The organism is Nocardioides sp. (assembly GCF_041393715.1).
In the GTDB taxonomy this organism is placed as follows: domain Bacteria; phylum Actinomycetota; class Actinomycetes; order Propionibacteriales; family Nocardioidaceae; genus Nocardioides.
The window spans coordinates 1-113895 of sequence record NZ_JAWKJQ010000010.1 but is presented as its reverse complement, the minus strand read 5'-3'; the positions used below and the strand labels follow the sequence as shown (position 1 = coordinate 113895).

Annotated in this window: 100 protein-coding genes, 5 tRNA genes and 1 pseudogene (1 of these 106 only partly in view); 63 read left to right on the top strand and 43 right to left on the bottom strand. The window is 72.2% G+C overall.

Annotation, left to right across the window (positions count from 1 at the left end):
• Nucleotides 1-2040 carry the 3' portion of an aminopeptidase N gene (gene pepN, locus R2740_RS15750; RefSeq protein WP_371303640.1) on the top strand. The gene continues 438 nt to the left of window position 1, outside the view, so the window shows 2040 of its 2478 coding nt (coding positions 439-2478); its start codon lies beyond the left edge, outside the window; it ends in the stop codon at nucleotides 2038-2040.
• 7 nt (nucleotides 2041-2047) lie between these two features.
• On the opposite strand, the gene R2740_RS15745 is transcribed toward pepN, so the two are convergent.
• The 3 genes from R2740_RS15745 to R2740_RS15735 form a co-directional block, all read right to left on the bottom strand.
• On the bottom strand, nucleotides 2048-3139 hold the full coding sequence (locus tag R2740_RS15745; RefSeq protein ID WP_371303639.1) for a 2-oxoacid:ferredoxin oxidoreductase subunit beta: 1092 nt from the start codon (nucleotides 3137-3139) through the stop codon (nucleotides 2048-2050).
• Nucleotides 3136-5100 (bottom strand): 2-oxoacid:acceptor oxidoreductase subunit alpha, encoded by a 1965-nt coding sequence (locus tag R2740_RS15740; RefSeq protein ID WP_371303638.1) that lies wholly within the window; start codon nucleotides 5098-5100, stop codon nucleotides 3136-3138. Before R2740_RS15740 ends, R2740_RS15745 begins: the two co-directional genes overlap by 4 nt.
• Before the next feature lie 186 nt (nucleotides 5101-5286).
• Complete coding sequence (locus R2740_RS15735; protein WP_371303637.1) at nucleotides 5287-5652, bottom strand: DUF805 domain-containing protein; 366 nt, start codon at nucleotides 5650-5652, stop codon at nucleotides 5287-5289.
• 106 nt (nucleotides 5653-5758) lie between these two features.
• On the opposite strand from R2740_RS15735, the gene R2740_RS15730 reads away from it, so the two are divergent.
• Nucleotides 5759-6460 (top strand): 4a-hydroxytetrahydrobiopterin dehydratase, encoded by a 702-nt coding sequence (locus R2740_RS15730; RefSeq protein WP_371303636.1) that lies wholly within the window; start codon nucleotides 5759-5761, stop codon nucleotides 6458-6460.
• Between the two features lie 11 nt (nucleotides 6461-6471).
• Here the strand turns inward: R2740_RS15730 and R2740_RS15725 are convergent, their stop codons facing one another.
• Complete coding sequence (locus R2740_RS15725) at nucleotides 6472-6963, bottom strand: YajQ family cyclic di-GMP-binding protein (protein WP_371303635.1); 492 nt, start codon at nucleotides 6961-6963, stop codon at nucleotides 6472-6474.
• Between the two features lie 123 nt (nucleotides 6964-7086).
• On the opposite strand from R2740_RS15725, the gene R2740_RS15720 reads away from it, so the two are divergent.
• Nucleotides 7087-7167 (top strand) — tRNA-Tyr (locus tag R2740_RS15720).
• Between the two features lie 47 nt (nucleotides 7168-7214).
• Here R2740_RS15720 and R2740_RS15715 read toward each other — a convergent pair.
• Nucleotides 7215-9305, bottom strand: coding sequence for an alkaline phosphatase family protein (locus R2740_RS15715; protein WP_371303634.1), 2091 nt, complete (start codon nucleotides 9303-9305; stop codon nucleotides 7215-7217).
• Between the two features lie 54 nt (nucleotides 9306-9359).
• Between R2740_RS15715 and R2740_RS15710 the strand changes: the two genes are divergently transcribed.
• Together R2740_RS15710 and menB are read left to right on the top strand one after the other, a co-directional pair.
• Nucleotides 9360-11057, top strand: a complete 1698-nt coding sequence (locus R2740_RS15710; RefSeq protein WP_371303633.1) for an alpha/beta hydrolase — start codon at nucleotides 9360-9362, stop codon at nucleotides 11055-11057.
• Nucleotides 11058-11086: 29 nt separating this feature from the next.
• Nucleotides 11087-11920, top strand: a complete 834-nt coding sequence (menB, locus tag R2740_RS15705) for a 1,4-dihydroxy-2-naphthoyl-CoA synthase (protein ID WP_371303632.1) — start codon at nucleotides 11087-11089, stop codon at nucleotides 11918-11920.
• Between the two features lie 67 nt (nucleotides 11921-11987).
• Here the strand turns inward: menB and R2740_RS15700 are convergent, their stop codons facing one another.
• Entirely contained in the window at nucleotides 11988-12743 is a 756-nt protein-coding gene (locus R2740_RS15700) for a helix-turn-helix domain-containing protein (RefSeq protein ID WP_371303631.1), read from the bottom strand.
• 257 nt (nucleotides 12744-13000) lie between these two features.
• Between R2740_RS15700 and R2740_RS15695 the strand changes: the two genes are divergently transcribed.
• Entirely contained in the window at nucleotides 13001-13819 is an 819-nt protein-coding gene (locus R2740_RS15695; RefSeq protein WP_371303630.1) for an alpha/beta fold hydrolase, read from the top strand.
• A 66-nt stretch (nucleotides 13820-13885) separates the two neighbouring features.
• Nucleotides 13886-15085, top strand: coding sequence for a pyrophosphate--fructose-6-phosphate 1-phosphotransferase (locus R2740_RS15690; protein WP_371303629.1), 1200 nt, complete (start codon nucleotides 13886-13888; stop codon nucleotides 15083-15085).
• A gap of 6 nt (nucleotides 15086-15091) precedes the next feature.
• Here the strand turns inward: R2740_RS15690 and icmF are convergent, their stop codons facing one another.
• From icmF to R2740_RS15675, 3 genes are all read right to left on the bottom strand, one after another.
• Nucleotides 15092-18316 carry a fused isobutyryl-CoA mutase/GTPase IcmF gene (gene icmF / locus R2740_RS15685; RefSeq protein ID WP_371303628.1) on the bottom strand — a complete coding sequence of 1075 codons (3225 nt, stop codon included), beginning with the start codon at nucleotides 18314-18316 and terminating at the stop codon, nucleotides 15092-15094.
• A gap of 151 nt (nucleotides 18317-18467) precedes the next feature.
• Nucleotides 18468-19676, bottom strand: coding sequence for an acetate/propionate family kinase (locus R2740_RS15680; protein WP_371303627.1), 1209 nt, complete (start codon nucleotides 19674-19676; stop codon nucleotides 18468-18470).
• A complete protein-coding gene (locus tag R2740_RS15675; RefSeq protein WP_371303626.1) occupies nucleotides 19673-22072 on the bottom strand; it encodes a phosphoketolase in 2400 nt (799 codons plus the stop codon). Before R2740_RS15675 ends, R2740_RS15680 begins: the two co-directional genes overlap by 4 nt.
• A 181-nt stretch (nucleotides 22073-22253) precedes the next feature.
• On the opposite strand from R2740_RS15675, the gene ppk2 reads away from it, so the two are divergent.
• A complete protein-coding gene (gene ppk2 / locus R2740_RS15670) occupies nucleotides 22254-23150 on the top strand; it encodes a polyphosphate kinase 2 (protein WP_371303625.1) in 897 nt (298 codons plus the stop codon).
• 30 nt (nucleotides 23151-23180) lie between these two features.
• On the opposite strand, the gene R2740_RS15665 is transcribed toward ppk2, so the two are convergent.
• Genes R2740_RS15665 through R2740_RS15650 form a run of 4 tightly spaced genes read right to left on the bottom strand, consistent with a single transcriptional unit; the run spans nucleotide 23181 to nucleotide 26779 of the window.
• Nucleotides 23181-23681 carry a MarR family winged helix-turn-helix transcriptional regulator gene (locus tag R2740_RS15665; RefSeq protein ID WP_371303624.1) on the bottom strand — a complete coding sequence of 167 codons (501 nt, stop codon included), beginning with the start codon at nucleotides 23679-23681 and terminating at the stop codon, nucleotides 23181-23183.
• Between the two features lie 10 nt (nucleotides 23682-23691).
• Entirely contained in the window at nucleotides 23692-24426 is a 735-nt protein-coding gene (locus R2740_RS15660) for a helical backbone metal receptor (RefSeq protein ID WP_371303623.1), read from the bottom strand.
• 35 nt (nucleotides 24427-24461) lie between these two features.
• Complete coding sequence (locus R2740_RS15655; RefSeq protein WP_371303622.1) at nucleotides 24462-25604, bottom strand: sorbosone dehydrogenase family protein; 1143 nt, start codon at nucleotides 25602-25604, stop codon at nucleotides 24462-24464.
• Between the two features lie 53 nt (nucleotides 25605-25657).
• Entirely contained in the window at nucleotides 25658-26779 is a 1122-nt protein-coding gene (locus R2740_RS15650) for a glycosyltransferase family 4 protein (protein WP_371303621.1), read from the bottom strand.
• Between the two features lie 117 nt (nucleotides 26780-26896).
• On the opposite strand from R2740_RS15650, the gene R2740_RS15645 reads away from it, so the two are divergent.
• Complete coding sequence (locus tag R2740_RS15645) at nucleotides 26897-28240, top strand: nitrate/nitrite transporter (protein ID WP_371303620.1); 1344 nt, start codon at nucleotides 26897-26899, stop codon at nucleotides 28238-28240.
• Between the two features lie 80 nt (nucleotides 28241-28320).
• Nucleotides 28321-29322, top strand: a complete 1002-nt coding sequence (locus R2740_RS15640) for a 2Fe-2S iron-sulfur cluster-binding protein (protein ID WP_371303619.1) — start codon at nucleotides 28321-28323, stop codon at nucleotides 29320-29322.
• A gap of 174 nt (nucleotides 29323-29496) precedes the next feature.
• Here the strand turns inward: R2740_RS15640 and R2740_RS15635 are convergent, their stop codons facing one another.
• Nucleotides 29497-29721, bottom strand: coding sequence for a hypothetical protein (locus tag R2740_RS15635; RefSeq protein ID WP_371303618.1), 225 nt, complete (start codon nucleotides 29719-29721; stop codon nucleotides 29497-29499).
• A gap of 122 nt (nucleotides 29722-29843) precedes the next feature.
• Between R2740_RS15635 and R2740_RS15630 the strand changes: the two genes are divergently transcribed.
• The 10 genes from R2740_RS15630 to R2740_RS15585 all read left to right on the top strand — a co-directional run bounded on the left by R2740_RS15630 (nucleotide 29844) and on the right by R2740_RS15585 (nucleotide 36304).
• Nucleotides 29844-30278 (top strand): pirin family protein, encoded by a 435-nt coding sequence (locus R2740_RS15630; protein ID WP_371303617.1) that lies wholly within the window; start codon nucleotides 29844-29846, stop codon nucleotides 30276-30278.
• A 78-nt stretch (nucleotides 30279-30356) separates the two neighbouring features.
• Complete coding sequence (locus R2740_RS15625; protein WP_371303616.1) at nucleotides 30357-30794, top strand: pirin-like C-terminal cupin domain-containing protein; 438 nt, start codon at nucleotides 30357-30359, stop codon at nucleotides 30792-30794.
• Nucleotides 30791-31960, top strand: a complete 1170-nt coding sequence (locus R2740_RS15620) for a CaiB/BaiF CoA transferase family protein (protein ID WP_371303615.1) — start codon at nucleotides 30791-30793, stop codon at nucleotides 31958-31960. The genes R2740_RS15625 and R2740_RS15620 overlap by 4 nt, the downstream gene beginning before the upstream one ends.
• Complete coding sequence (locus R2740_RS15615) at nucleotides 31957-32538, top strand: DNA-3-methyladenine glycosylase I (RefSeq protein ID WP_371303614.1); 582 nt, start codon at nucleotides 31957-31959, stop codon at nucleotides 32536-32538. The genes R2740_RS15620 and R2740_RS15615 overlap by 4 nt, the downstream gene beginning before the upstream one ends.
• Before the next feature lie 31 nt (nucleotides 32539-32569).
• Nucleotides 32570-33970 carry an amidase gene (locus tag R2740_RS15610; RefSeq protein WP_371303613.1) on the top strand — a complete coding sequence of 467 codons (1401 nt, stop codon included), beginning with the start codon at nucleotides 32570-32572 and terminating at the stop codon, nucleotides 33968-33970.
• Nucleotides 33971-34045: 75 nt separating this feature from the next.
• Nucleotides 34046-34118: transfer RNA gene (locus R2740_RS15605), tRNA-Thr, on the top strand.
• 46 nt (nucleotides 34119-34164) lie between these two features.
• Nucleotides 34165-34238: transfer RNA gene (locus R2740_RS15600), tRNA-Met, on the top strand.
• 64 nt (nucleotides 34239-34302) lie between these two features.
• Complete coding sequence (gene rpmG / locus R2740_RS15595; RefSeq protein ID WP_324500696.1) at nucleotides 34303-34473, top strand: 50S ribosomal protein L33; 171 nt, start codon at nucleotides 34303-34305, stop codon at nucleotides 34471-34473.
• A gap of 144 nt (nucleotides 34474-34617) precedes the next feature.
• Nucleotides 34618-35604 carry a PQQ-binding-like beta-propeller repeat protein gene (locus R2740_RS15590; protein WP_371303612.1) on the top strand — a complete coding sequence of 329 codons (987 nt, stop codon included), beginning with the start codon at nucleotides 34618-34620 and terminating at the stop codon, nucleotides 35602-35604.
• A 76-nt stretch (nucleotides 35605-35680) separates the two neighbouring features.
• Nucleotides 35681-36304 carry a helix-turn-helix domain-containing protein gene (locus R2740_RS15585; RefSeq protein WP_371303611.1) on the top strand — a complete coding sequence of 208 codons (624 nt, stop codon included), beginning with the start codon at nucleotides 35681-35683 and terminating at the stop codon, nucleotides 36302-36304.
• Between the two features lie 13 nt (nucleotides 36305-36317).
• Here the strand turns inward: R2740_RS15585 and R2740_RS15580 are convergent, their stop codons facing one another.
• Complete coding sequence (locus tag R2740_RS15580) at nucleotides 36318-37115, bottom strand: DUF1028 domain-containing protein (protein WP_371303610.1); 798 nt, start codon at nucleotides 37113-37115, stop codon at nucleotides 36318-36320.
• Between the two features lie 157 nt (nucleotides 37116-37272).
• Between R2740_RS15580 and R2740_RS15575 the strand changes: the two genes are divergently transcribed.
• The 4 genes and pseudogenes from R2740_RS15575 to R2740_RS15560 all read left to right on the top strand — a co-directional run.
• Nucleotides 37273-38808: an ABC transporter substrate-binding protein gene (locus R2740_RS15575; RefSeq protein WP_371303609.1), complete on the top strand. Its 1536-nt coding sequence runs from the start codon at nucleotides 37273-37275 to the stop codon at nucleotides 38806-38808.
• Nucleotides 38809-38881: 73 nt separating this feature from the next.
• Nucleotides 38882-39838, top strand: coding sequence for an ABC transporter permease (locus R2740_RS15570; protein WP_371303608.1), 957 nt, complete (start codon nucleotides 38882-38884; stop codon nucleotides 39836-39838).
• Nucleotides 39835-40752 carry an ABC transporter permease gene (locus R2740_RS15565; protein ID WP_371303607.1) on the top strand — a complete coding sequence of 306 codons (918 nt, stop codon included), beginning with the start codon at nucleotides 39835-39837 and terminating at the stop codon, nucleotides 40750-40752. Before R2740_RS15570 ends, R2740_RS15565 begins: the two co-directional genes overlap by 4 nt.
• Nucleotides 40749-42371 (top strand): annotated as a pseudogene (locus tag R2740_RS15560) (ABC transporter ATP-binding protein); the annotation flags it as partial. The gene R2740_RS15565 and the pseudogene R2740_RS15560, both read left to right, overlap by 4 nt.
• 45 nt (nucleotides 42372-42416) lie before the next feature.
• Here R2740_RS15560 and R2740_RS15555 read toward each other — a convergent pair.
• Entirely contained in the window at nucleotides 42417-43367 is a 951-nt protein-coding gene (locus tag R2740_RS15555; RefSeq protein ID WP_371303661.1) for an aldo/keto reductase, read from the bottom strand.
• Between the two features lie 93 nt (nucleotides 43368-43460).
• On the opposite strand from R2740_RS15555, the gene R2740_RS15550 reads away from it, so the two are divergent.
• Genes R2740_RS15550 through R2740_RS15540 form a run of 3 tightly spaced genes read left to right on the top strand, consistent with a single transcriptional unit; the run spans nucleotide 43461 to nucleotide 45320 of the window.
• Entirely contained in the window at nucleotides 43461-43865 is a 405-nt protein-coding gene (locus R2740_RS15550; protein WP_371303606.1) for a MaoC family dehydratase N-terminal domain-containing protein, read from the top strand.
• Complete coding sequence (locus R2740_RS15545) at nucleotides 43862-44263, top strand: MaoC/PaaZ C-terminal domain-containing protein (RefSeq protein WP_371303605.1); 402 nt, start codon at nucleotides 43862-43864, stop codon at nucleotides 44261-44263. Before R2740_RS15550 ends, R2740_RS15545 begins: the two co-directional genes overlap by 4 nt.
• A complete protein-coding gene (locus R2740_RS15540; protein WP_371303604.1) occupies nucleotides 44256-45320 on the top strand; it encodes a UDP-N-acetylmuramate dehydrogenase in 1065 nt (354 codons plus the stop codon). The genes R2740_RS15545 and R2740_RS15540 overlap by 8 nt, the downstream gene beginning before the upstream one ends.
• A 10-nt stretch (nucleotides 45321-45330) precedes the next feature.
• Here R2740_RS15540 and R2740_RS15535 read toward each other — a convergent pair whose 3' ends face one another.
• Genes R2740_RS15535 through R2740_RS15525 form a run of 3 tightly spaced genes read right to left on the bottom strand, consistent with a single transcriptional unit; the run spans nucleotide 45331 to nucleotide 48294 of the window.
• Nucleotides 45331-45969, bottom strand: a complete 639-nt coding sequence (locus R2740_RS15535; RefSeq protein WP_371303603.1) for a DUF4190 domain-containing protein — start codon at nucleotides 45967-45969, stop codon at nucleotides 45331-45333.
• A 34-nt stretch (nucleotides 45970-46003) separates the two neighbouring features.
• Nucleotides 46004-47065 carry an adenosine deaminase gene (locus tag R2740_RS15530; protein ID WP_371303602.1) on the bottom strand — a complete coding sequence of 354 codons (1062 nt, stop codon included), beginning with the start codon at nucleotides 47063-47065 and terminating at the stop codon, nucleotides 46004-46006.
• Nucleotides 47062-48294: a pyridoxal phosphate-dependent aminotransferase gene (locus R2740_RS15525; protein ID WP_371303601.1), complete on the bottom strand. Its 1233-nt coding sequence runs from the start codon at nucleotides 48292-48294 to the stop codon at nucleotides 47062-47064. The genes R2740_RS15530 and R2740_RS15525 overlap by 4 nt, the downstream gene beginning before the upstream one ends.
• Before the next feature lie 184 nt (nucleotides 48295-48478).
• On the opposite strand from R2740_RS15525, the gene R2740_RS15520 reads away from it, so the two are divergent.
• From R2740_RS15520 to rplA, 5 genes are all read left to right on the top strand, one after another.
• A tRNA-Trp gene (locus R2740_RS15520) sits at nucleotides 48479-48551 on the top strand.
• 84 nt (nucleotides 48552-48635) lie between these two features.
• A complete protein-coding gene (secE, locus tag R2740_RS15515) occupies nucleotides 48636-48896 on the top strand; it encodes a preprotein translocase subunit SecE (protein WP_371303600.1) in 261 nt (86 codons plus the stop codon).
• Nucleotides 48897-48933: 37 nt separating this feature from the next.
• Entirely contained in the window at nucleotides 48934-49827 is an 894-nt protein-coding gene (gene nusG, locus R2740_RS15510) for a transcription termination/antitermination protein NusG (RefSeq protein WP_371303599.1), read from the top strand.
• A gap of 91 nt (nucleotides 49828-49918) precedes the next feature.
• Nucleotides 49919-50347, top strand: coding sequence for a 50S ribosomal protein L11 (rplK, locus tag R2740_RS15505; protein ID WP_371303598.1), 429 nt, complete (start codon nucleotides 49919-49921; stop codon nucleotides 50345-50347).
• 110 nt (nucleotides 50348-50457) lie between these two features.
• Nucleotides 50458-51171, top strand: coding sequence for a 50S ribosomal protein L1 (gene rplA, locus R2740_RS15500; protein ID WP_371303597.1), 714 nt, complete (start codon nucleotides 50458-50460; stop codon nucleotides 51169-51171).
• A 177-nt stretch (nucleotides 51172-51348) separates the two neighbouring features.
• On the opposite strand, the gene R2740_RS15495 is transcribed toward rplA, so the two are convergent.
• Entirely contained in the window at nucleotides 51349-52347 is a 999-nt protein-coding gene (locus R2740_RS15495; protein WP_371303596.1) for a DnaB-like helicase C-terminal domain-containing protein, read from the bottom strand.
• 357 nt (nucleotides 52348-52704) lie between these two features.
• Here R2740_RS15495 and rplJ point away from each other — a divergent pair, with 357 nt between their 5' ends.
• The 7 genes from rplJ (at nucleotide 52705) to R2740_RS15460 (ending at nucleotide 65136) form a co-directional block, all read left to right on the top strand.
• Complete coding sequence (gene rplJ, locus R2740_RS15490; protein WP_371303595.1) at nucleotides 52705-53412, top strand: 50S ribosomal protein L10; 708 nt, start codon at nucleotides 52705-52707, stop codon at nucleotides 53410-53412.
• A gap of 78 nt (nucleotides 53413-53490) precedes the next feature.
• Nucleotides 53491-53889 carry a 50S ribosomal protein L7/L12 gene (gene rplL, locus R2740_RS15485; protein ID WP_371303594.1) on the top strand — a complete coding sequence of 133 codons (399 nt, stop codon included), beginning with the start codon at nucleotides 53491-53493 and terminating at the stop codon, nucleotides 53887-53889.
• A 145-nt stretch (nucleotides 53890-54034) separates the two neighbouring features.
• A complete protein-coding gene (locus tag R2740_RS15480) occupies nucleotides 54035-55366 on the top strand; it encodes an aspartate aminotransferase family protein (RefSeq protein WP_371303593.1) in 1332 nt (443 codons plus the stop codon).
• A gap of 279 nt (nucleotides 55367-55645) precedes the next feature.
• Nucleotides 55646-59110 (top strand): DNA-directed RNA polymerase subunit beta, encoded by a 3465-nt coding sequence (gene rpoB / locus R2740_RS15475; RefSeq protein WP_371303592.1) that lies wholly within the window; start codon nucleotides 55646-55648, stop codon nucleotides 59108-59110.
• 120 nt (nucleotides 59111-59230) lie between these two features.
• On the top strand, nucleotides 59231-63118 hold the full coding sequence (locus R2740_RS15470) for a DNA-directed RNA polymerase subunit beta' (RefSeq protein WP_371303591.1): 3888 nt from the start codon (nucleotides 59231-59233) through the stop codon (nucleotides 63116-63118).
• Between the two features lie 139 nt (nucleotides 63119-63257).
• Complete coding sequence (locus R2740_RS15465) at nucleotides 63258-63773, top strand: DUF4232 domain-containing protein (RefSeq protein ID WP_371303590.1); 516 nt, start codon at nucleotides 63258-63260, stop codon at nucleotides 63771-63773.
• 118 nt (nucleotides 63774-63891) lie between these two features.
• The gene (locus tag R2740_RS15460; protein WP_371303589.1) at nucleotides 63892-65136 is read left to right on the top strand and encodes a geranylgeranyl reductase family protein; all 1245 of its coding nucleotides are present in this window, start codon (nucleotides 63892-63894) and stop codon (nucleotides 65134-65136) included.
• A 39-nt stretch (nucleotides 65137-65175) separates the two neighbouring features.
• On the opposite strand, the gene R2740_RS15455 is transcribed toward R2740_RS15460, so the two are convergent.
• Nucleotides 65176-66228, bottom strand: coding sequence for an acyltransferase family protein (locus R2740_RS15455; RefSeq protein WP_371303588.1), 1053 nt, complete (start codon nucleotides 66226-66228; stop codon nucleotides 65176-65178).
• A 74-nt stretch (nucleotides 66229-66302) separates the two neighbouring features.
• Here R2740_RS15455 and R2740_RS15450 point away from each other — a divergent pair, with 74 nt between their 5' ends.
• Nucleotides 66303-67196: an NUDIX domain-containing protein gene (locus tag R2740_RS15450; protein ID WP_371303587.1), complete on the top strand. Its 894-nt coding sequence runs from the start codon at nucleotides 66303-66305 to the stop codon at nucleotides 67194-67196.
• A 6-nt stretch (nucleotides 67197-67202) separates the two neighbouring features.
• On the opposite strand, the gene R2740_RS15445 is transcribed toward R2740_RS15450, so the two are convergent.
• Entirely contained in the window at nucleotides 67203-68627 is a 1425-nt protein-coding gene (locus R2740_RS15445) for an ArnT family glycosyltransferase (protein WP_371303586.1), read from the bottom strand.
• A gap of 84 nt (nucleotides 68628-68711) precedes the next feature.
• On the opposite strand from R2740_RS15445, the gene R2740_RS15440 reads away from it, so the two are divergent.
• The 6 genes from R2740_RS15440 to R2740_RS15415 all read left to right on the top strand — a co-directional run bounded on the left by R2740_RS15440 (nucleotide 68712) and on the right by R2740_RS15415 (nucleotide 76296).
• Complete coding sequence (locus R2740_RS15440) at nucleotides 68712-69356, top strand: HAD-IA family hydrolase (protein WP_371303585.1); 645 nt, start codon at nucleotides 68712-68714, stop codon at nucleotides 69354-69356.
• A 38-nt stretch (nucleotides 69357-69394) separates the two neighbouring features.
• Complete coding sequence (locus tag R2740_RS15435; protein ID WP_371303584.1) at nucleotides 69395-70690, top strand: hydroxyacid-oxoacid transhydrogenase; 1296 nt, start codon at nucleotides 69395-69397, stop codon at nucleotides 70688-70690.
• 36 nt (nucleotides 70691-70726) lie between these two features.
• Nucleotides 70727-73483, top strand: coding sequence for an FAD-binding and (Fe-S)-binding domain-containing protein (locus R2740_RS15430; protein WP_371303660.1), 2757 nt, complete (start codon nucleotides 70727-70729; stop codon nucleotides 73481-73483).
• Nucleotides 73484-73562: 79 nt separating this feature from the next.
• Nucleotides 73563-74771 (top strand): SAM-dependent methyltransferase, encoded by a 1209-nt coding sequence (locus R2740_RS15425; protein ID WP_371303583.1) that lies wholly within the window; start codon nucleotides 73563-73565, stop codon nucleotides 74769-74771.
• Nucleotides 74768-75799 carry a hypothetical protein gene (locus R2740_RS15420; protein WP_371303582.1) on the top strand — a complete coding sequence of 344 codons (1032 nt, stop codon included), beginning with the start codon at nucleotides 74768-74770 and terminating at the stop codon, nucleotides 75797-75799. Before R2740_RS15425 ends, R2740_RS15420 begins: the two co-directional genes overlap by 4 nt.
• Nucleotides 75796-76296: an O-acetyl-ADP-ribose deacetylase gene (locus R2740_RS15415; protein WP_371303581.1), complete on the top strand. Its 501-nt coding sequence runs from the start codon at nucleotides 75796-75798 to the stop codon at nucleotides 76294-76296. Before R2740_RS15420 ends, R2740_RS15415 begins: the two co-directional genes overlap by 4 nt.
• A gap of 106 nt (nucleotides 76297-76402) precedes the next feature.
• On the opposite strand, the gene serC is transcribed toward R2740_RS15415, so the two are convergent.
• The gene (serC, locus tag R2740_RS15410; RefSeq protein WP_371303580.1) at nucleotides 76403-77536 is read right to left on the bottom strand and encodes a phosphoserine transaminase; all 1134 of its coding nucleotides are present in this window, start codon (nucleotides 77534-77536) and stop codon (nucleotides 76403-76405) included.
• A gap of 98 nt (nucleotides 77537-77634) precedes the next feature.
• Between serC and R2740_RS15405 the strand changes: the two genes are divergently transcribed.
• Nucleotides 77635-78189, top strand: a complete 555-nt coding sequence (locus tag R2740_RS15405) for a GNAT family N-acetyltransferase (RefSeq protein WP_371303579.1) — start codon at nucleotides 77635-77637, stop codon at nucleotides 78187-78189.
• Between the two features lie 24 nt (nucleotides 78190-78213).
• On the opposite strand, the gene R2740_RS15400 is transcribed toward R2740_RS15405, so the two are convergent.
• Complete coding sequence (locus R2740_RS15400) at nucleotides 78214-79131, bottom strand: SRPBCC domain-containing protein (protein WP_371303578.1); 918 nt, start codon at nucleotides 79129-79131, stop codon at nucleotides 78214-78216.
• A complete protein-coding gene (locus R2740_RS15395; RefSeq protein ID WP_371303577.1) occupies nucleotides 79131-79472 on the bottom strand; it encodes an ArsR/SmtB family transcription factor in 342 nt (113 codons plus the stop codon). The genes R2740_RS15400 and R2740_RS15395 overlap by 1 nt, the downstream gene beginning before the upstream one ends.
• Nucleotides 79473-79528: 56 nt before the next feature.
• On the opposite strand from R2740_RS15395, the gene R2740_RS15390 reads away from it, so the two are divergent.
• Entirely contained in the window at nucleotides 79529-79822 is a 294-nt protein-coding gene (locus R2740_RS15390; RefSeq protein ID WP_371303576.1) for a ribosomal protein L7/L12, read from the top strand.
• A 37-nt stretch (nucleotides 79823-79859) separates the two neighbouring features.
• Nucleotides 79860-80228, top strand: coding sequence for a thiol-disulfide oxidoreductase DCC family protein (locus R2740_RS15385; RefSeq protein WP_371303575.1), 369 nt, complete (start codon nucleotides 79860-79862; stop codon nucleotides 80226-80228).
• A 226-nt stretch (nucleotides 80229-80454) separates the two neighbouring features.
• Here the strand turns inward: R2740_RS15385 and R2740_RS15380 are convergent, their stop codons facing one another.
• Both R2740_RS15380 and R2740_RS15375 read right to left on the bottom strand, forming a co-directional pair.
• On the bottom strand, nucleotides 80455-81006 hold the full coding sequence (locus tag R2740_RS15380) for a GNAT family N-acetyltransferase (protein WP_371303574.1): 552 nt from the start codon (nucleotides 81004-81006) through the stop codon (nucleotides 80455-80457).
• Entirely contained in the window at nucleotides 80994-82097 is a 1104-nt protein-coding gene (locus tag R2740_RS15375; RefSeq protein ID WP_371303573.1) for a citrate synthase 2, read from the bottom strand. The genes R2740_RS15380 and R2740_RS15375 overlap by 13 nt, the downstream gene beginning before the upstream one ends.
• 94 nt (nucleotides 82098-82191) lie before the next feature.
• On the opposite strand from R2740_RS15375, the gene R2740_RS15370 reads away from it, so the two are divergent.
• The 5 genes from R2740_RS15370 (at nucleotide 82192) to R2740_RS15350 (ending at nucleotide 88129) form a co-directional block, all read left to right on the top strand.
• Nucleotides 82192-82704 (top strand): hypothetical protein, encoded by a 513-nt coding sequence (locus tag R2740_RS15370; RefSeq protein ID WP_371303572.1) that lies wholly within the window; start codon nucleotides 82192-82194, stop codon nucleotides 82702-82704.
• A 16-nt stretch (nucleotides 82705-82720) separates the two neighbouring features.
• Nucleotides 82721-83419, top strand: coding sequence for a pyridoxamine 5'-phosphate oxidase (gene pdxH, locus R2740_RS15365; protein ID WP_371303571.1), 699 nt, complete (start codon nucleotides 82721-82723; stop codon nucleotides 83417-83419).
• A gap of 362 nt (nucleotides 83420-83781) precedes the next feature.
• A complete protein-coding gene (locus tag R2740_RS15360; protein WP_371303570.1) occupies nucleotides 83782-84396 on the top strand; it encodes a TetR/AcrR family transcriptional regulator in 615 nt (204 codons plus the stop codon).
• On the top strand, nucleotides 84390-86123 hold the full coding sequence (locus R2740_RS15355; RefSeq protein WP_371303569.1) for an ABC transporter ATP-binding protein: 1734 nt from the start codon (nucleotides 84390-84392) through the stop codon (nucleotides 86121-86123). Before R2740_RS15360 ends, R2740_RS15355 begins: the two co-directional genes overlap by 7 nt.
• A complete protein-coding gene (locus tag R2740_RS15350) occupies nucleotides 86120-88129 on the top strand; it encodes an ABC transporter ATP-binding protein (RefSeq protein ID WP_371303568.1) in 2010 nt (669 codons plus the stop codon). Before R2740_RS15355 ends, R2740_RS15350 begins: the two co-directional genes overlap by 4 nt.
• Nucleotides 88130-88138: 9 nt before the next feature.
• Here the strand turns inward: R2740_RS15350 and R2740_RS15345 are convergent, their stop codons facing one another.
• Both R2740_RS15345 and R2740_RS15340 read right to left on the bottom strand, forming a co-directional pair.
• Nucleotides 88139-88708, bottom strand: a complete 570-nt coding sequence (locus tag R2740_RS15345) for a TIGR03086 family metal-binding protein (RefSeq protein WP_371303567.1) — start codon at nucleotides 88706-88708, stop codon at nucleotides 88139-88141.
• 334 nt (nucleotides 88709-89042) lie between these two features.
• Complete coding sequence (locus tag R2740_RS15340; protein ID WP_371303566.1) at nucleotides 89043-90680, bottom strand: asparagine synthase-related protein; 1638 nt, start codon at nucleotides 90678-90680, stop codon at nucleotides 89043-89045.
• Between the two features lie 99 nt (nucleotides 90681-90779).
• Between R2740_RS15340 and R2740_RS15335 the strand changes: the two genes are divergently transcribed.
• Both R2740_RS15335 and R2740_RS15330 read left to right on the top strand, forming a co-directional pair.
• Nucleotides 90780-92411, top strand: coding sequence for an MDR family MFS transporter (locus R2740_RS15335; RefSeq protein ID WP_371303565.1), 1632 nt, complete (start codon nucleotides 90780-90782; stop codon nucleotides 92409-92411).
• Nucleotides 92408-92848 (top strand): MarR family winged helix-turn-helix transcriptional regulator, encoded by a 441-nt coding sequence (locus R2740_RS15330; protein ID WP_371303564.1) that lies wholly within the window; start codon nucleotides 92408-92410, stop codon nucleotides 92846-92848. The genes R2740_RS15335 and R2740_RS15330 overlap by 4 nt, the downstream gene beginning before the upstream one ends.
• A gap of 39 nt (nucleotides 92849-92887) precedes the next feature.
• Here R2740_RS15330 and R2740_RS15325 read toward each other — a convergent pair whose 3' ends face one another.
• The 3 genes from R2740_RS15325 to R2740_RS15315 are packed head-to-tail and all read right to left on the bottom strand — an operon-like array spanning nucleotide 92888 to nucleotide 96637.
• Nucleotides 92888-94501: a glycoside hydrolase family 13 protein gene (locus tag R2740_RS15325; protein ID WP_371303563.1), complete on the bottom strand. Its 1614-nt coding sequence runs from the start codon at nucleotides 94499-94501 to the stop codon at nucleotides 92888-92890.
• A 53-nt stretch (nucleotides 94502-94554) separates the two neighbouring features.
• Nucleotides 94555-95268 (bottom strand): hypothetical protein, encoded by a 714-nt coding sequence (locus R2740_RS15320; RefSeq protein ID WP_371303562.1) that lies wholly within the window; start codon nucleotides 95266-95268, stop codon nucleotides 94555-94557.
• 22 nt (nucleotides 95269-95290) lie between these two features.
• Complete coding sequence (locus R2740_RS15315; protein WP_371303561.1) at nucleotides 95291-96637, bottom strand: deoxyribodipyrimidine photo-lyase; 1347 nt, start codon at nucleotides 96635-96637, stop codon at nucleotides 95291-95293.
• A 72-nt stretch (nucleotides 96638-96709) separates the two neighbouring features.
• On the opposite strand from R2740_RS15315, the gene R2740_RS15310 reads away from it, so the two are divergent.
• Entirely contained in the window at nucleotides 96710-97396 is a 687-nt protein-coding gene (locus tag R2740_RS15310) for a metal-dependent transcriptional regulator (RefSeq protein ID WP_371303560.1), read from the top strand.
• A gap of 61 nt (nucleotides 97397-97457) precedes the next feature.
• Here R2740_RS15310 and R2740_RS15305 read toward each other — a convergent pair whose 3' ends face one another.
• From R2740_RS15305 to R2740_RS15280, 6 genes are all read right to left on the bottom strand, one after another.
• A complete protein-coding gene (locus tag R2740_RS15305; RefSeq protein WP_371303559.1) occupies nucleotides 97458-98300 on the bottom strand; it encodes an NAD-dependent protein deacetylase in 843 nt (280 codons plus the stop codon).
• Complete coding sequence (locus R2740_RS15300) at nucleotides 98297-98578, bottom strand: DUF2277 domain-containing protein (RefSeq protein WP_371303558.1); 282 nt, start codon at nucleotides 98576-98578, stop codon at nucleotides 98297-98299. The genes R2740_RS15305 and R2740_RS15300 overlap by 4 nt, the downstream gene beginning before the upstream one ends.
• A 187-nt stretch (nucleotides 98579-98765) precedes the next feature.
• Nucleotides 98766-100817, bottom strand: a complete 2052-nt coding sequence (locus tag R2740_RS15295) for a beta-propeller domain-containing protein (protein ID WP_371303557.1) — start codon at nucleotides 100815-100817, stop codon at nucleotides 98766-98768.
• Nucleotides 100818-100916: 99 nt separating this feature from the next.
• On the bottom strand, nucleotides 100917-102071 hold the full coding sequence (locus tag R2740_RS15290; protein WP_371303556.1) for an ABC transporter permease: 1155 nt from the start codon (nucleotides 102069-102071) through the stop codon (nucleotides 100917-100919).
• Complete coding sequence (locus R2740_RS15285; protein ID WP_371303555.1) at nucleotides 102068-103201, bottom strand: ABC transporter permease; 1134 nt, start codon at nucleotides 103199-103201, stop codon at nucleotides 102068-102070. The genes R2740_RS15290 and R2740_RS15285 overlap by 4 nt, the downstream gene beginning before the upstream one ends.
• 5 nt (nucleotides 103202-103206) lie before the next feature.
• Nucleotides 103207-104151, bottom strand: a complete 945-nt coding sequence (locus R2740_RS15280) for an ABC transporter ATP-binding protein (RefSeq protein WP_371303554.1) — start codon at nucleotides 104149-104151, stop codon at nucleotides 103207-103209.
• Nucleotides 104152-104232: 81 nt separating this feature from the next.
• Between R2740_RS15280 and R2740_RS15275 the strand changes: the two genes are divergently transcribed.
• Nucleotides 104233-104844: a TetR/AcrR family transcriptional regulator gene (locus R2740_RS15275; RefSeq protein WP_371303553.1), complete on the top strand. Its 612-nt coding sequence runs from the start codon at nucleotides 104233-104235 to the stop codon at nucleotides 104842-104844.
• A gap of 12 nt (nucleotides 104845-104856) precedes the next feature.
• Complete coding sequence (locus R2740_RS15270) at nucleotides 104857-106038, top strand: trans-acting enoyl reductase family protein (RefSeq protein WP_371303552.1); 1182 nt, start codon at nucleotides 104857-104859, stop codon at nucleotides 106036-106038.
• 16 nt (nucleotides 106039-106054) lie between these two features.
• Here the strand turns inward: R2740_RS15270 and R2740_RS15265 are convergent, their stop codons facing one another.
• Nucleotides 106055-107098 (bottom strand): LacI family DNA-binding transcriptional regulator, encoded by a 1044-nt coding sequence (locus R2740_RS15265; protein ID WP_371303551.1) that lies wholly within the window; start codon nucleotides 107096-107098, stop codon nucleotides 106055-106057.
• Nucleotides 107099-107324: 226 nt separating this feature from the next.
• On the opposite strand from R2740_RS15265, the gene R2740_RS15260 reads away from it, so the two are divergent.
• Nucleotides 107325-108524: a phytanoyl-CoA dioxygenase family protein gene (locus R2740_RS15260; RefSeq protein ID WP_371303550.1), complete on the top strand. Its 1200-nt coding sequence runs from the start codon at nucleotides 107325-107327 to the stop codon at nucleotides 108522-108524.
• A 39-nt stretch (nucleotides 108525-108563) separates the two neighbouring features.
• Complete coding sequence (locus R2740_RS15255) at nucleotides 108564-108950, top strand: hypothetical protein (protein WP_371303549.1); 387 nt, start codon at nucleotides 108564-108566, stop codon at nucleotides 108948-108950.
• A 9-nt stretch (nucleotides 108951-108959) separates the two neighbouring features.
• Here the strand turns inward: R2740_RS15255 and R2740_RS15250 are convergent.
• A tRNA-Arg gene (locus R2740_RS15250) sits at nucleotides 108960-109035 on the bottom strand.
• A gap of 136 nt (nucleotides 109036-109171) precedes the next feature.
• Here R2740_RS15250 and R2740_RS15245 point away from each other — a divergent pair.
• The gene (locus R2740_RS15245; protein WP_371303548.1) at nucleotides 109172-110458 is read left to right on the top strand and encodes an LCP family protein; all 1287 of its coding nucleotides are present in this window, start codon (nucleotides 109172-109174) and stop codon (nucleotides 110456-110458) included.
• Nucleotides 110459-110902: 444 nt separating this feature from the next.
• On the opposite strand, the gene R2740_RS15240 is transcribed toward R2740_RS15245, so the two are convergent.
• The 3 genes from R2740_RS15240 to R2740_RS15230 form a co-directional block, all read right to left on the bottom strand.
• Nucleotides 110903-111244: an MscL family protein gene (locus tag R2740_RS15240; RefSeq protein ID WP_371303547.1), complete on the bottom strand. Its 342-nt coding sequence runs from the start codon at nucleotides 111242-111244 to the stop codon at nucleotides 110903-110905.
• 58 nt (nucleotides 111245-111302) lie between these two features.
• Nucleotides 111303-111950: an SAF domain-containing protein gene (locus R2740_RS15235; RefSeq protein ID WP_371303546.1), complete on the bottom strand. Its 648-nt coding sequence runs from the start codon at nucleotides 111948-111950 to the stop codon at nucleotides 111303-111305.
• A 61-nt stretch (nucleotides 111951-112011) separates the two neighbouring features.
• Nucleotides 112012-112374 (bottom strand): FmdB family zinc ribbon protein, encoded by a 363-nt coding sequence (locus R2740_RS15230; protein WP_371303545.1) that lies wholly within the window; start codon nucleotides 112372-112374, stop codon nucleotides 112012-112014.
• Between the two features lie 107 nt (nucleotides 112375-112481).
• Here R2740_RS15230 and R2740_RS15225 point away from each other — a divergent pair.
• On the top strand, nucleotides 112482-113895 hold a 1414-nt coding region (locus R2740_RS15225), incomplete at its 3' end, for a penicillin acylase family protein (RefSeq protein ID WP_371303544.1).

Sequence of the window (113895 nt, the reverse complement as noted above, 5' to 3'; positions counted from 1 at the left end):
GCGCCGTCGCACTGGACGGTGCTCGCCAACGGGCGCGTCCGCGAGCGAACCGGACATGGCGACCACGACCGCTGGACGTTCTCGGCGACCCCGAGGATCCCGCCGTACCTCTTCGTGCTCTGTGGCGGGCCGTGGTACTCCCACACCTGGGAGCGCTCGGTCCGCACCGGCGACGGCGAGCGCGAGGCGACGTTCGGCTGGCACGTGCGGGGCTCGCAGGCCGCACTGCTCGACCGCGACTCCGCCGAGCTGCGTCGCCTCACCGACGACTGCTTCGACCACTACCAACGCGTCTTCACCGAGCCCTATCCGTTCGATGACTACCACCAGGTGTTCGTCGCCGGACTCACCTGGGGGGCGATGGAGATGCCTGGAGCGGTCACGTTCCACGAGCTGTTCCTGCCGCGAGGGGAGCCGACGCCCCGCGAGTCCCTGGCCCGCGCGGAGGTGATCGCGCACGAGATGGCCCACATGTGGTTCGGGGACCTGGTGACGATGCGCTGGTGGGAGGACTCGTGGCTCAACGAGTCCTTCGCCGACTACATGGGCTACGCCGTCGGCCATGCCGTGGGCCATGACGCGACGTGGGTCGACCTTGCGCTCGCTCGCAAGCCGACGGCCTACCGTGCAGACCGACGACGCTCGACCCACCCGGTGGCCCCGGACGCCGCCGACGTCGTCGACGTGGACACGGCGCTCGGGAACTTCGACATGATCACCTACGCGAAGGGCAACGCGGTGCTGCGCCAGCTGGTGACCTGGCTGGGCGAGGACACGGTCGCGGCGGGGTCCGATCGCTATCTCACTGCGCATCGGTTCGACAACGCCGACCTCGCCGACTACCTGGACGCGCTCGACGGGGTGACCGACCGGGACGTGCGCGGCTGGGCCGACGGGTGGCTGCGCACCACCGGCTTCGACGTCATCGAGGCCACGGTCGACGCCGCCGGGGTCCCCGTGCTGACCCGGCTCGGCAGCCGCCCGCACCGCCTCGGCGTCACGGCCTTCGACCATCGGCCCCGCACGGTGGCGCACCGGACGGTCGACCTCGAGTCCGACCCCGTGCGACTCACCGACTGGTCGGGGCTGCTGGTGGTGCCCAACACCGCGGAGGACACCTACGCCCTCGTCCGCCTCGACTCGGCGACGGAGGAGGCCGTCGCCTCCCATCTCTCGTCGGTCGCGGACCCGCTCGCCCGCGCGATGCTCTGGGCGCACGAGCTCGAACGGTGCGAGTCCGGCGACCTGTCGGTCCCGAGGCTGCGCGACCTCGTCGAGCGCCATCTGGGCGGCGAGCGCCATCCGATCGTGTTCGTCGGCGTCGAGGAGCACGTGGTGCGGTGGATCGCCCAGCGGTTCGCCGACCCGGACCAGCACGCCGACCTGCTGGCCGCCGTCTCGGAGGCGGCCGACCGGGTGGTCTCCGCCCCGACCCTGTCGAGGGACGCGACCCGGGTGCTCATCGGGACCAGCCCCGACCTGGGTCGGCTGCGCGGCTGGCTCACCTCGGGCCGCGCCGACACCGGCGTCGACCTCGACCCAGCCCTGCGCTGGGACCTGGTGCGTCGGCTGGTCGCCGGGGGCGACGACCCCTCCCTCGTCGACGAGGAGCTGCAGCGGGACCGGTCCACCGACGGACAGCTAGCGGGGCTGCGGGCTCGGGCGGCGTCGCCCACCGACGAGGCCAAGCGGTGGGCCTGGACGATGCTGCTGACCGCTGACCTGTCCGGTCGGGAGTTCCAGGCGCTCGGCCGTGGCCTGTTCCATCCCGGTCACCACGCCCTCGTCACCGACTACCTGTGGGGCTACCTCGAGGCCGGCCCCGGCTGGGTCGCCGGACACGGACAGGGGTTCGCGCGGACGATCGCCGACATCTTCCCGTGGCTCCCCCTGCCCGACGCCGTGGTGGCGGACTTCCGTGCGGCCCTGGCGGACACCCTGGCCGGCTCCGTGCCGACACTCCTGCGCCGACGCTGGGCCGACGCGCTCGACGACCTCGACGCCGTCCTGACGGTGCGTGGGCTGCGCCCCGGCGGCTGAGGGGGCCTCAGACCACGGTCCAGGTGTCGCTGCCGGTGATCAGCGACGCGAGCTGAGCCTCGCGGGCCTGGTCGACCAGCGCCTCCGCGGTCGTGACCTGGGCGCGCGCCTGGTCGTCGTACGTCGGCCGCTCGACCTGGCGGAAGATGCCGATCGGCGCCTGGTGGAGGTGGCCGGCGTCGGTGAGGCGGGAGATCGCGAAGGCGGTGCTCGGGTCGGGCTGGTAGGCGTCGTGGACCAACAGGGACTCCTCGCCGACCTCGGCGACCTCGGCGATCTTGACGCCGCCACCGGCGGCGTCGCGGATCAGCCCCTTGCCGCCGTCCTTGCCGAACCGGATCGGCTCGCCGTGGACCAACGGGATGATGGCGTCCTCGGTGTCGCGGCCCTTGACGGCGTCGAAGGCGCCGTCGTTGAAGATCGGGCAGTTCTGGTAGATCTCGACGAAGGACGTCCCCCGGTGCGCCGCGGCGGCGGACAGCACGCCGGTGAGGTGCTTGCGGTCGGAGTCGATGGTGCGCGCCACGAAGGAGCCCTCGGCGCCCAGCGCCAGCGAGACCGGGTTGAACGGATGGTCGATCGAGCCGACCGGCGTGGACTTGGTGACCTTGCCCGGCTCGGACGTGGGGGAGTACTGGCCCTTGGTGAGGCCGTAGATCCGGTTGTTGAACAGCAGGATCGTCATGTTGATGTTGCGGCGCAGCGCATGGATCAGGTGGTTGCCGCCGATCGAGAGCGCATCGCCGTCGCCGGTCACGACCCAGACCGAGAGGTCCTCCCGGGCGGTGGCGATGCCGGTCGCGATCGCCGGCGCCCGTCCGTGGATGGAGTGCATCCCGTAGGTGTCGAGGTAGTAGGGGAACCGCGAGGAGCAGCCGATGCCGGAGATGAAGACGATGTTCTCGCGGCGCAGTCCCAGATCGGGCAGGAAGCTCTGCACCGCCTTGAGCACGGCGTAGTCGCCGCAGCCCGGGCACCAGCGGACCTCCTGGTCGGAGGTGAAGTCCTTGCCGGTCTGGGCCGGCTGGTCCTCCGCGAGCCGGGGCACCCGCTCGATGCCGGAGTGGAGGCCGGGGAAGGGCAGGTCGGTGCTGGTCACGACAGCGCCCCCTCGGACTGGATCTGGCGGCCGTGGGCCTCGCGGGTGTGGTCCTCGGTGCCGGTCAGGTCGACCCGGACACCCTCGGACTGGGAGACCAGCTCGGCGATCGCCTCGGCGAGCTCACCGGCCTTGATGGGAAGTCCCTGCACGCGGTTGTAGCCGATCACGTCGACGAGGTAGCGGGCACGCAGCAGCATCGCCAGCTGGCCGAGGTTCATCTCCGGGACGAGCACCTTGTCGTAGCGGGCCAGCACGTCGCCCAGGTCTGCGGGGAACGGGTTGAGGTGGCGCAGGTGTGCCTGCGCCACGGCGAACCCCGCGCGCCGCACCCGTCGTACGCCGGCTCCGATGGGGCCGTAGGTCGAGCCCCAGCCGAGCACCAGCACCTTGGCCTCGCCTGCGCCGGGGGCTCCGGACGGGTCGTCGACCTCGATCGGCGGCAGGGACGCGGCGATCCGGTCGACCTTGGCCTGCCGGCTGCGCACCATGAAGTCGTGGTTGGCGGGGTCGTAGGAGATGTTGCCGTTGCCGTCGGCCTTCTCCAGGCCGCCGATGCGATGCTCGAGCCCCGGCGTGCCGGGAATCGCCCAGGGCCGCGCCAGGGTGGCCTCGTCACGGAGGTAGGGCCAGAACTCCTCCGACCCGTCCTCGTCACGCTGGTTGGTCCGGGTGGCGAACCCAGGGTCGATGGTCGGCAGCTCGTCGAGCTCGGGGATGCGCCACGGCTCCGAGCCGTTGGCGAGGTAGCCGTCGGAGAGCAGCATCACCGGGGTGCGGTAGGTCACCGCGATCCGGGCCGCCTCGAGGGCCGTCTGGAAGCAGTCTCCCGGCGAGCGGGGAGCCACGATCGGCACCGGAGCCTCGCCGTTGCGGCCGAACATCGCCTGCAGCAGGTCGGCCTGTTCGGTCTTGGTCGGCAGTCCGGTCGAGGGGCCTCCGCGCTGCACGTCGACCACCAGCAGCGGGAGCTCGGTCATCACCGCGAGACCGATGGTCTCCGACTTCAGCGCGATGCCCGGCCCGGAGGTCGTGGTCACTCCGAGGTGACCCGCGAAGCTGGCCCCGAGCGCGGCGCCGATGCCGGCGATCTCGTCCTCGGCCTGGAAGGTCGTCACCCCGAACGACTTGTGCTTGCTCAGCTCGTGGAGCACGTCGGAGGCCGGAGTGATCGGGTAGGAGCCGAGGAAGACCGGCAGCCCGGACTGCACGCCGGCGGCGACCAGACCGTAGGCCAGCGCCAGGTTGCCGGTGATGTTGCGGTAGGTGCCCGGCGGCATCGTCGCGGGCTTGATCTCGTAGGAGACGGCGAACGCCTCGGTCGTCTCGCCGAAGTTCCATCCCGCCGTGAAGGCGGTGATGTTGGCGTCGCGGATGTCGGGGACCTTCGCGAAGCGCCGGCTGAGGAAGTCGACGGTGGTCTCGACCGGACGGCCGTACATCCACGAGACCAGGCCGAGCGCGAACATGTTCTTGGCCCGGCCGGCGTCCTTGCGGGAGAGCCCGAACTCCTTCACCGCCTCCACGGTCATCCCGGTGAGGTCGACCGGATGCACGAGATAGGAATCGAGCGAGTCGTCGTCGAGGGGGTTCCCGGAGTAGCCCGCCTTGGCGAGGTTGCGGTCGGTGAAGTCGTGCGTGTCGACGATGACCGTCGCGCCCGGGGGCAGGTCGCCCAGGTTGGCGCGCAGCGCGGCCGGGTTCATGGCCACCAGCACGTCGGGCGCGTCGCCCGGCGTCAGGATGTCGTGGTCGGCGAAGTGCACCTGGAACGAGGACACCCCCGGCAGGGTGCCTTGCGGGGCGCGGATCTCGGCCGGGAAGTTGGGCAGCGTGGACAGGTCGTTGCCGAAGGCCGCCGACTGCTGGGTGAAGCGGTCACCGGTCAGCTGCATCCCGTCGCCGGAGTCACCTGCGAACCTGATGATGACGCGGTCGAGCTGCTTGACCTGCTTGGTCACCTTTCGCCTGCCTTCTCGTCGCCGGGCGGGCGGGGTTCGTCCCGGCGACGACCGCCCCAGCGACCACCCACGATAGCCCTGCGGCCGGCCGCACCCCAGCCTGCGCCGGCCTCCGGACGCTCGGCGTGGCGTGACGCCGGTCACGCATCCTGCGGCCGGACGGTCGTGCGCCCGGCCGGCGGGTGGCTACGCCGCCGCGACGGCCTTGGGCGAGGGGCCGTACTGGTTGTCGCCGGGCGTCCCGTCCATCAGGTAGAAGACCCACAGCACCAGAGCACCGAACGGGACCAGGCCGAGGAGCAGCCACCATCCGGACCGGTCGGTGTCGTGCAGCCGGCGGATGCTCACCGCGATGGTGGGCACGATGGTGCCGATGCCGATGATCGCGAGGAGGATGCCGCCGAGGGTGTGCGACATGCCGTAGACGATGCCGGCCACGATCTCGGCGAGCACGAGGGCCAGCACCCAGAACCAGTACTCCCGCCGACGGGCGCGGCCCTCGAAGCCGACGTACTGGTTCAGGACGGATGAGACTGCTTCACCGAAGGACATGTCGACTCCTGTCGTGGGACCGCCAGCAGCGTATCGAGCGGAAGGGGTGCGGTCTCGCTCCGGCGCATGGTGCCGCCGCGCGTGTCGAGTGCCTAGGGTGAGGGTCATGGACATGTTGCGCGGCGAACGGATCGGTGAGGCAGGGCTGGCCGACTGGCGCAAGCTGGCCCAGGGGCTGCACGCTCGCTATCTCACTCCCGGCTTCGGCGCGGGGGCGCGGTTCGTGGCCGCGGTGGCGGAGGCGGGTGACGAGCTCGGCCACCATCCGCGGGTGTCGATCGGGCGTGGCCACGTCGACCTCGAGCTGGTCACCGACGAGGCCGTCTTTCGCGACGACGACGGCACCGAGTACATCGTCGAGTGGGTCACCCAGCAAGACGTCGACCTCGCGCGCCGGATCACCGAGATCGCCGCCGGCCACGCCCTCGATGCCGATCCCGCGTCGGTCAGCGAGATCGAGCTCGGGCTCGACACCGCGGCGTCGGCGACCATCGCGCCCGTGTGGGCCGCCCTGCTGACGGGGAGCGCGGAGTCGCAGGGTCGCGGGACGCCCAGCGACGAGGTCCGCGATGCGACCGGCCGGGTGCCCAACCTCTGGTTCGGAGACGCCGACACGTCGGGGACCGCGCGGGAGCGGTTCCATGTGGAGGTCTATGTGCCGCCGGAGGTGGTCGAGCAGCGGGTCGCCGCGGCCGTCGCGGCGGGCGGCACCGTCGTCGACGACAGCAACAGCCCCGGCCTCACCGTGATCGCCGACCAGGAGGGCAACCGGGGAGTCGTCTGCGCCGACGTGTCCGCTGCCGGCTGATCGGCGGTCGGTCAGCGGTAGTTGGTGAACTGCACCGCGAAGTCGTAGTCCTGCTCCTTGACCAGCGCGATCACGGCTTGGAGGTCGTCGCGCTTCTTGCTCGAGACGCGCAGCTCGTCGCCCTGGATCTGTGTCTTCACGCCCTTGGGGCCCTTGTCGCGGATCAGCTTGGCGATCTTCTTGGCGTTCTCGGAGCTGATGCCCTCCTTGAGGGCGACGCCGATCTTCGACTGCTGACCCGACTGCCGGGGCTCGGAGGCGTCGAGGATCTTCAGGCTCTGACCGCGCTTGATGAGCTTCTGCTGGAAGACGTCGAGGACGGCCCGGGCCCGGTCGTCGGCGGAGGCGGAGATCTCGATGGCCTCCTCGCCCTGCCAGGCGATGGTGGCGCCGGTGCCCTTGAAGTCGAAGCGGGTGGCGACCTCACGGGCCGCCTGCCCGAGGGCGTTGTCGACCTCCTGGCGGTCGATCTTGCTGACGATGTCGAAAGACGAGTCGGCCATGGCGTGCGCCTCCTGGGTGCGGTGGTGCGGGTCTCGCGGGGGCCCGCCTCGGTTTTCGTCGTGCCAGCGGGCTCGGCTATTGTTTCCTCTTGCTCCGCCGGGCTCAAACCCGGGGGACGCGCCGGCAGGTTGCCCGAGCGGCCAATGGGAGCGGACTGTAAATCCGTCGCGAAAGCTTCGAAGGTTCGAATCCTTCACCTGCCACGCGCGCGAAGGGCGGGCCCGGCCTCGGGTCCGCCCTTCGGCGTTCCTCACGCTTCCGTCGTGGCCCGGCCCCGCCGGCGTACGTCGCGGCGCTGGCCGAGGTGCTCCAGCCAGCCGACCAGGACCTGGTGCAGCGCGTCGGCGCCGACCACCATCCCGTCGGGGGCGGGCAGCTCGGCCGGCCAGACCAGCATGGCGCGGTCCTGCCAGCCGCCCAGTCCCCCGTGACAGCTGACCAGTCCCTCGAAGGCGGCCACCTCGCCCATCTCGTCGATGATGCTGTTGACGTAGATGTCCGGGGCCTCGGGCATGGTGGCCGCGCGGAGCACGAACTCCGCCGCCTGGTCGCCGTACGCCGCCAGCGGGTCCTCGCCGGTGATGACGCCGTCCCGCACCCGGTGCTCTCCGCCGGGGCCGAGCGCCACCGGTCCGTGCTCCTCGGTGGCGACCACGACGAAGCCGATCCCCGGATGCGCCACCAGGCCGGGGACCAGGGCGGGGTAGCGGTCGCTCAGCTCCTGCAGGGTCAGCCGGTGCGACTCGCCCGCGACGTAGACCAGCCCGAGGTTGCCGGAGCCGAAGACCAGGAACGGCTCGCCCTCGCCGCCCTCGCCGGCGGTTTCCTCGGTGGCGGCCGCCTGGTCGCTCTCCGCGAAGGTGCGCTCGGCGAGCCGGGCGCTGCTGCGCGCCAGGGCCCGGCCCAGGACCGTGTCGTCGCTGCTCGACGACGCCAGCATCGAGTGCAGGGCGCCGGAGCCCTCGGTGTTCTCGCTCGCGTCGACCACGGCGGTGTCGGCGAGCCGGGCGACGAGCGTCGCCAGGTCCTCGTCGTAGCGCTCGGCGAAGATCGTGCCCTGCGACTGGCCGTGGTCGCTGAGCACCACCAGGTGGTAGCGCCGCGGCGCGACCTGCGCCACCGCCTCGAGCCGCGCCAGCACCTCGTCGATCGCGGTCAGGGCCTCGAGCGACTCCGGCCGCAGCGTCCCGGCATGGTGAGCGATCGCGTCGTAGTCGACGTAGTCGACGTAGACCGAGCGGCGCCCCTTGAGCATCGCGTCGGCGACCAGCGACGTGTTCAGGTCCCGGAGTACGCCGGCCAGCGCGGCACGCTCGCCGACGAAGCCCCAGCCTCGGTGGACGCGGGGCCGGATGTCGCGGCGGATGGCGCGTCTCGACTGGAACCGCTCGCGCGCCATCTCGCCGACCATTCGCGGGATCGCGCGGGCCAGACCGTTGGGGCTGGCGAGGAAACCGGCCAGGGTGAGCCGGGTCTCCCGTGTCTCCTGGGTCCGCTGGACCGCGCTCATCGTGGCGTAGGCCGTGGGCGCGTCGCCGGTGAACAGGTTGCTGACCGACACCCCGTCGTCGGCCAGCAGGCCGGTGCCGTCGGAGTGCCGCGCCTCGATCAGCGCGGCGTCGGCGGGCTTGTTGGCGACATAGACCTTGCCCTCGTCGCGGTCGACCCACCGGAAGGCGGGGATGCCGTCGATGGTGCCGTGCAGGATGCCCATCTGGCTGGCGGGCGTGGTGGCGGGCAGCTTGGGTCGCCACTCCGCCATCTGGTGCGAGCCGCTGCGGATCCACCGGGACAGGGTGGGTAGGGTCCCGGCCCGCACGCTCCAGTCGAGGACCGGGTAGGGCACGCCGTCCATCTGGACGAACACCACGCCGGGGACGTCCGGGTCGGCGACGGAGACCGGTCGGCGCTTCGCCCGGCGCAGCAGCTGGGCCGTGACGGCGTCCTCGGTGCCGGCCGTGGCGACCCACGAGAACGCCATGCCGACCGCGGCCACGACCCAGGAGGCGAGCACCGCGCCGAGCACGCTGCTGATCCGGGTGTCCTCGAGGTCGAGGGTGGCCAGCCAGATGATCGTGGCCTGTCCGAAGAGGCCGACCAGCGCCGCCCCCGCCCACCCGAAGAACACCGACAGCCGCACCAGCACGGGGCGCAGCAGGAAGCCCCAGACCGCCACGTTGACGGCCACCACGAAGGCCTGCACCGGACCGTCGACGCTGAAGCTCGGCACCAGCCACGACGCGACGAGCAGGCCGAGGGCAGCACCGACCAGCCCGAGGAGCGCGCGGACGACGTCGCCGGCGCGGAACACCAGCCAGCGCCGGGGGCGCGGGTCGCTCATGGCGGCAAGATACCGGGTCTCGGGGCGGCGCCGTGGGGTGCGAGAATCGCGTCCGTGCTCGAGTCCCAGGGTGTGGCCACGCGCCGACGTGTCCGCTCGTGGGCCGTCCGCCAGCTGCGTGCACCGCTGGCCCCCACCGTGGGCGCCCTGCTGTTCGCGTGGGCGTCGCTGACCCCGTCGCTGCTGCCGCTCGGCCCGGTCTTCCAGGGCCTGGTGACGGCCGTGTCGGCGGCGCTGGGCTACGGCGTCGGCGCGCTGGCCGGCTGGATGCTGCGCAGCAGTGGCGTCCGTCTCGACGCGGGGCCGGCCCGCCGGCGTACCTGGCGGGTGGTCGGGGTGGCCGGCGCGTTGGGGACGGCGGTCGCGCTGGTGCTCTCGCACCGCTGGGACGACCAGCTGCGCGACGACGTCGGGGTCGCGCGCGACGGGCTCGGTGCCGACCTGCAGATGCTGCTGCTGCTCGCCGTCCTGTTCGTGATCCTGCTGCTGGTCGCCCGCGGGCTCAAGGCCGCGGGGCGCTGGGTGGCACGGCAGATCGAGCGGGTGCTCCCGGAGCGGGTGGCGCTGGTCGCCGGTGGCCTGCTGGTGACCTGGCTGGTGTGGGCCGTGGTGACCGGTCCACTCAGCGGGGGAGTGGTCGGCACGCTCGACGCGACCTTCGCGGCCGTCAACGACGAGTACAGCACCGCCGAGCTGGCGCCGACCGGGGCGACCGTGTCCGGTGGCCCGCGGTCCGGCGAGAGCTGGGCCGAGCTGGGCCGGCAGGGCCGGGTCTTCATCGCCAACACCCCGACGGCCGAGGACATCGCCGCCTTCACCGGGGGGGCTGCCGAGCAGCCGGTGCGCGCCTACGTCGGCGCCGCGGACGGCCTCGACCTCGCCGACCTTGCCGACCAGGCGCAGCGCGCGGTCGACGAGCTGGAGCGGACCGGCGGTTTCGACCGGGCGGTCCTCAACGTCGTCACCGGCACCGGCCGCGGCTGGGTCAACGAGAACCAGGCGCAGGCGCTGGAGTACCTCTGGGCCGGCGACACGGCCACCGTCAGCATGCAGTACTCCTACCTCCCGAGCTGGATGTCCTTCCTGGTCGACGGCGACCGCGCCCAGGACGCCGGCCGGCTGCTCTTCGACGCGGTCTACGCGCACTGGAGCACCCTGCCGGCCGACCAGCGGCCCCTGCTCGTGGTCAGCGGCGAGAGCCTCGGCACCTTCGGCGGGGAGGCCGCGTTCAGCGGGGCCCAGGACCTCGCCAACCGCACCGACGGCGCGCTCTTCGTCGGGCCACCCAACGGCAACCGCCTGTGGAGCCGGTTCACGGCCGAGCGTGACGCCGGTACGCCGGAGGTGCTGCCGGTCTACGACGGCGGTCGCACGGTCCGCTTCGCCGACCAGCCCTCCGACTGGACCTCCCTCGGCGAGTGGACGGCGCCGCGGGTCGGCTACCTCCAGCACGCCAACGACCCGATCACCTGGTGGGACTGGTCGCTGGCCCTGGAGAAGCCCGACTGGCTCAGCGAGCCGCGCGGGCGTGACGTCAGCGACCACACCCGCTGGTTCCCGGTGGTGACCATGCTCCAGGTGGCGGCCGACCAGATGGTCGCCAACGCCGTCCCGGCCGGCCAGGGGCACGAGTTCGGCCAGGAGCCGGCCCGGGCGTGGGCCGCGATCCTGCCTCCCTCGGGCTGGTCGGCCGAGGACACCGAGCGGCTGGTCACCCAGATGCAGGAGCTGGCGCCGAGCCGGGTCGAGTAGGCCCGGCTCAGCCCGGCACAATGACGGGCATGACCGACACCACCATCGACTGGCGCGCCTCCGGGGACTACACCGACATCGTCTACGAGACGACGTCCGACGGCATCGCCAAGATCACGATCAACCGGCCCGAGGTGCACAACGCCTTCCGGCCGCAGACGCTGATCGAGGTGTCGGACGCGCTGATGGTCGCCCGGGAGGACGAGTCGGTCGGGGTCATCATCCTCACCGGCGCGGGTGACAAGGCGTTCTGCTCCGGCGGCGACCAGCGGGTGCGCGGCGACTCCGGCTACAAGACCGACGAGGCGGCCACCGGCCGCTTCCACGTGACCGACCTGCACGTCGCGATGCGACGCTGCCCCAAGCCGATCATCGCCATGGTCGCCGGCTGGGCGATCGGGGGCGGCCACGTGCTGCACCTGGTCTGCGACCTCACCATCGCCGCCGCCAACGCCCGCTTCGGCCAGGTCGGCCCGAAGGTCGGGTCGTTCGACGGCGGCTACGGCGCCTCGATCCTCTCCGACCTGGTGGGACCCAAGAAGGCCAAGGAGATCTGGATGCTCTGCCGGCAGTACGACGCCGAGCAGGCCCTCGAAATGGGGCTGGTCAACACCGTGGTGCCGCTGGCCGACCTGGAGGCCGAGACCGTCAGGTGGTGTCGCGAGATGCTGGCGCTCTCCCCGTGGGCGCTGCGGCTCTCGAAGCTGTCGTTCCACGCCCACGAGGACGGCTATGCCGGCATCCAGCAGCTGGCCCACGACGCCAACCTGCTGTTCTACGGACAGGCGGAGGCCCAGGAGGGTCGCGAGGCGTTCAAGGCCAAGCGCACCCCCGACTTCACCCAGTTCCCCCGGCGCGCGTGACCCTGGGGCGATAGTCCGCTACGCAAAGCACCAGTTCTCCGGGACATGTGGTGCTCTACGTAGCGGACTATCGGAGGGCGGCGATCAGCCACTCCTGTGAAGCGGCGTCCGCCGGGAGGAACGCCTCGAGGTGGAGCTCGGCCAGGGTGACGTCGGTGGCGGTCTCCAGCTGGGTGGCCAGCCCGAAGAACCGGACGCAGCCCTGGTCCTCGGTCTCCAGCTCGACCGCGAGCACCGGGTCGGTCGCCGGCGGCTGGGCGCGGACGTCGACATAGCCGGCGATCTCCTCGGCCAGCGCCCACAGTGCCGGGTCCCGGCGACGCTCGGCGCGCATCCGGACCCGCTGGTGGATGTTGGCGCCCCACACGGGCAGGTTGCGGATGCGCGGCGCCAGGCCGCCGGGGTGCAGGCTGACCCGGATCGCGTTGATCGGCGGCTCGAGCAGGGCCGGGTCGCAGTCGGCCATCAGCTGGAAGGCCGCAGTGTTGGCGTCGACGACGTCCCAGCGGTCGTCGAGGAGCAGCGCCGGCGCGGGCAGGTAGGCGTCGAGCACCCGGCGCAGGCCGTCCAGCACCGGGGCGAGGTCGTCGTCGTCGAGGCCGCGGACGCCGTACCGAGGGGCGAAGCCGCCGGCGAGCAGCAGGTCGTTGCGCTCCCGCAGTGGCACGTCGAGCTGGTCGGCCAGCCGCTCGATCATGGCCGCGGTCGGGCGTGCCTTGCCGGTCTCGACGAAGCTGAGGTGGCGGGTGCTGACCGCGGCGCGTGAGGCCAGCTCGAGCTGGCTGAGACGACGGTCCTCGCGCCACTGACGGCAGCGGGCCAACGGTGGGGACCGGTGCCGACGACATGCGTCGAGCCTAGGTCGTGAGGCGCCGTTCGCCGATGACCTCGGAGGTCATCGCCAGGTCGCCCGGGTCACCTGCACGCTGGCGCAGTCGAACGAGAGGTCGTGGGATGCAGGACATCGAGCTGTCAGGCCGGAACGGTGCGGTTCCGGGAGCTGGGGCCGCCCTCGGGGCCGGTGGTGCTGTTCGTGCACGGCTTCCTGGTCGACGGCACGCTGTGGGGGAGGTGCCCGGCATGGTGGCCGCCCGGGGGTTCCGTTGCCTGGTGCCCACCTGGCCGCTGGGTGCCCATCGCCCCGCGATGCGCGCCGGCGCCGACCTGTCGCCGCGCGGGGTCGCGAGCCTGGTGTCCGAGCTGATGCATCGGATGGATCTCGACGACGTCACGCTGGTGGGCAACGACACCGGCGGCGCCATCTGCCAGTTCGTGGTCGATGCCTCGCCTGACCGGGTCGGTCGGCTGGTGCTGACCAACTGCGACGGCTTCGAGATCTTCCCTCCCTTCCCGTTCGGGTTGCTGTTCCGCATCGCCAGGCATCCGAGGTTCGCGCGTCCGCTGCTGGCGCTGACCCGGTCTGCGCGCGTGCGCAACGGGGTGCTCGGCTTCGGCCTCCTGGTACGCCGACGGCTGAGCGCGGGCGAGAGCCTGCCCTGGGTGTCGTCGTACCTCCAGGATGCGGGTGTCCGTCGGGACGTGGCCACGTTCGCCCGGGCCGCCCGGGCCGCCGATCTCGCCGAGGTCGGGTCCAGGTTGGGCGCGTTCCGCGACCGGTCCTGCTCTGCTGGGCGCCCGAGGACCGGTTCTTCCGGATCTCGCTGGCGCACCGGCTGCAGGCCGCCTTCTCGGCAGCGCGGCTCGTCGAGATCCCGAGGTGCCCGCACCTTCGTGCCGCTGGATCAGCCCTCCCCGGCTCGCGGAGGAGATCGGCTCGTTCGCCGCGTCAACCCGATAGTCCGCTACGGGCGCACCGTACGCGCCCTGGTGCCTTGCGTAGCGGACTATCGCAGCGTCAGCCCGGATGACGGGACGCGCGTGCGCCGGTGGCGGAGGTGACGCAACAATGGTTGAGTCGTCGACCGTGGTCACCGGCCACCGCACCCGTGCTCTCAGGAGGAGCCCATGACCGTCCGGACCGTCGCCATGCTCACCGCTGGTGGCCTCGCCCCGTGCCTGTCCTCGGCCGTGGGAGGGCTGATCGAGCGCTACAGCGAGGTGGCGCCCGACGTCCGGCTGATCGCCTACCGCGGCGGGTACGCCGGCCTGCTCAGGGGCGACTCCGTCGAGATCACGCCCGACGTCCGCGAGCACGCCCACCTGCTGCACCGGTTCGGCGGCTCCCCGATCGGCAACAGCCGGGTCAAGCTCACCAACGTCGCCGACTGCGTCAAGCGCGGCCTCGTGCAGGAGGGGCAGGACCCGCTCCACGTCGCGGCGGAGCAGCTGACCGCCGACGGGGTCGACGTCCTCCACACCATCGGCGGCGACGACACCAACACCACGGCCGCCGACCTGGCTGCCTATCTCGCCGACAACGACTACGACCTGACCGTGGTCGGGCTGCCGAAGACCATCGACAACGACGTGATCCCGATCCGGCAGTCGCTGGGGGCCTGGACGGCGGCCGAGCAGGGCTCGATCTATGCCCAGAACATCATCGCCGAGCACTCCTCCAACCCGCGGATGCTCATCGTCCACGAGGTGATGGGGCGCAACTGCGGCTGGCTGACCGCCGCCACCGCGGCGGAGTACCACGCCTGGGTCGGTGCGCAGGAGTGGGTGCCCAGCATCGGCAACGACCCCCGCGCCTGGGACGTCCACGCGGTGTTCGTGCCGGAGCGGCACATCGACGTGCAGGCCGAGGCGAAGCGGCTGCGCGGGGTGATGGACGAGATCGACTGCGTCAACATCTTCCTCTCCGAGGGCGCCGGCGTGGCCGAGGTCGTCGAGGAGCTCGAGGCGGCCGGCCAGGAGGTGCCGCGCGACCCCTTCGGCCATGTCCAGCTCGACAAGGTCAACCCCGGCGCCTGGTTCGCCAAGCAGTTCGCCGAGCTGCTCGGTGCCGAGAAGACGATGGTGCAGAAGTCCGGCTACTTCTCCCGCTCGGCCGCGTCCAACGACCGTGACCTGGCGTTGATCAAGGAGTGCACCGACCTCGCCGTCGACTGCGCGCTACGTCGGGAGTCCGGCGTCATCGGGCATGACGAGGAGCGCGGCGACGAGCTGCGCGCGATCGAGTTCCCGCGGATCCGGGGCGGCAAGCCGTTCGACCCCTCCGAGCCGTGGTTCGTGGAGCTGCTGGCCGAGCTCGGTCAGGACTGAGACGGCTCACACGTTGCGCCGGTAGGCCCCGCCGACCTCGAAGAACGCCTCGGTGACCTGGCCGAGCGAGCAGACGCGGGCGGCGTCCATCAGCACGGCGAACACGTTGTCGCCGGCGACGGCGGCGGCCTTGAGCCTGGCCAGGGCGGCCTCCGCCTCCGACCGGTGGGTCTCCTGGAAGGCCCGCACCCGGGACAGCTGGGAGGCCTTCTCCTCCTCGGTGGCCCGGGCGAGCTCGACGGTGTGCGGCTCCTCGCGGCGCTCGGCCAGGAAGGTGTTGACGCCGATGATCGGCAGCGAGCCGTCGTGCTTGCGCTGCTCGTAGAGCATCGACTCGTCCTGGATCCGGCCGCGCTGGTAGCCGGTCTCCATCGCGCCGAGGACGCCTCCGCGCTCGGTGATCCGGTCGAACTCCGCGAGCACCGCCTCCTCGACCAGGTCGGTCAGCTGGTCGATGACGAAGGAGCCCTGGAGCGGGTTCTCGTTCATCGCCAGACCCCACTCGCGGTTGATGATCAGCTGGATCGCCAGCGCGCGACGCACCGACTCTGCCGACGGAGTGGTGACGGCCTCGTCGAAGGCGTTGGTGTGCAGGGAGTTGGCGTTGTCGTAGATCGCGATCAGCGCCTGCAGGGTGGTGCGGATGTCGTTGAAGTCCATCTCCTGTGCATGGAGGGATCGGCCGGAGGTCTGGATGTGGTACTTCAGCTTCTGCGAGCGCTCGGAGGCGGCGTACTTGTCGCGCATCGCGACCGCCCAGATCCGGCGGGCGACCCGGCCGATCACGGAGTACTCCGGGTCCATGCCGTTGGAGAAGAAGAACGACAGGTTGGGCGCGAAGTCGTCGATGTCCATGCCACGGGCGAGGTAGGACTCGACATAGGTGAAGCCGTTGGCGAGCGTGAACGCCAGCTGGCTGATCGGGTTCGCCCCGGCCTCGGCGATGTGATAGCCGGAGATCGAGACGGAGTAGAAGTTGCGGACGCCCTTCTCGATGAACCACTCCTGGATGTCGCCCATCATCTTGAGCGAGAAGTCGGTGGAGAACAGGCAGGTGTTCTGGCCCTGGTCCTCCTTGAGGATGTCGGCCTGCACGGTGCCGCGGACGTTCTGCAAGGCTCCCGCCGTCAGCTCGGCGCGCTCCTCGTCGGTCGGCTCGCGCCCCTCACGCTCGCGGAACGCGTCGACCTGCTGGTCGATGGTGGTGTTGAGGAAGAACGCGAGCACCGTCGGCGCGGGGCCGTTGATCGTCATCGACACGGAGGTGCTCGGGGAGACCAGGTCGAAGCCGTCGTAGAGCGCCTTCATGTCGTCGAGGGTGGCGACGGAGACGCCGGAGGTGCCGACCTTGCCGTAGATGTCGGGGCGCGGGTCGGGGTCGCGGCCGTAGAGCGTGACCGAGTCGAAGGCCGTCGAGAGCCGCTTGGCCTCGGAGTGCTCCGAGAGCAGCCGGAAGCGGCGGTTGGTGCGGAACGGGTCGCCCTCGCCGGCGAACATCCGGGCCGGGTCCTCGGTGTCGCGCTTGAAGGCGAAGACGCCGGCGGTGAACGGGAAGGAGCCGGGCAGGTTCTCGCGGCGCAGGAAGGAGACCAGCTCGCCGTGGTCGGCGTACGCCGGAAGTGCGACGCGCGGGATCGTGTTGCCCGACAGCGTCTCCCGTGTGAGCCTGGTGTGGATCTCGCGGCCCCGGACGGTCACGACCTGCTCGTCGCCGGAGTAGGACTCGACGACCGACGGCCAGCGCTCGAGCTGCTGCGCGGTGGCGGGGTCGAGGTCGGCGCGGGCCCGGTCGAGCAGCTCGGGGACCCGGCCGGCATCCTCGCCGAGCTCCGCGGCCACCGCCTCGAGCCGCTGGACGCGGCGCGCCTGCTCGGCGTGGGCCACCGTGTCGGCGTGGTAGCCGCGGACGGTCTCGGCGATCTCGGCGAGGTAGCGCACCCGCTGCGGCGGGACGACCTCGGTGATGCCCGAGGAGTGCCGGACGTCGACGTGGGGGAGCACGCCCTCGTCCAGGGTGAGGCCCTCTCCGGCCAGCAGACCGCGGAGATGCTGGTAGAGGGCGGTGACCCCGTCGTCGTTGAAGGTCGCGGCCGAGGTGCCGAAGACCGGCATCTCCTCCGGCCTCCTCCCGAAGGCCTCGCGGTTGCGGACCAGCTGGCGGCCGACGTCGCGCATCGCGTCGGCCGCACCGCGGCGCTCGAACTTGTTGATGGCCACCACGTCGGCGAAGTCGAGCATGTCGATCTTCTCCAGCTGGGAGGCGGCGCCGTACTCCGGCGTCATGACGTAGACGCTGGTGTCGACGTGGGGCACGATCGCGGCGTCGCCCTGGCCGATGCCGGGGGTCTCGACGATCACCAGGTCGTGGCCGGCGGCCTTGAGGAGCGTGACCACGTCGTCGAGCGCCTCGGGCAGCTCGTGCGCGCCGCGGGTGGCGAGGCTGCGGAAGAACACCCGGTCGCCGTCGACCGAGTTCATCCGGATCCGGTCGCCGAGCAGCGCGCCGCCGCCCTTGCGGCGGGTCGGGTCGATCGCCACCACGCCGATGCGGAGCTTGTCCTGCTGGTCGGTGCGGAACCGCCGCACCAGCTCGTCGGTGAGGGAGGACTTGCCGGAGCCGCCGGTGCCGGTGAGTCCGAGGACCGGCACCTCGCGCGCCGCGGCCGCCCGGCGTACGACGTCGAGGAAGGCGTCGTCGAGACGTCCGAGCTCGGCGCCGCTGACCGCCCGGGCCAGCGCCGCGCGGTCGCCGGTCAGCAGCGCGTCGGGGGAGGCGGGGCGCTGCTCCCACGGGTCGATGTCGCAGGCCTCGATCATCGTGTTGACCATCGCCGCGAGGCCGAGGCGCTGGCCGTCCTCGGGAGAGAAGATGGTGACGCCGCCGTCGCGCAGCCGGGCGATCTCGTCGGGCACGATCACCCCGCCACCCCCGCCGAAGACCTTGACGTGGCCGGCGCCGGCCTCGGCCAGCCGCTCGGAGAGGTAGCTGAAGTACTCGACGTGGCCGCCCTGGTAGGACGACACGGCCACCCCCTGCGCGTCCTCCTCGAGCGCGGCGTCGACGACCTCCTGGACCGAGCGGTTGTGGCCCAGGTGGATCACCTCGGCGCCCTGGCTCTGCAGGATCCGCCGCATGATGTTGATCGACGCGTCGTGCCCGTCGAAGAGGCTCGCTGCGGTGACGAAGCGGACCGGATGCGTCGGGACATGGAGGGGCTGGGTGGCGGCCATGCCGTCAATAGTAGGACGTCCTAGTAATTCTCGCGAGTCGGCGGCTGACGGTTGATGCTTGACCATGCTGAGTGGCCGAACCTGCGCCTAGCACGGCCAGTTCGTCGTGCGAAGTGCGTCTACACCTACTCAGCATGGTGAAGCATCAACGTCACCCCACCAACAGGGCGGCCGCGCGGGCCATCACCAGCTCTTCGTCGGTGGGGATCGCCCAGACCGAGGGGTTGCCCGGAGGGCTGATCCGCCCGGGTACGCCGCCCACCGCGAGCCCGTGGACGGCGTTGAGCTCGTCGTCGAGGGTCAGGCCGAGGTGGGTGAGCAGCCCCACCACGCCGGAGCGGACCCGCGCGGAGTGCTCACCCACGCCGCCGGTGAGCACCAGTGCGTCGAGGCCGCCGAGCGGCACGACCAGCGCCGCGACGGCCTTGGCGGCGCGGTAGCAGTAGACGTCCAGCGCCAGCGCGGCCGGCAGTGAGCCCTCCGCCTCCGCCTCGGTGAGCTCGCGGACGTCGTGGCTCAGCCCCGAGAGGCCGAGGAGGCCGGACTCGTGGTTGAGCACCTCCACCAGCTCCGCCACGCCGGCACCCGTGCGACCGGCGACGTAGGCCAGCGCCCCGGCGTCGATGTCGCCGCTGCGGGTGCCCATCACCAGCCCCTCCAGTGGGGTGAACCCCATCGTCGTGTCCACCGAGACTCCGTCGCGCACGGCCGCGGCGCTGCACCCGTTGCCGAGGTGGAGCGTGACCAGCCGCAACGAGGCGAGGGGGCGGCCGAGTCGCCCGGCCACCTGGTCGGCCACCGACTGGTGACTGAGCCCGTGGAAGCCATAGCGGCGCACGCCGAGGTCGGCGTACCAGGCCTCCGGCACGGCGTAGCGGAACGCCACCTCCGGCAGCTCGCGGTGGTAGGCCGTGTCGAGCGTCGCGACGTGGGGTACGTCGGGCAGCGCGGCGCGCGCGGCATCGAGGGCCCGCAGCGCCGCGGGGACGTGCAGCGGGGCCAACCCGGCCGCGTCCTCCAGGGCGTCGCGCACGGCGTCGTCGACCACCGCGTGGTCGCGGACCTGCGCGCCGCCGTGCACCAGCCGGTGCGCCACGGCCAGCAGGTCGCGCCGCTCGCCCACGGTGAGTACGCCGACCACGGCGGCCACCATCGCCGCGTGGTCGCCCGCGTCGATCGTGTCCTCGGTGGCCTCCGCGCCGCGATGGACCGCCAGCCGTGCCGGACCGGAGCCGCGCGACTCCACCAGCACCGTGACCCGCCGCGTCCCCGAGGGCAGGTCGACCAGGGCGGCCTTGAGCGTCGAGCTGCCGCAGTTGAGCGCGAGCACCGAGCCGGTCGGGCCTCCCGCGTGGGTCACCTCGGCTCGATCGGCCGGCCCAGCGTCCAGTCGCGCACCTCCGGCAGGTCCTCGAGGTGCTCGACGACGTAGGCCTCGTGCGCCGCCAGCCGCTCCTCGCACCACGCCATGAGGTCGGCCGCTCCGGGGGGCGTCCGCGACGCGTTGTTGAGGGCGTCCATCACCAGGTGGTAGCGCGAGACCCGGTTGCGCACCACCATGTCGAACGGCGTCGTCGTGGTGCCCTCCTCGACGAACCCGCGGGCCCGGAACCGGTCGGCCTCGGGGCGCCCGTGCACCAGCTGGTGCACGGCGCCGGGGTAGCCGTGGAAGGCGAAGATCACGTCGACGCTGTCGGTGAACAGCTCGTTGAAGAGCGTCTCGCTCATCCCGTGCGGGTGGTCGCGCTGGCGGGTCAGCGCCATCAGGTCGACGACGTTGACGACGCGGGTGCGCAGTGACGGCACCTTCTGTCGCAGGATCTCGGCGGCCGCCACCGTCTCCTGGGTGACGACGTCGCCGGCGCACGCCAGCACGATGTCGGGGTCGGCGGAGCCGTCGTCGGTGCCGGCCCACTCCCAGACGCCGGCGCCCTTGGCGCAGTGCCGCTCGGCCTCCTCGATGGTGAGCCACTGTGGCTGCGGCTGCTTGTCGATCACCACGAGGTTGACGTAGGACCGCGAGCGCAGGCAGTGGTCGGCCACGGAGAGCAGGCAGTTGGCGTCCGGCGGGAGATAGATCCGGCCGATCGTGCCGCGGATGTTGAGGACGTTCTGGATCAGGCCGGGACCCTGGTGGCTGAAGCCGTTGTGGTCGTTGCGCCACGCGGTCGAGGTGAGCAGCACGTTGAGGCTCGGGACCTTGGCCCGCCAGTCCAGTCGCGCGGCCTCCTGCAGCCATTTGGCGTGCTGGATGGTCATCGACGCGCTCACCATCGCGAACGCCTCGTAGGTCGCGAACCAGCCGTGCCGCCCGGTGAGCGTGTAGCCCTCCAGCCACCCATGGCAGTTGTGCTCCGACAGCACCTCCATCACCCGGCCGTCGCGCGAGATCGCGACGTCGTCGTCGGTGACCGCCTCGGCGAACGCCCGGTCGCTCACGTCGAAGACCGCGCCCAACCGGTTGGAGTTCGTCTCGTCGGGGCAGAACAGCCGGAACCGGTCCGGGTTGGCGGTGTAGAGGTCACGCATCAGCTCGCCCAGCTTGCGCGTCGACTCCGCCCGCACGGTGGCGGGGGCCGGCACGTCGACGGCGTACGAGCGGAAGTCGGGGATGTCGAGGTCGCGGGTGAGGAGGCCGCCGTTGGCGTGCGGGTTGGCCGACATCCGCGCGTCGCCCTCGGGGTTGGCCGCGAGCACCAGGTCGACGGGTCGGCCGAGCTCGTCGAAGAGCTCCTCGGGCCGGTAGGACTCCAGCCAGCGCTGCAGGATCGCGAGGTGCTCCGGGTTGTCGCGGACCCCCGACAGCGGCACCTGGTGGGAGCGCCAGGTGCCCTCGGTGACGACCCCGTCGACGGAGTGCGGACCGGTCCAGCCCTTGGGGGAGCGCAGCACGATCAGCGGCCAGTGCGGCCGGCGCCCGTCCCAGCTCCCGGAGCGCGCGGCCTGCTGGATCTCGCGGATCCGCTCGTACGCCGTGGCGAGCGTCGCGGCGAACCGCTCGTGCATCCCCGGCAGGTCGTGGCCCTCGACCTCGAGGACGTCGTAGCCGTGACCGGCCAGCAGCGAGCGGACCTCGGCGGGGGACTTGCGGCCGAGCACCGTGGGGCCGGCGATCTTCGCGCCGTTGAGGTGCAGCACCGGCAGCACCGCGCCGTCGCGCTCGGGGTTGAGGAACGAGATGCCCTTCCAGGACCCCTCCAGCGGGCCGGTCTCGGCCTCGCCGTCGCCGACCACCGCCAACGCGATCAGGTCCGGGTTGTCGAGCACGGCCCCGAAGGCGTGGGTGAGCACGTAGCCCAGCTCGCCGCCCTCGTGGATCGAGCCCGGCGTCGTGACGGAGACGTGCGACGGGATGCCGCCCGGGGCGGAGAAGCGGCGGAAGAGCAGGCGGACGCCGTCGGCGTCCGTGGTCACCTCGGGGAACCGCTCGGTGTAGGTGCCCTCGAGATAGCTGGCCGCCACCAGGGCCGGGCCGCCGTGTCCGGGGCCGGCGAGATAGATCATCTGCTGGCCCGTGTGCCGGATGAGGCGGGAGGCATGGGCGTAGATGAAGGACAGCCCGGGACTGGTGCCCCAGTGCCCCAGCAGCCGCGGCTTGATCTGCTCGGCCGTCAGCGGCTCCCGGAGCAGGGGGTTCGCCTGCAGGTAGATCTGACCCACGGTGAGGTAGTTGTTGGCCCGCCACCAGGCATCGACCTGCGCGAGCTCCGCGGTGCTGAGCGAGCCGAGCTCGCCAGGGGCGATCGTGCTGGTCATGGCTCCTCCTGAGCTGGTGTCGACGAGACGTGCTTCCACGGTAGCGAGACGACCGCGCGCCGATGGAGGCGGCCCGGTGGCCGGACCGCGAACGCTGGATGACGGCTGGGGGCCGGCGAGACCCGGTCGGCCGCGGGACCCCGGTCTCACGTCGTTCACCTGCATCCGCTAGGAACAAGACATGGCGCAGCAGATGAATCTCCGGGAGTACATCGACCACCTCCGCGTCGAGGGCTACACGGTCCACGGCAGCAAGGGGGAGGACCCGGTGCTGATCGCCCCCGACGGGAGCGCGGTGGAGACCTGGCGCGAGGACTATCCCTACGACGAGCTGATCGACCGGAAGACCTACGAGGAGGAGAAGTACCGCCTGCAGGTCGAGCTGTTGAAGTTCCAGTACTGGTCGGAGGACTCCGGCGCCAAGCACGTGCTGGTCTTCGAGGGTCGCGACGCCGCCGGCAAGGGCGGCACGATCAAGCGCTTCATGGAGCACCTCAACCCGCGCGGCGCCCGGGTGGTGGCGCTCGCCAAGCCCTCGAGCACCGAGCAGGGCCAGTGGTACTTCCAGCGCTACGTGCAGCATCTGCCGACCGCCGGTGAGATCGTGCTGTTCGACCGGTCCTGGTACAACCGCGCCGGTGTCGAGCGGGTGATGGGGTTCTGCAGCGACGACCAGTACGACACCTTCATGGCCCAGGCCCCGATGTTCGAGCGGATGCTCGTCGACTCGGGGACGACGGTGACCAAGCTGTGGTTCTCGGTGACCCGCAGTGAGCAGCGCACCCGGTTCGCGATCCGGCAGATCGACCCGGTGCGGCGCTGGAAGCTGTCGCCGATGGACCTGGAGAGCCTCGACCGGTGGGAGGACTACACCGCCGCCAAGGAGGCGATGATCGCCAACACCGACAAGAAGCGCGCCCCCTGGATGCAGGTCAAGAGCAACGACAAGAAGCGCGCCCGGATCAACGCGATGCGCGGCTTCCTGCACCAGTTCGACTACGAGGGCAAGGACACCGAGGTGGTCTACGCTCCCGACCCGCTCGTGGTGAAGCGCGCGAAGTACTCCGAGGGCGACTGACCGCGCCGGCTCGGCCCGGCCGGGCGCCGCTCACTCGACGGCGTCTCCTCCCGCCGCGCGCAGTCCGGCCAGCAGCGCCGTCAGTGAGCGGACCTCGGTCGCCTCGAGACCGGGGTCGGTGAACACCTCGGCGTTGAGCTCGTCGGTCGCGCCGGCCGCGGCCGCCCGGCCCTCGTCGGTGAGCACCGCGAGGATCACCCGCCCGTCCCGCTCGGAGCGCTGCCGCTCGACGTACCCCTGGGCGACCAGGCGGTCGACGGCGCTGGTGACGCTCGTCGGGTGCACCTGCAGCAGGGACCCGAGTCGCGTCATCGACAGCCGGCCGGCCCGCGTGAACGTCAGCAGCTGCAGCACCTCGTAGCGCGCGAAGGTCAGCCCGCGCGGGCGCAGCACGGCGTCGATCCGCTCCATGAGCAGTTGGTGCACGCGCACCACCGACGTCACCATCGCCATCCCGTCGGCGGCCGCGTCCCAACCGTGCGACCGCCACTGCCGGTGCGCCTCGGCGATCGGGTCGCGGTCGGGGCTCATGGGGGCAAGGCTACGGCGAGACGAGGTCGGCCAGCGCCCGGTGGGCCTCCACCAGCGACGGGCCGTACCACGTGAGCAGCCGGCCGCTGACCAGCCGCGTCGGCGTACGACGGAAGGCCTCGGGACCGTCGTCGGCGGTGAAGACGTAGGGCTCGTCCGGCAGCAGGACCAGGTCGAGCCCGGCGTCGTCGAGGTCGGCCAGCGCGACCGTCGGATAGCGCTCGTCGGAGTCGGCGAAGGCGTTGGCCAGCCCGAGCCGGGCCAGCAGGTCACCGGTGAAGGTGTCGCGGCCCACCACCATCCACGGGTCCCGCCACACGGGTACGCCGACGCGCGCGACGGCCGGCGGCACCGTCCCGCTCCAGAGCCGCTCGGACTCGACCAGCCACGCGGGCTCCTCGAGGCCCAGCCCCTGCGTCAGCAGCCGCCGCATCGACGCGAGCGCCTCGGGGACCGACTCGATGCGGGTGACCCAGACCGGGACGCCGGCCTCGCGCAGGCGACGCACGTCGAGCTCGCGGTTCTCCTCCTGGTTGGCGACGACGAGGTCGGGCGTCAACGCCTCGATGGCGGCCCGGTCGGGGTTCTTGGTGCCGCGCACCCGGGTGACCGCGAGGTCCGCGGGGTGGGTGCACCAGTCGGTGGCGCCGACCAGCACCGCGGGGGAGGTGGCCGCGATCGCCTCGGTCAGCGACGGCACCAGGGAGACCACCCGGCGGGCCGGGCCGTGGAGCGGGACCGGCACGCCCAGGTCGTCGTGGGGCGCCGACGACGAGCTGGTCAGGTCGGCACCACCAGGTGGTAGATCGTGCCGTCGGCGTAGCCGGCGTAGAGCTCCCCGCCCGCCTCGGAGATCGTGAACAGCGTCCCGCCGGGGTCGAGCTGGAAGCGCTGCGTCTTGTCGGTGATGTCGAACCCGGCGATCCATCCGTTGAGGTCGCCGTAGACGTAGTAGCCCTGGAGCGACGGCGAGTCCGCGCCGCGGTAGACCGCGCCGCCGATGATCGACTCGCCGGTGGGATGACGGTAGGTCAGCTGCGGCTTGACCAGCTTGCCGCCGCGGAGCCGCTCGCCGGAGTCGTAGACGCGGTTGCCCTCATAGCGCGACCAGCCGCCGTTGAGCAGCCGCTTGACGGTCACGCTCATCTTGTCGACCTCCTCGACCCGGTCCTGGCCGACGTCGCCGATCCACAGCGCCTTCGTCGGCGGGTCGAACGCCATCCGCCAGGGGTTGCGCATCCCGATCGCCCAGATCTCGGGGCGCCCCTTCTTGCCGCCGAGCGGGTTGCCGGCCGGGATCTTGTAGGGGAGCCCGTGGCTGACGTCGATCCGCAGGATCTTGCCGAGCAGGGACTGGTGGTCCTGGGCGTGACCGAACTGGTTGCCGCCGCCGCCCCCGTCGCCGGTCGAGACGAACAGCCGTCCCCGGTGGTCGAAGGCGAGGTCGCCGCCGTTGTGGTTGCTGGCCTGCCGGTGCCGGATCCGGAGGATCTTGCGGTACTTGCCCGAGACCATCTTCTTGCCCTGGATCTTGATCCGGGCCAGCTGGATGTCGCCGGTGTCCTTGCGGGTGTAGTAGACGAACGCCCAGTGGTTCTTGGCGAAGTCGGGGTGGAAGGCGATCGACAGCAGGCCGCGCTCACCGTTGCAGTCGACGCGGCTCGCCAGGCTGCCGACCCGGTGCAGCGTGCCTCCCGTCAGCACCCTGATGACGCCGCACTTCTGGGTGATGTAGAGGTCGCTGGAGCCGGGCGGGCTCGCCACGTCGGTCGGGCCGTCGAGGCCCGTCGCCACCGGGTCGGCGGTCACGGTCGGGGCCAGCGCCCGCACGGCGGGCTCCGCCGCCGGCGCGGCGGCAGCGGGTCCGACCAGCAGGGCGGCGCCGACGACGAGGCTGATCAGGAGCGAGGACGGCGAGCGCATGGGCCGACGCTACTGCGCTGGTCCCGACCCTCACCAGGGTGCGGTCCCGGCGGTCACGCGGCCGGTCGCGCCACCCGCTGGCCGGTCACGGCGGGGTAGTGCTCGTCGAGCAGCTCGTCGACGACCCGTTCCCAGGTGCGCGCGGCCACCGCGCGCCGACCGCCGAGCGCGAGGCGCCGGCGCAGCAGCGGGTCGCGCGCCACCGCGGCCACCGTGGTGGCGAACGACGTCCGCTCGTCCGGCGTGTGGAACAGCCCGGACCGCCCGTGGCTGACCAGGTCGAGCGGACCGCCGGCGGCCGGCACGACCACGGCGACGCCGCTGGCCTGGGCCTCCTGCACCGTCTGGCAGAACGTCTCGTGCTCCCCGGTGTGCACGAACACGTCGAGGGAGGCGAAGGCTGCGGCGAGCTCGGCGCCGCGGAGCATCCCGGTGAACGTGGCCCGGGGGAGCGCCGCCTCCAGCCCGTCGCGCTCGGGGCCGTCGCCGACGACGACGAGGTGTACGCCGGGCAGGTCGGCCAGCTCGACGAGCCGGCGTACCTGCTTCTCGGCGGCGAGCCGCCCGACGTAGCCCACCACCGTGCGCCCGTCGGCGCCCCACGAGCGCCGGAGCGCCTCACGGCGGCGCTCGGGCCCGAACAGGTCCAGCGACACCCCGCGCCGCCAGAGGTGCACCTCGTCCACGCCCAGCCCCTCCAGCCGTCTCTGCGAGGCCGAGGACGGGGCCAGGGTGCGCTGCATGCGTTGGTGGAGCGCGGCGACCCAGCGGTCCACAGCGGCCTCCGCCGGGGCGAGCCCGTAGTGCCGTGCGAACCCGGCGACGTCGGTCTGGTAGACCCCCACCGTCGGTACCCCGAGCTGACGAGCCGAGCGGAGCCCGACCGCCCCGAGGGCCACCGGCGACGCCAGGTGGACGACGTCGGGAGCGAACCGCTCGAGTGACCGGTGCACCGCGACGTCGGGCAGGCCCATCGGGAACGACCGGTAGCCCGGCAGCCGCAGCGACCGGGTGCGCACCACCGGGGCGCCCGCGTGGTGGTCGGGACCCGGCCCCGGAGCCACGACCAGCACGTCGTGACCGCTCGCCGTGGCTCGCTCGACCACATGCCGCACGGTGTTGCTGACCCCGTTGACCTGGGGGAGGAACGACTCGGCGACGATCGCGATGCGCACGCCGCCAGGCTGCGCGGCGCTGGTGAACGCGAGGTGACGCCCGCGGGCGGGTCGGCTGACGGCCCCGCGACCAGTCGTGGTCACGGCGCAGCGGACGGCGGCCCTAGGCTGGTGCGCGTGCCGGCCGAGCAGATCCACGACATCGGCCGGCGCCGCGCCTGGGCGATCTGGGCGGTGGCCCTCAGCGTCTACATCCTGGCCGTCTTCCACCGCAGCTCGCTCGGCGTCGCCGGGTTGCTCGCGGCCGAGCGCTTCCAGATCGCCGCCACCCAGCTCGCGTTCTTCACGGTGCTCCAGCTGCTGGTCTACGCCGGCATGCAGATCCCGGTCGGCCTCCTGCTGGACCGGTACGGCGCCAAGCGGATGCTGCTGACCGGGCTGGTGCTGATGACCGCCGGCCAGCTGGCGTTCGCGTTCGCCACCTCCTTCGCGACGGCGGTGCCGGCCCGGGCGGTCCTGGGCGCGGGCGACGCGATGGTCTTCGTCAGCGTGCTGCGGCTGGTGACCGCGTGGTTCCTGGTCCGCCAGGCCCCGATGGTGACCCAGCTGACCGGGCAGCTGGGCCAGCTGGGCGCGATCGCGGCCGCCGGTCCGCTGGCGTTGGCGCTGGACCGGCTCGGCTGGACCCGGACGTTCGCGATGGCGTCGTCGGTGGGGCTGGTGCTGATGGTGGCGGTGGTCCTGCTGGTCAAGGACTCGCCCTACCGCACCACCGAGGTCGTCAAGGTCAAGATGCGGGCCCTGGCGCGGACGCTGCGGTCGGTGTGGGGCAACCCGGGCACCCGGCTCGGCATGTGGTCACACTTCACCTCGCAGTTCTCGGTGACGGTGTTCGGGATGCTGTGGGGCTACCCGTTCCTGGTCCGCGGCGAGGGGTTGAGCCCGCGCGCCGCCGGCCTGCTGCTGATGGTGATGACCGGCTGGGTCGTCGTGTCGGGGCTGGTGATGGGCTCGTTGGTCGCCCGCTTCCCGTTCTATCGCTCGCGCATCGTCTTCGGCGTGGTCGTCGCGATCGCCACGGCGTGGACGGCGGTGCTGGCCTGGCCGGGCGCGGCGCCGGTCTGGCTGCTGGTCGTGCTCGTCTGCACGATCGCCGTGGGTGGCCCGGCCTCGATGGTGGGGTTCGACCTGGCTCGCACGTTCACCCCGGCCGAGGCCAGCGGCAGGGCCAACGGCGTCGTCAACATCGGTGGCTTCATGGCCTCACTCCTCACCATGGCGCTGGTGGGCCTGGTCCTCGACCTGCGCGAGCCGGCCGGCGTGGCGGCGTACGACCTGACCGACTTCAAGGTCGCCCTCTCGACGCAGTACCTCTTCTGGGCCATCGGTGGCACCCAGATCCTGCGCTACCGGCGGCGCGCCCTCGACCACCTCCGTCGGGTGCACCCCGGCGCCATCGAGACCATGAAGCGCGGCGAGCCGTTCGTGCACCCGGGCTTTTCGGACCGCGAGGGCGTGTAAGCCGGTCCAGGCGGCGTCGGCGGCCCGGGCCGCGCGCGAGGAGTTTCTCGTCGGCACCTCCATCTGACATCGTCTGCGCCGTGGCCGACGATGCACGAGAGGACCCTGGCGGTCACACCGTCAGGGTCGCCGACACCGACCTCGCCTTCCGGGTCGAGGCCGGTGAGCGGGTGCTGGCCGCCGCCCGGCGGGCGGGGGTCTGGCTGCCGTTCGAGTGTGGCTGGGGCAGCTGCGGCACCTGCAAGGTGGCGCTGCTCGACGGGGAGGTGGAGCTGTTGTTCCCCGAGGCGCCCACCCTCGACGAGCGCGATGCCCGCCGGGGACGGACGATCACCTGCCAGACCACGGCCACCTCGGACCTGACGATCAAGGTCCGGCGGCTCGGGCCGGCCGAGGAGCGCCCGACCGCCGACTACGACGCGGTGCTGACCGAGGTGGTGCCGCTCGGGCCCGACATCAGCGCGTTCCGGTTCACGCTGGACCGACCGGCGGACTTCCGGCCGGGCCAGTACGCCATCCTCGAGCCGGCGCCGGGGTTGCGTCGCTGCTACTCCATGGCCGGGCTGCCGGGCGGTCCCGAGGTGGAGTTCGTGGCCAAGCGCTATCCCGGGAAGCCCGGCAGCAACGCGCTGTTCGACCTCGCCGTCGGAGCCTCCTGCCCCATGGAGCTGCCCTATGGCGACATGTGGCTGCGCCCGGGCGACGACCCTGTCGTCCTGGTCGCCGGCGGCACCGGCATCTCGCCCGTGCTGTCGCTGGTCCGCCAGCTCGCCGCGGCGGGCCACGGGGGCGAGGTCGACGTGGTGTTCGGCGCCAACTCCCGTGCCGAGCTGGTGCTGTGGGATGAGCTGGTGTCCCTGGTGGAGACGCTCCCGCGGGGTCGGCTGCACGGCGTCATCGCCTCGCCGGGTGACGACTGGAGCGGGCTGGCCGGCCTGGCGCCCGATCATCTGCCGACGCTTCTCACCGGCGCAGAGCGCTGCTATCTGGCCGGGCCGCCCGGCATGGTCGACGCCACCCTCCAGGCGCTGCGCGCCTGCGAGGTCTCCCTGGCCCGCACCCACTACGACCGGTTCGGCTGACCCGGGGCGCGTTCGTCCTGGTCCGGTCCGCCGGGTGGCGCGCCCGTGCGTCATACGTCCCGGTCGCCCTGGCGACCGCTTCGGATGACGCCCCGGGAACGTCATCCGCTCCGGTCGCCCTGGCGGCCGCTTCGTATGACGTCCCCAGCGCCCACAGCCGCCACCGCGGCCGGGTCAGCGACCCCGGTGGCGCGGGTGGTTGCGGGCGACCCGCTCGTTGCCGCGCCGGTAGTTGCCGGTCACCCGGGCCATCAGCTCCTGGGGGTCGCCGCGTTCGACCTCGGCCAGGAACCGGCGGGCCGCGGCCCCGCGCAGGGTGGTGGCCCGGCGGCCGTGATGGCTGATCACCACCTCGTCGCCGACCCGGCGGTAGTCGAAGCCCTCGGGTGCTCTCCCCATGGGTCGAGCATGGCGGCCACGGCACGGGTGCCGCCACCGAGTTCCTCGGGCGTAGGTAAAGCCGCCGGGATCGATGGCCTGTTGGCCGGCGCGGGCTGGGTCCGACCCTCCATGATGGGGTCATGACCGCCGTGGAGCCGCCGGAGCTCATCACGCCGCGTGAGGTGCCCCTGGGTGGGCTGCGGGCGATGCGGGTCCGGCGTACGCTCCCCGCCCGCGGGCGGGCGCTGGTGGGAGCCTGGTGCTTCCTCGACCACTACGGGCCCGACGACGTCGGGCAGACCGGCGGGATGGAGGTCGCACCCCATCCGCACACCGGGCTGCAGACGGTGAGCTGGCTGTTCGCCGGCGAGATCGAGCACCACGACAGCGCGGGCAACCTCGCCATGGTGCGGCCCGGCGAGCTCAACCTGATGACCGCGGGTCGCGGCATCAGCCACACCGAGGTCTCGACCGAGCGGACCCGGCTGCTGCACGGCGTCCAGCTGTGGGTGGCGCTGCCGGAGCGGGCTCGGTTCGGCGGCCCGGCCTGGAGCACTACGTGCCGCCCCGGGTGAGCCGAGCCGGGGTCAAGGCCCGGGTGTTCCTCGGCTCGCTGCTCGGGCAGTCGTCGCCGGTTCAGGACGGCGACGCCGTTGCTGGGGGCCGAGCTGGTGCTCGAGCCGGGGACGTCGGTGGAGCTCGACGTCGAGGAGACCCACGAGCACGCCCTGCTCGTCGACTCCGGCTCGGCCGTGTTCGAGGGACAGGACCTCGCCGAGCACCAGCTGGGGTACGCCGCCCCCGGACGGCTGACCCTCCGGCTGGTCGCCGGGCCCGAACGCAGCCGGGCGATCCTGCTGGGCGGCGAGCCGTTCGACGAGGAGATCGTGATGTGGTGGAACTTCGTCGGCCGCAGCCACGAGGAGATCATCGAGTTCCGCGAGGCCTGGCAGGAGCAGATCACCCACGACGGCGCCGTCGTCGCCGACGGCCGGCAGGTCGCCGACGGCCGGTTCGGCAACACCGGCCACCGGCTGCCACCGATCCCTGCCCCTGAGATGCCCCACGTCCGTCTGAAGGGTCGCCGGTGACCTCGTCCTCGGTGGCCACGCCGGGCGGTGGGCCGTTGGCCGGCCTCACCGTGGTCGAGCTGGCCGGCATCGGTCCGGGCCCGTTCGCCGCCACCCTGCTCGGCGAGCTGGGGGCGCGCGTGGTCCGGGTCGAGCGCCCCGCCGGCGCGGAGGCCGGGCTGATGCCGGTCGCGGGTCTGCGCCGCAGCCGCGCCAACGTCGCCGTCGACCTCAAGCACCCGCGCGGCCGCGAGGTCGTGCTGCGCCTGGTCGACGGGGCCGACGTCCTCATCGAGGGGATGCGGCCCGGCGCGGCCGAGCGGCTCGGGATCGGTCCCGACGACTGCCTGGCCCGGAACCCGCGGCTGGTCTACGGGCGGATCACCGGGTGGGGCCAGGACGGGCCCCTCGCCCACACCGCCGGCCATGACATCAACTACGCCGCCCTGTCGGGCGCCCTGCACGCGACCGGCGAGGCCGGCAAGCCGCGTCAGGCCGTCAACCTGGTCGCCGACTTCGGCGGTGGCACGCTCTACCTCGTGATGGGGGTGCTCGCCGCCCTCCTCGAACGCGAGCGCAGCGGCCGCGGCCAGGTGGTCGACGCCGCGATGGTCGACGGCGCGGCGTCGCTGATGACGATGGTCTACAGCCTGCACGCCGCGGGCCTGTGGCAGGACCGACGTGAGGCCAACCTGCTCGACGGGGCGGCGCCGTTCTACGACACCTACGCCTGCGCCGACGGAGGGTTCGTCGCCGTCGGTGCCCTGGAGCCGCAGTTCTACGCGGCGCTGCTGGGCGGTCTCGGGCTGGACCTCCCCGAGGGTCAGTACGCCGTCGACGCGTGGCCACGACACCGGGCCGCCATCGCCGAGCGCTTCGCCTCCCGCGACCGGGACGAGTGGCTCGGTGTCTTCGACGGCACCGACGCCTGCGTCACGCCGGTGCTCTCGCTGGCCGACGCGCCCCGACACCCGCACCTGGCCGCCCGTGGCGTGTTCGCCGACGTGCCCGGCGGGGTGGAGCCGCGGGTCGCCCCGCGCTTCTCGCGCACACCCGGCCGGGAGCCGACCGCCCCGCGGGCGACCGGCGCCGACACCGCGGCCGTGCTCGGCGATCTGGGCTTCAGCGCCGACGAGGTCGCCGAGCTCCTCGATGTCGGCGCGGTGGTCCAGACTCACGAGCCATGAGTGACCTGGTCGTGGGCGACGACGGGCTGGCCCGGTGCGGCTGGGGTGCCAGCACCCCCGACTACGCCGCCTACCACGACGACGAGTGGGGTCGCCGGGTCCACGGCGAGTCGGCCTATCTCGAGCGGCTGACCCTCGAGGCCTTCCAGTCCGGGCTGTCCTGGCTGACCATCCTGCGCAAGCGGCCGGCGTTCCGGGCAGCCTTCGCCGACTTCGACGCCGACACCGTCGCCGGCTTCGACGACGCCGACATGGCGCGGCTGCTGGCCGACGCGGGCATCGTGCGCAACCGCGCCAAGATCGACGCCGCGGTCACCAACGCGCGCGCCACGGTGGCGCTCCGCGAGGCCGAGGGTCTCGAGTCGCTGGTGCTCTCCTTCGCCCCGGGCCCGCGGCCGGCGCCGCAGACCTTCGCCGACGTCCCGGCCGTCACCGCGGAGTCGACCGCGCTGTCCAAGGCGCTGAAGAAGCGCGGGTTCGCGTTCGTCGGGCCGACCACGATGTATGCCCTGATGCAGGCCATCGGTCTGGTCGACGACCACCTCGCCGGCTGCCACCGGCGCGGCGCTGCCCCCTGACACGCACCCGAGCGCTCACTAGCCTGCACCCATGACCCGCGTGCATGCCTTCACCGACGACGCCCTGGCCGACCACGACGCCGTGGGACTCGTCACCGAGCTGCACGAGGGCCGGGTGTCGATCCCCGAGGTGGTGGAGGCCGCGATCGCCCGGGCCGAGCGGGTGGACCCACAGCTCAACGGCCTCGCGCTGCGGGCCTACGACCGGGCCCGGGCCGAGGCCGCCGACCCGCGCGGTGGGTACTTCGCCGGGGTGCCGACGTTGGTCAAGGACAACGTCGACGTGGAGGGGATGCCCAGCCAGCACGGGAGCGACGCGTTCGTCTGTCCGCCCTGCAAGGCCGACGGCGAGTTCGCCCGGATGTACCTCGCCACCGGCCTGATCCCGATCGGCAAGACCCAGCTGTCGGAGTTCGGCTTCTCGGCGGTGGCCGAGCATCCGCGGCTCGGTGCGGTGCGCAACCCGTGGGACACCGACCGCACCGCCGGGGCGTCCTCCAGCGGGTCCGGAGCCTTCGTCGCCGCGGGGGTCGTCCCCTTCGCGCACGCCAACGACGGCGGCGGCTCGATCCGCATCCCGGCCGCCGTCAACGGGCTGGTGGGCCTCAAGCCGAGCCGCGGGCGGCTGGCCCTGGACAAGGCGATGGGCCAGATGCCGATCAAGATCGTCGCCGACGGCGTCGTCAGCAGGTCGGTGCGCGACACGGCGGCCCTCCTCCGCGAGGCGGAGCGCGTCTATCGCAACCACTCCCTGCCGCCCATCGGAGACATCACCCGGCCCGCCCGCCGGCGGCTGCGGGTCGCGGTCTTCCCGGAGTCGCCGTACGCCGCCTCCGACCCGGCGGTGATCGAGGAGACGATGAAGACCGCCGCGCTGCTCGAGGAGCTCGGCCATCACGTCGAGGAGCGGGAGCTGCCGCTGACCGACACGTTCAACGACGACTTCCTCCTCTACTGGGGGTTCCTGGCGTTCTACCTGCTCGGCACGGGGCGGCTGACGTTCGGCAGCAGCTGGGACCGCACCAAGGTCGACAACCTGTCGGCCGGCCTGGCGGCACACTGCCGGGCCAACCTGCGTCACTACCCGGGCGCGGTGCGCCGGCTGCGCCGACTCGGCACGATGTCGGCCGAGCTCTACCGCGAGGTCGATGTCGTGCTCTCGCCCACGCTCGCCACCGCCACCCCCCGCGTCGGCCACCTCGACCCGATGCAGGACTACGAGACGGTTCGCGACCGGCTGCTCGACTGGGTGGCCTTCACGCCCTACCAGAACGCCACCGGCGAGCCGGCCGTCTCGCTGCCGCTCGGCACCGACCCCGACGGGCTCCCGCTGGGGATGATGTTCAGCAGCGGGACGGGGCGCGAGGCGACCCTGCTGGAGCTGGCCTACGAGCTCGAACAGGCCCGCCCCTGGCGGCGGATCCAGGACTGACCCGCCACCGCGGTCGAGGGCCGAAAAGCCGATTTCTCACGCGCGCCCGCGCGTGTGTATCCTTGCGAGTCGTTTGCCCCTTTAGCTCAGTCGGCAGAGCGACTCCATGGTAAGGAGTAGGTCTACGGTTCGATTCCGTAAAGGGGCTCTGGGTCGGGACCGCGTCGAGCGCTCGAGGCGGCACCGGACCCGGCGGCGGGGTAGCTCAGGTGGTTAGAGCACACGGCTCATAATCGTGGTGTCGCGGGTTCGAGTCCCGCCCCCGCTACGACGCATGACTTTTCGGGGACCTCCCGGCCCCCCTTCCCGTACGACGACCGAAGGACACTCCCGTGGCCAGCAAGACCTCCGACGTTCGCCCCAAGATCACGCTCGCCTGCACCGAGTGCAAGGAGCGCAACTACATCACCAAGAAGAACCGGCGCAACGACCCCGACCGCATGGAGCTGTCGAAGTTCTGCCCGCGCTGCCGCAAGCACACGCCGCACCGCGAGACCCGCTGACGGTCCTCCCAGACGCACCGCGACGGCCCGCCCGGACTTCCGGGCGGGCCGTCGGCGTTCTCGCGCCGCGCGGTGCGTCGACACGTGGGGCAGCACCCGTCGCCGGCGCTGGCGGCCGGTCCGGCGACGACCTAGGCTCACGGCATGTGGCGGCGCGGCGTAGGCGCCCTGACGGTGATCCTGCTCGCGGCGAGCTGCGCCGAGAGTGACGGGCCCGAGGAGCGGACGACCCCCGGTGGGGCCGGCTCCTCCGCACCCGCCGCTGCCGCGGACGCCCTGGTGGTCGCCGTACCCTCCGGGCCCGTGGGGCTGGCGGCCACCTCCGACGCCGTGTGGGCGGTGAGCGTCCGCGACGAGTCGGTCAACCGGCTCGACCTCGAGACCGGTGAGGTCCGCGGCCGGGTGGGGGTGTCCGGCGGCCCGTTGCGCGTCGCCGAGGGCTTCGGGGCACTCTGGGTCACCAGCTTCGAGGGCCGGCGTCTGGTCAGGGTCGACCCCGTCGGCGGTGAGGTCACCGGTCGGGTGAAGGTCGGCCAGGGCGCCGAGGGGGTCGCCACGGGCTTCGGCTCGGTGTGGGTGGTGGCGCAGGACGCCGGGCAGTTGGTGCAGGTCGACCCACGACGCCTGCGCGTGCAGCAGCGAGTCGGGATCGGCTACGGCGCCCGCCTGGTCGTCGCCGGGGAGTCCCGGCTCTTCGTTGCCCAGTTCCTCGAGAACCGTGTGCTCGCCGTCGACCCCGACACCGGAGCCGTCACCCCGTCCGAGGAGCTGTGCACCGGCCCCCAGGGCATGGCGCCGGCGGCCGGCCTGCTCTGGGTGGCCTGCACCTTCTCCGACGAGGTGGTGGCGATCGACGCCGACACCCTGGACGTGGTCCATCGCGTCGACCTCGCGGGCGCTCCCGACCCGGTCCAGGCGGTCGACGGGATGGTGCTCGTCGCCGCGGAGGCGGGGCCCGCCCTGGTCGCGATCGATCCCGGCACCGCCACGGTGGTGTCGCGCACCGAGCTCGGCACCGCGCGGCCACTCGCCGACAAGGCCAACATCGACCTGGCCCTCGCCGGTGGACGCGCCTGGGTCAGCTCCTTCGGGGAGGATCGGGTCTACTCCGTCCCGCTACCGGGCGGCTGAGTCGCCGCGGTCGGGACGTCGGGGCGTCGCCGGGCCGGCCTGGTGTCCGGCGCGGACGGCTGTCTAGGGTGACGCCATGGATGCTGGAGCAGCCGACGGCGCCGCCGCCGAGGTGGAGGCGCGAGACGACCTGCAGACCGCGGTCGCCGCGATCGGCGTCCATGTGCGCCGCGAGCGCAAGCGCCGCCAGCTCAGCGTGGCCGCGCTGAGCGAGCGCGCGGGCGTGAGCTTCGGGCTGATCAGCGAGGTCGAGCGGGGTCTGGGCAACCCGTCGCTGCAGACGCTGCAGCGGCTCGGCAAGGCGCTGGACCTGCCGCTGTCCCAGCTGCTCGCCGAGCCGGGGGGCGACCCGATGGTGGTCCGCGCGGGGGAGCGGCACGTGCTGCCGAGCTATGGCGAGCACCCGGCCACCAGGCAGGTTCGCCGAGAGCTGTTGACCCCCCGCGGGCACACCAACCTCCAGCTCATCCGCAGCGTGCTCCCACCCGGCTTCACCAACGACGGGTCGCCGTTCCGGCACCTCGGCACCGAGGCGATCCTGGTGGAGGAGGGCCGGTTGATCGTCGTCCACGGCAACCGCACCGTCGAGCTCGAGGCCGGCGACGCGATGACCTACGGCTGCTCCACCTCGCACTACTGGGCCAACGGCCACGACGGGACGACCATCGTGCTCGGTGCGGTCAGCCCCTTCGAGGAGTAGGCCGCCGCGCGGGTCAGCAGCGGCGGGACCGGTCGCCGAGCGCCGCCCAGGCGTCCGAGGCGATGTCGGAGGTCCCCCAGAGTCGCAGCCCGAGGAGCCGGTGCAGCTCGGCCAAGGGGGCACCCGCGTCGTCCACGCGGAGGTCGATGTCGAGGTCCGACACCGAGTCGTTCTCCGGCCCCCCGCGCAGCGGCCCTGCGCCCCCGGCCACCATCAGCGCCGCGCTCTGCTGTCCCCGGCGCTCGCCGCCGGCGGCCTGGCCGGCGACCAGGGCGCGCAGCAGTCGGGCGGCCAGCCGGGCCACCGGAGCCGGCACGGCCCGCGCCGCGTGCGAGCCGTCGAGCTCGACGAACGAGGTCTCCCTGCCGGGCGGAAGCTCGGGGCCGGCCTCGTCGAACGAGGCGACCATGGCCTCGAGCACCTCGGGTCCGGTGAGGTAGTTGCCGGCGGTGAGGAGCCCCGGGCGGCGGCGGGTGCCGGCCCACGGCGTGCACTGCCGGCCGGTGTGGGTGGCGGTGTCGCCGTCCAGGGTCAGAACCGCGACCTGCCGGTAGTCGCGGCCGTCGTCGTCGGCCATCGCCGCCCGCAGTGCGACCTCGGGCGGCTGGCCGTCGGCGATCGCGGCGAACACCAGCGAGCGCAACGACCGGTTGGTCCAGGCCTGGCTGGCGATCGCGCCCACCCGGGAGTCGAGGGCCGGGACGCCGTGGCCGACCGCCAGTGAGCAGCTGGCGACCGCCAACCCGAGCAGCGGCCGGGTGAGGCCGGGCGTCTGCCCCGGCGCCTCCAGGGCCAGCACGGCGAAGGTCACGTCGTCGCCCTCCGGTGTCCGGCCGGCCGGGTGGGTCAGAGCCCCCGTCCGGGTCAACGTAACTTTTGTGTTTCGGGCCGTCGCGACCCTTGCGCTCAGCCACTATGCCACATAATGATGGGTCGATCAGCATAGTGATGACAGTCAGGAGACGCTGATGAACTCCAGGAAGCTGCTGATCCCGCTGGCCGCGGCAGGTGCGCTGCTGCTGGCCGCCTGCTCTGGTGGGGACAGCGTCGACATCGGCGGGTCCGGCTCCGGCTCGAGCGGTGGAGACCAGGTCCTCGTCGCGGCGATCGCCAGCGAGCCCGACCAGCTCGACCCGCACAAGACCAGCGCCTATGCCTCCTTCGAGGTGCTCGAGAACGTCTACGACACCTTGGTCGAGCCCGACGAGAACCTCGAGATGCAGCCGGCCCTCGCGGAGTCCTGGGACCTCTCCGACGACCAGCTGACCTGGACCTTCCACCTGCGTGACGGCGTGAGCTTCACCGACGGCGCGGCCCTGACGGCCGAGGACGTCGCCTACTCCTACAACCGGATCATCGACGACGAGCTGTCGCCCTCATGGCGGTTCTCCGCGGTCACGTCGGTCAAGGCCACCGATGACAAGACCGTCGTGATCAAGGTCAGCGCGCCGACGCCCAACCTGCTCACCCTGATCGGCGGCTACAAGGGCCTCGCGATCGTCGAGAAGAGCAACGTCGAGAGCGGTGACATCACCCGGGCGCCCGTCGGCACCGGGCCGTTCTCGGTCGCGGAGTGGACCTCCGGCGACCACATCACGCTGAAGGCCAACCCCGACTACTGGGGTGGCGCGCCGAAGCTCAGCGGCGTCGAGTTCCGCTTCATCTCCGAGGGCTCCACCGCCCTCACCGCGCTCAGCGGTGGTGAGATCCAGTGGACCGACTCGATCCCGGTGCAGAAGGTGGCCTCGCTCCAGAGCGACGACTCGCTCGAGCTGGCCACCGCGCCGAGCAACGACTACCAGTACCTCAGCCTCAACGAGGAGCACGCGCCCTGGGACGACCCGCGGGCCCGGCAGGCCGTCGCCTACGCCATCGACCGCGACGCCATCGTGCAGGCGGCCACGTCGGGCACCGGGGTGCTGAACCAGCTGGCGATCCCGCAGGAGTCTGCGTGGTACACGGCGTACGACACCTACTCGCTGGACCAGCAGAAGGCCCAGGACCTCTTCGACGAGGTCGGCTACACCGGCGGCACCGTGAACTACCTGGCCACCTCGGACTACCCGGAGACCGGCAAGATCGGCCAGATCCTGGCCGACAACCTCGAGCCCTACGGCATCAAGGTGAAGATCCGCACGGTCGACTTCGCCACGTGGCTCGACGAGCAGGGGGCCGGCAAGTTCGACGCCTACTCCCTGAGCTGGATCGGCAACCTCGACCCCGACGAGTTCTACTACTCGCAGCACCACACCGACGGGAGCTTCAACTTCCAGCACTACTCCAACCCGGAGGTCGACAAGCTGCTCGACGCCGCGAGGACCGAGACCGACACCGACACCCGCAAGCAGCAGTACGCCGACGCGGCCACCCAGATCGCCGACGACGCGAGCTACATCTACCTCTACAACCCGGCGGTGATCCAGGCCTGGGCCCCCTCGGTTCAGGGCTACACCGCGCGCAGCGACCGCGCGATCCGGTTCCGCGACGTGTCGCTGAGCAGCTGACACCCGACGGCTGCGCCGGCCCCGGGTCGGCGCAGCCGGGTCGGCCCTGCACCGCTGGACGAAAGGGGAGGCAATGAGCTCGGGCACCATCAAGTTCGTGCTCCGCCGGGTGGCCTACTCGGCGGTGGTCCTGCTCGGCGTGATCGTGGTGACGTTCTCGTTGATCCAGGTGGTGCCGGGCGACCCGGTGCGGATCGCCCTGGGGACGCGCTACTCGCCGGAGTCCTACGCCGCCCTGCGCGAGGCCTCCGGCCTCGACCGGTCGCTGCCCACCCAGGTCTTCGACTACCTGGGTGGCGTCCTCACCGGCGATCTCGGCGTGAGCTTCCGCACCGGCCAGACGGTGACGAGCACGCTGATGGAGCGGTTCCCGGCAACGCTGTCGCTGGCGGCGTTCGGGCTGGTGGTGGGCCTGACGATCGCGCTGGTGGCGGGGGTCTGGGCGGCCCTCCACGAGGGCACGGTGAGCGACGCGATCGTCCGGATCGGCAGCCAGTTCGGGGTGTCCGTCCCCGACTTCTGGATGGGGCTGCTGCTGATCACCGTGTTCGCGGCCAAGCTGGGCTGGTTCCCGTCGTCGGGCTACGTCCCGCTGACCGAGAACCCGGCGGAGTGGCTCAAGCACCTGGTGCTGCCCGGCCTGACCGTCGGCGTGGTGGCCGGCGCCATCATGACCCGCTACATCCGGTCGGCGGTCCTCGAGGTCGTCTCGATGGGCTATGTCAGAACCGCCCGCTCCAAGGGCATGCCCCCGCGGGTCGTGACGCTGCGCCACATCGTGCGCAACTCGCTGATCCCGATCCTCACCATCAGCGGCATCCAGTTCGCCACCATCCTCGGCGGCGTGATCGTGGTCGAGGTGGTCTTCGCCTGGCCGGGCCTGGGCAACCTGGTCTTCTCCGCCGTCCAGGCGCGTGACTACCCGCTCATCCAGGGAGCGATCCTGCTGATCGCGGTCATCTTCCTGGTGGTCAACTTCCTCGTGGACGTGCTCTACGCCGTCGTCGACCCGCGGATCCGGCTGTCGTGAGCATCCCGGAGCCCACGGTGGCGGTCGTCGACCCGGCCCCGGCCGAGGAGGCCGAGGAGCGCCTACCCGCCTGGCGGATCGTGCTCGGGAACCCCCTGACCGTGATCAGCATGGCGGTGCTGGCCGTGGTGATCGTCGTCGCGATCGCGGGCGAGCTGCTGGCGCCCTACGGCATCAACGACATCGACGTGCCCCATGCCCTGCAGCCGCCGTCGGCCGACCACTGGTTCGGCACCGACGACCTCGGCCGCGACATCTTCTCGCGCGTGCTGGTCGCGACCCGGGTGTCGATGGAGGTGGCCCTGGTGTCGGTCGGGTTCGCGTTCCTCGTGGGCGTGCTCGTCGGCGTCGTGTCCGGCTACGCCGGCGGCTGGCTCGACGTCGTCCTGATGCGGGTCGTCGACGTGATGTTCGCGTTCCCGGTGATCCTGCTCGCGCTGGCGATCATCGCGATCCTCGGGCCCAGCCTGTTCTCCACGATGCTGGCCATCGGGGTCGTCTACACCCCGATCTTCGCGCGGGTGGCGAGGGCCAGCACGCTGGCGGTGCGTGTGGAGCCGTTCGTCCAGGTCTCGCAGACGATGGGCACCGGCCCCGGGCGGATCCTCAGCCGCCACATCCTGCCCAACATCACCGGCCCGATCATCGTGCAGACCTCGCTGTCGCTGGCCTTCGCGATCCTCTCCGAGGCCTCCCTGTCCTTCCTCGGCCTCGGCGTCCAGCCGCCGCAGCCGTCCTGGGGTCGGATGCTCTTCGACGCCCAGGACTACCTCGGCCTGGCCTGGTGGATGAGCGTCTTCCCGGGCGCCGCCATCTTCGTCACCGTGCTGGCCTTCAACCTCGTGGGCGACGGGCTGCGCGACGTGCTCGACCCCAAGCAACGGTCGCTGATGGAAGCGAGGCGGCGCCGATGAACGCGTCGACACCGAGCGGCCTCTCGGGACCGGTGCTGGAGGTGCGCGACCTGAAGGTGGCGATCGGCCGCCGCGAGATCGTCCACGGCGTCTCGTTCGCCGTCGAGGCGGGTGGCACGCTGGGCATCGTGGGGGAGTCGGGCTCCGGCAAGTCCCTCACCGTGCTCGCCGCGACCGGACTCCTCGATGCTCCGGCCTCGAAGGTGTCCGGCTCGAGCCTGCTGCGCGGCGAGGGCGGCGATGCCCAGCTCGTCGGTGCCTCGGCCCGCGCGCTGCGGCGGGTCCACGGCAGCCGGGTCGGTTTCGTCTTCCAGGACCCCTCCACGTCGCTCAACCCGCTGTTGACGCTCGAGCGGCAGATCACCGAGCCCCTCGAGGAGCACCGGAGGATGACCCGGCGTGCAGCCTCGGCCCGCGCCCTCGAGCTGCTCGAGGCGGTGGGCATCCCGCAGCCCGAAACGCGGCTCCAGGCCTATCCCCATCAGCTGTCCGGAGGGCAGCGGCAGCGGGTGATGATCGCCATCGCGATCGCCAACGACCCCGCCCTGCTGATCGCGGACGAGCCGACCACCGCGCTCGACGTGACCACGCAGGCGCAGATCGTCGACCTGGTCAAGGACCTCCAGGAGCAGCGCGGCACCGCGGTCGTCTGGATCAGCCACGACCTGGGCGTGATCGGCCAGGTCGCCGACGACGTCGCCGTGCTCCGTCAGGGCCAGGTGGTCGAGCACCGGCCGATCCTCGACCTCGTCGACGACCCACGCCACGACTACACCCGCGAGCTGCTCGCGGCCCGGCCCGTGATCGGTCGCCGGCAGCCCGAGCCCGGGACTCCGGAGGCGCCGGTCCTCCTCGACGTGGCCGGGCTCGACGTGCGCTTCCCGGTCGTCACCCCCACCGGCCGCAGCCACGTGCACGCCGTGGACGACGTCTCGTTCCAGGTGCGCCGCGGGCACACCCTCGGGATCGTGGGCGAGTCGGGGTCGGGCAAGTCGACGATCGCCAACGCCCTGACCGGGCTGGTGGCCCCGCACGCCGGCACCGCCCGGCTCGGCGACACCGACGTGCTCTCGCTCAAGGGCCGCGCGGCACGCCCCGTACGCCGGCGACTGGCGATGGTCTTCCAGGACCCGTTCTCCTCGCTCGACCCGCGCACCCGCGTCGGCGAGGCGGTCGCCGAGCCGATCCGCGTCCACCGGCTCGCGGCGGACGCGACGGCCCGGGCCGCTCGCATCGACGAGCTGCTCGACCTGGTGGAGCTGCCTCGCGGGTTCGCGCAGCGCTACCCCCACGAGCTGTCCGGCGGGCAGCGGCAGCGCGTCTCCATCGCTCGCGCGCTCGCGCTCGAGCCGGAGCTGGTCATCCTCGACGAGTCGACCGCCTCGCTCGACGTGTCCATCCAGGCCAAGGTGCTCGCCCTGCTCCAGCGGTTGCAGACCGAGCTCGGGCTCACCTACCTCTTCATCGCCCACGACCTGGCCATCGTCGAGCAGATGAGCCACGAGGTGCTGGTGCTGCAGCACGGCCGGACCCAGGAGTACCGGCCGGCCGCCGAGCTGTTCGCGGCGCCGCAGAGCGACTACACCCGCACCTTGCTCGCGGCCGTGCCCCCGAGCGGCCGGCAGCGGCCTCGGGCGGTCGCTGACCTCGGACGAGCGCGCGTCTCACCAGCGGCCGTGCACGTGCTCCCGCACCCGGTCGTCGTAGATCCGTGCGAGCGCGGCGGCGGTCTCGGCGTCCAGCGGCGCGAGACCGGCGGCCCGGGCGTTGCCGCGGGCCTGCTCGGGCCGGCTGGCGCCGGGGATCACCGTGGTGACCCCGGGCTGGTCGATGATCCAGCGCAGCGCGAGCTGGGCGGTCGTCGCCCCGGTCGGCGTGAGCGCGGCGACCTCCTGCGCCGCAGCGACCCCGATGTCGTAGGGCACACCGGAGAACGTCTCGCCGACGTCGAAGGCCTCGCCGTGCCGGTTGAAGGTCCGGTGGTCGTCGGCGGCGAAGGTCGTGGTGGCGTCGTACTTCCCGCTCAGCAGGCCGCTGGCCAGCGGCACCCGGGCGATGATGCCGACGCCGGCCTCCACCGCAGCCGGCAGCACCTCCTCCACGGGCTTGCGGCGGAAGACGTTGAGGATGATCTGGATCGTGGCGACGTGCGGACGCGCGATCGCGGTCAGCGCCTCGGCGACGGTCTCCACGGAGACGCCGTAGGCCGCGACCCGGCCCTCCTCGACCAGCCGGTCGCACGCGTCGTAGGTCGCCTCGCGGTGCAGGACCTCGGTCGGCGGGCAGTGCAGCTGCACCAGGTCGAGCGTGTCGACGCCGAGGTTCTCCCGCGAGCGGTCGGTCCACGCGCGGAAGTGGTCGAGGGTGAACTGGTCCGCCACGTGCGGGTCGGCGCGGCGACCCATCTTGGTGGCGACGGTGAACCCGGAGTCCGCGCCGCCGCGGCTCGCGAGGAAGCGCCCCACCAGCTGCTCGGAGCGACCGTCGCCGTAGACGTCGGCGGTGTCGAAGAAGGTCACGCCGCTGTCGGCCGCGGCGTCGAGGATGGCCGTCGCGGTGTCCTCACTGACCTCGCCCCAGTCGGCGCCGAGCTGCCAGCAGCCCAGCCCGACCACGCTCACCTGCCGCCCGGTCCGGCCCAGTCGTCGATGCTCCACGCCAGCGACGCTAGCGTGCGGCCGGTCGCGCCCGTGCCCTAGGTTGGCGGTATGGCGATCGACGAGTCCCTGGTGGGCCGGGAGTACCCACCCACCAGGCCCTATGCCGTGTCCGTGGAGAAGGTGCGCGAGCTCGCGACCGCGACCGGGTCGTCGTACGACGACGGCGGGCCGGTCCCGGCGACCTTCCCGATCGTGCTCGCCTTCGACGCGATGAACGCCTTCCTCGAGGCCGAGCAGATCGACCTGTTCCGCATCGTGCACGGCGAGCAGCGGTTCGCCTACGAGCGGGCGGTGCGCCCGGGCGACGTGCTGTCCGCCACGCTGACCGTGGCCTCGCTGCGCCAGATCGGCGGCAACGACATCATCGGCACCCGCAGCCTGGTCACCGACGCCGAGGGCGACCTGGTCTGCACGACCACCGCCACCCTGGTGCACCGGGGGGCCGACGCATGACCGCGCTGGAGGCGGGACTCGCCCTCGACCCACAGACCTACGCCGTCCGCCGCGCCGACCTGGTGCGCTACGCCGGGGCCAGCGGCGACTTCAACCCGATCCACTGGTCCGACCGGGTCGCCACCTCGGTCGGCCTGCCCGGCGTCATCGCGCACGGCATGTTCACGATGGCCCTCGCCGCGCGCGCCGTGGCCACCTGGACCGACCAGGCCGAGGTGGTCGAGCTGGGCTGCAAGTTCACCAACCCGGTGGTGGTGCACGACGACGACGACGGGGTCGAGGTCGTCGTCGCGGGCACGGTCAAGAGCGTCGACGACGGTCTCGCCACGATCGCCCTCGAGGTCACCTGCGCCGGACAGAAGGTCCTCGGCATGCCGAAGGCCGTCGTGCGTGCCTGAGCCGACCGGCACGCAGCAGCCGGTGCTGCTCCGCGACCACACGACCCTGCGGCTCGGCGGCCCGGCCGCCACCTGGGTCGAGGCCACCACCGAGGAGGCGCTGGTGCGCGCCGTCGCCGATGCCGACGCGGCCGGCCGACCGGTGCTGGTGCTGGCCGGCGGCAGCAACGTGGTGGTCGCCGACGGGGGCTTCGACGGCGTGGTGGTCCACGTGGCCACGTCCGGTGTCACGCCCGACATCGACGACTGCGACGGCGCCGTCTGCGGCGGGGCCGTGGTGCGGGTCGCGGCCGGAGAGCCGTGGGACGCGCTGGTGCGCCGCTGCGTGGAGTCGGGCTGGATCGGCGTCGAAGCACTCTCGGGCATCCCCGGCTCCGTGGGCGCGACCCCGATCCAGAACGTCGGCGCCTATGGCCAGGAGGTCGCCCAGACGATCGCCTCGGTGCGCACCTGGGACCGCGTCGAGCGGACCCAGCGGACCTTCGCGCTGGCCGACTGCGGGTTCTCCTACCGGCACAGCCGCTTCAAGGACGAGCCGGGTCGCTACCTCGTGCTCGAGGTCACCTTCCAGCTGCGGATGGGCACCCGCTCGGCTCCGGTGCGCTACGCCGAGCTGGCCCGCGCCCTCGGCGTCGCAGTCGACGAGCGCGCGCCGATGGCCTCGGTCCGCGAGGCGGTGCTCGGCCTGCGTGCCGCCAAGGGGATGGTGCTCGACCCGGCCGACCACGACACCTGGAGCGCCGGCTCGTTCTTCACCAACCCGGTGCTCACCGCCGCGGCGGCCGCCGACCTGCCCCCCGAGGCGCCGCGGTGGGACCAGCCCGACGGCAGCGTCAAGACCAGCGCCGCCTGGCTGATCGAGCATGCCGGCTTCGCCAAGGGTCACGGCGGTGGTCCCGCCACCCTGTCGACCAAGCACACCCTGGCGCTGACCAACCGCGGTGCGGCGACCACCGCCGACCTCGTCGCCCTGGCCCGGGAGATCCGCGACGGTGTCGAGTCGGCGTACGGCGTCCGGCTGGTGCCCGAGCCGGTGCTGGTCGGCGTCGAGCTGTGAGCGTCGGTGGTCAGTAGTTGCCGGTGTCGTAGGTGCTGGTGCTGGTCACGCCGGCGACGATGATGGCCCCGATCACGAGGATGCCGATCACCAGGATCACCGTGCCGATGATGCCCATCACCATGCCGGCCGTCGCCTGGTCGCGCCCGGAGTAGGCGCCGTTGGAGTCGTCGATCGCCCGCCTGGCGCTGACGCCCAGCACCCACGCGACCGGGGAGACCAGGAAGCCGAGGCCGCAGATGAAGCCGAGGACCAGGCCCACGATCCCGGTCACCATCGCCGGCGTGGCGCGTGGGTGGGACGGCGCCTGCGGCATCGCCGGGTAGCCGTAGCCGGGATAGCCGTAGACCGGCTGCGGGGGGTAGGGCTGCTGCCCGTACGCCTGCTGGCCGTAGGGCTGCTGCCCGTAGCCCTGTTGGCCATAGGCCTGTTGCGCGTAGCCCTGGTGGCCGTAGGCCTGCTGCTGTCCAGAGGGCGGCTGTCCGTAGGCCGGCTGGCCGGGCTGTCCGTAGGCCTCGCCGTAGGGCGGCTGCGCGGGCTGCTCCTGGGCGGCTCCCGACGACGGGTCGCCGGCGGACATCGGCCGGGTGTAGTCGGGGCGGTCCTTGAGGAAGTCCTCGGGCAGGTTCGTGGGCTCGTCTGGCGTCACGGGAGCCATCGTGCCAGGCCCACGGCGGCGGCCGTCAGCGGACGTCGGCGTGCCGCGGCGCGCCGTGGTCGTCCGCGGGGGCGGCCAGCCACGCGTCGACCTCGGCCAGCCACGCGTGCCGGTCGGTCTCGGGGGCGCGGGAGGCGCGGAAGGACATCCGGGCCAGCTCGGCGAGCTCGGCGTCGGTCAGGTCGTGTGCGGCGCGCATGGTGGCGTACTGCCCGGCCAGCCGGGAGCCGAACAGCAGCGGGTCGTCGGCGCCCAGGGCCACGGTCGCCCCGGCCTCGAGCAGCTGGGGGAGCGGCACGGAGGAGAGGTCGGGATAGACGCCGAGGGACACGTTGGACACGGGACAGACCTCCAGCGCCACTCCGGACTCGACGACCCGCTCCAGGAGGGCGGGGTCCTCCACCGAGCGCACTCCGTGGCCCAGCCGGTCGGCGTGGAGCTCGTCGAGGCAGACCCGCACGTGGTCGGCCCCGCGCAGCTCCCCGCCGTGGGGCGCCAGCAGGAGATCGGCGCGCCGGGCGATCCGGAACGCCGGCCCGAAGTCCGCGGTGGCCCCGCGCCGCTCGTCGTTGGAGAGACCGAAGCCGACCACGCCGCGACCGGCGTACTGCGTGGCCAGGCGGGCCAGGGTGCGGGCGTCGAGCGGATGGCGGGTCCGGTTGGCGGCGATCACCACCGCGATCCCGAGGCCGGTGCGTTCGGAGGCGTCGCGCACGCAGTCGAGCACGAGGTCGGTGAACTCGGTGATCCCGCCGAACCGGGCGGCGTAGCCGCTGGGGTCGACCTGGATCTCCAGCCAGCGGCCGCCGTCGCGGACGTCGTCCTCGGCAGCCTCCCGCACCAGCCGGCGTACGTCGTCCTCGGTGCGCAGCACCGACCGCGCGACGTCGTAGAGCCGTTGGAACCGGAACCAGCCCTTCTCGTCGGCCGCGGACAGCGCCGGTGGCCATTCGGAGACCAGGGCGTCGGGCAGCACGATGCCGTCGCGCTCGGCCAGCTCGAGCAACGTGGCGTGCCGCATCGACCCGGTGAAGTGGAGATGCAGGTGGGCCTTGGGCAGGGTGGCCAGCGCCCGCGGCCGCGTCAAGCGAAGAGCTTCTGCAGCCGACCGATGCCCTCGACCAGATCGTCGTCGCCCAGCGCGTAGGAGAGGCGGAGGTAGCCCGGCGAGCCGAACGCCTCGCCCGGCACCACGGCCACCTCGGCCCGGTCCAGGATGTACTCCGACAGCTCGGCGGAGGTCTCGATGCGGACCGAGCCGTCGTCGGTCGGGTAGTCGCGGCCGAGCAGCCCCTTGACCGACGGGTAGGCGTAGAACGCGCCGTGCGGGGTCGGGCAGACGACCCCGTCGATCTCGTTGAGCATCTCGACGATCGTCGTACGTCGGCGGTCGAAGGCCGTCTTCATCTCGTCGACCGCGGTCAGGTCGCCCTCGACCGCCGCGAGGGCCGCGCGCTGCGCGACGTTGGAGACGTTGGAGGTGGCGTGGGACTGCAGGTTGGTCGCGGCCTTGACCAGGTCCGCGGGCCCGATCATCCAGCCGACCCGCCACCCGGTCATGGCATAGGTCTTGGCGACGCCGTTGACCACGACGCAGTGGTCGGCGAGGAACGGGCACAGGGTCGGCATCGAGCCGGTGTCGACGCCGTCGTAGACGAGGTGCTCGTAGATCTCGTCGGTGAGCACCCACAGGTCGTGGTCCTCCACCCACTGGCCGATCGCGCGGATCTCCTCGGCGGTGTAGACCGATCCGGTCGGGTTGGACGGGGAGACGAACAGCAGCACCTTGGTGCGCGGCGTGCGGGCGGCCTCGAGCTGCTCGACCGTGACCTTGTAGTCCTGGGTCTCGTCGGCGAGCACGTCGACGGGGACGCCGCCGGCCAGCGCGATCGCCTCGGGGTAGGTCGTCCAGTAGGGCGCCGGGACGATCACCTCGTCGCCCGGGTCGAGCATCGCGGCGAAGGCGGCGTAGATCGCCTGCTTGCCGCCATTGGTCACCAGCACCTGGCTCGGCTCCACGGCATAGCCGCTGTCGCGCAGCGTCTTGGCGGCGATCGCCTTCTTGAGCTCCGGCAGCCCACCGGCCGGGGTGTAGCGGTGGTTCTTCGGGTCCCGACAGGCCTCGACCGCCGCCTCGACGATGTAACCCGGGGTCGGGAAGTCCGGCTCGCCCGCGCCGAACCCGATCACCGGCCGCCCCTCGGCCTTGAGCGCCTTGGCCTTGGCATCCACCTTGAGCGTGGCGGACTCGGCGATGGCGCCGAGCCGGCGGGAGACGCGGCGGTCGCGCGGGCTGGAGGTGCTGGTGCTCGTCATGGCTCCCATCGTAGGGGCGTCTCGCGGGGGACCGCGGGGTGGCGGGTGGCCGGCGTACCGGCGGGTGCGTTTGGACGGGACGATCCCCTTGCCCGTAGACTCCTCGTTTGGTGGTTCTCCACATGCTTTGTGCTGCCCACACCCCGGGCGGCCCCGTCGAGGCGGAAGGCGTGGAGCGCCCCGGAGGGCACTAGCTCAACTGGCAGAGCATCGGTCTCCAAAACCGAAGGTTGGGGGTTCAAGTCCCTCGTGCCCTGCGAAGCCCGCCGACGGCGGGCCAGCACCACGCCCGAACGGCAGCAGCCAGCAGACTCGACAGACCGGAACAGAAGGTGGCAGACGTGTCGGAGAACCGCACGAGCAGCGGTGCGTCGCGCAACCCCGAGCGCACCAGCCCGGCGACGTTCTACCGCCAGGTCGTGGCCGAGCTGCGCAAGGTGGTCTGGCCGACGCAGGAGCAGCTGGTGACCTACTTCGTGGTCGTCATGGTGTTCGTGCTGGTGATGATGACGCTGGTCTCGGCGCTCGACCTGGGCTTCGGCAAGCTCGTGTTCGCCGTGTTCGCCGGCGACCAGGGCACCAGCGGCACCGGCACCAGCTGACGGCGGCCGGCCAGCCGGGGCAGGCGGAGAAGACCAGATGACCAACCAAGCGACGGAGCATGACGTGTCGGAGCAGTTCGAGCCCGAGACCACCGAGGTCGAGGCTCAGGCCGAGGAGACCCCGGTGACCGAGGACGCGGAGGCGACCCCCGAGGTGGCGACCCCCGAGGTGTCGGAGGTGTCGGACGTGGAGGACGACGAGGTCGAGGCCGCCGTCGAGCAGGCCGAGGAGGCTGCCGACGAGGCTGCCGACGAGACCGCCGACGAGATCGCCGACGAGGAGCCCGTCGCCGACGAGGCCGCCGCGGTCGACCCGCTCGAGGCGTTCCGTGAGGAGCTGCGCAACAAGTTCGGCGACTGGTACGTCGTGCACACCTACTCCGGCATGGAGAACCGGGTGAAGGCCAACCTCGAGAACCGCATCCACTCCCTCAACATGGAGGACTACATCCACGAGATCGTGGTCCCCTCCGAGGAGGTCGCGGAGATCCGCAACGGCCAGCGCAAGATGGTCAAGCGCACCCGCTACGCCGGCTACGTGCTGGTCCGGATGGACATGACCGACGAGTCCTGGGCCGCGGTGCGGCACACCCCCTCGGTGACCGGCTTCGTCGGGCACAGCCACCAGCCGGTGCCGCTGACCCTCGACGAGGTCGAGAACTGGCTGGCGCCCAGCGTGGTCGTCGAGGCCGAGGCCGCGGCGGCCGCCAGCGGCGGCGGCGCCAGCGGCGGTGGCGCGGCCAAGAAGCCGGTCGAGGTGGCCGACTTCTCCGTGTCCGACTCGGTCATGGTCGTCGACGGCCCGTTCGCCACGCTGCACGCGACGATCACCGAGATCAACGCCGAGTCGCAGCGGGTCAAGGCGCTGGTCGAGATCTTCGGCCGGGAGACCCCGGTCGAGCTCAGCTTCAGCCAGATCCAGAAGGTCTGAGCCCCCGCTCCCGGGCGTGCCCGGGAGCGGAACCAAGAAACACAGTGGCAGGGGAAGCCCCCCGTCATGACCACGAGATAGAGAGAAGAGAATGCCTCCCAAGAAGAAGATCGCTGCGCTGGTCAAGGTCCAGCTGCAGGCCGGGGCCGCGACCCCGGCGCCGCCGGTCGGCACCGCGCTCGGTCCGCACGGCGTCAACATCATGGACTTCTGCAAGGCCTACAACGCGCAGACCGAGTCCATGCGGGGCAACGTCATCCCCGTCGAGATCACCATCTACGAGGACCGGTCCTTCGAGTTCATCACGAAGACCCCGCCGGCCGCGGAGCTGATCAAGAAGGCCGCCGGCCTGCAGAAGGGCTCCGGCGTCCCGCACAAGGAGAAGGTCGGCAAGCTGACCAAGGACCAGGTGCGCGAGATCGCCCAGACCAAGATGCCCGACCTCAACGCCAACGACGTCGAGGCCGCCATGAAGATCGTCGAGGGCACCGCCCGTTCCATGGGCGTCACCGTCGACTGACGCTCCCCTCGTACGCCGCCGCCCCGTCGCGGCCGGCGTACCGCTGTGGCAGGGCCGCGCTGGCCCGGTGACCACAACTGGCGCAACCACACCGAAGAAAGAGACCAGACATGCAGCGCAGCAAGGCTTACCGCCAGGCCGAGTCCACGTTCGACAAGAACGAGCTCTACAGCCCGCTGGCGGCCATCAAGATCGCCAAGGGCTCCTCCAAGAAGAAGTTCGACGAGACCGTCGACGTCGTGATGCGGCTGGGCGTCGACCCCCGCAAGGCCGACCAGATGGTCCGCGGCACCGTCAACCTCCCGCACGGCACCGGCAAGACCGCCCGGGTCCTGGTGTTCGCCAACGCCGAGAAGGCCGAGGCCGCCCGTGAGGCCGGCGCCGACGTCGTCGGTGGCGACGAGCTGATCGAGAAGGTCGCCGGCGGCTGGCTCGACTTCGACGCCGTCGTGGCGACGCCCGACATGATGGGCAAGGTCGGCCGACTGGGCCGGGTGCTCGGTCCGCGCGGCCTGATGCCCAACCCGAAGACCGGCACCGTCACGCCCGACCCGGCCAAGGCCGTGGGCGACATCAAGGGCGGCAAGATCGAGTTCCGCGTCGACCGGCACGCCAACCTGCACTTCATCATCGGCAAGGCGTCCTTCGGCGAGGCGCAGCTGGCGGAGAACTACGCCGCCGCCCTCGAGGAGGTGCTGCGGCTCAAGCCCGCCAGCTCCAAGGGCCGCTACATCAAGAAGGTCACCGTCTCCACGACCATGGGCCCCGGCGTCCAGGTCGACCCCAACCGCACCCGCAACGTCGCGGGCGAGGACGACGCCTGACCTGGTGTCCTGAACCTCGCGAGGGCCCGCTCCGGATGACCGGGGCGGGCCTTGGTGCGTCGGGAGTCGACCAGGCTCCGCGCATCGCCCGCCATGGCCACGTTTGTGCGGAAATGGCAGCCCGCTGACGCGAAATGACGACGTTTGGGCACAAACGTCACCCCTCGCCGCCCGCAGCTACTCGACGTACAACCGCTCGTCGACCAGCTTCTCGGCAACCATCGAACCGTCCTGCTCGTAGCGCGACTGGTCGAAGCGCTTGCGGAACTCCAGGTCCACGCCGTCGCGGCCGTTGCGGTTCTTCTCCACCGACACGACCGCCCAGTCCTTCCAGCGCTCGGCGGCGCCGGAGTCGAAGACCAGGTGGTGGCGGGCGATGATCTGGTACTTGTGCGCGAGCACCAGCAGGACGTCGGCCTCGTAGGCCAGCGCCGTCGAGCCGCGCAGGTGCTGGGCCCGCAGCCGCTTGCCGGTCTCGAGGCCCTCTTTGTCGGCTGCCACGATGGCGAGCACGGGGACCTTCGCGTCGAGCGACAGGTCCTTGAGTCCTTCGACCACCACGGTGACCCGCTCGGCCTCGACATCCGAACCGCCGTCGAGCTTGACCTTCTGCAGGTAGTCGACGACGACCATCGGCGCCTCACCGGTCTGCCGCCACACCTGCTCGACGGCGTTGGTGATCACCGTCATCGTCGTGGTGTTGCCGCTGGAGTTGTGGACGTGCAGCCGGTCGGCGTACTCCATGATCCGGCCGAGGGCGGGGATCGCGCCGCGGACGTCGGCCATCCGCTCCGCGAGCCCGCCGAAGCCGTGGTCGACGCCCTCGAACGCCTGCCGCACCCGCACCAGGTCGGCGGACTGGGGGTCGTTCTGCTCGCCGATCTCCAGCGCGAGCACCCGCTCGAGGATCGACTGGGCGTCGTGCTCGTAGCAGAAGTAGAGGACGTGGCGGCCCGAGCGGGCGGCGTTGCGCGACATCTGCACGGCCATCGTCGTCTTGCCCAGACCCTGGGCTCCGGTCAGCAGGATCAGGTTGCCGCCGCGGAGCCCGCCGCTGAGGACCTCGTCCAACGCCGAGAACCCGGTCGGCCACATCCTGGCCGGACCGGTCTCCGCGCGAAGGCGCGCGTCGACGTCGTTGAGGACGGTCGTCAACGAGCTCAGGTCGAGATCCACGCCCAGCATTCCAGCATGACTGGACCAGCTGCCGCCGGGGAACAGCGAAACCCGTGCCGGGGGCGTTCACTCCGCGGACGCCTGGTGCGGGCCTCGATTTGGGCCGCCGCACGGGCCGGCGTACAGTGGGCGGCTGAAGCCAGAGACCGCCGGTCGTCGTCCTGCCCGCAGGATGATCGAAGGTTCCGCGAGAGCGGACGGCCCGCGCAGGTGACAGAGTGCAACACCGATGACGTGCGCGTCACGTCGCAGTTCGCGCCCTGGGCCCTGCGTCCGGGGCGTTCGTCTTTTCCGGGCTCCGGAGGTCTCGACCACCTCACTGCGGCAGCCGAGCTGCCGCGGTCCGGAAGGAGACCCATGGCGAGGCCGGAGAAGGCAACCGCCGTTGCGGAGATCGCTGAGTCGTTCAGCGCCGCGAGCGGTGCCGTGCTGACCGAGTACCGCGGTCTCACCGTGAAGCAGCTGCAGGAACTGCGGCGCTCTCTCGGCGAGAACGCCAACTACGCCGTGGTCAAGAACACGCTGACCAAGCTGGCCGCCAAGGAGGCGGGCGTCGAGGGACTCGACGAGCTGCTGGTCGGTCCGACCGCCATCGCCTTCATCAACGGCGATGTCGTCGAGGCCGCCAAGGGTCTGCGTGACTTTGCCAAGGCGAACCCGACCCTTGTGATCAAGGGCGGATTCCTCGACGGCAAGCCCCTCGACGCGAAGGAGGTCGCCAAGCTGGCCGACCTCGAGTCGCGCGAGGTGCTGCTGGGCAAGCTGGCCGGCGCGATGCTGGCCTCGCTCTCCCAGGCCGTCTATCTGCTCAACGCGCCGATCGCCCAGGCCGCCCGTCTCGCGGGTGCGCTGCAGGCCAAGGCCGAGCAGGACCCGTCGATCCTCGCAGGTGGTGCTGGTGCCGCCCAGGCTCCTGCCGAGGACGCTCCCGAGGCTGCTGCCGAGGAGGCTCCCGCGGAGGAGCCCGCCGAGGTCGTCGCCGAGGAGGCCGCCCCCGAGGCGGAGGCCGCTCCCACCGAGGAGTCCGCCGCCGACGAGGCTGCCGAGGAGCCCACCGAGGCCTGACCGGGCCGCGGACCACCACCTGAGAACACCCGGTACGACGCGCCCGCGCCGCACCACCGAACGGAAGGAAACGCCACCATGGCGAAGCTCACCACCGACGAGCTGCTCGACGCGTTCAAGGAGATGACCCTCATCGAGCTGAGCGAGTTCGTGAAGCAGTTCGAGGAGACCTTCGGCGTCACCGCCGCCGCCCCCGTCGCCGTTGCCGCCGCTGCCCCCGCCGCCGCGGGTGGCGAGGCCGGCGGTGCCGACGCCGGTGCCGACCAGGACGCCTTCGACGTGATCCTCGAGGCCGCCGGCGACAAGAAGATCAACGTCATCAAGGAGGTGCGCGCCCTGACCTCCCTCGGCCTGAAGGAGGCCAAGGACCTGGTCGAGGCCGCTCCGAAGCCCGTCCTCGAGGGCGTGGCCAAGGACGCCGCCGAGAAGGCCAAGGAGGCCCTGGAGGGCGCCGGCGCCACCGTCACCGTCAAGTGACGTTGTCGGTCTCCGTCTGAGACACCGCCTGCCGACGCAGGCACCGCCGCAGGGCGGTCACCCACCCGGGTGGCCGCCCTGTGCGCGTCTTCAACCCCCACCCTCCGCCCTACCTCACCCACACCCCGTGCGGCAGGATGGCCTCATGATCGACGAGAGCCGCGCCTTCGAGCTGGACCGCCAGCACGTCTTCCACTCCTGGTCCGCCCAGGCGCAGATCAGCCCGATGGTGATCACCCGCGCCGAGGGGTCGACGGTGTGGGACGACGCCGGCAAGGACTACCTCGACTTCACCTCCCAGCTGGTGTTCACCAACATCGGCCACCAGCACCCCACCGTGGTGGCCGCGATCCAGGAGCAGGCGGCCGCGCTGTGCACGATCGCGCCCCAGTTCGCCAACGCCGCTCGCTCCGAGGCCGCCCGGCTGATCACCGAGCTCGCCGGCGACGGACTGGACAAGGTGTTCTTCACCAACGGCGGGGCCGACGCCGTCGAGCACGCCATCCGGATGGCTCGCCTGCACACCGGCCGGACCAAGGTGCTCTCCACCTACCGCTCCTACCACGGCGGCACGCACCTCGCGGTCAACGTCACCGGCGACCCGCGCCGCTGGGCCAGCGACAACGGGTCCGCCGGCACCGTCCACTTCTTCGGCCCCTTCCTCTACCGCAGCTCGTTCCATGCCACGACCGAGGAGGAGGAGTGCGCCCGCGCGCTCGAGCATCTCGAGCAGGTGGTCGCACTCGAGGGGCCCGGCAACATCGCGGCCATCATCCTCGAGAGCATCCCCGGCACCGCCGGCATCATGCCCCCGCCGCCGGGCTACCTCGCCGGGGTCCGCGAGCTGTGCGACCGGCACGGCATCGTCTACATCGCCGACGAGGTGATGGCGGGCTTCGGCCGCAGCGGCGCCTGGTTCTCCTTCCAGCACTACGACGTGCAGCCCGACCTGGTCACCTTCGCCAAGGGGGTCAACTCCGGCTACGTCCCGCTCGGCGGAGTGGTCATCAGCGGCCCGATCGCGGCGACCTTCGACGACCGCGCCTATCCCGGCGGGCTGACCTACTCCGGCCACCCGCTCGCCTGCGCGGCCGCCGTGGCCACCATCGGAGCGATGCGTGAGGAGGGCATGGTCGAGAACGCCGCGAGGCTCGGCGAGGAGGTCTTCGGACCCCGGCTGGCCAAGATCGCCGACGCCCACCCGTCGGTCGGCGAGGTGCGCGGGCTGGGGGCGTTCTGGGCGCTCGAGCTGGTCAAGGACCCGGCCACGCGCGAGCCGCTGGCGCCGTACGGCGGCACGTCGGACGCCATGAACGCCACCGTCGCCGCCGCCAAGGCCGAGGGCCTGCTGCCGTTCGTGAACTTCAACCGGATCCACGTCGTGCCGCCGCTCAACATCGCCGACGACGAGGCCCACCGTGGTCTGGACATCCTCGACCGGGCCCTGACGGTGGCCGACTCCCACGTCGCCGGCTGAGCGCGATCCCCGGCCGGCCAGGTCACGAGGAGGTCACGGCGACCGCGACATTGTGTGGATCCGCTTGACCTGAGGTCCGCGAGGCCGCATCATTCTGGGCATCCGGCGGGAGGCCGGCCAGCGTTCCGGCGCGAGGCCCCTTGACTCCGGTGTTGAAGTGTGCCCTGCTCTGGGTTACCATGAGCGTTCGCGCCCTCTCTCAAATGCCCTTCGGCCTGCCCGGTGGCCGTCGGATGGTGAGCGGGCGATCTCCCAGAGCGACCCTTCGAAGGACACCTCTTGGCCGCGCGCACCACCTCTGGTCACCCCCGCCGCATCTCTTTCGCAAAGATCACCGAGCCCCTCGAGCTCCCGCAGCTCCTCTCCCTCCAGACCAACAGCTTCGACTGGTTGGTCGGCAACGAGGCCTGGCAGGCCTCCGTGGAGGACCGCCTGGCCGCAGGCGAGGACGTCTCGCGCAAGTCCGGTCTCCAGGAGATCTTCGAGGAGATCTCCCCGATCGAGGACTTCTCCGAGACGATGTCGCTGTCGTTCGAGAACCCGGTCTTCTACGACCCGAAGTACACCGTCGAGGAGTGCAAGGAGAAGGACTTCACCTACTCCGCCCCGCTCTACGTCTCCGCCGAGTTCACCAACAACGACACCGGTGAGATCAAGGGCCAGACGGTCTTCATGGGCGACTTCCCGCTGATGACCCCCAAGGGCACCTTCATCATCAACGGCACCGAGCGCGTCGTCGTCTCGCAGCTGGTCCGTTCCCCGGGTGTCTACTTCGAGCGCACCGCCGACAAGACCTCCGACAAGGACGTCTACACCGCCAAGATCATCCCCTCGCGCGGCGCCTGGCTGGAGTTCGAGATCGACAAGCGCGACATGGTCGGCGTCCGCCTCGACCGCAAGCGCAAGCAGAACGTCACCGTGCTGCTCAAGGCCCTCGGCTGGACCACCGAGCAGATCCGCGAGGAGTTCGGGCAGTACGAGTCGATGATGCTCACCCTGGAGAAGGACCACACCCAGGGCGAGGACGACGCGCTGCTCGACATCTACCGCAAGCTGCGCCCGGGCGAGCCGCCGACGCGGGAGGCCGCGCAGACGCTGCTCACCAACTACTACTTCAACCCCAAGCGCTACGACCTCGCCAAGGTCGGTCGCTACAAGATCAACAAGAAGCTCGGCCTGCACGAGGCGTTCGACCAGCAGACGCTGACCGTCGACGACATCGTGGCGGCGATCAGGTTCATCGTCGCGCTCCACGACGGCGCCACCGAGCTCGAGACGCCGGCCGGCACGATCGACATCTCGGCCGACGACATCGACCACTTCGGCAACCGCCGGATGCGCACGGTCGGTGAGCTGATCCAGAACCAGCTGCGCACCGGCCTGGCCCGGATGGAGCGCGTGGTCCGCGAGCGGATGACGACCCAGGACGTCGAGGCGATCACGCCGCAGTCGCTGATCAACATCCGCCCCGTCGTGGCGGCGCTGAAGGAGTTCTTCGGCACCTCCCAGCTCAGCCAGTTCATGGACCAGACCAACCCGATCGCGGGTCTGACGCACAAGCGCCGGCTCTCCGCGCTCGGCCCCGGTGGTCTGTCCCGTGACCGCGCGGGCATGGAGGTCCGCGACGTCCACCACAGCCACTACGGCCGGATGTGCCCGATCGAGACCCCTGAGGGCCCCAACATCGGTCTGATCGGCTCGCTGGCGTCCTACGGGCGGATCAACCCGTTCGGCTTCGTGGAGACCCCCTACCGCAAGGTCGAGAAGGGCAAGGTCACCCAGCAGATCGACTACCTCACCGCCGACGACGAGGACCGCTTCGTCATCGCGCAGGCCAACGCCGCCCTCGACAAGAACGGCAAGTTCGTCGAGGACCGGGTGCTGGTCCGGATGCGCAACGGTGAGGTCGACGCCATCCCCGCGAGCGAGGTCGACTACATCGACGTCTCGCCGCGCCAGATGGTGTCGGTCGCGACCGCGCTGATCCCGTTCCTCGAGCACGACGACGCCAACCGGGCGCTCATGGGCGCCAACATGCAGCGCCAGGCGGTGCCGCTGATCAAGAGCGACGCGCCGCTGGTCGGCACCGGCATCGAGTACCGCGCCGCGGTCGACGCCGGTGACGTCGTGGTCGCCGAGAAGGCCGGCGTCGTCAAGGACGTCTCCGCCGACGCGGTCGAGGTGATGAACGACGACGGCACCTACACGACGTACCGTCTGGCCAAGTTCCGCCGGTCCAACCAGGGCACCTGCATCAACCAGCGGCCGCTGGTCACCGAGGGCGACAAGCTCGCGCTGGGGTCCCCGATCGCCGACGGTCCGTGCACCGACGACGCCGAGATGGCGCTGGGCGCCAACCTCCTCGTCGCCTTCATGCCGTGGCAGGGTCACAACTACGAGGACGCGATCATCCTGTCGCAGCGCCTCGTCCAGGAGGACCTGCTCACCTCGATCCACATCGAGGAGCACGAGGTCGACGCCCGCGACACCAAGCTGGGCCCCGAGGAGATCACCCGCGACATCCCCAACGTGGGCGACGACCTGCTGGCCGACCTCGACGAGCGCGGCATCGTCCGCGTCGGCGCCGAGGTGACCACCGGTGACATCCTCGTCGGCAAGGTGACCCCCAAGGGCGAGACCGAGCTGACCCCCGAGGAGCGGCTGCTCCGCGCGATCTTCGGTGAGAAGGCGCGCGAGGTGCGCGACACCTCGATGAAGGTCCCGCACGGCGAGTCCGGCACGGTCATCGGCGTCCGCGAGTTCAACCGCGAGGACGGCGACGAGCTGCCCCCGGGCGTCAACCAGCTGGTCCGCGTCTACGTCGCCCAGAAGCGCAAGATCTCCGTCGGCGACAAGCTCGCCGGTCGCCACGGCAACAAGGGCGTCATCGCGAAGATCCTGCCGATCGAGGACATGCCGTTCATGGAGGACGGCACCCCGGTCGACGTCGTGCTCAACCCGCTGGGTGTGCCGCGACGGATGAACATCGGCCAGATCCTCGAGCTCCACCTCGGCTGGCTGGCCAAGCAGGGCTGGGACCTCAACCTCCACGGCGACCAGGGCGCCGAGGACTGGAAGAAGCGACTGATCGAGATCGGCGTCGACAAGGCCGACCCCGACACCCTCGTCGCGACGCCGGTCTTCGACGGTGCCAAGGAGGACGAGATCACCGGGCTGCTCGGCTCCACGCTGCCCAACCGTGACGGCGACCGCCTGATCGACGAGAGCGGCAAGGCCCGGCTGTTCGACGGCCGTTCCGGGGAGCCGTTCCCCGACCCGGTCTCGGTGGGCTACATGTACATCCTCAAGCTGCACCACCTCGTCGACGACAAGATCCACGCACGCTCGACCGGCCCCTACTCCATGATCACGCAGCAGCCCCTGGGCGGTAAGGCCCAGTTCGGCGGCCAGCGGTTCGGTGAGATGGAGGTCTGGGCGATGGAGGCCTACGGCGCCGCCTACGCCCTGCAGGAGCTGCTCACGATCAAGTCCGACGACGTGCCGGGCCGCGTGAAGGTCTACGAGGCCATCGTCAAGGGCGAGAACATCCCCGACTCGGGCATCCCCGAGTCGTTCAAGGTGCTCGTCAAGGAGATGCAGTCGCTCTGCCTCAACGTCGAGGTGCTGTCCCAGGACGGCACCCCGATCGAGATGAAGGACGCCGAGGAAGACGTCTTCCGGGCGGCCGAGGAGCTCGGCATCGACCTGTCCCGTCGCGAGCCCAGCAGCGTCGAAGAAGTCTGAGGACCTCCGCCTCCGGCGGTGTCGGGTCGGTCGCCCAGCGACCACCTCGACCGGCGGAGGCGGGGCCTCGGTCACTCAAGCCTCTAGAACATCCAGAACGAACGAAGGATTGCAGCCACCGTGCTCGACGTGAACTTCTTCGACCAGCTTCAGATCGGCCTGGCCACCGCGGAGGACATCCGCCAGTGGAGCCACGGCGAGGTCAAGAAGCCGGAGACCATCAACTACCGCACCCTCAAGCCCGAGCGTGACGGCCTCTTCTGCGAGAAGATCTTCGGTCCCACTCGCGACTGGGAGTGCTACTGCGGCAAGTACAAGCGGGTGCGCTTCAAGGGCATCATCTGCGAGCGCTGCGGCGTCGAGGTGACCCGCTCCAAGGTGCGCCGCGAGCGGATGGGCCACATCGAGCTCGCCGCGCCGGTCACCCACATCTGGTACTTCAAGGGTGTCCCCAGCCGGCTCGGCTACCTGCTCGACCTGGCCCCCAAGGACCTCGAGAAGGTCATCTACTTCGCCGCCTACATGATCACCGCCGTCGACGAGGACGCCCGCCACCGCGACCTGTCCTCGCTCGAGAACAAGGTGGGCCTGGAGCGCGAGCGCCTCGAGAAGCGCCGCGACGGCCAGCTCGACGAGCGCGCCAAGAAGCTCGAGGAGGACATGGCGGCCCTCGAGGCCGAGGGTGCCAAGTCCGACGCCAAGCGCAAGGTGCGCGACGGCGCGGAGCGCGAGATGAAGCAGATCCGCGACCGCGCGCAGCGTGAGCTCGACCGGCTCGAGGAGGTCTGGGAGACCTTCAAGGCGCTCAAGGTCCAGGACCTGATGGGCGACGAGCTGCTCTACCGCGAGATGAAGAACTGGTTCGGCAAGTACTTCGAGGGCCACATGGGCGCCACGGCGATCCAGAAGCGCCTCGAGAGCTTCGACATCGAGGCCGAGGTCGAGTCGCTGCGCGAGACCATCGCCACCGGCAAGGGCCAGCGCAAGGTCCGTGCCCTGAAGCGGCTCAAGGTCGTCGACGCGTTCCGCAAGACCGACAACAAGCCGCAGGGCATGGTCCTCGACGCCGTTCCGGTGATCCCCCCGGACCTGCGCCCGATGGTGCAGCTCGACGGTGGCCGGTTCGCGACGTCCGACCTCAACGACCTCTACCGCCGGGTGATCAACCGCAACAACCGCCTCAAGCGGCTGCTCGACCTCGGCGCCCCCGAGATCATCGTCAACAACGAGAAGCGGATGCTGCAGGAGGCCGTCGACTCGCTGTTCGACAACGGCCGTCGTGGCCGTCCGGTCACCGGCCCGGGCAACCGGCCGCTGAAGTCGCTGTCCGACATGCTCAAGGGCAAGCAGGGCCGCTTCCGCCAGAACCTGCTGGGCAAGCGCGTCGACTACTCCGGCCGCTCGGTGATCGTCTCCGGTCCGCAGCTCAAGCTGCACCAGTGCGGTCTGCCCAAGCAGATGGCGCTGGAGCTGTTCAAGCCGTTCGTGATGAAGCGGCTGGTCGACCTGTCGCACAGCCAGAACATCAAGTCGGCCAAGCGGATGGTGGAGCGGGCGACGTCCGGTCTGTCGCGGTACGCCGTGGTCTGGGACGTCCTCGAAGAGGTCATCACCGAGCACCCCGTGCTGCTCAACCGTGCGCCCACGCTGCACCGTCTCGGCATCCAGGCCTTCGAGCCCCAGCTGATCGAGGGCAAGGCGATCCAGATCCACCCGCTCGTCTGCACGGCGTTCAACGCCGACTTCGACGGCGACCAGATGGCGGTGCACCTGCCGCTGTCGGCCGAGGCCCAGGCCGAGGCGCGGATCCTGATGCTGTCGACCAACAACATCCTCAAGCCGTCCGACGGCCGGCCGGTCACCATGCCGACCCAGGACATGATCATCGGCCTGTTCTTCCTCACCACCGACCGTGAGGGCGAGCCGGGCGAGGGCCGGGCGTTCTCGTCCACGGCCGAGGCGATCATGGCCTTCGACCGTGGCGAGCTCACGCTGCAGAGCCGGATCAAGATCCGCTTCGACGACGTGGTGCCGCCGCTCGACATGGGCGCCGACTGGGAGGAGGGCCGGTCCCTCACCCTCGACACCACGCTGGGTCGGGCGCTGTTCAACGACACCCTCCCGGCCGACTACCCCTACGTGAACTACGAGGTGGGCAAGAAGGCGCTGGGCGCGATCGTCAACGACCTGGCCGAGCGCTACACCAAGGTCGAGGTGGCCGCGTCGCTCGACGCGCTCAAGGACGCCGGCTTCCACTGGGCCACCCGGTCCGGGGTGACGGTGTCGATCGACGACGTGGTGACCCCGGGCGACAAGGCCTCGATCCTCGAGGGCTACGAGGCCCAGGCCACCAAGGTGCAGCAGCAGTTCGAGCGTGGTCTGGTCACCGACGAGGAGCGTCGCCAGGAGCTCATCGAGATCTGGACCCAGGCGTCCAACGACGTCGCCCGGGCGATGGAGGCCAACTTCGACAAGGCCAACCCGATCTACATGATGGTCGACTCGGGTGCCTCCGGAAACATGATGCAGATCCGCCAGGTGGCGGCGATGCGTGGTCTGGTGGCCAACCCGAAGGGCGACATCATCCCGCGGCCGATCAAGTCCAACTTCCGCGAGGGTCTGTCCGTGCTGGAGTACTTCATCTCCACCCACGGTGCTCGCAAGGGACTGGCCGACACCGCGCTGCGCACCGCCGACTCCGGCTACCTCACGCGGCGCCTGGTCGACGTGTCGCAGGACGTCATCATCCGTGAGGACGACTGCGGCACCGAGCGCGGCCTGCCGAAGGTGATCGGCGTCCGGGGCGAGGACGGCGTGGTCCGCAAGGACGAGAACGCCGAGACCGCGGCGTACGCCCGGACCGCCGCGGAGGCGATCACCCACCCGGAGACGGGTGAGGTGCTGGCCGGCGCCGGCGAGGACCTCGGCGACGTCAAGATCGGCGAGCTGGTCGCGGCCGGCATCGAGGAGGTCAAGGTCCGCTCCGTGCTGACCTGCGACGCCCGCACCGGCACCTGCGCGAAGTGCTACGGCCGCTCGCTGGCCACCGGCAAGCTGGTCGACATCGGTGAGGCGGTCGGCATCATCGCCGCCCAGTCCATCGGTGAGCCCGGCACGCAGCTGACCATGCGGACCTTCCACACCGGTGGTGTGGCCTCGGCCGACGACATCACGCAGGGTCTGCCCCGCGTGGTGGAGCTGTTCGAGGCGCGGCAGCCCAAGGGTCTCTCGCCGATCTCCGAGGTCACCGGCCGCGTGGAGATCGAGGAGACCGACAAGGCCCGCAAGGTCATCGTCACCCCCGACGACGGCTCCGAGGTCCAGGAGTACCCCGTCTCGAAGCGGTCCCGCCTGCTGGTGCACGACGGCGACCGGATCGAGGTCGGCCAGATGCTGACGGTCGGCACGCCCGACCCGAAGGAGGTGCTGCGGGTGCTCGGCGTGCGCCGTGCCCAGCAGCACCTGGTCGACGAGGTGCAGGCGGTCTACCGCTCGCAGGGTGTGTCGATCCACGACAAGCACATCGAGATCATCGTGCGGCAGATGCTGCGGCGGGTCACGGTCATCGAGTCCGGTGACACCAACCTGCTGCCGTCCGACCTGGTCGACCGGACCCTCTTCGAGGAGGAGAACCGTCGCGTGGTCTCCGAGGGCGGCAAGCCGGCCTCGGGTCGTGCGGAGCTGATGGGCATCACCAAGGCCTCGCTGGCGACCGAGTCGTGGCTCTCGGCGGCCTCCTTCCAGGAGACCACCCGGGTGCTCACCGACGCGGCCATCCACGCGCGGTCCGACTCGCTGCTGGGTCTGAAGGAGAACGTCATCATCGGCAAGCTGATCCCTGCCGGGACCGGCCTCGAGCGCTACCGCAACATCCGGGTGGAGCCGACCGAGGAGGCGCGCGCGGCGGCCTACGCCGTCACGGGCTACGACTCCTACGACTACGAGTTCGGTGGCAACGCCCAGGCCGTGGCGCTGGACGACTTCGACTTCGGGTCCTACCAGAGCTGAGCCTCACCTCGACCCGGCAGCCGCTCGCGCAGAGCCGCTGCCGGGTCGAGTCATTTCTCGGGAACCTCTCAGGGAGTCGCGGCAACGTGGTGGCGCGATCTGTCGTCCCACTCGCAGGACGACCCGAGAGGAGGCCGAGATGGCCGCAGGGACATGGGTGCGCCGCGGGGTGGCGCTGGCGATGACGGCGGGGCTGGTGCTGATCCCGGCGGGGCAGGGTTCGGCGGCGGTCCGGGTGCCGTGGTGCGGCAACGCCGACCTGAAGGCGAGCTTCACGATGGCCGGGGCGGCCGCCGGGACGTCGTACGGCCGGCTGCGGCTGAGGAACGTGTCCGACCACGCCTGCCGCACGGGCGGCTACGGCGGGTTGTCGTACGTCGGCGGCGGTGACGGCACCCAGATCGGCGCGGCGGCCGTGCGCGACCCGGGCACGGTGCGGGTGCACACGGTGCAGCCGGGTCGGCGGGTGGTCAGCCGGGTGCGGATGGTCGATGCCCAGAACTACCCGAAGAAGCGGTGCCGGCCTGCCCACGTCGACGGCTTCCGGGTCTATGTGCCCGACGCGACGCTGTCGCAGTACGTCGCCTTCCCGACGACCGGCTGCAAGAACCACCGGGTGCACGTGCTCGGGCACAAGCCCTACCACCGGCCCTGACCGAGGTCGACCCGGCAGAAGTTCATGAGGTTCTGCCGGGTCAACCCGAGGTTCTGCCGGGTCAACCTGGTGGCGAGGGGATTTCGGCACGGCGGCGGGCGGCTGAGACAATCTCGGGGTGAGCGCCACCCGTCCCGCGTCGACCGACGTGCTCGTCGTGGGCGCCGGCCCGGCGGGGTCCTCGGCGGCCGCCTGGGCGGCCCGTCTCGGGCTCGACGTGGTGCTCGTCGACGCCGCGGTGTTCCCGCGCGACAAGACCTGTGGTGACGGCCTCACTCCCCGAGCGATCGGGGAGCTGCAGCGGCTCGGGCTGGAGGACTGGCTGCGGGCTCACACGGTCAACCAGGGCCTTCGGGCCCATGGGTTCGGGCAGACCCTACTGCTGCCGTGGCCGGGTGGGTCCCTGCCCGACTGGGGGTCGGCCGTCGCGCGCACCGAGCTCGACGACCACCTGCGCACCACGGCGATCAAGAGTGGCGCGACCGCGTTGGACGGGGCCCGCGCGGTCGGCGTCCGGCTCGAGGGTGAGCGGGTGGCCGCGGTCGAGCTGGAGTCGGGGGGCGAGCGCTTCGAGATCGCCTGTCGCCGGCTGGTGGTGGCCGACGGCGTGCGATCGCCGCTCGGCAAGATGCTCGGGCGCGAATGGCACCGCGACACCGTCTACGGCGTCGCCGGGCGGTCCTACGTCGCCTCCGAGATGAGCGACGACCCGTGGATCAGCTCGCACCTCGAGCTGCGGGGGACCGAGGGCGAGATCCTGTCGGGCTACGGCTGGATCTTCCCGCTCGGCACCGGCGAGGTGAACCTCGGCGTCGGCACGCTGGCGACCGCGAAGCGACCGGCCAACGTCGCGCTGCGCCCCCTGATGCAGCACTACGCCGACCAGCGGCGCGAGGACTTCAAGCTCTCCGGTGACCTACGCGCGCCGACCTCCGCGCTGCTGCCGATGGGTGGCGCGGTGTCGGGGGTGGCCGGCCCCAACTGGGCGCTCATCGGCGACGCGGCCGCCTGCGTCAACCCGCTCAACGGCGAGGGCATCGACTACGGCCTGGAGACCGGCCGGTTCGTCGCCGAGCTGATGGCCGACGGTGAGCGCGACCTCGACTCGGTGTGGCCGGCGCTGCTCACCGAGCACTACGGCGAGGCGTTCTCGATCGCCCGCCGGCTGGCCGGCCTGGTGACCGTCCCCCGGCTGCTGCCGACGCTCGGCCCCGCCGGGATGCGCTCGGACTGGCTGATGACGCTCGCGCTGCGCTGGATGGGCAACCTGGTCACCGACGAGGACCGCGACCGCTCCGCCCGGGTCTGGCGGTGGGCCGGCCGGCGGTCGGTCCGCCTCGACGACCGGCCGCCGTTCTCCTAGCGGCCGTCTGCCACGCCCCACCGCCCCGTCTGCGACGCCTCACGCAGCCGTCTGCGACGCCTCGGCCTGAAGACGACGATGCTTGAGGAACGTGTTGATCGGGTCGACGATCCAGAGCAGCCGCTCGGCGATGGGCCGCCAGGCGAGGACGAGCGCCAGCGCGATGGCGACGCAGACGTTGATGGCGATGGCCAGCCAGGGGTGTGAGACCGGCAGGAGGTCGGCCCAGCCCTGGTACTCCAGCCAGCGGACCACGAACCCATGGCAGAGGTAGACCACGAGGCTGTAGCCGCCCATCTGGGTCAGGAAGCTGCGGCGTTGCGGGATCAGCGCGAGCACCGCGGCGGTCATCGCCAGGGCCACGCAGATCAGCCTGATCCTGATCCACACCCCTTCGCCGAAGGTCGCGCCCAGCGAGGCGTAGTCGGCGCGGAAGAAGAGGAACTGCGTGCTCCAGTAGCGGTCGGTGTACTTCGCCAGCCAGAACACGAGCGCGACGACGACCAGCGCGGGCGCCTTCGCCCGAGGTGAGCGCAGCAGCGCGAGGTGCTCCGGTCGCAGGTGCAGCCCGACCACGAAGAACGGCAGGAAGCCCATGAACCTGTTGAGGTCGAAGAGCTCCTGGTCGGTCAGGCCGGCGAGCAGGCTGACCGCGATCGAGATCGGGACCATCACCCAGTGCAGCTTGAGGATCGGAGTGACCAGCCGCCACATGGCGGTGACGATGAGGTACCACATCGGCCAGTGCGGGTTGGTCCAGATCTGGTCGAGCAGCGGCTCGCCGCCGGCCAGATGGCGCCACCAGACCATCAGCCACGAGAAGATGATGTAGGGCACGACCAGCGTCGTCAGCACCGACAGCAGATGCCGTCTGGTGTAGCGGAAGGACCGGGAGAGATAACCGGTCACCAGCACGAACGCGGGGATGTGGAAGTAGTAGATGAAGTCATAGACCCAGCTCTGCTGCCGGCTGGGCGGGCTCACGACGAGCAGGTGCCCGATGACCACGATGGTCACCAGCACCATCTTGACGTTGTCGAGCCACGGGTCGCGGCGCTTGGCCGGCGGCGGGCTCGCGGGAGTGGCGGTCATCACGCCCCACCCTGGCACGACGCGCGCGGCGCTGTCGCGCTCGCGGGCTGGTCGCCGACGGCTAGGTTGGCGGGGTGGCCAACCTTCCGCAGCGGCAGCGCGTGGCGGCGTACGCCGTGGTGATGCGCACCGCTGCCGACGGCACCGCGCGGGTGCTGCTGTCGAGGCTGGCTCCCAAGGTGTCGACCGACGAGCTGTGGACGCTGCCCGGCGGCGGGATCGACCACGGTGAGCATCCGCGTGACGCGCTGGTCCGCGAGGTCAAGGAGGAGACCGGGCTCGACGCGCTGGTCGGGGACACCGCGCACGTCTACTCCGCGCACGTCCCGACGTTGTGGCGCGAGGGCACCCGGCTCGACTACCAGGCGCTGCGGCTGGTGTTCGAGGCGTGGGTGGCGACCGACGCGCCCGAGCCGCGGGTGCTGGAGGTCAACGGCTCGACGATGGATGCGGCGTGGGTGCCGGTGGCCGAGGTGCTCGACGGGACGGTGCCGGTCACCTCCTTGGTCACCGAGGCGATGGCCGACCACGAGCCGTTCCGCCTGCAGCGGCTGGCGGCGTACGCCGTGATCCGGCGCGGCGGCGACGTGCTGCTGACCCGCATCTCCTCCCGCGGGCACCACGCCGGCAGCTGGACGCTGCCCGGCGGCGGTGTCGACCACGGCGAGTCGCCTACGGTGGCGCTCGAGCGCGAGGTGCTCGAGGAGTGCGGTCTGGAGTGCGAGGTGGGCGGGCTGCTGGGGGTGCACGACGTGCACTTCGCCGGCACCGCGCCCTCCGGGCGGCACGAGGACTTCCACGGCATCCACCTGCTCTTCGCGGCGACCGTCGCCGACGGCGCCGAGCCCCACGCGGCCGAGGTCGACGGCACCACCGACGCCGCAGCGTGGGTGCGGGTCGCCGACATCGAGGCCGGCCGGGTCGATGTGCTCGACGTGGTCCACGCGGCCCTGGCGCAGGGCGCCTGAGTCCGGTCAGTCGAGGTGCCGCAGCCTCGGCCAGAGGCTCTCCCAGGGCAGCCGCGGGTCGCGGCACACGGCGATCGGCTGGCCCTGCTCCTCGTTGTCGACGTCGACCTCGTTGTCGAGCCGCCCGACGACATCGCACCCGGCGAACAGGTCCTCGGCGTCAGGCAGCTGGCCGCCGACGAAGACCACGACGGTCGTGCCTTCGGGCGGCCGGGCCTGGTCGTAGAGCGCGTTGTGGGCGCTGAACACGGGCAGGTCGGTGAAGCGATCGACGGCGCCGGCCTCGCCGTAGTTGGAGGTGACCACGACGGCCGTCTGTCGCTCGGGAGGCGGCAGCGAGTCGACGGCGTCGCGCACCTGGCCGGCGTACGTCGGCCACCCGACGGTGTCGGCTGCCAGCTGGTTCATCGCCGGGACGGGGGTGTGGCCGACGACGCCGAGCGGCAGGAGGGGGAGCGAGATCGTCAGTGCCACGGCGGCGTTGACGGCGACCAGGGCATACCAGAAGGGGCGCTGCAGGCGATCGCCCAGCTCGGCGACCCCGGCCGCGAACAGCACCACGAGCAGGAACGTCGGGTAGTGCGGCTGGGCGCCGGAGACGAAGGTGAAGACCAGCAGCCCCAGGAAGGCCACCACGAGGAAGCGCAGCTCGCGACGGTGCCAGAGGTGTCGGAGGCCGGCGAGCCAGACCACGACCAGCGGCGGTCCCAGGACGATCGCGAGGAAGACCCACATGAAGACCCGGACCTCGCCCGCGTTGTGCTCCGAGAGGGCGGCTCCCATGGCCAGCTGGGGCCAGCCGTGGGTCGCCTGGTAGGCGAGGTTGGGCAGGGCGAGCGCCGCGGCGAGGAGGCCGGCGCCGAGGACGTGTGGCGATCGAAGGCGACGCCGCGGCCCCACGAGGACGAGTCCCACGGCGATCAGCACGAGGAGCATGCCGACGAGCAGCTTGGAGTACGACGCCACGCCGGCCACCGCGCCGGCCCACAGCCACAGGCGGGGTCGCTGGCGCAGCTCGGCGCGCACCACGAGGAGGGTGATCGTCGGCCAGACGAGAAGGTCGACCGTCGAGGTGAGCAGCACGTGGCCGAAGTCGAGCACCGCCGTGGTGCCGGCGTAGGCCCATGCTGCCCACGCCTGCGACCGCTCGGAGGCCCCGAGCTCCCGGGCGAGCGAGGCGACCACGACCACCGAGCCGGCCGCGCACAGGGTGGCCGGCAGCCGGAGCAGGAGCAGGTGGTCGCCGAGCAGCCGAGCGACCAGGGGGACCAGCGGCGGCTGGTCGACGTATCCCCAGGCCGGGCGGAGCATCCGGAAGTAGAGCTCGTCGCGGTGGTAGCCGTAGCGCGTGCTGGTCACCGTGAGCAGGACGGCGACCGCGGCGGCGGCGCCCAGGACCGAGCGGCGCGCGAACGGGGGCGGGGCCGACATGCTCCGCAGGATAGGTGGCGGGGCGGCGTTCCACGGTGAGGGACGTCACGCCCTCGCGCCGGTGTGCGTGCCTAGGGTCGCGACGTGCCCCAGGGTCTGCTGCTGGACATCGGCGTCGTGCTGCTCAAGTCGGCGTGGGAGATCGCCGACGAGTTCGAACGACTCAACGATCTGCCGCCGCGGACGGTTCCCGGCCGGGGGCCTTTCGACGGTGGCGAGGACCCGCGGTGGCAGCGGCACCTGGCCGGCGAGCTCACCGAGCGGGACTACTGGCTCGGCAACGCCGACGAGGCGGTCCGCAACGGCGCTCCCCTGCACGGGCACCCGCATCTGATGCGCGCGATGTTCCAGCAGCCCGGGATCGACCCTGCCCGGCCGGTCGGGGTCGAGCTGGCCCGGCGGGCCCAGGCGGCCGGCGTACGCACGGCGATCTTCACCAACGAGCTGATGGACTTCCAGGGTCGTGCCTGGGTCGAGGCCCAGGAGTGGTTCCCGCTGTTCGACGTGGTGTGGGACGCCACCGAGCAGGGGGTGCGCAAGCCCGATCCCGAGGCCTATCGGCTGGTGATCGAGGCGGTCGGACTGCCGGCGCCGGACCTGGTCTTCGTCGACGACAACCCGGCGTACGTCGAGGGCGCGGTCGCCGCCGGGATGCAGGGGGTCACCCTCGACGTGCTCCGGCCCGACGACGCCTTCGCGGAGGCGGCCAAGCTGCTGGGGCTGGACTGAGCGATCCCCGTCTGCGACGCCTCGGGCAGGATGGGGGCATGGCTGCGGGCGGATCTGGCGGAACCCGGCCCTCCGAGACCGTGTTCACCTATGGCTCGCCGGGGCTGAAGTTCGGGCCGGGGGCGGCCGAGGAGCTGGGGCACGACCTGCGGCAGCTGGGGGCGGGGCGGGTGCTGCTGGTCACCGACCCGGGGGTCCGGGCTGCCGGTCACCCCGACCGGATCGCCGACCGGCTCCGAGCCGACGGCCTCGAGGTGACGACGTACGACGGCGTGCACGTCGAGCCGACCGATGACTCGATGCGCGCGGCCGTGGAGTTCGCCCGCGACGCCGGGCCCTTCGACGCCCTGCTCGCCGTCGGCGGCGGGTCGTCGATCGACACCGCCAAGGCCGTCAACCTGCTGACCACCAACGACGGGGAGCTCGAGGACTACCTCAACGTGCCCGTCGGGCGGGGTCGGGCGCCGGAGCGTCCGCTGCTGCCGCTGGTGGCGGTGCCGACCACCACCGGCACCGGCAGCGAGAGCACCACCATCTGCGTCCTGGACGTGCTGAGCCTGCATGTCAAGACCGGGATCAGCCATGCCCGGCTGCGCCCGACGCTGGCCGTGGTCGACCCGCTGCTGACGCTCAGTCAGCCGGCCGGGGTCACTGCCGCCTCGGGGATGGACATCGTCTGTCACGCGCTGGAGAGCTACACCGCTCGCGACTACACCTGGTTCGACGCCAAGCAGCCGGAGGAGCGGGTGCCCTACTGCGGCGCCAACCCGATCTCGGACCTCTGGGCGGAGAGCGCGCTGCGCCACGTCGCCGAGTCGTTCCGTCGCGCGGTCACCGAGGGCGGCGACGGCGGCGCACGGGAGGGGATGGCGCTGGCGGCGACGTTCGCGGGGCTGGGGTTCGGCAACGCCGGCGTGCACATCCCGCATGCCGACGCCTACCCGATCGCGGGGCAGGTGCGCGACTTCCGGCCCGCGGGCTATCCCGGCGCCGAGCCGCTGGTGCCACACGGGATGGCGGTGGCGCTGACCGCGCCGGCGGCGTTCCGGTTCACCTACGAGTCCTCGCCCGAGCGGCACCTCACCGCGGCCCGGCTGCTGGACCCGACGGTCGCCGGCGCGGAGGGACCCGACGTGCTGCCCGGGGTGCTGGCCCGGCTGATGCGCGACGTCGGTGTCCCCCGCGGGCTGGCCGAGGTGGGGTACGCCGTCACGGACATCCCTGCGCTGGTGGACGGCGCGCTCAAGCAGCAGCGGCTGCTCGCGACGGCCCCACGGGAGGTGACGCCCGAGGCGCTCGCCGAGATCTTCGCGGCGTCGATGGAGAACTGGTGACCCGCAGGTGACCGGCCGGCCCGGCGCGCGCGCGACCTGGCCGGCGCGCTGCGCGCCGAGGGGATCGACGACGTCGACGACTCGCGCCTCGCCCGGGCGCTCTACTCGACCGACGCCTCGCTCTATCGGGTACTGCCGCAGGTCGTCGTGCGGCCGCGGCACCCCGACGAGATCGCGGCGACGCTGAGCGTGGCCCGGGCGGCGGGCGTGCCGGTGACCGCGCGCGGCGCCGGCACGTCCATCTCCGGCAACGCCGTCGGACCCGGCATCGTCCTCGACTGCTCCCGTCACCTCGACCGGGTCGTCGACCTCGACCCCGACCGTCGGGTGGCGGTCGTCGAGCCGGGCGTCGTGCACGCGTCGCTGCAGGGGCGGGCACTGCCGCACGGGCTGCGGTTCGGCCCCGACCCCTCCACCCACACCCGCTGCACGATCGGCGGCATGGTCGGCAACAACGCCTGCGGCTCGCGGGCCCTGGGCTACGGCCGCACCGCCGACAACGTGGAGGGGCTCACCGTGCTGCTGGGCACCGGGGAGACCGTGCGGCTGGGGTCCGAGCCGGGTCCGAGCCGGGCGGAGCGGGCGCTGGCCGCGCTCGTCGATGCCCACCTCGGCCGGGTGCGCACCCGCTTCGGGCGCTTCTCCCGTCAGGTCAGCGGCTACGCGATGGAGCAGCTGCTCCCCGAGCACGGCCGTCGCGCCGACCGTTTCCTGGTGGGGTCGGAGGGCACGCTCGGGCTGGTGCTGGACGCCACGGTGCGGCTGGTCGCCGACCCACCCGCCCGCTTGCTGGTGGTGCTCGGCTATCCGTCGATGGCCGACGCCGCCGACGCCGTGCCCGCGCTGCTGCCGCTGCATCCGGTGGCCTGCGAGGGGCTGGACGCCCGACTGGTCGACGTGGTGCTGGCCGCCGGGCGTGCGGTGCCCGAGCTGCCGCGGGGTGCGGGCTGGCTGTTCGTCGAGGTCACCGGCGAGTCACCGGAGCAGTGCGCCGCCGAGGCGGTCCGGGTGGTCGCGGCCGCGGGAGCGCTCGGCCATCGGGTCGTCGACGACCCGGGGGAGGCGGCGGCCCTGTGGCGGCTGCGGGAGGCCGGCGCCGGCCTCGCGGCCCGGAGCCTGGGCCGGCCGGCGTACTCCGGGTGGGAGGACGCGGCCGTCCCGCCCGACCGGCTGGGTGCCTGGCTGCGCCGCTTCGACGACCTGCTGGCCGAGCACGGGCTGGCGACGGTTCCCTACGGCCACTTCGGAGACGGCTGTGTGCACGCCCGCATCGACTTCCCGCTCGATGCCGACGACGGGCCCGTGCGGATGCGTGCCTTCGTGGTCGACGCGGCCCGTGCGCTGGCCGAGCACGGCGGCAGCCTGTCGGGGGAGCACGGCGACGGCAGGGCTCGTTCCGAGCTTCTCCCGTTGATGTACGACGACGAGTCGCTGCGCCTGTTCGCGGCCGCCAAGGCGATCTGCGACCCCGACGGGGTGCTGAACCCGGGGGTGCTCGTCGACCCCGCACCGCTCGACCTCGACGTCTGGCCCGCGCGGCCCCGCCGGGACCCGGTGACCGTGCTGCGACTCGCGGCCGATGCCGGCTCGCTCGCCGAGGCCGCGCACCGCTGCACCGGGGTCGGCGCGTGCGTGGCGAGCACCGGTGACGGCGTGATGTGCCCGTCGTTCCTCGCGACCCGGGAGCAGCAGGACAGCACCCGGGGCCGGGCCCGCGTGCTCCAGGAGGCGCTCGACGGGTCGCACGTCGAGGGGCTGGGTGACCCGGTGGTGCTCGAGGCACTCGACCTGTGCCTGGCCTGCAAGGGGTGTCGCCGGGACTGCCCGACCGGGGTGGACATGGCGACCTACAAGGCCGAGGTGCTGGCCCAGACCTACGCCCACCGACGCCGGCCGCGCAGCCACCGGACCCTGGGCGCGCTGCCACGCTGGCTGCGGCTGATCCGGCCCCTGGCTCCGGTGGCCGTCCCGCTGCTGCGGGTGCCCGGCGTCGCCCGGTCGGTGAAGGCGCTGGCCGGGGTGCACCCGGCGCGGAGGCTGCCCGCGCCTGCTCCACGCACCCTGCGGGCCCGGTCGTCCGCCGAGCCGGCGCGCCCCGACGTCTGGGTGTGGGCCGACACGGTCACCGACCAGCTGCGGCCGGGGCCGGCCCTGGCGGCCATCGAGGTGCTGGCCGCCGCCGGGCTCACCGCTCGGGTGCTGCCGGCGTCCGCCTGCTGTGGTCTCACCTGGTTCAGCACCGGCCAGCTCGACCGGGCCCGGTCGGTCGCCGAGCGGACCGTGGCCACCCTGGCGCCGTACGTCGACGACGGGACGCCGCTGCTCGGCCTCGAGCCGTCCTGCCTGGCCTCGCTGCGGTCCGACCTGGCCGAGCTGACCGACGACCCGCGGGCCGCGACGGTCTCCGCGGCGGCCGTCACCCTGGCGGAGCTGCTGACCCGCCACGACTGGACCCCTCCCGACCTGTCCGGCGTCACCGTGGTCGCGCAGCCGCACTGTCATCACGCGTCGGTCCTCGGGTGGGAGGCCGACGAGGCCCTGCTGCGCCGCGCCGGCGCCGACGTGGTCCGGGTGCCGGGCTGCTGTGGCCTCGCCGGGAGCTTCGGGATGGAGCGGGAGCACTACGACGTCTCCGTCGCGGTGGCCGAGACCCACCTGCTGCCGGCGGTCCGTGCCCACCCCGACGCGGTGGTGCTGGCCGACGGCTTCTCCTGCCACCACCAGCTCGACGACCTGGCCGGGGTGCCGTCGCGGGCGCTGGCCGAGCTGCTCGCCGGTAAACTGGGCCGGTGAACCCGCGCCATCGCCGACTCGTCGTGACGGTGGCCCTGGTGGCCCTGCTCCTGGTGGTGGTGCTGGGCTCGGTGCTCTCGTGACCGATCTCGACGACGCGCTGGCCGAGGTCCGCGCCCGGGTGCTCGACGCGGACCGGCTGGTCGGGGCGGTGGCCGCCGGACGGCGGCGCGGCGAGCAGCCTACCTGGCGTCGCGCCGAGCTGCGCTATGTCGACCTCAAGGCGGGCCGGCGCCTCCAGGTGACGACCTACGACGCCACCCAGGCGCACACCGCCAACCACGCCCCCGGCCCGGACGCGGTGGCTGCGGTCGACGCGCTGCTCGACGAGCCGTTCGGCAACTGGCGGGTGGAGACCACGGCGGAGGTGCTGCAGCTGCGGGTGACCAAGAAGGGCGCGGCGAGTGTCCACCTCGACGCGCGCGACGGTGCGGCGCCGCCGGAGCGACGCCACGACCGGGACAAGCCGCGGCTGATCGCCGAGGACGACCCGCTGCTGGTGGCGCTCGGCATCTCCACCGCGGAGGGCCGGGTGAAGGCGTCGCGCCGCGACAAGTACCACCAGGTGGAGGAGCTGGTCCGGCTCCTCGACGCGACGGTCTCCGAGGCGCTGGCCAAGGGCCACCTGCGCACCCCGAGCACCGACCAACCGTTGCGGGTCGCCGACCTGGGCTGCGGCAACGCCTACCTCACCTTCGCCGCCCACCGGCTGCTGGCCGGGCTGCGCGGGCTGCCCGTGACGCTGGTCGGCGTCGACACCAAGGAGCAGTCGCGTCGGCACAACGAGCAGGTGGCCAACAGGCTCGGGCTGTCTGCCGACCAGGCGCGCTTCGTCGTCGGCAGCATCGAGGAGGTCGAGCTCGACCCGGCACCCGACGTGGTCCTCGCGCTGCACGCCTGCGACACCGCCACCGACGACGCCCTGGCCCGCGCGGTCACGTGGGGGGCCCCGGTGATCCTGGCCGCGCCGTGCTGCCACCACGACCTCGCGGCCCAGCTGCGTGCGCGACCGGAGTCGGCGTCCTCGCTGCTGACCCGCGACGGCATCCTCCGTGAGCGCTTCGCCGACACCCTCACCGACGCGCTGCGGTCCGCGCTGCTGCGAGACACCGGCTATCGGGTCGACGTGGTGGAGTTCGTGGACAGCGCGCACACCCCTCGCAACACGTTGATCCGAGCCGTGCGGACCGGGGGGCGGTCACCGGCCGCTCGGGAGGAGTTCGAGACAATGGTGGGGGAGTGGGGCGTCCGGCCCCGGCTTGCCGACCTGCTGGGGGGACACAGATGAGGGTGACGGCGCGGCTGGCGGGTGCGCTGCTGCTGGGGGCGATGACCTGCGGCCTCGCGGCACCGGCGTACGCCGACCAGGAGGTGTTCCGCTGGCAGGACCCGGCGATCGCGGAGTCCAGCGGCCTGGTCGTCGTCGACGGCAGGTTCGTGACCGTCAACGACTCCGGCAACAGCGCCGACCTCTACGTCGTGGACCCGGCCACCGGCGAGGACGTCGACGTGGTCTCGTGGGCCAAGAACCAGGTCGACGTCGAGGCCCTGGCGCCCGGGCCGGACGACAGCGTGTGGGTCGGCGACATCGGCGACAACAACGCGGTGCGGAAGCGGATCACGGTGACGTCGGTGCCGCTCGACGGCTCGTCCCCGACGCGCTACGTGCTGCGCTACCCGGGCGGCACCCCCCACAACGCCGAGACGCTGATGGCGCACCCACAGACCGGACAGCTGTTCATCGTGACCAAGAGCCCCGAGGGCGGCGAGGTGTTCGCCGCCCCGGAGACGCTGGACGCCGGCCGGCCCAACGAGCTGACCTCGGTGGGGTCGGTCAACGGGTTGCTCACCGACGGCGCCTTCTGGCCCGACGGCGAGCACGTGCTGCTGCGGGGCTACGGTCGCGCGTTCCTCTACACCTTCCCCGAGCTGAAGATCCTCGGCAGCTGGGCGCTGCCCAGCCAGCCGCAGGGTGAGGCGATCGCGGTGACACCCGACGAGCAGATCTACCTCTCCTCCGAGGGGGTGGGCACGCCGGTCTGGCAGGTCGACCTACCCGAGGACCTGGCGGAGAAGATGGCCGGCGAGTCGTCGACGAGCCCCTCGACGAGCCCCTCGCCGTCGGAGTCGCAGAGCGCCGAGCCGTCGCCGTCGGACACCGCGAGTCCCGAGCCCGACACCATCACCGACCTCGAGACCGCCGACGTCGGCGGGGTCTCGCTGGGGGCGGTGCTCGGCGTCGCCGGGATCGCGGTCGGAGTCATCGGGGGCGGCGTGTGGTGGTGGCGCCAACGGTCGCGAGGCGACGGCCGATGACCCGGGTGACCGCGGTCCAAGGTGACCTCACCCAGCAGCAGGTCGACGCGGTGGTCAACGCCGCCAACCGGGCGATGCGTGGTGGCGGCGGAGTCGACGGCGCCCTCCATCGCGCGGGCGGCCCCGCGGTGCTGCTGGACTGCCGCCGCCGGTTCCCCCACGGGCTCGCGACCGGGGACGCCGGCTGGACGACGGCCGGCGACCTGCCGGCACGCTGGGTGATCCACGTGGTCGGCCCCAACCACCACCGTGGTGAGACCGACCGGACGCTGCTGACCTCCTGCTACGCGCGGGCGCTGGCCGTGGCCGACGAGCTGGGTGCCCGCACGGTGGCCTTCCCGCTGGTCTCGGCCGGCGCCTACGGCTGGCCGAAGGACGACGCCGTGGCCGCCGCCGTCGACACCCTGCGCGACACGGTCAGCCAGGTCGAGGAGGCCCGGATCGTTGCCTTCGACCGGTCGACGTACGAGCTGGTGGCGGCGCGGCTGGGGGTTTGAAGGGGCGACGTTTGTGCACAAACGGGGTGATTTCGGCGCCCGACCACGACGTTTGTGCACAAACGTCACGATTTCGCGCCCGCCGCCCCGAACCCGGCGGCGCCTCTCAGAGTCGCTCGACGACCCAGTCGATGCAGGCGGTGAGCGCCTCGATGTCGGCAGGGTCGACGGCGGGGTACATCGCGATCCGCAGCTGGTTGCGGCCGAGCTTGCGGTAGGGCTCGGTGTCGACGATCCCGTTGGCGCGCAGCGCCGCGGCGACGGCGTCGGCGGAGATGGACTCGTCGAAGTCGATGGTGCCGATGACCAGCGAGCGGTGGCTCGGGTCGGCGACGTACGGCGTGGTGTAGGCCGTCTTCTCGGCCCAGCCGTAGAGCGCGTCGGACGACGCGGTGGTCCGCTCCACCATGCCGGCGAGGCCGCCGTTGGCGAACATCCAGTCGAGCTGCTCGGCCATCAGGAACAGGGTGGCCACCGACGGGGTGTTGTAGGTCTGGTTCTTGCGGGAGTTGTCGATCGCCGTCGGCAGGTCGAAGAACGCCGGCACGTAGCGCTCCGAGGCGGCGATCTCCGCGGCCCGCTCCAACGCCGCCGGGGACATCAACGCCAGCCACAGGCCGCCGTCGGAGGCGAAGCACTTCTGCGGGGCGAAGTAGTAGGCGTCGGCCTGGTGGACGTCGACGGGCAGGCCGCCGGCGCCGGAGGTCGCGTCGACCAGCACCAGCGCGCCGTCGGTGCCCTCGGGCCGGAGGACCGGTGCCATCACGGCGGTCGAGGTCTCGTTGTGCGCCCACGCGTAGACGTCGACGCCGTCCTCGGCGACCGCGACGGGTCGCGAGCCGGGCTCGGCCTTGAGCACGGAGGGGTCGGCCAGCCAGGGCGCCGCGGCCGCGGCCGCCGCGAACTTCGAGGAGAACTCACCGAAGGACAGGTGCTGGCTCTTCTCGCGGATCAGCCCGAACGCAGCGATGTCCCAGAACGCCGTCGCCCCGCCGTTGCCGAGCACCACCTCGTAGCCCTCGGGCAGCGAGAACAGCGACGCCAGACCCTCGCGGACCCGGCCCACGACGCTCCGCACCGGCGCCTGCCGGTGAGAGGTGCCCATCAGCGTGGCGCCGGTGGCGGCCAGCGCGGAGAGGTGCTCGGGCTGGATCTTCGAGGGCCCCGCCCCGAAGCGGCCGTCGGCGGGCTTGAGGTCGGTGGGGATCTGCAGGGGGGCGCCGTTCGCGGCGTCGTTCATCGGGCAGCCTTTCGCGAGTCTGAGCGGGTGCCTGACGACGCTGTCGGCGGGTCTATTGTGACACCCCGGCCCGTCCGAGCGCGAAAGGGGGACCCGCCGTGAACGCCGCCGTGGACGACCCGCCCGCGCCGCCGGAGCCGGGCACCGAGTGGGTGATCCGGCAGCTGCCGATCACCCACCCCGACGCCGCGCTGCTGGTCGCCGAGGTGCAGGCGGAGTACGTCGTCCGCTACGGCGGCCCCGACAGCACCCCGCTGCAGCCCCACATGTTCGACCCGCCCGCGGGCGCGTTCTTCGTGGTCTACGACCCGGCGCGGGACGACTCCGGTGCGGGCTCGGGGATGCGACCGGTGGCCACCGGCGCCTGGCGGCGTCGTACCGACGTCGAGGCGTTCGGCAGCACCGACGCCGCCGAGGTGAAGCGGATGTTCGTCACCGCCAGCCATCGCGGTCGCGGCCTCGGGCACGTGGTGCTGGCCCATCTCGAGGCCACCGCCCGCGACGCCGGAGCCGAGGTGATGATCCTGGAGACCGGCACCGCCCAGCCGGAGGCGATGGGCCTCTACGAGTCGGCGGGCTACACCTCGATCCCGGGCTTCGGCCACTACGCCTGGTCGCCGAAGAACCGCTGCTACGCCAAGCCGCTGCGCTGAGCCGGCGGCCCACCCGGCGCCCCCTCACCAGTCGGCGAAGTCCTGTTCCACGATCGCCCGGTCCTCGGGGTCGGCGATGGTGACCGAGGTCGCGGCGTCCCAGGCGGCCGCCGCCGCGTCGGACCGGCCGAGCGCACGCAGGGCGCGGGCGTGTGCCTCGTGGGCATAGGCGAGGTCGAAGTCGCCGAGGCCGTGGGTGGCGCAGAGCGCCAGACAGGCCTCCGCGCTCACCAACGCGCGCTCCGGCTGGCCGGTGGCGAGGAGCGCCTTGGCCACGAGATGGGTCGCCCGCGCCTCGTTGACGGGGCCCGCTGAGGGAGTGCGGGCCCAGTGGTAGGCCGCGGCGTACGCCGTCCGCAGCAGCGACTCGTCGCGTGCCGGAGAGCGCGGTTCGTCGAGAAGACCGAAGGCGGCGTTGTTGGCCTCGACGCCCTGCCGGCGATGCCAGTCCGCCTCGGGTGGCGTGTCGGTCGCGGAGAGATCGACGGCGGGGAGCGTCCGCCCCGTCTCCAGCAGCGTCTTCAGCCCGTCGAGGACCCACACCCACCCGTCCTTGACGTGTGCCCAGGTGAGCGGTGAGCCCGCGAGATCGCCATGGACCAGCCGGACCCGGGTGAGCCCCTCCCCGACCTGCTCGACCGTCCACTCGACGCGGCTCGGCGGCTCGGCGGCCAGCGCCGCGTCGTAGAGCACCCGCCGGGTCAGCACGAAGCGTCCGGGTGTGCCGTCGCCCGGCGGCGTCATCTCCTCGACCACGCCGTCGACGGAGTCGCGACCCTCCGGCATGACGACGGTGCGGTATCCCTGCCCGGCGGTGGGCGGCTCCACGAACCGGGTGGAGTGGAAGTACTGCTCGGTCCACTCCGAGTCGGTGATCGCGGTCCACACGCGGTCGGCGTCGGCCGCGATGAAGATCTGGTAGACGTGCGCGGTGATGGCCATCAGGCATGCTCCTGCCGGTCGACGGGCGGTGGGTCCTCGACCTGCTGCTGCAGGCCGACGAGCGCCGCGGTGAACCGGCCGGCGTACTTGCTGATCCAGCGGTTGGCGACCTGCTCGATCGGGACCGGGTTGAGGTGGAGGCGCTTGTGCCGGCCGTCGCGAACGGTCACCACGAGGTTGGCCTCCTCGAGGACGCCGAGGTGCTTCATCACGCCGAACCTGGTCATCTCGTCGGCGAACCGCGCGCAGAGCTCGCCGACCGTCTGCCCGTCCTGCGCGAACAGGGCGTCGAGGATCCGCCGCCGGGTCGGGTCGGCGAGGGCTCGGAAGACGGCGTCCACCCGCGCAAATTATGTGACCAGATGGTCACATGTCAAGGTCCCTAGACTGCTCGTCCATGGGACTCTTCGGCGGCGAGACCTCACGAGACGAGCTGATCAGGCTCGAGGCGCGGGTGGCCGCGCTGGAGGCGACAGTGGCTCGGCTGACGGGTGGCCTCGGCGCGGTCCCGGCGCCGGTGGTGACCGGGTCTGCGCTAAGTGGTCCTGGGGCCGCTGCGGGGGTCGAGCCGTGGGCGGCCGAGGCCCGGTCGCTGAAGGACGCCGGCCAGGCGATCGCCGCCATCAAGCTGGTGCGGGAGCGCACCGGCTGCGGCCTGAAGGAGGCCAAGGACCTCGTCGACCGGCTGTGACGGACGCGAGGGGCGCCGGTCTCCGTAGGATCGGGGCATGGCTCGTCCGCTGATGCTCTACGACGCCGACTGCGGCTTCTGCGCGAGGACCGCGCGGCGGGTGCCGCTGCTGCGGGTCGACGTCGACATCGCGGCGATCCAGCAGACCGACCTGGTGGCCGCGGGCGTCGACGCCGGGCGGGCGGTGCGGGAGATGCCGTTCGTGGGCGCCGACGGGGTGGTGGCCTACGGGCACCGGGCCTGGGCGGGGGTCCTGCTGACCGGACCGGTGCCGGTGCGGTGGGTCGGCCGGATGCTCGGCTCGCGGGCGATGGCTCCGGTCGCCGGCCGGGTCTATCGGTGGGTGGCCGAGCACCGCTCGTCGCTGCCGGGTGGCACGCCCTCCTGCGCGCTCGACGACGCCTGACTCCCGGCCGCCCGGTGGGTCTACCCGACCGGTGCTTGCTCGCCGGGGGCGCGTCGTCTACTGGTGCGTACGACGAGGTCTACTGGTGCGTACGACGCACCTGACGCGTCGTACGCACCAGTAGACATCCCCGCGCGGCCGCCCCGCGCCACCGCACCTCGCGGGCCGCCGTCGCGGGACGTCATCCGCGCCGGTCGCCGGAGCGGCCGACTGGGATGACGTCCGTTCAGCCGGACCTCCCGGCGCGCCAGGTCGTCGCGTCGACGGCGTAGACCACCTCGCCCTGCTCCCACCCGGGCAGCGGCTGGTCCCACTCGCCGACGTAGGTCCGTTCGTAGGTCATCCCGAGCTTCTCCATCACCCGACGAGACGCCACGTTCGCGGCCATCGTCTCGGCCCAGACCCGGACGAGACCCCGTCGCCGAGCGAGCTCGAGCAGCGCCGCCGCGCCCTCGGTCGCGTAGCCGTTGCCCCAGGCGCGCTTGGCCAGCCGCCAGCCGAGCTCGGCCGCGTCGGCGCCTTCGGGACGCAGCGCCAATCGACCGACGAACCCGGACCCGGCGAAGGCTGCCCAGTAGCCCAGGCCGCGCGGCCACTCCCGGGTCCACCGCGGCATCCACTCCTCGACGACCTCGTCGCGGGTCAGCGCGCGACCGGTGATGAACCGCATCACCTCGGGGTCGGCGCACAGGGCGACGAGGTCGTCGGTGTGGCCGTCGGTGATCGGCTCCAGCCGGAGCCGCTCGGTGTGCAGGGTCGGGCGGGTCAGCCCGCCCACTCGGCCTCCCAGCCCTCGACCGACGAGGCGGGACGGGAGGCCGGGCCGGCGTAGACGGCGGAGGGTCGGATCAGCCGTCCGGTGCGCTTCTGCTCGAGGATGTGCGCCGACCAGCCGCCGGTGCGGGCGCAGGTGAACATCGAGGTGAACATGGCGGCGGGCACCTGGGCGAAGTCGAGCACGATCGCCGCCCAGAACTCCACGTTGGTCTCCAGCACCCGGTCGGGGCGCCGGGCCCGCAGCTCGGACAACGCGGCCTTCTCGAGGGCCTCGGCGACCTCGTAGCGGGGTGCGCCCAGCTCCTGAGCGGTACGCCGGAGCACGCGAGCCCGCGGGTCCTCCGCGCGGTAGACGCGGTGCCCGAAGCCCATCAGCCGCTCACCGTTGTCGAGCAGCTCCCTGACGTAGGGCTCGGCGTCGCCGCGGCGCTCGACCTCCTCGATCATCCCGAGCACCCGGGACGGCGCGCCGCCGTGGAGCGGGCCGCTCATCGCGCCGATGGCGCCCGACATCGCGGCGGCCACGTCGGCGCCGGTCGAGGTGATGACGCGGGCGGTGAAGGTCGAGGCGTTCATGCCGTGCTCGGCGGCCGACGACCAGTAGGCGTCGATCGCCCTGGTGTGCTTGGGGTCGGCCTCGCCGCGCCAGCGGATCAGGAACTTCTCCGCCAGCGTCGCACCCTGGTCGACCACGCTCTGGGTGACCACCGGCTTGCCCAGCCCGCGCGCCGACTGGGCGGCGTACGACAGCACCATGACGGCGACCCGGGACAGGTCGAGCCGTGCCTGCTCGTCGGAGATGTCGTAGGTCTGCCCCATCCCGAGCATCGGCGCCAGCATCGCCACGCTCGCCTGCACGTCGGCGCGCACGTCGCCGGTGTGGATGGCGATGTTGTAGGGCTCCGCCGGTGGCAGGCCCGGCTCGTAGCTGCCGTCGACGAGCAGGCCCCAGACCTTCTCGAAGGGCACCCGCCCGACCAGCTCCTCGATGTCGACGCCGCGGTAGCGCAGCGCCGACCCTTCCTTGTCGGGCTCGGCGATCTGGGTCTCGAAGGCGACGACGCCCTCCAGGCCGTGCTGTACCTCGGTCATGGGTGGCATTCTGCACCCGGACCGCCCCGGAGCGCTCGGGACGCCCCTGGCTGGTCGTGGCAGCGGCCCACCCGGCGCGGGCTAGGGTGCCGCCATGGACTTCGGGAAGCTCTTCGGCGACCTCGATCTCGACCGGCTCGAGGAGGTCGTCGGGCTGGTCACCGAGCACCGCGACGTCCTGGCCCGGCTCGGCGAGCTGCCGGCGTACCTCGGCCGGTTGGCCGACGGGCTCGCCGGCGCCGGCGAGCAGGCCCGGTCGGCGGCCGTCGCGCTGGTCGGAGAGGACGGTGCGTCGGGCGTCCGCTCGACACTGGCCGAGGCCGGCGACGCGCTCGGCACCATCGTGACCTCGGTCGGCGCCGGCGCCCAGCGGCTGGCCGACGCGGCGGAGAGCGCCGGCAAGGTGCCGTTGATGGACGGCCCCGCCGAGCGGCTCGCGGGCGTCGCCGCGGAGATGGGCGACACGACCGACAAGCTGGGCGACCTGTCCGCGGCGATGGGCGTCATCGCCGACACCCTCGGCGAGGTCGGGGTGGCGCTGCGCCGGCTGGGGGAGCACCTCGACGAGTCGGGCGCGCAGGCCCGCGGGTTCGCGGACCTGGGCTGAGCGAGCAGAGGCGATCATGGGCAGCGGCGGTGGGGAGCGGCACGACTGGTCGTCGCTGCGGGCGGACTACGCGCGCGGCGGGCTCTCGGAGGCCGACCTGGCCGACGACCCGTTCGAGATGTTCCACCGCTGGCTGGCCGACGCGATCGAGGCGCAGCTGCCCGAGCCCAACGCGATGGTGGTGGCCACCGCGTCGCCGGCCGGCGTGCCGTCGGTGCGGATGGTGCTGCTCAAGGGGGTCACGCCCGACGGCTTCGTGTTCTTCACCAACCTGTGGTCGCGCAAGGGTGAGGAGCTGCGAGCGAACCCCGCCTGTGCGCTGCTGTTCCCCTGGCATCCCGTCGAGCGACAGATCCGCGTCGAGGGCGTCGCCTCGGTCTTGGACGACGAGGAGGTGGCGGCCTACTTCGCCACCCGCCCCCGCGGCGCCCGGATCGGCGCGTGGGCCTCGAAGCAGTCCCGCGAGGTCGCCGGTCGCGAGGAGCTCGCCACCGCCTACGCCGCCGTCGAGGACCGCTTCGGAGCGGGCGACGAGGGTGCCGAGGTGCCCGTGCCCCCGGAGTGGGGCGGCTTCCGGGTGCGGCCCGACTCCTTCGAGTTCTGGCAGGGTCGTCCGGGTCGGATGCACGACCGCCTCGTCTACCGTCGTACGCCGGCCGCCGGCGGCGGCGGCGCCTCGGCCCCCGCCTGGACCACCCACCGCCTCGCCCCCTGACCGCGACATGCGCCAAATGGCCCCGCGACATGCCTCGAATGGTCGCGCCACATGCGCCCCATGGCCCGGCGACATGCGCGGAATGGCCCCGCGACATGCGCGGAATGGCCCCGCGACATGCGCGGAATGGCGGGGTGACCCGGTCGGGTAGGTCGTGGCGCGGGTCGGCCCGTGCCCGCCGGCATCACGCCCGGCCAGTCCGAGGGTGGCGGCGGGCGGGTCGCGCATCTGGTTGCGCCATGTCCCGCATGTCGCGGGGCCGTTTCCCGCATGTCGCGGGGCCATTTCCTGCATGTCGGGAAAACGACTTGTGAGTGAGTGCTCACCATTTAGTCTGACGGGCGTGAGTCCGAGAGCCGCCGATGACGCCCGACGAGCGGCGCGGGGCCATCGTCGAGGCCGTCGTCCCGCTGATCCTCGAGTCGGGCACGATGCCGACCACCAGGGAGATCGCCCGGGCGGCGGGGGTGGCCGAGGGGACGATCTTCCGGGTGTTCGACGACAAGACCGCCCTCCTGTGGGCGGTGACCAAGCACGTCCTCTCCCCGCCGCCGGGGGCCGACGCCGTGCGCGCGATCAGCGGTGAGGCGGACCTGGTCGACGTCCTCACGACCGTGGTCGAGCGGATCCAGGGCAACATGCGCCGGGTCGGCACGATCATGATGGTGCTGCGCCAGCAGATGGCCGGCCAGACCCACGACAAGATGCCCGACGGTCCGCCCGCCTTCCTGATCGAGGCCAACCAGCTGCTGCTCGACCGGCTCACCCTCGTCTTCGAGAAGTACGCCGACCAGCTGGTCGTCGACCCGCGCACCGCGGCGCTGGCCCTGCGCAGCCTGGTCTTCGGCGCCCACCACCCGGGCATGGCCGGCGACCCGCCCCTGGGTGCCGCCCAGATCGCGCTCCTCCTCGTGCACGGCGTCGGCCGCCCCGCCGACCTCGCACCCTCCACCGCCACCAAGGAACCCTCATGCTGATCCGACTCCTCCGGCGCTATCTCGCGCCCTACCGCTCCTGGTTGGCCGCCGTGCTGGCCTTCCAGTTCGTGAGCACCGTCGCGATGCTCTACCTGCCCAGCCTCAACGCCGACATCATCGACAAGGGCGTGACGGTCGGGGACACCGGCGAGATCTGGCGGCTCGGTGGCGAGATGCTCGCCATCTCCGTCGTCCAGGTGCTCTGCTCGGTCGGCGCCGTCTACTTCGGCGCCCGCACGGCGATGGCGCTGGGACGCGACGTGCGCCGCGACCTCTTCCACACCGTGGGCTCCTTCTCCCAGCGCGAGCTCAACACCTTCGGCGCGCCCAGCCTGATCACCCGCAGCACCAACGACGTCCAGCAAGTCCAGATGCTCGTCCAGATGGGCGCGACGATGGCGATCGCCGCACCGATCATGATGGTCGGCGGCATCCTGATGGCGATGCGCCAGGACCTCGGCCTCTCCTGGCTGTTCGCGGTCGTGGTGCCGGTGCTCTTCCTCGCGGTCGGCTTCGTGGTGAGCCGGATGGTGCCGGCGTTCCGGCAGATGCAGGGCCGCATCGACCAGGTCAACCGGGTGCTCCGCGAGCAGATCACCGGCGTGCGGGTGGTCCGGGCGTTCGTCCGCGAGCCGCTGGAGCGCGACCGGTTCGACCAGGCCAACACCGAGCTGACCGAGGTGGCGCTCACCTCAGGTCGCTGGATGGCCACGATGTTCCCGTTGGTGATGCTGGTCGTGAACGTCTCGAGCGTCGCCGTCCTCTGGTTCGGCGGTCATCGGGTCGACTCCGGTGAGATGCAGGTCGGCTCGCTGACGGCGTTCCTGAGCTATCTAATGCAGATCCTGATGTCGGTGATGATGGCGACCTTCATGCTGATGATGGTCCCGCGCTCCTCGGTCAGCTCCGACCGGATCATGGAGGTGCTCGACACCGAGTCCTCGGTGCGACCTCCCGAGGAGCCCGTCGAGCCGACGGGGGTGCGCGGCAGTCTCGAGCTCGAGGGGGTGGCCTTCTCCTACCCCGGTGCCGACCATCCCGTCCTCCACGACATCAGCTTCCGCGCCGACCCCGGGCAGACGGTGGCGGTGATCGGCTCCACCGGCGCCGGCAAGACCTCCCTGGTCAACCTGGTCCCGCGGCTCTTCGACGCGACCGAGGGGGAGGTGCGCGTCGACGGGGTCGACGTACGCCGGCTGGCGCCGGAGGTGCTCTGGCGAGCGATCGGGCTGGTCCCGCAGAAGGCGTTCCTCTTCACCGGCACGGTGCGCAGCAACCTGCAGCACGGCAACCCCGACGCCACCGACGAGGAGCTGTGGGAGGCGTTGCGGATCGCCCAGGCCGACGACTTCGTGCGCGCGATGCCCGAGGGTCTCGACGCGCCGATCGCCCAGGGCGGCACCAACGTCTCCGGCGGGCAGCGACAGCGGCTGGCCATCGCCCGCGCGGTCTGTCGAAGGCCCGAGATCTACCTCTTCGACGACGCGTTCTCCGCGCTCGACCTGGCGACCGACGCCCGGCTCCGCGCGGCGCTGCGGCCGGTGACCCGCGATGCCACCGTGCTGATCGTCGCCCAGCGGGTCTCCACGATCCGCGACGCCGACCTGATCCTGGTCCTCGAGGACGGTGCGGTCGTCGGCTCCGGCACCCATGACGAGCTGCTGGCCGGCAACCCGACCTACCAGGAGATCGTCGCCTCCCAGCTGAGCGCGGAGGAGGCGGCATGAGCCAGCAGACGCCCGCCCCGCAGGCCCGGGGGGAGATGAAGCAGACCGAGCGGATCACCCAGGGTCCCGGACCCGGCCGTGGCCCGTTCGGCGGCGGCATGGTCGGCCAGAAGGCGATCACCTTCGGCCCGTCCGCCAAGCGGCTGGTCAGCCGGATGGCCCCGTCGAAGGTCAAGGCGATCGCGGTCGTCGTCCTCGCGGTGGTCTCGGTGACCATGATGTCCTTCGGTCCCCGGGTGCTCGGGCACGCCACCAACCTGATCTTCTCCGGGCTGATCGGGAAGATGCTGGCCCAGCAGGGTGTGCCCGAGGGGACGCCCGCCTCCCAGGTCGCCGACCAGCTGCGGTCGCAGGGGGAGACGAAGTACGCCGACATGATCTCGTCGATGGACGTCGTCGTCGGTCGTGGCGTCGACTTCACCGCCGTCGCGCAGGTGCTCGGCTGGGTGCTGCTGATCTACGCCGTCGCCTCGGTGCTCGGCTGGCTCCAGGGCTACCTCCTCAACGACGTCGTGCAGCGCACGATCTACGACATGCGCCAGGAGGTCGAGGAGAAGATCCACCGCCTCCCGCTGCAGTTCTTCGACCAGCAGCCGCGCGGCGAGCTGCTGTCGCGGGTGACCAACGACATCGACAACGTCAGCCAGTCGCTGCAGCAGACGATGAGCCAGCTGCTCACCTCGCTGCTGACCGTGGTCGCGGTGATCTCGATGATGGTGTGGATCAGCCCACTGCTGGCGCTGGTGGCGTTGGTCTCGGTGCCGATCACGATGGTGGTCGCGGCCCAGATCATGAAGCGCTCGCAAGGCCTCTTCGTGGCCCAGTGGCGGCGTACCGGAGTCCTCAACGCGCACGTCGAGGAGACCTTCTCGGGCCACGCGCTGGTCAAGGTCTTCGGTCGTCAGGGCGAGGTCGAGCGGGTCTTCGCCGAGGAGAACGACGAGCTGTTCCGGGCGTCGTTCGGGGCCCAGTTCGTGAGCGGCCTGATCATGCCGGTGATGTTCTTCATCGGGAACCTCAACTACGTCGTGATCGCCGTGCTCGGCGGCATGCGGGTGGCGTCGGGGACGATGAGCCTCGGCGACGTGCAGGCGTTCATCCAGTACACCCGCCAGTTCAACCAGCCGCTCTCCCAGGTGGCCTCGATGGCCAACCTGCTGCAGTCGGGCGTCGCCTCGGCCGAGCGGGTCTTCGAGCTGCTCGACGCCGACGAACAGGTGCCCGAGCTCGACGGCGCTCCCGCGGCCGGCACCCGACGGGGCGAGGTGCGGTTCGAGAACGTGTCCTTCTCCTACGACCCGCAGCGGCCGCTGATCCGCGACCTGTCCCTGGTCGCCGACCCTGGTCACACGGTGGCGATCGTGGGGCCGACCGGGGCCGGCAAGACCACGCTGGTCAACCTGGTGATGCGGTTCTACGAGATCGACGGCGGCCGGATCACCCTCGACGGCGTGGACATCGCCGCGATGCCGCGGGCGGCACTGCGGCACGGGATCGGCATGGTGCTGCAGGACACCTGGCTGTTCGCCGGCACCATCCGCGACAACATCGCCTACGGCCGACCCGAGGCCACCGAGGAGGAGATCCTCGCGGCGGCGCGGGCGACGTTCGTCGACCGGTTCGTGCACTCGCTGCCCGACGGCTACGACACGATGATCGACGACGAGGGGTCCAACCTGTCGGCCGGTGAGCGGCAGCTGGTCACGATCGCCCGGGCGTTCCTGTCGGAGCCGGCGCTGCTGATCCTCGACGAGGCGACCTCCTCGGTCGACACCCGCACCGAGCTGCTGCTGCAGCAGGCGATGAACGCGCTGCGCAGCGACCGGACGTCGTTCGTGATCGCCCACCGGCTCTCCACGATCCGCGACGCCGACCTGATCCTGGTGATGGAGGACGGCGCGATCGTCGAGCAGGGGCGCCACGAGGAGCTGCTCGAGGCCGACGGCGCCTATGCCCGGCTCTATCGCTCGCAGTTCACCGGCGTCGGCGAGGAGGTCGTGGCCTAGGGCGCCCGGTCACCTGGGCGGCGCCCAGAGCGGGTCGCGGCCGAGGAAGGCCATCAACCGGTCGCCGGGCGAGGCGTCGTCCGGCGCCGGGACCGCCGGGCCGTACTGCCCGGAGCTCCGGAGCACTTCCTCGACCCCGGTCAGCCCGGCCAGCAGCTCCTCGGCGACGTCGGGGTCGAGCGGGTCGGACCCTCCTGCGGCACGGGCCAGGTCCCAGGTGTGCAGGAGCACGTCGGTCGTGTAGAAGCGGTCGATCGCCTCGGCCAGCGGCAGGTCGCCGGTGTGCGGGTTGCTGAGCGCGCGGTCGGCGGTGGTCGGGTCGTCCAGCAGCGCCTGGACGTCGGCCGCCCGCTGCTCCCAGGCCGACACCGGGTCGTCGAGCGAACGCGCCGCGAGCTCGACGCCGGCGGACCCCGACAGGAAGCCGCCGAGCCACTCGAGCAGGTGGCCGACGACCTCGCGGGCGGTCCACTCGGGCACCGGGGAGCGCGCGTCCCAGTCACCGACCTGGCGGGCGACCTCGGCGAACCGGCCGGCCACGGCTCGGTGTCGGGAGGCGGGCTCTGCGGGGAGGGTCATCGGCGTCTCCAGGCGGGGGTGGAGTGAGCATCGTGACGGCCCGACCTCCTGGTTGTCAACCATATGGTTGAACAAGAAAGTCCCTTGAGTGGGCGGATCACCGCGCCTACCGTGGTCGCACACGGGAAAGGAGGTGGTCCGAGGAATGAATTCTCAAAGGACGCGTGAGGTGGCTGCCCGCTAGCAGCGCCCGGCCGGTGCGCGAGCTTCGACTGGGCCACGCGCTGGCGAATCCATCGCAGTCACCCGACCCGCAGGCGATCCGGGAACGTCCCCCGGACGGCGTCCCACGACCATGTCGTGGACGTCAACGCCTGCGGGTCGCTGCGTTCGGTCACAGGGGCCACGCGGACCAGTCGAGCCGGTCGGCGTACTCCTGCTCGAAGTCGGCGAGCAGCGCGGCCCAGGCGAGCGTGTCGACCGGGCGCAGCCGCCGGCGCAGGATGGTGGGACCGTCGTCGCCCTCCATCGCCCCGGCGACGAGGGGCCCGAGCAGGGAGCGGGCCCGCTCGCTGCGCCGCACGGTGTCCATCAGCGAGGTGATCATCGCCGGCTGGAGGAACGCGCCCTGCATCTTCTGTCGGTGGGCGCCACGGTCGTTGCTGGAGCGCAGCAGGCCCTCGGGGCCGCAGGCGGTGTCGAGCACCTCGCGGTAGTAGGCGTGCTGCTGCTTGTCGGCGAGCGGCACCGAGAGCGCGGCGCGGACGACGGCGGGGTGCGTGAAGGGCATCCACACCTCGGTCTCCGGGCCGACCAGCTGCCGCGCGGCCGAGGTGACGGCCCGGTTCTGGCGGGTGAGCAGCTGCAGCAGGGTTTCCCGGTTGGGCCGGTCGGCCACCGTCGCGGCCAGCTCGGCGTACGCCGCCATGGTGGCGTCGAGCAGCAGTGGCGCGGCCTGCGTGGACACGAAGTCGAGGCGCTTGCCGCCCATGCCGAAGAACAGGGAGGACGGCCAGGGGAGCTCGCCGGCGGCCGCCTTGCCGGCCATGTCGGCGCGCAGCAGCAGGTCTCCGTAGCCCCCGTCGACGACCGGGAGCGGCTGACCGCGCAGCTCCTCGGTGAGCGCGAAGATCCAGGTGTGCATCCAGGTCTGGAAGTCGAGCCGGCGGCGCACGGCCGCCTGGTGAGCCGCCCAGTCGCGGCCGTGCGGGAGCACCATCCGCTGCGGGACGCCGAGTGAGTCGGCGACCCGCACCGCCCAGACCAGGTCCTTCTCCCGCGGGTGGTACTGGTAGGTCGTCCAGGCCTCGACGGGATGCCCGCGCCGCAGGGCGAGCGAGGTCAGCACGCGCGAGTCCCAGCCGCCGCTGAGGGTCACCACGAGGGGGTCGTCGCCGGCCGGGATCGCCGCGGCGATCACCTCGGTCATCTCGGCCGGCTTCGTCGGCGTCGACGGTACGTCGTCCCACAGGGGCGGCGCGGTGCGGCGGGCGAGCGTGCCGTGGGCGGTCACCGTCCAGGCCTCGCCCGCGGTGAGCCGGCGTACCTCCCGCACCGGCGTCGCGGCGCCGACGGGTGCGCCGACGGTCAGGATGGCTCCCCAGGCGCTGACGTCGGGGGTGAGCGGTCCGTCGTCGAGCACCATCAGGGGGTGCAGCCGGGTGCTGAGGTAGACCGCGTCGCCGACCCGGCGCGCGTAGAGGTCCTGCAGGGCCAGTCCGTCGGCATGCACGACCCCGCCGTCCGTGCACACCGTCACTCCCGGGGCGCACGCCTCGTTGGCGGCGCTCTGCCACGACGTCGGGCGCACCTCGGGCGCCGACGCCGCCCAGGTCCAGCCGCGGGTGTCTCCCGCGGTCCAGGTCGCCAGCCCGGGGCCGCCCCACACCTGCAGGGCGGGGGTCGCCACGACGGGTCCGAGGCCGGGGGAGGCGGCCAGCAGGCGGCCGGTCAGCGTGGGGTCGGGTCGGCCGAGGGCGGCCACCACGTCAGGGCGCGACGAACCGCCGAGATGCGACCGGACGGCGACCACGCCGGGCAGCATAACCTCGACCCGACAAGTTGCCTTCGACAACCAATCCGGATAAGGTTGCCGGCGACAACCACCTCCGACCTCGTGGAAGAAGACCGAGTGACCGCCACCCAGCCCTCCGCGCCGCCCGCACCGACGGCGTCCTCCGGGGACGCCGCCCCGACCGCGCTCGCGCCGATGACCCACCGCGAGGTGCTCGAGGCGCTCACCGGGCTGCTGCTCGCGATGTTCGTCGCGATGCTGTCCAGCACCGTGGTGTCCAACGCGCTCCCGCGCATCGTCACCGACCTCCACGGCAGCCAGACCGGCTACACCTGGGTCGTCGTCGCGACCCTGCTCACGATGACGGCCACCACCCCGATCTGGGGCAAGCTGGCCGATCAGTTCTCCAAGAAGCTGCTCGTCCAGTCGGCGCTGGTGATCTACTCCGTCGGCTCCCTGATCGCCGCGACCGCGCCGTCGATGGGCGTCCTGATCGGCGCCCGTGCCGTCCAGGGCCTCGGCGTCGGTGGCCTCACCGCGCTCGTGCAGGTGGTGATCGCGAGCATGGTGTCGCCGCGCGAGCGGGGGCGCTACGCCGGCTACATCGGGGCGACCTTCGCGCTGGCCACGGTGTCCGGTCCGCTCGTCGGAGGCGTGCTGGTCGACAGCGTCGGCTGGCGCTGGTGCTTCTACGTCGGCCTGCCGTTCGCGGCGCTGGCCTTCGTGGTGCTGCAGCGGACCCTGCACCTGCCCGTGGTGCGTCGCGAGGTGCACATCGACTACCTCGGCGCCACCCTGCTCGTGGGCGGCGTCAGCCTGCTCCTGGTGTGGGTCTCGCTGGCCGGCAACCAGTTCGGCTGGACCTCGGGCACCAGCCTCGCCCTCGTCGCCTCCGGCCTCCTCGTCGTGGCGGCGGCGGTCCTCGTCGAGGCCAGGTTCGCCCGCGAGCCGGTGATCCCGTTGCGGCTCTTCCGCGACCGCACCACCGCGCTGGCGACGGTCGCCTCGGTGCTGGTCGGCGTCGCGATGTTCGGCGCGACGGTCTATCTCTCGCAGTACTTCCAGCTCGCCCGCGGCATGTCGCCCACCCACGCCGGGCTGATGTCGGTGTGCATGGTCGGCGGTCTGCTCGTCAGCAGCATCGTGTCCGGGCGCACCATCACCCGCACCGGACGCTGGAAGCGGTTCCTGGTCGGGGGCATGGTGCTGGTCATCACCGGCATGGCGCTGCTGTCGACCATCGACGAGAAGACCGCCCTGTGGCAGGTCGGCGTCTTCATGGCGGTGCTCGGGCTCGGGCTCGGGGCGACGATGCAGAACCTCGTGCTCGCCGTCCAGAACAACGCCGCGCACGCCGACATGGGCGCGGCCAGTGCCGTGGTGACGTTCTTCCGCTCGATGGGCGGCTCGATCGGGGTCTCGGCGCTCGGCGCCGTGCTCAGCCACCGGGTCGCCGCGACCGTGACCTCCGGCCTGCAGCAGATGGGTGTCGCGACGAGCTCGAACGAGAGCCATACGATCCCCGACCTGGCGACGCTGCCGGCGCCGGTCCGGGCGCTCTTCGAGCACGCCTTCGGCGCGGCGACCGGTGACCTGTTCCTGATCGCGGTGCCGTTCGCCGTGCTCGCGCTGGGCGCGGTGCTGCTGATCCGGGAGGTGCCGCTGCGGACCACCATCCTCAAGGACGACGAGCTGGCGCCCGAGGTGTCCGCCGAGCTCGGCGTCGACCAGCCCGGAGGCGTGCGGTGAGTCAGCGCGACGACCTCATGGGCGGCCTCGAGGGCGAGTTCGGGGTGCTGCTGCACCGGCTGCGCCGGGTCGTGGCCGACCGGGCCCGCGCGGTCCACCCGGACCTGACCGGGGCGTCGTACCTGCTCCTCGGGCATCTGCTCGAACACGGCCCGATGCGCTCCTCCTGCCTGGTGGAGACCTTCGGTGTCGACAAGGGCGCGGTCAGCCGTCAGGTCCGCCAGCTGCTCGACCTCGGACTCGTCGAGCGGCGGCCCGACCCCGAGGACGGCCGGGCCCAGCTGGTGGCGGTCAGCGAGTCGGCGCGTGAGGCCCTGGTCGAGGTGTCCGGGCAGCGTCGCAAGCTGCTGGCCGACCGGCTCTCGGACTGGACGGAGGACGACCTCAGGGGCTTCGTGTCCGTCCTCGGCCGCTACAACGCGGCGCTGGCCGACTAGCCACCAGGGCGGCGGCCGCCGGCGGACCCGCGGATGGTGTCAGCCGCGCAGCCAGGCCGCGGTGTGGGGGCGCAGCCGGTGCCCGTCGAGCGGGCCGCTGCTGAGGAGGGGCACGCCGTCGGGCAGCAGCACCTCCGTCGCGCCGCAGTTGACGACCGCGGTCAGGGCTCCGTGCCGGAACGCCAGCACCTGCGGGCCGAGGTCGAGCAGCTCCACCTCGGCGCCGGCGGCGTCGGTCGCGAACTCCCGCCGCAGCCGCAGCGCCCGGCGATAGAGCTCCAACGTCGAGCTCGGGTCGCCGTGCTGCCGCTCCACCGTCAGCGGACCCCAGTCGGCAGGCTGCGGGATCCAGGGAGCACCCGGACCGGGCCCGAAGGCGTACGGCGGCGCGCTGCCGCTCCACGGCATCGGGACGCGGCAGCCGTCACGGCCCGGCTTCCCGGTGCGGAACCACGAGGGGTCCTGGCGGTGCTCCGGTGCCACGTCGACCTCGGGGAGGCCGAGCTCCTCGCCCTGGTAGAGGTACGCCGCCCCGGGCAGGGCCAGGGTGGCCAGCGCGGCGGCTCGTGCGCGGGCCAGCCCGGTCGGGCCGCCGCCGTAGCGTGTCACGCTGCGGACGACGTCGTGGTTGTTGAGCACCCAGGTGGGCCAGGCGCCGACGGCGCGCGTCGCCTCGATCGTGTCGGTGATGACCCGGCGGAACGCGGCGGCGTCCCAGTCGGCCAGCAGCCAGTCGAAGTTGAAGGTCTGCTGGAGCTCGTCGGCGCGCACGTACGCCGCGGTGTGGGCCGGGCTGCGGGTCCATGCCTCGGCGACCGCCATGGCGCCGTACTCCTCGAGGATCGGGTGCCAGGTGCGGTAGACGTCGTGCACCTCGGGCTGGTCCCACATCGGCTCGTCGACCTCGTGGGCGCCGACCTGGAAGCGGTCGGGCTCCTCGTGGTGCTGCGCGGCCGCCGCGATCGAGGGAGCCTCGCGGGTCTGGTCGCGCAGGCTCTCCTCCTTGAGCAGTCCGTGGGCGACGTCGACGCGGAAGCCGTCGGCCCCGCGGTCGAGCCAGAACCGCAGCACGTCCTGGAACATCGCGTTGACCTCGGGGTTGCGCCAGTCGAGGTCGGGCTGGCTGGTGTCGAACAGGTGGAGGTACCACTGGTCGGTCTCGCCCACGCGGGTCCAGGCCGGCCCGCCGAACACCGACTGCCAGTTGTTGGGAGGGAGCTCCGCGTGCTCGCCCCGGCCGGTGCGGAAGAGGTAGCGGGCGCGCTCGGGCGAGCCGGGCTCGGCGGCGAGGGCGGCCCGGAACCACGCGTGGTCCCAGGAGGTGTGGTTGGGCACCAGGTCGACGACGACCTTCAGGCCGAGCTCATGGGCGCGGGCGATGAGTCGGTCGGCGTCGTCGAGGGTGCCGAAGAGCCGGTCGACGTCGCGGTAGTCGGCGACGTCGTAGCCGTGGTCGTGCTGCGGTGAGGTGTAGAACGGCGTCAGCCAGACGGCGTCGGCGCCCAGGTCCTTGACGTGGGTCAGGTGGGCGGTGATGCCGGCGAGGTCGCCGATGCCGTCGCCGCTGCTGTCGGCGAAGGAGCGGACATAGACCTGGTAGACCACCGCGTGACGCCACCACGGCGTGGGCTGTGGATCGTTCACATGCGACACGCGAGCATCCTTCGGGAGGGGCCGGGGCTGCGTCAAGGCGGGACCGCGTCGCGTCAGAACGTGGACGGGTCGATGGTGATCCACACGTGCTCGGCGCGGCCGACGACGCGACCGTCGGGGTCGTAGAGCGTGCTGGCGGTGAAGGTCTTGCGCCCGTCGGTGCCGCGCACCTCGCCGACGGCGACGTGCCGGTCGCCGACGTGGGGGAGGGCGTCGACGGCGGCGGTCATCCGGCCGAGCACCATGGGCCGGTCGGCGACGTCGGCAGCCCAGCCGCCGACGCAGTCGAGCGCCGCCCAGGTCACCGGTCCGGTGGCCCGTCCGGGTCGGTCGGGGTCGGCGACGGAGTCGTCGGGCGTCCAGGTGGCGGCGACCCGGTTGGCCGCGACGAAGCCCGGGAAGATCCGCAGGCCGTCGCCGGGCTCCCGGCCGGTGCCGCAGGAGAAGCAGGTGGGGAACGGGTGGCTGCGCAGGCCGGCGTACGTCGTCTCCGCGGCGCGGGCGACCTCGGGAAGCACCGCCTCGACGGCCACCAGCCCGTCGGCGACGGCACGGGCCTCGGCGACGGCCCGCTCCTCGAGCCGGGCGGTCAGCCGCCCGTCGGCGGGCTCGACCGGCATCGCGAGCTCCAGTGGCGGGGGCATGCGCAGCGTCACCTCCACCGCGTCGCCCTCGCCCAGCAGCTCGGCGAGCGCGCCGGCCGTCCACCCGCCGTTGCCGGACTCGGCCGGACCGCGGAACCTCCGCGGGACCACGAGCACCTTCACCCGAGCGCCTCCCTCGTGTCGGTCATGTCGCCCGGATCCGTTCGTAGCGCGCCAGCGACTCGTCGCGCTCGGTGGCGTGGTCGACGATCGGCGCGGGGTAGCCGGCGACCTGGCCGGGCTCGTGCGGGTCGGCCACGTCGGCCAGCTCCGGCACCCACCGTCGCACGTAGTCGCCGTCGGGGTCGAACCGCCGGCCCTGGGTGGTCGGGTTGAAGATCCGGAAGTAGGGCGCCGCGTCGGTGCCGCAGCCGGCGACCCACTGCCACCCGTGCTGGTTGGAGGCGAGGTCGCCGTCGACGAGGTGCTCCATGAAGTGCCGGGCACCGTGCTGCCACTCGACGTGGAGGTCCTTGACGAGGAAGGACGCGACGATCATCCGGACCCGGTTGTGCATCCAGCCGGTCCGGGCCAGCTGGCGCATGCCGGCGTCGACGATGGGATAGCCCGTGCGGCCGTCCTTCCAGGCCTGTAGCTGCTCGCCGGGGTCGTCGTAGTCCATCCGCGCGAACTCGGACCGCAGGTAGTCGCGCGCGGAGTCGGGGCGGTGGAACAGCACGTCGGCATAGAACTCCCGCCAGGCGAGCTCCTTGCGGAAGGTCTCGGCGCCCTTCGACCGCTTGCGACCGAGGTCGGCGAGCAGGGTGCGTGGATGGATCTCGCCCCACTTCAGGTGCACCGAGAGCCGCGAGGTGGCGTCGAGGTCGGGCCGGTCGCGGTCGGCGGCGTAGTCGTCGACCGAGGAGTCGAAGAACTCCCGCCACCGGCGCCGCGCGGCCTGCTCGCCCGCCTCCGGCAGCTCCATCTCCGCCCGCAGGCCGGGGTCGGGCAGCTGTGCCGAGCGGGACATCTCCAACCAGGTCGAGTGCCGAGGCGCGTCGACCGGCCCGCGCCAGCCGTGGGCCGCCCAGGCCTTCGAGAACGGCGTGTAGACGCGATAGGCGTTGCCCTCCTGGTTGCGCACCCGCCCCGGCGCCACGGCGTACGGCGACCCGGTGCGGACCAGCTCGATGTCGTGCTCGGCCAGCGCCCGTTCGGCGGCCTCGTCGCGACGCGCGCCGTAGGGGCCGTAGTCGGCGGCGATGTGCACCCGCCGGGCGTCCACCTCGCGAGCGGCGGCCACGACCCGGCTGACCGGATCGCCGTGGGTGAGGACCAACCGCCCGCTCAGCTCGCGCAGGCTCTCGTCGAGCGCGCGCAGCGAGGCGGCGAGGTAGACCCGACGGGGTGAGCCGCTGGGCCGCCACAGCGCGTCGTCGACGACGAAGAGCGGCAGCACGGCGCCGTCGGAGCAGGCCTCGAGCAGTGCCGGGTTGTCGCCCAGTCGCAGGTCGCGGCGGAACCACATCACGGCAGCGGTCGGAGAGGCCATCGACGCCCACTCTGCCAGCACCCCCGTCAGGTGGGCCTGCACGCTGACGGCGGATGAGTAACAATGTGCCGCGTGAGCGACCTCATCGACACCACGGAGATGTACCTCCGCACCATCTACGAGCTGGTCGAGGAGGGGATCGTCCCGCTCCGGGCCCGGATCGCGGAGCGGCTGCACCAGTCGGGACCGACGGTGTCCCAGACGGTGGCCCGGATGGAGCGCGACGGGCTGGTCACCGTGGAGGGCGACCGTCATCTCGAGCTGACGGCCGAGGGGATGCGGCTGGCGACCCGGGTGATGCGCAAGCACCGGTTGGCCGAGCGGCTCCTCACCGACGTGATCGGTCTCGAGTGGGAGCTGGTGCACGCGGAGGCGTGCCGGTGGGAGCACGTCATGTCCGAGAACGTCGAGCGCCGGCTGCTCGAGCTCCTCGACAACCCCACCGAGTCGCCGTACGGCAACCCGATCCCGGGCCTCGACGAGCTCGGCCAGTCGCAGGTCGGTGAGGACTTCATGGACGGTGTCGTGGCGCTCTCGCAGGCCGCGCGCGGGCAGCGGTCCCGGGTGCTGGTGCGCCGGATCTCCGAGGAGATGCAGAAAGACGAGGAGCTGATGAGCACCCTGCGGCGGATCGGCGCGCTGCCCGACAAGACCGTCGCGGTGTCCACCACCGAGGACGGCATCCTCGTCGGCTCCGGCGGCGAGACCGCGGAGATCGACGTGACCGCGGCCGAGCACATCTTCGTCAAGCGCCTCTGAGCGATAGTCCGCTACGTTCCGCACCACTCGGGGCCGGGCGACCGGTGCCGAACGTAGCGGACTATCGGCGAGCCTGAGCCGCCAGCGCCGGCAGGAAGTCCGAGCAGCCGACGTCGAGGCGGAGGTCGGCCAGCTCGTCGCCGCGGGTGGCGCCCCGGTTGACGATCACCACGGGTACGCCGGCCCGGGCAGCCCGCCGCACGAAGCGCAGCCCGCTCATCACCGCCAGCGACGAGCCGGCCACCAGCAGCGCGCCGCCCTCGTCGCCCAGCGCGTCGACCGCGGCGAAGCAGCGCTCGACGCGGTCGGCGGGGACGTTCTCCCCGAAGAACACCACGTGCGGCTTGAGCACCCCGCCGCAGCTCTCGCACGCCGGCACCACGAAGTCGGAGGTCTCCTCCAGCTCCACGTCGCCGTCGGGTCGGGCGAGCACGTCGGCGAAGCGCTGGAGGTGGCCAGGGTTGAGCCGGCCCATCCGGTCTTGGAGCGCGCTCCGCTCCGTGACCGCCCCGCAGCCGAGGCAGACGACCTCGGAGATCCGGCCGTGCAGGGCGACCAGGGTGGTGCTGCCGGCCCGTTCGTGGAGGCCGTCGACGTTCTGGGTGATGAGCAGGCGCAGGGCGCCGGCACCGTCGAGGCCGGCCAGCGCCATGTGCCCGGGGTTGGGGTCGGCCTGGTGCATCCGGGCCCAGCCGAGGTGGGACCGTGCCCAGTAGCGCTGTCGTGCGGGAGGCCCGCTGACGAACTCCTGGTAGGTCATCGGGGTGCGCGCCGTCGACCCGGGCCCGCGGTAGTCCGGGATGCCCGAGTCGGTCGACAGGCCCGCGCCGGTGAGCACGACCAGGGGGCGCCCGGCCAGCAGGTCGAGCGCCGCGGCCGTGGCGTCGTACGACGTGAGGGTCATGCGCGGCTCACCCGGGCGTACCTCGCCTCCGCGCGGGCTCGGGCCTTGGCCGCCTCGACCTCGCGGTCCTTGGGCGGCGCGGTGGTCACCAGCTGGTCGAGCAGCCACTGGGTGGTCGCCGCCACCTCGGCGACGGCCGCGTCGAACGCCGCCTGGTTGGCCTGGGAGGGCCGGGTCGCGCCGCTGACCTTGCGGACGTACTGGAGGGCGGCCGCGGAGACCTCGTCACGGGTCGCCGGTGGCTCGAAGTTGTGCAGGGTGCGGATGTTGCGACACATGCGGTCGAGGGTACGCCGGGGTGCCCGACGTGGCCCCGTGTCGCCACTCCGCGCATCTCGTGGGGCCGGATCCCGCATCTCGCCCCGCCATCTTGCGCATCTCGTGGGGCCGGATCCCGCATCTCGTGGGGCCATTTCCCGCATGTCGGGGACGGGAGTGCCGGTTCGCGGTGGTCGGCGGGACGGGTCAGAGGGAGAGGAAGGAGACCCGGGCGCCGGTCCAGAGCACGACCCTGCCATCGGCGAGCGGGACCAGGCGGACCCCGGAGGCGCCCCGGACCAGGCCGCCCGGGCCGGCGTCGCCCTCGGCGTCGGTGACCTGGACGGTGCGGGTCCGCAGCCGGTCACCGTCGACGGTGGCGATGACCACCGACCCGCGGCCGGTGCGCCAGTCGGACACCACGGTGAGGGCGGTGTCTCGGTCGGGCAGCCAGGTGAACTGGCGCGGGTCCTGGCCGGCCAGTGCCGAGGTCTGCCTGCCCAGGGACGCGACGTCGAGGCGGGTGGGCGAGGTCAGGTCGGAGACGTCGAACAGCGCGAGCTGGGCCCCGGTGACCTGGCCGCGCAGGGTGGCGCTCTGCCCGACGCCGAGCAGCCGTTCGTCACCGATCGGGTGGAGGTACTCCGAGAAGCCGGGGATCTTCAGCTCGCCCAGCAGCCGCGGGGCGGCCGGGTCGCCGAGGTCGACGGCGTAGAGCGGGTCGGTCTGCCGGAACGTCACCACGATGGCCAGGTCGTCGAACCAGCGGACCGACTTGATCTGCTCGCCCACGCCCAGACCGTCGACGCGGCCGATCTCCACCAGGTCGGAGCCTTGCTCCGCGAGGGTGACGACCGCGTTGGCGTTCGCGGTGCCGTCGGTGGGGCCGACGGCCACCCGCAGGGTGCCGTCGACGGCGTCCATCGCCCAGCGGTCGGCGATCTGACCGCGGACCCGCCCGGAGGCGAGGTAGTCGGTGTGGGTCCCGTCGAGCGCGAAGGCATAGAGCCGGGTGTCGTAGGCGTCGTCGGCCGACTTCGTCGGGGTGGACGCCGGGGCGATGAGCCGGGGGTCGACGGCGCTGGGCACCGGGTCGATCGGCATGTCGTCGAGCGACGCCTCGTCCTCCGGCGTCATCTCGGGCTCGGTCAGCGCGTCCGACCGGACCTCGGGGAGCGGCTCCACCGGCATCGGGCCGGGGATCCAGCCGGCGGTCCACGGGCTGCTGGCGAGGTAGAGCCGGTCGGTCGAGAGGTACGCCGTCCGGGCGTCGCCGGCCACCGCCGTGGTCTCCGCCGCCTCCGGCCGGTCGGCGGGGAACGCGACCACCGTGGTGAGCCCCGGTCGCCTCCCGGCGTCGGGGAGCGCGACGTCGGCGCAGTCGACCAGGTCTGCCGCGGTCGTCCGGCCCCCGTCGCTGACGGTGGGCAGCCAGTCCTCGATCGTCGACTCGCGCACCACGGCGCGGTTGTGGGCCCGGGCCCGCCACTGCGACCAGCGGCCGCCCGAGGGGGAGGTGAAGTCGAGGTCGGGCAGCCCGGAGCTCAGCACCACCCGGACCACGTCGCCGTGCAGTCGCACCGCCACGGTCTCGGCATCGAAGACCCGGGTGTCGCTGACGGTGGGGTCGCTCGGGTCGCCGACGTCGACGACGGTCAGCCGGGTCCCCTGGAGCAGGCCCGGGAAGGGCCGCCCCGGCAGTGCCCGACGCGTCGCCGCCCCACGCTCCGGGCCGACCGCCACGACGGTGTCGCCGGAGAGCAGGATCTCGGCGCTGTCCACCCCGGGCAGCACCACCTGGCCGAGCCTGACGGGCGCGTCGCCGGAGACGTCGTACGTCGTGAGGACGTCGCCGTCGACGGTGACCATCAGGTGGCCGGAGGTCTTCACGGTGTCGGGCTCGTCGACACCGGCCTCCTGCACGTTGGTGCCGGTCTCGCTGCTGCCGACCTCCTCCGTGCGGGCCCCGGCCGCCGGGACCGGCCCGCCCGCCTCTCCGACGCCGAAGGAGAGGTCGTCCGCGTAGTAGACGGGGTAGGGGTCGCCCCAGCCCCAGGCGGTGACCTGGTCGAGGGCGCGGTCGACGAACCACTGCCGCAGCTCCTCGCACGAGCTCGCGGGCCGGAGCGCGGCATGGGTGAGCCGCACCGGGTCGGTCACCTGGCCACCGCCCGTCTGGGCCACCACCATGCCTGCCACGAAGGACCCGGCGAGCGCCGTCGCCGCCAGTCCCACCCGTGCTCCCGCCCTGGTCGCCATCGTTCCCCCTCGGTCGTGACTGCTGACCGTGATGGGACGCGGCCGGGCTGCCCGGGGTTCCCTCGTGCGCCCGAGCTCGTGCCGGGCGGGCCCGAGGGGTCAGCGCAGGGTGCGCGCCAGGGCCACCGAGGCGGCTGCCAGCAGCGCGGAGCCCGCGCCGACCAGGACGAGGACGTTGGGCCAGACCTGCGCGAGCCCGTCGCCGTCGACGAGGATCCGCCAGAGGGCGTCGTTCATCCACGCGTGCGGAGTGAGGAACGCGATCCGGCGCAGCCCGTCGGGGAAGAACTCCAGGGGCTGCATCGAGCCGCCGAGGGCCGCCAGCACCAGCGACAGCAGCAGGCCGAGCGCGCCGACCTGCTGCGGGCTGCGGCCGATGGTGCCGAGCAGCATGGCGCCGCCGGTGCCGACCAGGGCCATGCCGACGCACAGTGCCCAGACCGCGCCCGGTGCGTGCCAGTCGACGCCGAAGAGGAACAGGCTCCCGAAGAACACGATGGCGGCCTGCAGCAGCGCGACCACGAAGCGGGCGAGCGCCTCGCCGGCGACGATCGCCGAGACCGTCGACGGCCCGGCGCGCATCCGGCGGGTGACGCCGAGCTGGCGCGTCGTGAGCAGGTAGGCCGCGCCGTTGAGCGAGGTCAGGAAGATGAACAGGGTGAGCTGGCCCGAGGCCACCACGGCCTGGATGCCGGCCACCGTGTCGCCGTCCTCGCCGATCTGCTCGACGTCGACGACCGTCGGAGGCGTGGCCGCGGCGGCGGCCGACACGGCCCTCGCTGCGGCCTCGGCGGCGGCGCCGGTGTCGTCGGACACCAGCGCGACCACCCGCTCGTGGACGCCGGCCTCCTGGACCGTGGCGCCGAAGACCGAGCGCAGCTCCAGGTCCTGCCCGTCGCCCGAGGAGAGCCAGCGGAACGTCGTGTGCCCCTCCGAGGTCTCGACGACCCAGCCGGCGTCGAGGGTCCGCCGGGCCACATCGTCGCGCAGGCCGGCGGCCGAGCCGACCTCGACCAGCTCGACGTTCTGCAGCTCGGCCATCCTGGCCGTCACCGAGCGGGAGAGGTCACTGGGGTCGGTGTCCACCACGCCGATCCGGGTGTCGCCGGCGGACCCACCGATGGCCACACCGAGGGCGAAGACGATCAGCAGTGGCAGGACCACGAGGAAGAACAGGTTGGACCGGTCGGCGACCAACCGCCGCAGGTTGGCCCGGGTGATCGCGAGCACGGTGTCGCCGGTGGTCGCGCTCATGGCCGCATCGTCCGTCGCGCCAGGACCAGCCCGGGGATGCCCACGACCGCGGCGAAGAGCAGCAGGGCGGCGACCGGTCCGGCGACGGCTGTCCAGCTCTGACCGCCCGTCATCCGGACCAGCCCCTCGTTGAACCAGTAGTGCGGCGTCAGCTTGGTGGCCACCGCCGCGGGGCCGCCCGCACGGGCCATCGAGAAGAAGGACCCGCCCACGATCCCCAGCACCAGCGCGACCCCGGCCTGCATCGCGCCGGCCTGCTCGGGACTGTGGGCGAGGCCGGCGACGAGGCTCACCGTGGCCACCGCCGCCAGCACGCCGCTCACCACCAGCAGGGCCACGCCCAGCGGGTTGCCCCAGTCGGCTCCCAGCAGCAGGCTCGAGAAGCCGACCATGAACGCCATCGACACCAGCCCCAGGACGAAGCTGACCAGCACCTTGCTGGCCAGCAGCTGCCAGGGCGGCACAGGGGCGGCCAGGATCCGAGCCAGGGTCTTCTCGCGGCGCTCCTCGAGCAGCCCGAGCACGCCGAACTGCACGGTGAAGAACAGGAAGAACGTCGCCATGCCGGCGGCGAGCTGGGTCTTCGGGTCGATCGCGTCCGCGCCCTCGGTGGCGTCCACCACGCCCGCCGCGGCGGAGGAGTCGGTGAGCCGCTGGACCACGGTGGCCGGGTCGGCGGTGCCACCGAGCGACTGGGTGGCCAGCACGGCCTGACCGACCCCGTCGACGGTGAGCGCGGTCGACCTGCTGACCGACTCGAGGATCGCACTGGCGATCGGGGCGCCCGGGTCGGTGAGGACGGTGACGGCACCTCCGTCGGCGCTGACGACGACGCCGGCGTCGACGTCGCCGTCGGCGATCGCGGTGCGCAGCGCCGCCTCGTCGTCGTACGCCGTCACGGTGAGGGTGTCGTCGGCCTCCAGCGAGGCCAGGGGGCCGGACTCGAGGGCCTGCGAGACCGGCGCGTCGGCCGCCACGAAGCCGACCGGGACCTGCTGCACGTCGGGCCCCTCGACCAGGAAGGACATCACGGTCACCAGCGCCGCGGGGGCGAGCAGGGCCAGCACGATCGCCGACCGGTCGCGGAGCCGGGCCCGCATGTCCCGCCAGAAGAGCGTCCAGACGTGCACGGCGCTCAGTCCCTGAGGGCGGTGCCGGTGATGTGCAGGAAGACCGAGTCCAGGGAGGGCTCGGCGACCCGCAGGTCGACGATGCCGACGCCGGCCCGGTCGAGCTCGGTGACCAGGCGCGGGAGGAGCGCCGAGGCGGTCGCGACCATGCACTCGACGGTCTGGTCGTCGGGTGCGGTGGCCTGGAGCACGTCGGGAAGAGTCCTCAGCGCGTCGGCGGCCGAGGCGGCCTGGCCGGTCACCTTCACGGTGATCCGGTCGTGCTCCTCGACCAGCGCGACCAGCTCTCGGCGGGTCCCCAGCGCCAGCAGCCGCCCGTGGTCGACGATCCCGACCCGGCGGCACAGCCGCTCGGCCTCCTCCATGTAGTGCGTGGTGTAGAGCACGCTCATGCCGGACTCGCCGAGCGCGGCCACCGCCTCGAGGATGGCGTTGCGGCTCTGCGGGTCGATGCCGACGGTCGGCTCGTCGAGGATCAGCAGCCGGGGCTGGTGGAGCATCCCCGCCGCGATGTTGAGGCGGCGCTGCATGCCGCCGGAGTAGTCCTTGGTGCGGTCGTCGGCCCGGTCGGTCAGGCCCACGACCTCGAGCGTCTCGTCGATGCGTGCCTTCGCCTCCGCGCCTCGCAGGCCGTAGAGCCGGGCGAAGAACACCAGGTTGTCGCGCCCGCTGAGCTCCGGATAGAGCGCGATCTCCTGGGGGACGTAGCCGATCAGCTCCCGCCCCTTGATGCTCCCGGTGCGGATCGGGGTGCCCTCCACGCTGACCTCGCCCGCGTCGGCGTCCAGCAGGCCGCAGATCATCGAGATGGTGGTGGTCTTGCCGGCGCCGTTGGGACCGAGCAGGCCGAACGTCTCCCCGGGTGCGACCTCGAAGGACAGGTCGTCGACGGCGTGCAGGTCACCGAACGACTTGCGCAGGCCCTGGACGGACAGCGTGGCTTGGGTCATCGGAACGCTCCTGGCGGTTGCTCCGCGGGTCTATAGTGACACTAACTTAACTGGACTATAGAGCGCAACGGAGGTGTTCGGATGGCCCGTCGCCCGCCCGGCCAGCTGCGCGCCGACATCCTCGACGCCACCACCGCGCTGCTGCGAGAGCGGCTGGACCCGGCCCTGGTGTCCATCGACGCGGTGGTGTCCGCCGTCGGCTGCTCGCCGCCCGCCCTCTACTACTACTTCCCCACCAAGGAGCACCTGCTCTGGGAGGCGTGCCGGGCGCAGTACGCCGACTTCTCCGCAGACCTGCAGGCGATGACGCCGACCACCGACGACCCGCGCGAGGATCTGAGGGCTCGGGGCCTGGCCTACCTCACCTGGGCTCGGGAGCACCCGGCGGCCTACCGCGTGCTGTTCATGACGCGCCTCGACCTGAGCGACCCCGATGCCCCGGAGGCGCCGGACCCCGGGGCGTCGCCCGACTTCCACGACGTCCCCGGCCTCGGCGACCTGGTCCGCGACCTGGAGCGGGCCGCCGCCGCGGGGCACCCGGTGGGCGACGTCAACCTGGCGGCGTTCTCGCTGTGGGCGATCGTCCATGGCTTCGCCAGCCTCTCGGTCACCGAGCCGGCCATCCCCGTGGCCTTCCTCGAGGCCGGGCTGCACCGGGCCACCGTGGGCCTGATCCCGCCGCGACAGCCATGACACGATGACGCCATGGCCGCCTCCGGTTCCGAGCGCGAGCTCGACGTCGTGCTGTTCGGGGCCACCGGCTTCACCGGTGGGCTGACCGCTGACTACCTCGCCCGGCATGCCCCGCCGGGGCTGCGCTGGGGGCTGGCCGGCCGCAACCCCGACAAGCTCGCGGCGGTCCGGGAGCGGGTGGCCGGGCTCCGTGACGGGGCGGACGAGCTCCCGCTGTTGGTCGCCGACGCCGCCGACCCCGACTCGCTGGCGGAGGTCGCGCGCCGCACCGCGGTGGTGGCGACGACCGTCGGGCCCTATCTGGAGTACGGCGAGCCGCTGGTGGCCGCGTGCGCCGCGGCCGGCACGGACTATGCCGATCTCACCGGCGAGCCGGAGTTCGTCGACCGGATGTACGTCGCCCACCACGCGACCGCGGAGCGCACCGGCGCGCGGCTGGTGCACGCCTGCGGCTTCGACTCGGTGCCCCACGACCTCGGCGCCCTGTTCACGGTGGCGCAGCTGCCCGACGACGTCCCGATCACGATGCGCGGCGTCGTCCGCGCCGGCGGGCGCCCGTCGGGTGGGACGTTCCAGACCGCGCTGACCGCGATGTCGCGGATGCGGCAGGCGCGAGCCGCCTCGTCGGCCCGGCGGAAGGTCGAGCCGCGCCCGGAGGGCCGCTCGTCGCGGGCGGTGCCGGGCACACCTCACCGGGACGCCGAGCTGGGGCTCTGGCTGCTCCCCCTGCCGCTGCTCGACCCGCTCGTGGTGGCGCGCAGCGGGCGCGCGCTGCCGGCGTACGGTCCGGACTTCCGCTACACCCACTACGCCGGCTTCGCCTCACTGCCGTGGGCGGCCGGTGCCGCCGTCGGCGCCGGCGCGCTCGGCCTGGCGGCCCAGGTCGGTCCGGTGCGCGACCTCGTGGGCAGGCAGCTGCAGGCCGGTGAGGGTCCCGACGAGGAGCGGCGTTCGCGGTCGTGGTTCAGCGTCGACTTCGTGGCGGAGGCCGACGGTGGCGCCGTCCACACCCGGGTCACCGGCGGCGACCCCGGCTACGGCGAGACGGCGATGATGCTCGGCGAGTCTGCGATGTGCCTGGCGCTCGACGACAACCCGGAGGTGGCCGGACAGGTGACCACCGCGGTGGCCATGGGTGAGTCCCTCACCGCGAGGCTGGTGGCCGGCGGGCTGGGGTTCGAGGTGGTCGACTGAGCAGGGTCTCCCCGGCTCAGGCGGTGCCCGACCCGAGAAGCCCCGGCGGCTCGTTGTACGGCGTCACGACCTGCACCGCCGACGGCAGGCTGACCGGGCTGCCGGGCAGCACACCGCGCGCCTGCAGCAGCAGGCGGCTGGCGCGCCGCAGATCGGCACGCAGGTCGTGGTGCAGGACCGCGGACAGCCGGCCGCCGCGCAGCAGCCGGCGGTTGTCGGCGTCGAGGTCGTGGGCGACGTACACCGAGGGTCTGCGGCCGGCGGCGTCGAAGGCGGCGAAGGTCGCCGCGTTGCCACCGCCGGGGGAGTAGACGGCGTCCAGGTCGGGGTGGGCGTCCAGTGCGTCGGCCACGGCGCCCAGCAGCGTCGCGTCGAGCCCGTCGGTGTCGGTGATCGTGACGACGGGGCGACCCGGTGCGAGGTCGGCCAACGTCGACCGGAACCCGGCCTCCCGCTCCTCCTCGCCCAGGAAGAACGAGCTGCTGGTGGTCACCAGGACCGTCCCGCGACCCCGTGACATCCGGGTGACGAGGTAGGCCGCCGTCGCCCCCGCCGCTCGGTTGTCGACGCCGGCGTAGGCCACCCGCCGGCTGTCGGTCAGGTCGGTCACGAAGGTGACCACGGGGATGTCGGCCTCGGCCAGCCGGGCCACCGCCGCGACGACCAGCGGGTGGTCGGGTGCCTTGAGGATCACGCCGTCGGAGCCGCGGCGCGCGATCTTGGCCAAGGCCTGCGCGGCCGCCTGCGGGTCGCTCCGCTCGGCCAGGTGGGAGCGCACCCGCAGCACCGCGGGACGCATCGCCGCCAGCTCCGTCTCGAGGGCCGCCCGGCTCTGCGAGGCGAACCGGTCGGGGGCCTGCATCACCAGGTCGAGCAGCACCGCCCGGGTCGACAGCAGCACCTGCCCCTGCTGCCGGTCGAGCTCCGCGATCGCCCGCTCGACCTGGGCCACCGTCTCCGGCCGCACCCCCTCGCGGCCGTGCAGCACCCGGTCGACGGTGGCCCGCGACAGGCCCGCCTGGGCGGCGATGTCGGTGACCCGGTGGCGGCGACGCGGCACGGTGGCTCCTGGGTGGGATGGGTGGCCGGGTGGGTGGGGCGGTGCCCGGGATGAGGCGATCATGAGGCATTTCGGGGGCTCGGGTCGAGGCCTCCCGGCACTAGCGTCGAGGCCATCGGTCGCGCGCGAAGTGTCGCCGATTGGGCACAAACTGCAGCCAAATGTCGCGAAATCGCGACGTTTGGGGCCAAACGTCGACCCACCGCACCCCACCCGGAGGACCGCCATGACCACCACCACCCACCCGGCCAGGATCACCACCGGCTGGTACGACGCCCACGACTGCGACCTGGCCGAGTTCCGGGCCGTCGTGGAGCAGGAGACCGACGCGACGGCGTACCCCCACGCCGACGAGGTGGTCCAGGGCGTCCTCCTGTACGGCGACCGGCTGCGCGCCGCCGCGGCCGACCCGGCGAGCCGACCGGCCGTCCAGGCCGAGCTCGCACACGCGCTGCTCGAGGGCCCCGGGATCGTCGTCTTCAAGGACGCGTTCGAGCGGGGCGTGGTCGACCGGGCGACGGAGGCCTTCCTCCGCTTGATCGAGCGCGAGAAGGCCGACGGTGGCACCCGCGGCGACCACTTCGCCGAGCCGGGTGCCAACGACCGGGTCTGGGGCGCGCTCGACAAGCTGGCCGTCGCCGAGCCGGAGCTCTTCGCCGACTACTACGCCAACGACACCCTGGCGCTGGTCAGCGAGGCCTGGCTCGGCCCGCACTACCAGGTCACCTCGCAGGTCAACGTGGTCAACCCGGGCGGCCAGGCGCAGGTCGCCCACCGCGACTACCACCTCGGCTTCATGGACCTCGACCAGGCCCGCGCGTTCCCCGCCCAGGTGCACGCGCTGTCGCCCGCCCTCACCCTCCAGGGCGCGGTCGCCCACGTCGACATGCCCGTCGAGACCGGGCCGACGCTCTATCTCCCGCACTCGCAGAAGTACGCCGCGGGCTACGTCGCGTTCCACGACCCCGCGTTCACGGCGTACTTCGAGGACCACTACGTCCAGCTGCCGCTGGCCAAGGGCGACGCGGTCTTCTTCAACCCCGCGCTGTTCCACGGCGCCGGCACCAACCGGACCACCGACGTCCGGCGGATGGCCAACCTGCTCCAGGTCTCGTCGGCGTTCGGGCGGGCGATGGAGACCGTCGACACCCGGGCGGTCGTCGCCGCGGTCTATCCGGTACTGCGCCGCTGGGCCGCCGCCGGGGCCGACCGGCGCGCCCTCGACCGCGTCGTCACCGCGGCCGCCGAGGGCTACCCGTTCCCGACCAACCTCGACCTCGACCAGCCCGTCGGCTCGATGGCGCCCGCCAGTCAGGCCGACCTGGTGCGCCAGGCCCTCGCGGAGGACTGGGACGAGGGACGGCTCGCAGAGGCCCTCGCGGCCCAGGACCAGCGGCGCAGCTCCGCGGTCGCCACGCCCCGCTGAGCATTCCCGAACGCGCGCTGCTGGAGTAGCGTGCCGCCCATGGTGCGCATGCTGATCGGGCTGCTGATCGTCCTGTCCAACGCGCTGGGGCTGATCGTGGCGGCCCTCGTCCTGGGCGACAGGATGGAGCTCTCCGCCTCGGCGTTCATCGTCGCGGTGGTGGTCTTCACCGTCGTCTATGCCATCGCCCAGCCGTTCCTGACGCAGATGGCGATGACCAAGGTGCCCGCGCTGCGCGGCGGCGTGGCGCTGATCGCCACCCTCGTCGCGTTGCTCATCACCGCCGCCGTCTCCGACGGGCTCAGCATCACCGGAGTCACCACCTGGATCCTCGCCACGCTGATCGTCTGGGTGGTCTCGCTGATCGGTGCCCTGCTGCTGCCGCTGGTGCTGGTCAAGAAGGCGGTCGAGGAGCGCCGCGACTGACACCGCGGATGGTGCCCCAGGCAGGAGTCGAACCTGCGACCTTTCGCTTAGGAGGCGGCTGCTCTATCCGCTGAGCTACTGGGGCCGGCGGCCATCTTGTCACGAGCCTCGGCGCCGCCGGGGGCCCGCGCGGCTTTGGGGATTCTCAGGTTGAGGCTCCATCATGGAGCGGTGGTCGGTACGCCGACCGTCAGCCTGACCTACCCCCCGAGGACCCGTTCATGCCCGACGAGCCGTGGGTCGACGACGCCGCGGCCGTCGACCAGCCGGATGCTGTCGTCGACCCCGACGAGGAGGCCGACGTCCTCGACGACGCCGACGACGCCGACGACGAGGGTGCCGGCAACGGCAAGCCCAAGCGGCGCGGCAAGGTCAAGAAGCGTCACACGGTCGCGCGCGTGCTGGCGGTGACGACGCTCGCGCTGGCGATGGTGACCGGCCTGACGGTGGTCTACTCGTTCCGGCACCTGTCGGGCAACCTCAACGTCGCGGACTACAGCCAGGACCTCCAGAACCGCCCGGAGAAGAAGAAGGTGGAGGGCCCCAAGGAGCCTCTCAACATCCTCATCATGGGCACCGACACCCGCCAGGGCGAGGGCAACAACATCGACAACCAGGCCGGTGAGGGTGGCTCGGACACCACGATCCTGGTCCACCTGTCGGCCGACCGCGAGCATGCCTATGGGATCAGCATCCCGCGCGACTCGATGGTCGACCGGCCGGCCTGCGACAAGGGCGCGATCCCCGCGGCGTCGTACCAGATGTGGAACGCCGCGTTCGCCATCGGCGGCCCCGCCTGCACCATCCAGCAGTTCGAGCAGCTGACCGGGATCCTGGTCGACCACTACGTCACCGTCGACTTCAACGGCTTCCAGGAGATGGTCGACGCGGTCGGCGGCGTCGAGGTCTGCATCCCCGAGACGATCGACGACCGTTCCCACGGCATCTACCTCGAGGCCGGCACCCGGGAGATCTCCGGCCGGCAGGCGCTGTCCTACGTCCGCCAGCGGTACGCCGTCGGCGACGGCTCCGACATCGGCCGCCTCAAGCGGCAGCAGGCTTTCGTGGCGTCGATGTCCAACAAGGTGCTGTCGGCGGGCACCCTGACCAGCCCGACCCGCCTGCTCGGCTTCCTCAACGCCGCGACCAAGTCGCTCACCGTCGATCCGGGGCTGTCCAACATGGGCAAGATCGCCAAGCTGGGCATCGAGTTCCGCAACATCAACCCGTCGAACATCCAGTTCCTCACCATCCCGTGGACCGTCGACCCCAGCAACCCCAACCGTGTGTGGGCGCCCGAGGCCAAGGTGGTGTGGCGCCGGATCGCCCTCGACAAGCCGCTCACCCGGCGGCTGACCGTCGACGCGATCTCCGCGGCCCGCCCGCCGGACGGCCAGGAGAAGACGAAGAACAAGAAGAACAAGAACGGCAGCGCCAGCGCCTCTCCGTCGGCGACCCCGACGGACCAGGCCGACCAGGCCGCTGCCGCGGCTGGGCTGTGCACGTGACCGCGGCCGACGATGCTCGCCACGACGCGGGACCACCGGTGCCCGTGGAGCCGGCCGACCAGCAGGACTGGCAGCGGCGCAGGCGGCTGGCCGAGGTCTTCGGTGACGTCCTGCCCGAGACCACCGGCGACGAGCGGCCACCGGGAGCGGCCGGGTCGGCCCCGACGAGGCCGAGTCGGCGTCCGACGCCTGGCTGCGTGCCCAGGTGCCGCCGCACCACGGCTGACCGGGTCGTGTGTCTGAGCCGTCGTACTCCACGCGGGGGCGAGCACACGACCAGGCGCCACAGATCCCCGGGATCGGGTCGTGGTCTGGGCCTGCGGCGACGACGACGGTTGAGACACACAACCCCGGAGGCCGGGGGCGACCCCGGCGGTGCGTGGTGGCGTCCGGACGCGACGAAGGCCCGCCCGGTCTCCCGGACGGGCCCTCGTGGGAGTGCTCTCAGGCCTTGGTGGCCAACGAGTCACGGATCTCGGTGAGCAGCTGCACCTCGGTCGGGCCGGAGGCCTCCTCGGGGAAGAACCGCTCGCGCGCCTTGGTGTAGGGCACGACGACGAAGAAGTAGACGACGGCGGCGAGGATCAGGAACGCGATCACGGCGTTGAGGAAGGCGCCGAAGGTGTTCTCCTTGTTGGAGAAGACGTGTCTGGCGCTCTCCGGCATCTGCGCGGTGAGCCAGTTGGTGAACGTCGTCACGACTGCACCGAACGAGGTGGCGATGATGACCGCCACCGCGAGGTCCACGAGATTGCCGCGCAGGACGAAATTCTTGAATCCACTCATGTGGTGTCTCCTTGTGAGCGGCTCCCCGGGAGGCCGCGTCGGATCGGACAGCGGAAGCCTAATCGCTGTAGGTGTAGCCGAGGTACAGCGCGACGGCCGCCCCCTGCACCTTCTCGACTGATGAGACGGGAACTCCGAGCAGCACGACGCGGCCCCCCAGCGGTCCGGCGGTGGTCTCGTCGGCGGCCGGGGTCTGCAGCACCAGCGCATCCGAGGCGACCTGCCAGGTGCGGCCACGGCGGGCGTCGGTGGCCAGCAGGTCGATGCGGTCGCCGGGACGCAGCAGGCCGGCGGCCGCCGCGTCGGGCAGCCGGACCGGTGTGGCCACCAGTCCGGGCGGTGGCCGGCTGCCCGGCTGGCCGACGAGGCGGACGTCGGTGAGCGGCTCACCGCTGCGGACCGGTGCGGCCAGGGTGGCCCCGACCGGATCGTCGAGCGCACCCCCGGGCACCGCGTCGGCGGGCAGCCGCAGCGCCACGACGTCGTCGGGCCCGAGGACCGCTCCGGCGGCCAGGTCGTGGGCGGCGGCGGGGACGACGACCAGCCGGGGCGGCGGCGGGGAGACGGCCCGGAGGGCGGCGACCACCGCGACGGCCGCGCAGACGGCGGCCAGCAGGCGGCGGCGCGCGAGCACCGCCCGCCGCAGTCGGCGGGTGAGTCGGCGGCGGCGCCGGGCCAGCTGCTCTCGGTCGGCGGTCGTGGTCACCCGGTGACGTTAGGCCGATCCCGGGTGTCGGTGCGGCGGCCCTCCACAGGGCCGCCCGGCGTCAGGAGCCGGTGGTCGACGAGCTCCCGGAGGAGGAGCCTCCGGAGGAGCCGGTGCCGGAGGTGCCGGACGAGCCGGATCCGGAGCCGGAGCCGGACGAGCCGGAGCCGGACGAGCCGGAGCCGGACGAGCCGGAGCCGGACGAGCTCTCCGACGAGCCGCCGGCCGGCACCGACGAGGTGGACCCCGACCGGGAGTCGGTGCGGTAGAAACCGGACCCCTTGAACACCACGCCGACGGCGTTGAAGACCTTCCGCAGCCGCCCGTCACACTCCGGGCAGTGGGTCAGGGCGTCCTCGTGGAAGCTCTGGACCTGCTCGAAGGTGTGCCCGCACGCGGTGCAGGCGTACTGGTAGGTCGGCACGCTCCCACCCTTTCGTCCCGGGTCCGCGGGCTGGCACTCGACGCCCGCGAGTGCCAAGTGTAGCCCGGGTCCCGAAGCAGGGGCGGGGTGGGCACAATGGGCCCACCATGGCCACCGCTCCGCCCCCCTCGACCCCCGGGTCGCCCACCTCGCCCGCCACTGCGTCCGCCCCGGCCCGGCCCTCGCCCCTCGGCTGGTGGCGGCGCTTCCGGCGCTGGCCGGGGCCCGCCCGGTGGTCGGCGTACGTCGCGGTGACGCTGGTGCTGCTCCTCGTCGCGGCGGTGGCGGGTGGCGTCGTCGTCCTCCGACGGCCGCTCCCGCAGACGGCCGGCACCCTGGAGGTGCCGGGCCTCGACGGCACCGTGGAGGTGGTCCGCGACGCCCACGGCATCCCGCAGCTCTACGGCGACTCCCTCGACGACCTGATGCGGGCCCAGGGCTTCGTGCACGCCCAGGAGCGCTTCTTCGAGATGGACCTGCGCCGGCACGTCACCTCGGGCCGGCTCTCCGAGCTGTTCGGGGAGCAGACCCTCGACACCGACAAGTACATCCGGACCCTCGGGTGGCGGCGGGTGGCCGAGCAGGAGGTCGCCCTGGTCGCTCCGGAGACCCGGCGGCTGCTGCAGGACTACGCCGACGGCGTCAACGCCTACCTCGACACGCACTCGCCCTCCGAGATCGCGGTGCAGTACACGCTGCTCGGCCTCCAGGGGCTGCGCTACGAGCCCGAGCCGTGGACCCCCGCCGACTCGCTCGCGTGGCTCAAGGCGATGGCCTGGGACCTGCGGGGCAACATGGCCGACGAGATCGCCCGGGCGCTGTCGTCGGTCGACCACACGCCGGCCGAGGTGCGCGAGCTCTTCCCGTCCTATCCCTACGCCGACCACGCGCCGATCGTCACCGCCGGCGCGGTGGTCGACGGCGCCTTCGACCCCGGCGCGCGACCGGCCGCCGCCCGGCCCGCCTACCCACGAGCGGCCCTCGCGCGCCTCGACGACCTGCAGCAGGGGTTGGCCGCGCTGCCCGCCCTGCTCGGCCGCGGCGCCGGGCTGGGCTCCAACTCGTGGGTCGTCGACGGAGCGCACTCGCAGACGGGCTCCCCGATCCTCGCCAACGACCCGCATCTGGGGGTCAGCCTCCCGGGGATCTGGATGCAGATGGGGCTGCACTGCCGCCAGGTCGACGACGACTGCCCGCTCGACGTCGCCGGCTTCACGTTCTCCGGCGTCCCGGGCGTGATCATCGGCCACAACGCCGACATCGCCTGGGGCTTCACCAACCTCGGTCCCGACGTCACCGACCTCTACCTCGAGCAGGTGCGCGACGACACCTGGCGCCGTGGCCGGACCTGGAAGCCGCTGAAGGTGCGCACCGAGACGATCGCGGTGCGCGGCGGCGACGACTTCGAGCTCCGGATCCGGGAGACCGACCACGGACCCCTGCTCTCCGACGTCTCCCAGGAGCTCGCCACGGTCGGGGCCAACGCCGCGCCGTTGGGGAGCACCGACTACGCCGTGTCGC

What these genes read in the sequence shown, in the direction of transcription:
- R2740_RS15415 (WP_371303581.1), top strand. Translation starts at nt 75,796, where the DNA reads ATGACCCGGGTGACCGCGGTCCAAGGTGACCTCACCCAGCAGCAGGTC.
- R2740_RS15240 (WP_371303547.1), bottom strand. Translation starts at nt 111,244, where the DNA reads ATGAGTGGATTCAAGAATTTCGTCCTGCGCGGCAATCTCGTGGACCTC.
- R2740_RS15275 (WP_371303553.1), top strand. Translation starts at nt 104,233, where the DNA reads ATGGCCCGTCGCCCGCCCGGCCAGCTGCGCGCCGACATCCTCGACGCC.
- R2740_RS15610 (WP_371303613.1), top strand. Translation starts at nt 32,570, where the DNA reads ATGACCCGCGTGCATGCCTTCACCGACGACGCCCTGGCCGACCACGAC.
- R2740_RS15280 (WP_371303554.1), bottom strand. Translation starts at nt 104,151, where the DNA reads ATGACCCAAGCCACGCTGTCCGTCCAGGGCCTGCGCAAGTCGTTCGGT.
- R2740_RS15665 (WP_371303624.1), bottom strand. Translation starts at nt 23,681, where the DNA reads ATGAGCCCCGACCGCGACCCGATCGCCGAGGCGCACCGGCAGTGGCGG.
- nusG (WP_371303599.1), top strand. Translation starts at nt 48,934, where the DNA reads ATGACCAACCAAGCGACGGAGCATGACGTGTCGGAGCAGTTCGAGCCC.
- serC (WP_371303580.1), bottom strand. Translation starts at nt 77,536, where the DNA reads ATGAACGACGCCGCGAACGGCGCCCCCCTGCAGATCCCCACCGACCTC.
- R2740_RS15315 (WP_371303561.1), bottom strand. Translation starts at nt 96,637, where the DNA reads ATGGCCTCTCCGACCGCTGCCGTGATGTGGTTCCGCCGCGACCTGCGA.
- pdxH (WP_371303571.1), top strand. Translation starts at nt 82,721, where the DNA reads ATGGGCAGCGGCGGTGGGGAGCGGCACGACTGGTCGTCGCTGCGGGCG.
- R2740_RS15730 (WP_371303636.1), top strand. Translation starts at nt 5,759, where the DNA reads ATGGACATGTTGCGCGGCGAACGGATCGGTGAGGCAGGGCTGGCCGAC.
- ppk2 (WP_371303625.1), top strand. Translation starts at nt 22,254, where the DNA reads ATGGCGCAGCAGATGAATCTCCGGGAGTACATCGACCACCTCCGCGTC.
- R2740_RS15575 (WP_371303609.1), top strand. Translation starts at nt 37,273, where the DNA reads ATGAACTCCAGGAAGCTGCTGATCCCGCTGGCCGCGGCAGGTGCGCTG.
- R2740_RS15420 (WP_371303582.1), top strand. Translation starts at nt 74,768, where the DNA reads ATGAGGGTGACGGCGCGGCTGGCGGGTGCGCTGCTGCTGGGGGCGATG.
- R2740_RS15635 (WP_371303618.1), bottom strand. Translation starts at nt 29,721, where the DNA reads ATGGGGAGAGCACCCGAGGGCTTCGACTACCGCCGGGTCGGCGACGAG.
- R2740_RS15270 (WP_371303552.1), top strand. Translation starts at nt 104,857, where the DNA reads ATGGCCGCCTCCGGTTCCGAGCGCGAGCTCGACGTCGTGCTGTTCGGG.
- R2740_RS15300 (WP_371303558.1), bottom strand. Translation starts at nt 98,578, where the DNA reads ATGTGTCGCAACATCCGCACCCTGCACAACTTCGAGCCACCGGCGACC.
- R2740_RS15465 (WP_371303590.1), top strand. Translation starts at nt 63,258, where the DNA reads ATGGCCGCAGGGACATGGGTGCGCCGCGGGGTGGCGCTGGCGATGACG.
- rplL (WP_371303594.1), top strand. Translation starts at nt 53,491, where the DNA reads ATGGCGAAGCTCACCACCGACGAGCTGCTCGACGCGTTCAAGGAGATG.
- R2740_RS15245 (WP_371303548.1), top strand. Translation starts at nt 109,172, where the DNA reads ATGCCCGACGAGCCGTGGGTCGACGACGCCGCGGCCGTCGACCAGCCG.
- R2740_RS15255 (WP_371303549.1), top strand. Translation starts at nt 108,564, where the DNA reads ATGGTGCGCATGCTGATCGGGCTGCTGATCGTCCTGTCCAACGCGCTG.
- R2740_RS15290 (WP_371303556.1), bottom strand. Translation starts at nt 102,071, where the DNA reads ATGAGCGCGACCACCGGCGACACCGTGCTCGCGATCACCCGGGCCAAC.
- R2740_RS15725 (WP_371303635.1), bottom strand. Translation starts at nt 6,963, where the DNA reads ATGGCCGACTCGTCTTTCGACATCGTCAGCAAGATCGACCGCCAGGAG.
- rplK (WP_371303598.1), top strand. Translation starts at nt 49,919, where the DNA reads ATGCCTCCCAAGAAGAAGATCGCTGCGCTGGTCAAGGTCCAGCTGCAG.
- R2740_RS15455 (WP_371303588.1), bottom strand. Translation starts at nt 66,228, where the DNA reads ATGACCGCCACTCCCGCGAGCCCGCCGCCGGCCAAGCGCCGCGACCCG.
- R2740_RS15390 (WP_371303576.1), top strand. Translation starts at nt 79,529, where the DNA reads ATGGGACTCTTCGGCGGCGAGACCTCACGAGACGAGCTGATCAGGCTC.
- icmF (WP_371303628.1), bottom strand. Translation starts at nt 18,316, where the DNA reads ATGGCCGCCACCCAGCCCCTCCATGTCCCGACGCATCCGGTCCGCTTC.
- R2740_RS15525 (WP_371303601.1), bottom strand. Translation starts at nt 48,294, where the DNA reads ATGACGAGCACCAGCACCTCCAGCCCGCGCGACCGCCGCGTCTCCCGC.
- menB (WP_371303632.1), top strand. Translation starts at nt 11,087, where the DNA reads ATGACCGACACCACCATCGACTGGCGCGCCTCCGGGGACTACACCGAC.
- R2740_RS15630 (WP_371303617.1), top strand. Translation starts at nt 29,844, where the DNA reads ATGACCGCCGTGGAGCCGCCGGAGCTCATCACGCCGCGTGAGGTGCCC.
- R2740_RS15385 (WP_371303575.1), top strand. Translation starts at nt 79,860, where the DNA reads ATGGCTCGTCCGCTGATGCTCTACGACGCCGACTGCGGCTTCTGCGCG.
- R2740_RS15695 (WP_371303630.1), top strand. Translation starts at nt 13,001, where the DNA reads ATGGTGGCCGCCCGGGGGTTCCGTTGCCTGGTGCCCACCTGGCCGCTG.
- R2740_RS15590 (WP_371303612.1), top strand. Translation starts at nt 34,618, where the DNA reads ATGTGGCGGCGCGGCGTAGGCGCCCTGACGGTGATCCTGCTCGCGGCG.
- R2740_RS15305 (WP_371303559.1), bottom strand. Translation starts at nt 98,300, where the DNA reads ATGACCCTCACGTCGTACGACGCCACGGCCGCGGCGCTCGACCTGCTG.
- R2740_RS15655 (WP_371303622.1), bottom strand. Translation starts at nt 25,604, where the DNA reads ATGCGCTCGCCGTCCTCGCTCCTGATCAGCCTCGTCGTCGGCGCCGCC.
- R2740_RS15360 (WP_371303570.1), top strand. Translation starts at nt 83,782, where the DNA reads ATGACGCCCGACGAGCGGCGCGGGGCCATCGTCGAGGCCGTCGTCCCG.
- R2740_RS15375 (WP_371303573.1), bottom strand. Translation starts at nt 82,097, where the DNA reads ATGACCGAGGTACAGCACGGCCTGGAGGGCGTCGTCGCCTTCGAGACC.
- R2740_RS15545 (WP_371303605.1), top strand. Translation starts at nt 43,862, where the DNA reads ATGACCGCGCTGGAGGCGGGACTCGCCCTCGACCCACAGACCTACGCC.
- R2740_RS15615 (WP_371303614.1), top strand. Translation starts at nt 31,957, where the DNA reads ATGAGTGACCTGGTCGTGGGCGACGACGGGCTGGCCCGGTGCGGCTGG.
- R2740_RS15345 (WP_371303567.1), bottom strand. Translation starts at nt 88,708, where the DNA reads ATGACCCTCCCCGCAGAGCCCGCCTCCCGACACCGAGCCGTGGCCGGC.
- R2740_RS15675 (WP_371303626.1), bottom strand. Translation starts at nt 22,072, where the DNA reads ATGACCAGCACGATCGCCCCTGGCGAGCTCGGCTCGCTCAGCACCGCG.
- R2740_RS15260 (WP_371303550.1), top strand. Translation starts at nt 107,325, where the DNA reads ATGACCACCACCACCCACCCGGCCAGGATCACCACCGGCTGGTACGAC.
- R2740_RS15550 (WP_371303606.1), top strand. Translation starts at nt 43,461, where the DNA reads ATGGCGATCGACGAGTCCCTGGTGGGCCGGGAGTACCCACCCACCAGG.
- R2740_RS15570 (WP_371303608.1), top strand. Translation starts at nt 38,882, where the DNA reads ATGAGCTCGGGCACCATCAAGTTCGTGCTCCGCCGGGTGGCCTACTCG.
- R2740_RS15690 (WP_371303629.1), top strand. Translation starts at nt 13,886, where the DNA reads ATGACCGTCCGGACCGTCGCCATGCTCACCGCTGGTGGCCTCGCCCCG.
- R2740_RS15585 (WP_371303611.1), top strand. Translation starts at nt 35,681, where the DNA reads ATGGATGCTGGAGCAGCCGACGGCGCCGCCGCCGAGGTGGAGGCGCGA.
- R2740_RS15480 (WP_371303593.1), top strand. Translation starts at nt 54,035, where the DNA reads ATGATCGACGAGAGCCGCGCCTTCGAGCTGGACCGCCAGCACGTCTTC.
- R2740_RS15350 (WP_371303568.1), top strand. Translation starts at nt 86,120, where the DNA reads ATGAGCCAGCAGACGCCCGCCCCGCAGGCCCGGGGGGAGATGAAGCAG.
- R2740_RS15370 (WP_371303572.1), top strand. Translation starts at nt 82,192, where the DNA reads ATGGACTTCGGGAAGCTCTTCGGCGACCTCGATCTCGACCGGCTCGAG.
- R2740_RS15355 (WP_371303569.1), top strand. Translation starts at nt 84,390, where the DNA reads ATGCTGATCCGACTCCTCCGGCGCTATCTCGCGCCCTACCGCTCCTGG.
- rplJ (WP_371303595.1), top strand. Translation starts at nt 52,705, where the DNA reads ATGGCGAGGCCGGAGAAGGCAACCGCCGTTGCGGAGATCGCTGAGTCG.
- R2740_RS15295 (WP_371303557.1), bottom strand. Translation starts at nt 100,817, where the DNA reads ATGGCGACCAGGGCGGGAGCACGGGTGGGACTGGCGGCGACGGCGCTC.
- R2740_RS15715 (WP_371303634.1), bottom strand. Translation starts at nt 9,305, where the DNA reads ATGAGCGACCCGCGCCCCCGGCGCTGGCTGGTGTTCCGCGCCGGCGAC.
- R2740_RS15400 (WP_371303578.1), bottom strand. Translation starts at nt 79,131, where the DNA reads ATGGCCATCACCGCGCACGTCTACCAGATCTTCATCGCGGCCGACGCC.
- R2740_RS15445 (WP_371303586.1), bottom strand. Translation starts at nt 68,627, where the DNA reads ATGTCGGCCCCGCCCCCGTTCGCGCGCCGCTCGGTCCTGGGCGCCGCC.
- R2740_RS15435 (WP_371303584.1), top strand. Translation starts at nt 69,395, where the DNA reads ATGGCTGCGGGCGGATCTGGCGGAACCCGGCCCTCCGAGACCGTGTTC.
- R2740_RS15735 (WP_371303637.1), bottom strand. Translation starts at nt 5,652, where the DNA reads ATGTCCTTCGGTGAAGCAGTCTCATCCGTCCTGAACCAGTACGTCGGC.
- rplA (WP_371303597.1), top strand. Translation starts at nt 50,458, where the DNA reads ATGCAGCGCAGCAAGGCTTACCGCCAGGCCGAGTCCACGTTCGACAAG.